The organism is Actinokineospora diospyrosa (assembly GCF_024171925.1).
Classification (GTDB): domain Bacteria; phylum Actinomycetota; class Actinomycetes; order Mycobacteriales; family Pseudonocardiaceae; genus Actinokineospora; species Actinokineospora diospyrosa.
This window is the reverse complement of record NZ_JAMTCO010000004.1, coordinates 1-115343: the sequence shown is the minus strand read 5'-3', so window position 1 is coordinate 115343 and position 115343 is coordinate 1. Positions and strand designations below refer to the sequence as shown.

Here is a 115343-nt window from a genome sequence, read left to right as displayed (position 1 = left end):
TCCTCGGCCTGCTCGGTCCGGACGGCGAACGGCTCAGTGGACAGACGATCACGACGAGAGGGACGAGCGGATGAGGTTCGCGGACACGGTGGTCCTGATCACCGGCGCAGGCACGGGTATCGGGGCCGCCACGGCGCGGCGGGTGGTCGCCGAGGGCGGCAAGGTCGTGCTCACCGGGCGCCGGGAGGCCCCGCTGCGCGAAGTCGCCGACCCGTTGGGCGAGGACGCGCTGGTGGTGCCCGCCGACGCCGCGGACTCCGCGTCGATGAAGGCGGTCGTGGCCGCCACCCTGGAGCGCTTCGGTCGGCTCGACGTCGTGGTGGCCAACGCGGGCGGGCACGGCCTCGGCTCGGCGCTCGACACCGACGACGCCAGTTGGCAGCAGGCCATCGAGGTCAACCTCACCACCGCGTTCATCACCATCCGCGAGTCGCTGCCCGCGCTGACCGCCCGCGGCGGCTCGGTCGTGCTGGTGTCCTCGCTGGCCGGGCTGTTCGCAGGCCCAGCGGTCGCCGGGTACGTCACCACCAAGCACGCGCTGATCGGCCTGACCCGCTCGATCGCCCGCGACTACGGCAAGCACGGTGTGCGCGCCAACGCGGTGTGCCCCGGCTGGGTGCGCACCCCGATGGCCGACCTGCAGATGGACGAACTGGCCGCCATCAAGGGAACCGACCGCGACGGCGCTTACGGCATCGCCACCGAGAACGTCCCGCTGGGCCGCCCGGCCACCTCCGAGGAGGTTGCCGCGGTGATCACCTTCCTGGCCTCCAAGGACGCCGCCATCGTCAGCGGCGCCGTGGTCACCGCGGACGCCGGGTCCAGCGCGGTCGACCTGCCGACCATCGCCTTCGACTGAGCACCGGCCGGGCGGGGTCGCGTGCCCCGCCCGGCGTTCGGTCGCGCTCCTGCGCCTGGTGGTCACATCGGCGTGGTCACATCAGCGTGGTCACCTCGGCGGGGTCGCGCACTGGTCCCACGGGGTTTTGGCGTTGCCGGAACCGGTCATGTACACCGTCGCCACACCCCACTGCTTGTGGACCCCGTAGCCCCGGTCCCACACGAAGAGCTTCCACAGCTTGCCGTTGACACCCTTGCCGGTGAACTCCCACTGCCCGTTCGTGGCCAGCTTGAAGGTGCTGGGGGTGGCCAGCAGCCGCTTGACGCACGCTTGCAGGGCCCGCCACGCGTATTCCGTTCGCACGCCCGCGTGTCCGTTGATGATGTGCCTGATCCCGAACATCGTGCCTCGCTCGTGCGCGCCGCACCTGAGGTACACGTCGTCCCCGGTCGCGTTGTCGACGAGGACCGTCAGCCGGGGTCGAGGGCGGCGGCGTCCTCATTGCACACCTCGAACGGTGCCGCGGCGACGGCTGGCGCCGACAACGCCGCGGTTGACACCAGTGCCAGCACCAGCGCGACCACCAGGGTCAGCGGACGGCGGGAGTTGCGGGTCATCTGTTTCCTCCAGGTTCGTCGAGTGCCTGATCGACCGGGTCAGCAGATCAGCGGGCGGTCCGGTCCGGACCGGATTCGGCCGCGTTCACCCCACGGGGCGGCGCGCGTCACGCCTTCGGGCCGTGCGTAGCCGAGCCGCTACCCTGTGGGCATGGCGACATGGCGCGAGCTGGTCCAGTACGTGCGCGAGGAGTACGAGGTCATCTCCAGCTCCGACGACGAGATCCGCATCCTGTTCAACTTCGAGGAGTTCGACGAGGACGACGAGCGCACCCAGGTCGTGATCGTGGCCAGGGAGGTGCTCGACGCCAAGCACGAGTGGGTGCAGATCGCCTCCCCGGTCGGCACCGCGGACAAGGTCGACCTCAGGGCGCTGCTGACCGAGATCGGCCAGTCCTCCATCGCCTGCGGCGCGGCCATCATGGGCGACCACGTGGTGCTGCGGCACTCGCTGCCGCTGAAGGACCTCGACATCCACGAGTTCACCGACCCGCTGGAACTGCTCGCGGGCACCGCGGACCAGATCGAGGAGATGTTCTTCGGCGGCGACAACTACTAGTGGTGCGACCCAGAACGTCGACCGTGTCTCGACCCGCCCATACACGGCCAACGCCCTGAGTCGAGCCGCTAGTCGCCCGCCCGGTACCGGGTGGCGTGCCGCCCGGCCGCGGGCCTGCCAGGCTGGTGGCATGGACGACACCGAGATCCTGGCCAGGGTCGGCGCGCTGGTCGACGAGGAGCACCGCCTGCGCGAGTCGGCCCAGCGCGGCGACCTGGCACCCGAGCGGGAACGGGCGCGGCTCGCCGAGCTCGAGGTGGCCCTGGACCAGTGCTGGGACCTGCTGCGCCAGCGCCGGGCCCGCCGCGACGCCGGTGCTGACCCGGACCGGGCGGGTGTGCGCCCGCCCGACGAGGTCGAGGGATATCAGCAGTAGCCACCCGCGCGGTTGGCCCCACCGTTCCCACCAACCCCACCGGTCGTGACCGGTGGGGTTTTTCACGCCATTGGCGGCGGTTGAACGCACCGTATGGCGGAATGTCCGGTCTGCACAGTCCGGTCAGGGGTATACCGGATAGTGCGCACAGGTTGTAATCATGGAGTTCGGCCGCGCCCGGGTGCTGTTGAATTGCGGGCTACCGGCGCGTTGTTATGGATCGGTGTTATCGCGCATTCGCATCTCGCGGGCTCGCGTACCGCGCCCGGTCCATCTCATTGCGGCGTTCGGACCAGCTCAGACGGCGGTATTCACAGCGCGTTCCGGGCAATCGTGTGAATCTATAGGCTCGCGTTATGAGCGGGTTCGCTCCATGTTCAAGACGTTTGTCGGGTTCCATTCCCAGGGTGCGAAATGTGGGAACACTGGTCCTTTCGGGTAACCCTTTGTGAATTCCTGCACCCCGAAGGGTCTACATGTGGTTACTTAGCAACAGCTATGTTTCTCGTGTCGCCCGATCTGCGACATCTGTGAATTGATGTGAATACCGGCTGGTGGTCGGGCGAATTCCGCCTGCCCGCCGCGAGGTGAAAGGAATTCGATTATGGCCGCACCGGAGTCCGTCGCCGGGGCGCTCGTCGACGACACCGGGGTCCTGGTGGGGGCGGGCTGCACGCACGACGCGCGGTGGCGCCGGGGGGAACGCCTGCAGCACCTGCTCGACCGCAGCGAGCGGGCCGCCGTGGACACCGGCGAGCTCGTCCTGACCTACGCCGAACTCGACGACCGGGCCAACCGGCTCGCCAGGTACCTGCTCAGCCGGGGCGTGGGTTCCGGTGACCGGGTCGGGCTGCTGTTCGACCAGGCGTGGCGCTCCTACGTCGCCATGCTGGCCGTGCTCAAGGTGCACGCCGCCTACGTCCCGCTCGACCCGGGGTTCCCCGCCGACCGCGTCGGCTACATCGTCGCCGACGCCGACGTCGCGCTCGTGCTCACCCAGCAGCACCTGCTGCCCGTGCTCGGCCAGAGCGAGACCGCCGTGCTCAGCGTCGACACCGCCGCCGACGCGATCGACGTCCTCGACCCGGCCCCGCTGCGCGACGACGAACTCAGCGGCCCGACCGACGACCTCTGCTACATCATCTACACCTCCGGCTCCACCGGTAGGCCCAAGGGCGTCGCGGTGGAGCACGCCAGCATCTGCAACTTCGTCCGGGTCGCGGGCGAGGTCTACGGGATCCGCCCCGACGACCGGGTCTACCAGGGCATGACCATCGCCTTCGACTTCTCCGTCGAGGAGATCTGGGTCCCCTGGGTGGTCGGCGCGACCCTGGTGCCGCGCCCCACCGGTGCCGCCCTGGTCGGCCACGAGCTCGCCGAGTTCCTCGCCGAGCGCGCGATCACCGCGCTGTGCTGCGTGCCGACCCTGCTGGCCACCCTGGAGCAGGACTTACCCGGCCTGCGGTTCCTGCTGGTGTCCGGCGAGGCGTGCCCGCAGGACCTCATCGCCCGCTGGCACCGCGCGGACCGCCGCTTCCTCAACGTCTACGGCCCCACCGAGGCCACCGTCACCGCCACCTGGACCACCGTCGCCCCGGACCGCCCGGTCACCATCGGCGTCCCGCTGCCCACCTACTCGGTGGTCATCCTCGACCCCGACCGGCGCACAGCCCTGCCGCGCGGCGCCACCGGCGAGATCGGCATCGCGGGCATCGGCCTGGCCCGCGGCTACCTCAACCGCGACGACCTCACCGGCCGGGCGTTCATCGACGACTTCCTCGGCATCGACAACAACCCCTCCGGCCGCATCTACCGCACCGGCGACCTCGGCCGCTTCGACGACGAGGGCCACATCCAGTACCTGGGCCGCATCGACACCCAGGTCAAGGTGCGCGGCTACCGCATCGAGCTGACCGAGATCGAGTCCGTGCTGCTCACCGCGCCCGGCGTCATCGCGGCCGTCGTGGACACCCACCGGCCGGACCCCGCCACCACCGAGCTCGTCGGCTACTACACCGCCCGCGACGACTGCGACCAAGACGACCTGCGCGCCCACTTACGCGAGCACCTGCCCGGGTACATGGTCCCGGCCTACCTCGAACGCCTCGACGCGATCCCGATGACGCCCAGCAACAAGGCCGACCGCAAGAACCTCCCCGCGCCCAGCGGTTCCCGCCGCACCGGCACCCGGGACTACCTCGCCCCCGAGACCCCCGTCGAGGCCGCGCTGGCCGAGGAACTGGCCGCGGTGTTAGGCGTACCGCGGGTCTCCTCGGACGAGCACTTCTTCACCGACCTGGCGGTGGACTCCCTGCTGATGTCCCGCTTCTGCGCCCGGGTCCGGCAACGCGAAGACCTGCCGACGCTGACGATGCAGCAGGTTTACCAACACCCCACGGTTCGCGACCTCGCCGCCGTTCTCCCTACCGCGCCCAGCACGGACAAGACTCGCCACGAAGTCGTAGAGAGCACAGTCGATCCGATCCGCGGTTGGCGCTACCTGCTTTGCGGGGCAGCACAAGCGTTGTTCCTGCTGTCCTACATCTACTTCGCGGCGCTGGTGCTCGACGTCGGCATCGCCTGGGTCCTCGCGGGTATCGACTCGCTCGGCATGTACCTGCGCGCGGTGACCTTCAGCGCGACCGCGTTCGGCATCGCTTGCACCGCACCGGTCCTGCTCAAATGGGTGCTGGTCGGCCGCTGGAAACCCCGCTCGTTCCGGATCTGGGGGTTGACCTACTTCCGCTTCTGGGTGGTGCGCGCACTGCTGCGGTTCAACCCGATCCGCCTGTTCGCCGGCTCACCGCTGGTCGTGCTGTACCTGCGGGCGATGGGTGCGAAGGTCGGCAAGGGCGCGATCGTGCTGACCCAGAACATCCCCGTGTGCACGGACCTGCTGACCATCGGCGACGGCGCGGTCATCCGCAAAGACACCTGGCTCAACGGCTACCGGGCCCGAGCGGGCGTGATCACCACCGGCAGGGTCACCGTCGGCGCGGGCGCCTACCTCGGCGAGGCGGGCGTCCTCGACATCGACACCACCCTCGGCGACGACGCCCAACTCGGCCACGCGTCCTGCCTGCACCCGGGCGCGGCCGTCCCGGCGGGGGAGAGCTGGCACGGGTCACCCGCCCGCCCCGCGCCCTCGTCCTTCCGCGCGGACATCACCGCCGACGTCACCACGTGGCGCCGCTTCGGTTACAGCTTCCTGCAGCTGTTCACGATGGTCGTGTGGTCGCTCCCCATCGTGATGCTCGTCGGCGACCTGCTCTCCGACGCCTTTGTCGGCCTTGTCCCGACGAATCCCGGCGATATCGCCTTCTACGCGATCCAACTGGCGGCGGCGTCAACGCTCTATGTCGGTGGTGTCATCATGGGACTCATCGTGGTGATCACCGTTCCCCGGCTGTTGAGCCTGCCGCTCAAGCCCGACAAGGTTTACCCGCTCTACGGGTTCAAGTACTCCTTGCAGCGCACCATCACGCGGCTGACCAACTCGCGCAGGAACCTCTACCTGTTCGGCGACAGCTCTTACATCGTCCACTACCTGCGCTGGATCGGGTACGACCTCGGCCGCGTCGAGCAAACCGGCTCCAACTTCGGCGTCGAACTCAAGCAGGACTCGCCACTGCTCAGCGCGGTCGGCTCCGGCACGATGGTCTCCGACGGCCTCTCCCTGGTCAACGCCGACTACTCCGGCACAGCGTTCCGGGTCCGGCGCACCGCGATCGGACCGCGCAACTTCCTCGGCAACTCCATTGTCTACCCGCCCGGGGGCCGCACCGGCGACAACGTCCTGCTCGCCACCAAGGTCATGGTCCCCACCGACGGGCCGGTCCGCGCCGACACCGGCCTGCTCGGCTCACCCGCGTTCGAGATCCCGCGCACGGTCCGGCGCGACACCTCGTTCGACCACCTCAAGACCGGCGACACCTTCCGCGCGCGCCTCGCCGCCAAGAACCGGCACAACCTCGCCACCATCGCCCTGTTCGCCCTGGTCCGCTGCGTCGACCTGTGGGCGGTGGTCGTGCTCAACATGATCGCCTCGACCCTGTACCCGCGCCTGGGCACCGCGGCCACCGCGCTCGGCCTGCTCGCGACCTACCTGTTCGTGGTCGCCTTCGGCATCTTCGTGGAGCGCGCCGTGCTGGGCTTCGGGCGCCTCAAGCCCCGGTTCTGCTCCATCTACGACCCGGCGTTCTGGCGCCACGAGCGGTTCTGGAAGCTCAGCGCGGGCCGCTACCTGGCCCTGTTCAACGGAACCCCGTTCAAGGTGCTCATCTGGCGGCTGCTCGGCGTGCGGATGGGCCCCCGGGTCTTCGACGACGGGTGCGCCTTCCCCGAGAAGACCCTGGTGACCGTCGGCGCCGACACCGTGCTCAACCCCGGCAGCGTCGTCCAGGGGCACTCGCTGGAGGACGCCACTTTCAAGTCCGACCACATCACCCTCGGCGCGGGCAGCACGCTCGGCGTCGCCGCCTTCGCCCACTACGGCGTGCGGATGGCCGAGCACACCGTCCTCGACGCCGACGCCTTCCTGATGAAGGGCAGCGAGACCGACACCGCCTCGCGGTGGCGCGGCAACCCCGCGACCGAACTCGCCGGACCCACCGGTCCGGCCCCCAGCACCGTCCCGACTGTTTCCCGCCACCCTGCAGAGAACAACCCGGGAGTGAGCCGATGACCGATCTGATCGCCCAGATGACCCAGCCGCGCGTCGAGGGCGCCCTACCCGGGCCCGTTTCGGCGGCCTACCTGGCCCGCCAAGCGCGCACCGAGTCCAACGCGCGCAGCTACCCCAGGGGGCTGCCGATCGCCATCGAGCGCGGCGAGGGCAGCTTCGTGCGCGACGTCGACGGCAACGTGTTCATCGACTTCCTCGCCGGGGCCGGGGTGCTCTCCCTCGGGCACAACCACCCCGAACTGGTGCGGGCCATGGTCGAGCAACTCGGCTCGCTCACCCACGCGCTCGACTTCCCCACGCCTGCCAAGGACGCCTTCGTCGAGGCCCAGCTCTCCATGCTGCCCCCGGCGATGCGCGAGCGCACCCGCATCCACTTCTGCGGGCCGACCGGCGCCAACGCCGTCGACGCCGCGATCAAGCTGTGCAAGACGGCCACCGGCCGCGGCGACATCGTGTCCTTCCAGGGCGGCTTCCACGGCGCCAGCCACGCCGCGATGGCCGTCACCGGCCTGGTGTCGCAGAAGCAGCCGGTCGCCAACGGCATGCCCGGGGTGCACTTCTTCCCGTACTCCTCCTGCGGCAGCTGCCCGCTCGGGTTGCGCCCGGACTCCTGCGAGACCAACTGCGCCACCTACTTCGAGCGCTCCCTGCGCGACCCCAACGGCGGCCTGCCCAAGCCTGCCGCGGTGATCATGGAGCTGGTGCAGGGCGAGGGCGGGGTCATCCCGGCCCGCCCGGAGTTCGTCCGCCGGGTCCGCGCGGTCACCGCCGAGCTCGACATCCCGCTCATCGTCGACGAGGTGCAGACCGGCTGCGGCCGCACCGGCACCTGGTTCGCCTTCGAGCGCTACGGCATCACCCCCGACGTCGTCGTCGCCTCCAAGGCGCTCAGCGGGGTCGGTTCCCCGGTCGCGGTGATCCTCTACGACGAGCGGCTCGACGTCTGGAGCCCCGGCGCGCACACCGGTACCTTCCGCGGCAACCAGCTCGCCTTCGCCGCGGGCACCGAGGCGGTGCGGATCGTGCGCCGCGACAACGTGCTCGGCAACGTCGTCGCCCGCGGTGAGCAGGTCGCCGACCGGCTCGCCGTGCTCGCCGCCCACCCGCTGGTGCGCGAGGTCCGCGGCCTCGGCCTGATGTGGGGCGTGGAGCTGACCGACGCCCCCGACGGCACCCCGGCGTCGGAGCTGGCCGCCACCGTGCGCTCCGACGTGCTGCGCCACGGCCTCATCCTCGAACTCGGCGGCCGCGACGACCGGGTGGTGCGGCTGCTGCCGCCGCTCAACGTCACCCCCGAGGTCCTCGACACCGCCTGCGACATCCTGCTCGCGGCCATCGCCCGGTTGGAGCGCGGTTGAGATGGCACTCGTGGTGCAGAAGTACGGCGGGTCCTCCCTCGGCACCCCCGAGCTGATCCTGCGCGTCGCCCAGCGGGTGATCGCCACCCGCGCCGCCGGGCACGACGTGGTCGTGGTGGCCTCGGCGATGGGCGACAGCACCGACGACCTGCTCGACCTGGCGGCCCGGGTGTCGCGCGCGCCGGGGCCCGCCCGCGAGCTGGACATGCTGCTGACCTCCGGTGAGCGGATCTCCAACGCGCTGCTGGCCATCGCGCTCACCGACCTGGGCCAGCCCGCGTGCTCGCTGTCGGGCCCGCAGGCGGGGGTGTTCACCACCCCCGAGCACGGCAACGCCCGCATCGTCGACGTGCTGCCCACCCGGGTCCGCCAGGAACTCGACCGCGGCCAGGTCGTGCTGGTCGCCGGGTTCCAGGGCCTGTGCAAGGACACCGACGACGTCACCACCCTGGGCCGGGGCGGCTCCGACACCACCGCGGTCGCCCTCGCGGGCGCCCTGCGCGCCGACGTCTGCGAGATCTACACCGACGTCGACGGCGTGTGCACCGCGGACCCGCGGGTGGTGCCCGCCGCCCGGGTGCTCGACCGCGTCCCGTACGCGGAGATGCTGGAACTGGCCGCGCACGGCGCGAAGGTCCTGATGCCGCGCTCGGTCGAGTACGCCCGCAGGCACGGGGTCGCCGTGCACGTGCGGTCCTCGTTCACCGACCGGCCGGGCACCCTCGTCGCCGACCGGCCCCACCCCGCCGACCAGGAGGTCGAGATGGAGAAGACGGCGGTCACCGCGATCGCCCACGACCGCGGCGTCGCCCTCGTCACGGTCACCGGCGTCCCCGACGACCCGACCAGGACGGCCAAGGTCTTCCGCGTCCTCGCCGACGCCGGGGTCGAGGTCAGCACCCCCGTCCACAAGGGCACCCGCGGCCACGTCGACCTGTCCTTCACCGTGGCGCACACCAGCGCCCCGACCGCCCTCACCGCCCTGCACACCGCCGTCACCGACATCGGCTTCACCGCCGTCACCTGCGACCACCAAGTAGGCACCATCTCAGTCGTCGGTGCCGCCCTCTGCTCAGAGGTAACCGCGACGATCTGCGAAACCTTCGCCGCCCTGCGCGTCCGCGTCGGCCTCTTGACCACCTCGGCCTTGCGCATCACCGCCCTGTGCGCCCAGGACGAACTGGACCGCGCGGTCCGCGCACTCCACGAGGTATTCGCCCTCTCCACCGACAACATCGGCGACCAAGCCGCCGTCTACGCGGGCACCGGCCGAGGCTGGTGATTCCAGACGGGCGTGTAACACCACACCCGCGAGTCGCGAACTGGTGGGTGCGGCCCCGGCCAAGTCTTCTGACAGCCCCCCGATCAGCTGGACGGGGCCGCGCTCCCACTTTCTCCCAGCACCCCCTCGCCTTCGGCCCCCCGGTGCTTGCTCCCCCTGATCCCCAGCAGCGTGGCCCCTCGGGGCTGCTGACTCCCCTTCTAGTCGGCGCCCCTCAGATCCCCGAACCGCCGCACCCCACGCTCCCCAGAAGCCCGCCGGTGCCACCTCCGCTACCCCAACGGCCTGAGCACCCCCACGCCTCAAAGTCGCCGGTGCCTTCCCGGCTCCTCCACCTTGCCTCACCGACACCCGGAAACTGCGGTGTCATCCCAGCCTGACCACCGGACACCCGAAGCCTCTCTTGCCACCCCAGCCCCCCGGCAGGACCGACCCCAACCCACGACCTCAGCCCTCGGGACACCCGGCCGGTGCCATCCCCAGCTTCCGGCAGGTCTGCCTCAACCCGCCTGGCCAGCCCTTGGACACTCGGACCCTGCGGTGCCAGCCCGGCTGCCGTCAGGTCCGCCCCAACCCACAGTGCCAGCCCCTGGACACTCGGAACGGCCGGTGCCATCTCAGCCCGCTCTCGTCAGCCCACCTTCCCAGCGCCTGGACAGTCGGACTCGCTGGTGCCAAGTGCTCGATGGGGTGGACCTGTTTTGTATGGGGGGACGGCACCCGTAGCGTCGTTCAGCGGCAGGGCCTGCTTTTGGGCCCCTGCTTTGCGGTTCTGCCACGGGTGTCGTAGGGGCCCCGCGCAAAACAGGTCCACCGCATCGAGCAAAGCTCGAAAATCGCGGATCGGGCCCGATGTTGCCGCCAGGCAACGAGGCGTCCGATCCCGGGTCGCGATGCCGCAGGCGAGCCGACCCGAAGGTCTGAACCCCTTCCCCCGCACTCCCAACCACGGCCTACGTCAAGATCAACCTGATCGAAAGCCCCCAAATACACAGCTTACCGCTCAGCACCGACACAACGGGAGCAGCGAACAGCACCCTGTGGACAACCAAACCCGTTGTGGACAAACAACTCCCACCGGCGCGCCCCAACAAGATCATCCACCACAAGAGCCCCCAATACACAGCCTACCGACGCACACCGACAACCCAGCGGCAGCGACCAACGCCTGTGGACCACTCAACGCATTGTGGACAACCGCCCCCAGCCCCCCACGACAGCACCCCATCACCAACGCCCACTAGCCCCACGAACCGCCTCCGCGGCAGAACCCCCAGTACCATCACCCCGGTGCACCCCTTCGGCTCCCGCCTCCTAGGCCCCGCCGACCAGCGCGCCCCCTCCCTCCGCCGCCGCGTGCAGATCCTCCTCACCACCACGCTCCTCGCCGCCAACACGCTGGGTGCCACCATCGCCCTGACCCTCTCCACCTGGGTGATCCCCGGCCCGGCCGCCACCCCCGCCACCCGCGTCATGATCACCACCGCCGTCCCCGCCTATGTCCTCCTTGCCCTCGTCCTCGGCAGCCTCTGGGGCACCAATCACGCCCTCCGAGCCCTCCGCTGGGCGCTGGAAGACCGGATCCCCACCGACCAGGACCGGCAAGTCACCCTCCGGGTACCTCGCCACCTGACCCGCGTGCAGGCCACCCTCTGGGCCCTGGCGACAGTCCTGTTCACGACCACCATCGCGATCATCCAGCCCGCTCTCGTCTTCACGTTCGCCTTCACCACGGCCTTCGCGGGCACCGTCGTCTGCGCAAACGCTTACCTGCTCAGTGAGTTCGCTCTGCGTCCGGTCGCCGCCCGGGTACTCGGCGACGAACCGCGGGGCGGGACCGGCGTTCGTGTGCGCATGCTTCTGTTCTGGTGCCTGGGAACCGGCGTCCCCGTAGCGGGGCTGCTCCTGGTGGCCGTCTTCGCCCTCGTGCGGGATGCCGTTCCTACAACAAGACTGGCGATCACGGTGATCGTCCTAACGGGAGTCGTACTCGTCATTGGGTTGCTCGTCACCGAGTTCACCGCTCGCGCGATCGTCGGTCCGATCTGGTCGGTTCGGGATGGGATGGCGCGGGTGCGGGAAGGTGAGCTGGACACCAGGATCCCGGTCTACGACGGGACGGAACTCGGGTTGTTGCAAGCGGGGTTCAACCGCATGGCGACGGGGCTAGCTGAGCGGGAGCGGATCCGGGACCTCTTCGGCAGGCACGTGGGTCCGCAGGTGGCCGAGGCCGCGCTCGCCGCCGAGGTTGAGCACCGGGTGCTCGAGGTCGCGGTGGTGTTCGTGGACCTGGTCGGGTCGACCACGTTGGCGGCGACGCGGCCGCCGACGGAGGTGGTGGAGTTGTTGAACCGGTTCTTCGCGATCGTGGTCGACGAGGTGGACCGGCGGGGTGGGCTGATCAACAAGTTCGTCGGGGACGCCGCGTTGGCGGTGTTCGGGGCACCGGTGCCGGTGACCGACCACGCGGGGGCGGCGTTGGCGGCGGCGCGGGGGATCGCGCGGCGGTTGCCGGTCGAGCTGCCTGCATGCCAGGCCGGGATCGGGGTCGCCGCGGGGCCGGTCGTGGCGGGCAACATCGGGGACGCGCGGCGGTTCGAATACACCGTCATCGGCGATCCGGTGAATGAGGCGGCCCGGCTCACCGAATTGGCGAAATCGACCCCCGGCAGGCTCCTCGCCTCTTCCCGGGCCGTGGAGCGCGCGGCACCGGGGGAATCGGCGCGGTGGCGGACAACCGACCGGATAACCCTGCGCGGGCGGACCGAAGACACCATTCTCGCCGTGCCCGCGGACGACCCCGACTAGCCGCGCGCGCCCCTGATTGGCGCCACACAACCGACGAGCGGCGCGCGACCCGACTGACGGCGCACGACCCCCATCAACGCCGCACGGCGGCAACCGCCCCTGACCAACGCCGTGCCCGCCCGATCAGCGGCTAACCAGCGCCACCAGCCGGTCGACGACCCCGACCAACGGCGCACGGTGGCGATCGGCGGTGACCGACCCCGACCGACGCCGTGCCCGCCTGGTCAGCGGCTGACGAGCGCCACCAGCCGGTCGACCACCCCGACCATCGACGCACGGCTGCGACCGCCCCTGACCGACGTCGTGCCCGCCTGATCGCCGGCTGGCGAGCGCCGCCAGTCGGCCGACGACCCCGGCCAACTGCGCACGGTGGCGATCGGCGATGACCGACCCCGACCGACGTCGTGCCCGCCTGGTCGGCGGCTGGCGAGCGCCGCCAGTCGGCCGACGACCCCGGCCAACGGCCCACGGTGGCGATCGGCGATGACCGACCCTGACCAACGGCGGTGGCTGACCCCGGCCGACGCCGTGCCCGCCTGATCAGTGGCTGACGAGCGCCGCCAGTTGGCCGACGACCCCGGTCAACGGCGCGCGGTGGCGATAGGCGGTGACCGACCCCGACCAACGCCGTGCCTGCCCGGTCAGTGGCTGACGAGCGCCACTAGTTGGCCGACGACCCCGGTCAACGGCGCGCGGTGGCGATAGGCGGTGACCGACCCCGACCAACGCCGTGCCTGCCCGGTCAGTGGCTGACGAGCGCCACCAGTCGGTCGACGACCCCGGCCAACGCCGTGCCCGCCTGATCAGTGGCTGACGAGCGCCACCAGTCGGTCGACGACCCCGGCCAACGGCGCGCGGTGGCGATCGGCGGTGACCACCCTGACTAACGCCGTGCCCGCCCGATCAGCGGCTGACGAGCGCCACCAACCGGTCGACTACCTCGGCCAGCGGGGCCCGGGTGTCGATCTCCACCGTGGCCGACGACCGCAGCAGCGGCTCCACCGCCGCGGTGTCGGCCACGATCCTGGCCCGCTCCTCGGCCGACTTCCCGAAGTCGTTGCCCGAGCGGGCCGCGACCCGCTCCAGCATCACCTCCAGCGGCGCGCTGAGCAGCACGACCTCGGCGAAGCGGGGGTAGAACCGCACCTGGTTGCGCACCGTCCCGGCGAGGAACAGCGGCTCGCCGGAGCGCTCGTGCGCGGCGATCAGCGCCTCGATCAGGTCTACCCGCCACTGCGGCTCGGTGCCGGTCAGCCACGGGAGGTCCTCGATCCACTCCCCGTGGTCGGTGTCGACCGCCCGGTACCCGCGCAGCCGCAACTCACCCAGCGCGGTCGACTTCCCCACGCCGGACATGCCCGTCACCAGGATCACCGCCATGGGACCACTCAACCAGGTAACCGCACCAGCGAGGCGGGCGTCGTGCGCGAGTCGCCGGGCGCGGTGTCCGGGGCGTGCAGCGCGAACCCCTGCCCGACCGGCTCCAGCCAGCCCTCCGCCGCCGCGACCTGCTCGACCCGGGCGCCGTTGACCACCAGCACCTGCGAGACCCCCTCGCCCAACTGCGCCCCCAGCCACAGCAGGTCGCCGTCCACCCGGATCCGCGCCGCCTCCGCCCGGTCCACCGACACCAGGTTGCCCAGCAGCCCCGGGTAGGTCCCCAGCCCGCGCGGTGCCCGCTCGTCGTACATGTGCAGCGACAACCCCCGGTTGGGCACCAGCGAGTCCTGCACCACCCCGTACACCCGGTTCGCCGTGGCCACCCACCGCGCCGCCCCCGCCCGCGGCCGCTCGACGAACAGCGACCGGTCCGGCCCGGTGAAGGTCTCCAGCCCGCTGTTGGTGCTCAAGAACCACCCGTCGCGCTCAAGCGCCTGGTGCACCCACAGCCCGGTCGTGTCCTGCTGCTCGGCCACCACCGTCAACTGCCCCTCGGCGTCGACCGTGCCCACGACCTGGCTGGGGACGATCGTCGACGAGCGCAGCCCGGTGCGCCGCCTGGTGATCTTGCCGAGCACCACCGCCGCGGACCGGCCGTCGCCGAGCGCGGCGGGCGGCACCGAGGTGGGCATCGCCGGGTCCAGCAGCCTGCGCCGGGCGCCGTCCTCGTTGATGAACCAGGTCGCGGTCGAGCCCAGCGGCCGCGGCGTGGCGTTGACCGGGGTGAACGAGGCGGCCGGGCGGATCACCACGACCTGCAGGTCACCGGTCTCGCCCCAGGGCAGGCCCACCGTGTTGTCCACCGGCCCGGTCGAGGGCCCGCGCAGGAACACCCAGCCGTGCCCGCCCTGGGCGAGCAGCACCGGGTCGTGCGCGGTGAGCAGGTCGGTGGTCGAGCGGATGATCAGCTCGGGGCTCAGCGCGTGCACCCGCAGCACCTGCTCGCGGCGCTCGGCGACCAGCACCAGGTCCTCGGCGATCGCCCACCCGGTGACCCGGCTCATCGCCAGCTCGCGCTCCACCCGACCACCCCGGTCGAGCTTGCGGACCTGGTGCCCGCCCGCGCCCGCGCTCCAGGTGTAGATCGCGCCGTTGGCCGCCTGGGCGTCGACCACGTCGGTGGCCAGCACCGGCATGGCGCCCGCGCCGAGCTTGCGCGGCGCGGCGAGCGGGCGCGCGGTGAGCGTGCGCTGGGCCCAGCGGGCGGCGCCGAGCGCGACCACCGTCTTGGGGTCCGGCGAGGTGCGCACCAGGCCGTCGTACTGGGCCCGCAGCGCCTCGCGCACCAGCGGGATCCGGCTCCCGCCGCCGGTCAGGAAGATGCCGCGCAGGTCGCGCGGGTCGCGGCCGCTGCCCTCGATGCTCTGCGCGAGCAGCCGGGTGGTCCGCCGCACGTCCTCGCCGACGAGGGCGTCGAACTCGGCGCGGGTGATCCGCACGTCGGTGTCGGCGCCCGGGACGTACTGCACCGCGTCCTCGTGGTCCGACAGCGCCTCCTTGGCCAGCCGCGCCTCGGTGAGCAGGGCGGCGGCCGCGGCCTGCCAGCGGCGGTCCGGGTTGGAGCTCACCTGCTCCCACCACTCGGGGGCCAGCCGGGTCAGCTGCGCGCCGAAGTGGTGGAACACCCGCTCGTCGAAGGTCTCCCCGCCGATCTCCGGGTCGCCGCCGGGGGAGCCGACCACGCTGAACCCGGAGCCGTCCGCGGCCAGCACCGCGGTGTCGAACGTGCCGCCGCCCAGGTCGTAGACCGCGACGCTGTCGCGCCCGCCGATCCCGTCCGCGGCGTGCGTGTGGCTGTAGTGCACGGCCGCGGCGACCGGCTCCTCGATCAGCTCCACCGGCCGACCGGGCAGCACCGCCTCGGCGACCTCCAGCAGCACCTGCCGCTGCGCCGGGCTCCACGCGACCGGGTGGGTGAGCACCAGCGACGCGGGCGCGGCGCCGTCGAAGCGGCTCCTGGCCTCGCCGACGAACAGCTCCAGCAGCGCCGTCAGGGCCCGTTGCGCGGTCACCGGCTCCCCGCCGAGCAGCATCGGGCGGCGGCCGACGTAGCGCTTGGGGTTGCGCTCGGAGCGGTCCGGGCCGCGGCCGATCATGCGCTGGGCCAGCGTGCCCGCGACCAGCCTGCCGGACTCGTCGAGCACGACGGTGGCGGGGATGCGGCGCTCGCCCGCGACCTCGAGCGACTCCACCCGCTGGGCGGTCGCGATCGCCGCCGCGGCGAAGCTCGTGCCGAGGTCAACGCCAAGACTCCACCGCGTCACGGCGCCCCCGTCCCACTTGATAGCCCATTCGTGTACGCATACAGGATCGCTGGTCGCCGGGCGGTGTTTCGGCCGGGGTGCCCCCTGGTCCGTAGACTCCCGCCATGGCGACGTACTTCGACGTGCACCCGGACAACCCGCAGCGGCGCTCCCTGGCCCAGGTGGTTGCCCTGCTGCGCGACGGCGGCCTGATCGCCTACCCCACCGACTCCTGCTACGCGCTGGGCTGCGCGCTGGGCAACCGCGAGGGCATCGACCGGGTCCGGCAGATCCGCAAGCTCGACGACCGGCACCACTTCACCCTCATGTGCCAGGACTTCGCCCAACTCGGGCAGTTCGTGCACCTGGACAACGCGGTGTTCCGGGCGGTCAAGGCCGCCACCCCGGGCAGCTACACGTTCATCCTGCCCGCCTCCAAGGAGGTCCCCAAGCGGCTGCTGCACCCCAAGAAGCGCACCGTCGGGGTACGCATCCCCGACCACACCGTGGCCCAGGCGCTGCTCGCCGAGCTGGGTGAGCCGCTGCTGTCGTCCACGCTGCTGCTGCCCGGGCAGGCCGAGCCGATGGTCTCCGGGTGGGAGATCAAGGAGGAACTCGACCACGTGCTCGACGCGGTGCTCGACTCGGGCGAGTGCGGGACCGTGCCGACCACGGTCGTGGACTTTTCCGAGGGCGAACCGGAAATCATCCGGTACGGGGCCGGGGACGCCACAAGATTTGAGTAGGGGTTTTCGGTTGCACGGTGTGTCTATGCCCACCTTCGTTGTATAACGAGGGTATTACGCTACTGTCTGCTCCCGTGTCGGACCATGACCCTTCACCCGATCAGCCGTTGCGCGCGGTGCCGAAGTTCCCCCCGCGCCCCGCGGAGCCGGTGTCCGCTCCCGCCATGATCGTGAGCACCCTGCCGGAGGAACTGCCCTGGTCGCCGAGGACCAGCACGCAGCCGCCTCCCCCCGCGATCACCTCAGCGGTGACGCGAGAGGCCACCACGGTGACCATCCCCGTGGCCGCGCCCTCTCCCCAGCCCGGCACCGTCGGGCCAGGCCCCTCGTGGCTCATAAACCCGCCGTCCACAAGTCGGCGTCGCAAGTGGGTCTTACCCGCCGCCGGTGTGCTTGTCGCCGCCCTCTTAGCCGGGTTCGTCCTGTGGCTGACCGCGGGGAACGACGACCCGCCACCGGTAACGCCGCCGCAAGCGGGTGGGCAGTACCTCTTCCAGCGGATGGGGGAGACCGTTGAGCCTGTCCGGGACAGCGACTGCTCCGAGCACGCGTACGGGAAGGTCAAGCAGTTCCTAGTCGCGAACCCCTGTAGGCAGTTGACCCGGGCGCTGTTCATCACCGCCATCGACAACGGCCGCACGGTCTACACATCGGTGTCGATAGTGCGGATGCCGGATCGTTCGACCGCCGAGAAGCTCGAACTCCTGGTACGACAAGACGACACCGGCAGCGTCAACGACCTACTGCGCGAGAAGAGGGCCGTAGTGCCCGGGTTGGACCGCTTGAGCCGGGGTGGTTTCTCGGCGATGACCAGCGACCGCGACGTGGTCATCACCGAGGCCGACACCGCCGACCGCGACCCGGACCTCGCTGTTCACCGGGCCGAGATGAAGCGCGTGAGCGTCGACGCGCTGCGGCTGGCCAAGGAGCTCGGGTAGCCCCTCACAACCGCGCCACAACCGGCTTGCGCTAACTACAGCCGGGGGCGCACAGAGAGAGGGGTAAGTCCATGAGGGCTCTGTTGCTCACGGCGGTCGCGGTCGCCGTGGCACTGCCGGTGATCCCGGCACAGACCTGGTCGACGACGGCGTGCGGTCCGGCTGCGGTCTCCGTCGGCGACTACCGGCAGTACGAGGGGACGGGGTCCGGTACGACCCCGTTCTCCTTCACGGTCACCGTGACGACCGCACCCGGCTGCACCGCGACCGGTTCGGTCGCCTACGCCACCGAGCACATCAGCACCGGCCCGGCCGACATCACCGCCACCTCCGGCACCCTCACCTGGACCGACTCGACCGACGCCAAGCTCGTCGTGGTCGGCGTCGTGCGCGACGGCACCCCGGAACCGGAAGAGGCGTTCTCGCTGCGCCTGCACACCCCGCAGAACCTGGTGATCACCCGCGACCGCGGCCGCGGCCAGATCATCGACGACGACCTCCCCCCGGTCGAAACGGGCCTCGACGGCGGCAAGATCTGCTGGCGCTACGAGTCCTCCGCCGTGGAGGTCGGCGTCCACACCAACACCCCGGCCCGAGCCCCGATCACGGTGCACTACCGAACCGTGCACACCGGCTCGAACCCCCCGGGCTACTACCCGGTCAAGGACGGCATCATCACCATCCCCACCGGCAGCACCCGGGGCACGGCCACCATCCGCCTCAAGACCGAACCCAACCTGCCCGACGAGCAGTTCTACGTAGAGATCTTCTCCCCGTCGGCGGGCACCCTAGGCCTCTCCCGAGTCCCGATCACGGTGAAGTCCAAGCGATAACCACACCGAAGCTGGGCCCGGTCACCCCTGGGCGGGGGCGACCGGGCCCTTTCGCGTTCACATGCCCGGTTCACCAATCACCGAACACGCCGTCCCTGGACACTCGGACCCGTCGGTGCCAACCCGCCTGCCGTCAGGTCGGCCCCATCCCACCTACCCAGCCCCTGGACACTCGGAAGTTCCGGTGCCATCCCCGCCCGCCCTCGCCGACGCTGCCAACCCAGCACCTGGACAGTCGGACTCGTCGGTGCCAACCCGCCCCCCGTCAGGTCCGCCCCAGCCCACTTTCCCAGCGCCTGGACAGTCGGAGTCGCTGGTGCCAAGTGCTCGATGGGGTGGACCTGTTTTGTGTGGGGGGACGGCACCCGTAGCGTTTCCGCGCGGCAGGGCCAGTCTTTTCGGCCCCTGCTTTGCGGTTCTGCGTCGGGTGTCGTAGGGGCCCCGCACAAAACAGGTCCACCGCATCGAGCTTGTTCGCATTGTCGCGGATCGGGCCCGATGTTGCCGCCAGGCGACGAGGCCGTCCGATCCCGGGTCGCCGAGCTCGCCGCCAGGCGACGAGGCCGACCCCGAAGCCACCGAATCCCCAACCCCGGCCTACGCCAAGATCAACCTGACCGAAAGCCCCCAAATACACAGCCTATCGAGACGCACCGACACAACGGGAGCAGCAACCAGCGCCCTGTGGACAGCAGAAGGCGTTGTGGACAACCTTCCGCCACAGAAGGCCCCGAAAGATCGTCCGCAAGAACAGCACAAGACAAGACGAGTGGCCCGGCCACCCCGCGCAGGTGACCGGGCCACTCGTTTCCCCACCCCGCGGCTTTAGCCGGTGGTCAGGCGGAACTCGACTCCGCCCAGGTCTTCGTTCTTCTCATCGGTCTGGTTGACCCGCAGCACCGCTCGGGTCTGCTCCGTCGCGGTGAACTCCAGCTTGGTCTCGAAGCGCTCCTTCGGGTCGATCACCAGGCCCACGAAGCGGGCCTGCTTCCCGTCGACGATCTCGAAGCGGGTCTCATCCACCTGGCGCACGCCCTCGAGCTTGCCGCCGTTGGCCTTGAAGCGGGCGGCGAGTTCGCGGCCGAGGTCGATGGTGACCTTGCCGGTGAAGGGGCCCTCCGGGGCGGTGAAGACCAGGTTGGTCAGGGCCCGCGGGTTCGGGTTGGCCAAGGTGAACGGGCGGGTGGTCGGCTGGCCGGGGGTGACCTTGACCGAGTCGACGTTGCGCCAGGCGATGTTGTTGTTGTTCCTGGTGTTGGTCAGGGTGTTCGGGCCCTCGGCGAAGGTCATCGGGTCGGTGGCCGACTCCCAGCGGGCCAGCAGGCAGAAGTGGCCGGGGCCGGGCACGCCAGCCCACGGCACGACCACGCTCGTCGCACCAGCGGGCACCGAGACGTTGAACGCGGTGTTGATGTGCGTCCAGTGCGTCGGCCACACCGCCGCGCCGCCCTGGGCGGTGTAGTAGAGCTTGAGGTTGCCGGTGCCGGTGCCGGACCCGTTGGGGCCGGGGTTGTTGAGCCGGACGTGGATGTAGCTGGTGGACCCGACGACCGGGTTGGCGCCCGCGCAGGGGGCCGCGGTCGGGCAGACGGTGATGTCCGGGCTGGTCCAGATCGGGTTCAGGCCGTGCGGCTCGACACCGGTGTCGGCGCCGTGGTCGCGGATGAACACGTCGGTGCGCCTGCAGTTGCGCAGGGACTGCTGGATGGTGGTGGCGGTGTTGGAGCCGTTGGCCGCGGCCAGCGTGTACACCCCGCCGGTGGTGGTGGCGTAGTCCTGCATGATCGACACGATCGGTGCCGACACCCCGCCGGTCGGCACGTAAACGCTGTTGATCTTGATGCGGTTCTGCGCCTCGAGCGCCCGCTGGTGGGCGTTGGTCACGTCGACCGGGGCGTGCACGTCGTCGAAGCCGCCGGGGGGCGCGTCGGTGACCAGCACGATCATCTTGGTCGCGTTCGAGCGCCAGGTGCCGTTGAAGTCGCCGACCTGCGGGCGACCCAAGGCGGGCAGGTTGTTGATCGCGGTGTTCAGCGCCTCGTCGGAGGCCTCCGGGGTGTTGCCGCCGCCCCCGGCCGCCAGCGCGTTGACCGCGGCGGTCACCGCCACCTGGTTGCCCGCGGCCAGGTCGTTGAGCACCCGGACGTTGTCCTTGAAGCTGACCAGGCCGAGCTTGTAGTCCCCACCCGAGAGCGTCGCCACGTCCGAGATGATCGAGTTGATGCCGGTCTTGATGTTGGCGATGGCCGCGCCCATGCTGCCGGTGTCGTCGATGACGAAGGTGATGTCCATCGGGCCGCAGGGGCTCGCCGCGGGCGGCGGGACCGCCTTGGCCACGGCGGGTTCAGCGGCGGCCGGTAACGCTGGCAGCACGGCGGCGACCATCGCCGCGGTGGCGGCGATGAGCGTCCGGCGGCGACCGGATGAGCTGGTCGGCATGGGTGTCTCCTAGCGGGACTCACAGGGTGTACAGGGCTGGCGGAAGCTTGGTCGCCACCGGTTGTGGCATGGTTGTCGCGGAACGCAACCGACGTCGCGGTTTCGCGGCACCCCGGCTCAACCACTTGGGTGTTTGCGCAGCGCAGCGGTGTCGTTACGCTCCCTTTACCGAGCGGCGCGGAAGGAGCTGGGGGTGACCCGACCCGGCGAGCTGCGCGTGCTGGGTCCGGTCGAGGCCGTCGGCCCGGCCGGGCGCGCGCTGGTGCACGGCACCCGCCAGCGCGCCGTGCTGGGCGTGCTGGCCCTGCACGCCGGGTCCGTGCTGCCCGCCTCCCGGCTGATCGACGTGCTCTGGGGGGACAACCCGCCGCGCACCGCGGTGAAGACCCTGCACAGCCACGTCGCCCGGGTCCGCCAGGCGCTCACCGCCTGCGGCTTCCCGACCGTGCTGCGCACCAGGGAGCCCGGCTACCTGCTCGAGGTCGAACCCGAGGTGGTCGACGCGCTGCGCTTCCAGCGGCTGGTGCGCTCGGCCCGCGAGCAGCTGGGCCGCGACAACGCCGAGGCCGCCGCGCCGCTGTTGCGCGAGGCGCTGGCGCTGTGGCGCGGCGACGCGTTCGCCGACGCCGCGCTGGAGAGCTGGGGCTGCGGCGAGGTCGACACGCTGCACGAGCTGCGGCTGGCGGCCATGGAGGACCTGTGGGACGCCGAGCTGCGGCTGGGCGGGCACGCCGAGGCCGCCAGGGAGCTGCCCCGGCTGGTCGCCGCGCACCCGACCCGCGAGCGGCTCGCCGGGCTGTGCATGCTGGCCCTGCACCGGCGCGGCCAGCACACCGACGCGCTCGGCGTCTTCCGCGCTCTGCGCGCCCGCCTCGCCGAGGAGTTCGGCGTCGACCCCGGTCCCGAGCTGGTCGAGCTGCACACCGCCATCCTGCGCCGCGACCCCGACCTGGACCCCCGCCCGGCCCCGCGCGGCCCGGCCCAGCTGCCCGCCCGGGTCGGGCACTTCACCGGCCGCGCGGGCGAACTGTCCACACTGGACTCGCTGCTGGCCGGGTCCGGCGACGAGCGACCCGTCGTCGTGATCTCCGCCGCCGCGGGCATGGGTAAGACCTCGCTCGCGGTGCAGTGGGCACATAGCGTCGCCGACCGTTTCCCCGACGGGCAGCTCTTTCTCGACTTGGGCGGCCACGACGCCGGACGCGCTCTAACCGCCGCCGACGCCCTGGCACATCTCTTGCGAGCGTTGGACGTACCGGACGAGCGCATGCCCGCTGAGCTGACCGAGCGGTCCGCGCTCTATAGGTCGCTGCTGCACGGTCGGCGCTGTCTTGTGCTGGTGGACAACGCTGGTGAAGCGGAACAAGTCCTACCGCTGGTGCCCGGCGGCGGCCGGTCGCTGCTCATGGTGACGAGCAGGCAGACGTTGGCGGCGCTGGGAACAAGGCACGCGGTCGTGCCTGTCGCGATCGACAGCCTTGAGCACAGCGAATCGCTGGAGCTGCTGACCAAGGTCATCGGCACCGAGCGGGTCAACCGGGAACCGGGCGCGGCAGCCAGGTTGAGCCGTCTATGCGGGGGGATGCCTCTTGCTCTGCGGCTTGCAGCTGCCCGCCTTGTCGCGGCACCAGGGCGATCGGTGGCTGAGTCCGCGGCGGAGTTAGTCGGCGCGGGCAGGCTCGACACACTCGCGGTAGAGGGTGACACGCGAACCGTGCGGGCTGTGTTCGCGAGTGCCTACGACCCGTTGGAGCCCGGGTGGGCTCGCATGTTCCGCCTGCTTGGAGTGGCGCCGGGCAACACCGTCAGCACTGCCCTGGGCGCGACTCTATGCGGGGTGCCGGTTGAGCGGGCGCGGGAATCCCTGGCGGCGCTGACCGCGGCGCACCTGATCACCGAGGTCGACCACGACCGGTTCCGCTTCCATGACCTGGTAAGGGAATTCGCCGCCGGTAGGGCTAAGCGCGACGAGCGGGCGTTGGCGTTGTCGCGGCTCGTTGACTGGTACCTGGTCGTCGCCGATGAGGCCAACCGCGTGATCGACCCCAACCGCGACCTGGTGACCCCAACGCTGCGCCATCCGCGTTCCCGCGTCCCGTTCGAAGACCGCCACGGCGCGTTGGCGTTCCTCGACGCCGAGCGGCCCAACCTGCGCGCGGTGGCGCAATGCGCCCGCGAACTGGGCAGGCTCGACTCGGCGTGGCAGTTCACCTACCTGCTCACCAGCTTCTTCGACGCCACCGGCCACTGGCACGACCGGGTCGAGCTCTGCCGCCAGGGCGCCGCGGCGGCGACGGCCCTCGGCGACGCGGTGGCCGAGGCCGAGATGCTGCGCGCGCTCGGCGTCGCCTACTTCATGACCCGCCGCCTGCGCGAGGCCCTGGAGACCAACCAGCGGGCCCTGCGCACCGTCCGCGCCGCGGGCGACCTCGTCGGCGAGGGGCACGTGCACAACAACATCGCCAACGCCTACGCCGAACTGCGCCGCTTCGACGAGGCCATCGCCGCGCACCGGCTCGCCGTCGCCCGCTGCGCCGAGGCGGGCAGCGACCTCGGCCGCGCCCTGTCCCAGCGCAACCTCGGGCACACCTTCGTCCGCATGGGCCGCGCCGAGGAGAGCCTCGTCCCGCTCACCGACGCCCTCGCCACCTTCCGCGGCCTGGGCAACGCCCGCCTCGAGGCGGCGACCCTCGACACCCTCGGCGAGGCCTGGCTGCAACGCGGCGACCACCGGGCGGCGCTGGCGCACCTCGGTGAGGCCGTGGCCGTCAGCCGCGCCATCGGCGACCGCTGGCTGGAGTGGGAATCCCTGCTCGACACCGGCCGCGCCCACTTGGACGCCGGTGACATCCCGCAGGCCCGCACCCACTTCCGCGAGGCCCTCGACCTCAGCCGCGAGGTCGGCGACCGCCACGGCGAGGCCTCCGCCCTCAACCAGCTTGGCCGCGTCTACCTGGCCGCCGGTGACCTCGCCGCCGCCCGCGACCACCTGGAGCGCAGCCTCTCCATCCGCACCGCCGTCCCCGACGACTACGAACTCGCCCACCTCCACCGAGACCTGGGCGAACTGGAGTCCCGCACCGGCGACACCGGCACCGCCGCCCGTCACTGGTCCCGCGCCCGGTCGCTCTACCACCAGGCCAACGCCACCATCGAGGCCGACGAACTCGCCGCCCGCATCCCCTAGGCGCCACCGCGTACGCCGCGCGACGCAGTCGACGAACTGGCCGCGCACATCCCTTAGACCTCCGGCAAGTCCCAGCGGTCGAGGAACTCGGGCAGTGTCATGCCGAGCAGGTATGCGTCCCAGTGCTTACCGCCGAAGAACTCATGGGAGCGCAGCCGGCCCTCTTCGGTGAAGCCCAGTGAGCGGTGCAGGGCAAGGGAGGCCTCGTTGAACTCGTAGACCTTCACCTCGCACTTGTGGAACCTCTGCTCCCCGAACATATAGCGCAAGAGCAGGCCCACCGCGTCGGCAGCGTAACCGCGGCGTTGGTGCTGGTGGCCGATACCGATGCCGTAGCTGAACCTGCCCGCGCGGCGGTCGACCCCGGAGGTGGACAGGCCGCCCACCAGGTGTCCGGTCTCGCGCGACTCGATCGCCAGGTCCAGGTTCTCGCCGACCTGGGTGGAGCGGCTCGTGGTGGACTCGCGGAACCAGCGGGCCGAGCGCGGCGGGTACACCCGGTCCACCGCGCGCATGTCGCCGCTGTGCTCGGCGAAGCCCTGGAACACCTGCCAGTCCTCGGGCTCCACCCCGCGCAGCCGCACCCGGGTCCCGGCCCACAGCGAACTCATGCCCGGCAGTCAACCAAGGCCGCACCCACCCGGGCCAGCGGGTATCGGCTACTCCGCGCGCTCGCGGATCGGCACCGCGAACCACAGCACCATGATCAGCACCCCGCACACCCCGGCGACCGCGAACGCCGCCCACCCGCCGATCACCATCTCGGCCAGCAGCAGAACCGACGCGGTCACCGCGAGCGACAGGCACACCAGGCCCGCGAGCGTGGTCCGGGTCGCGAGCCGCATGATCTCCTCGCGCTTGCCCTGCCGGAACAGGATCCGGTGCCAGGCGGCAGGCGCGGTGAGCAGCCCGACGGACGCGACCGCGAACAGCACCGCCACCAGGTGCGTCGCCCGCTCGAAGGCGTTCGCGTCGCGGGTGTAGACCTCGGTGAACGCGATCGACAGCAGGAACCCGAACAGGATCTGCACGCCAGCCTGGGCCACCCGCAGCTCCTGCAGCAGCTCGTTGAGGTTGCGGGTCAGCCGCTGCTGCGGTGACTCCGCGCCATCGGTGCCCGCGGTGTCGGTCGTGGACGGCTCGGTCGTCGGCATCGGGTGGCTCCTGGATCGTCGGTGGGGACCTCGATCCGAACATTCCTCACACCGGCGCCGGGCAAACCGGACATCGCCGCCCGCGACCGTAGGATCGGGTGGGGATCGGGTCGACCAGGAGGAACATGTGGCAGTCGAGGTGGTGGACGTCGCCGAGCGCGGCCGGTTCGAGGCGCGGGTGGACGGGCGGGTCGCCGGGTTCGCCGAGTACCTGCGCGGCGCGGACCTGGTCGTCTACCCGCACACCGAGGTCGACAGCGCCTTCGAGGGCCGCGGCGTCGGTGGCGCGCTGGCCAGGGCCGCGCTCGACGACGCCAGGAGCCGGGGCGTCGCGGTGCTGGCGACCTGCCCGTTCATCGCCGCCTGGATGCGGCGCCACCCCGAGTACCTCGACCTCGCCTACCAGAACCGCTCGAGCGCCAGCGATTAGCCGCTAGCGGCGGTGGTCGCCGAGCACGCGCAGCAGGTAGTCCGGCAGCGGGACCGTCCGGTCGTCCAGTTCGACCTCGACCGGTGCCGGGTAGGGCTCCCACGCCGAGATCAGCACCCGCACCACCGACCCGTCCTGGCGCAGCGCGGCGCTGTCACCGCGCGCGACCGGCGCGTACACCGGGCGCACCGCGGTCTGCGCCATGCTGATGACCACGCCCCGGCCCAGGCTCCAGCCGCGCACCCCACCGGGCTCGGCCACCACCCGGTGCCGCACCCGGGCGCCCTCGGTGGTCTCCCGGTGCTCACCCCGGGGCAGCTTCTCCGCGTGCTCGAGCGGCAGCGGCGCGGGGAGCAGCCCACCGGCGAACGCCGCGGCCGGGAAGTCGCGCACTGCCTGCTCGACCAGGGCCAGCACCTCGGGGCTCGCCACCTTGCGCCGTTCGGCGTCGCGGGCCAGCCACCGGGGCCAGGCCATGGGGTCGAGCAACGTGCTCAGGTCGATCACGGCGTGATCGTACGTCCGACCACCGGTGGCTCTCATGCGTGGATCCCCTGCGGCACGCGCCGGAGCCTAAGCGTGTCGGGTAAACGCCGGCCGCGCGCCGGGTGGCGATACCGTGTTGTCCCATGGACCACGCCGCGGTACTGGTCGACCACACCGCCCGGCTCGCCGCGCTCGCCGCCGCCGCCGATCCCGCCACGCCCGTGCCCACCTGCCCGGAGTGGTCGCTCGGCCAACTCGCCCGGCACGTCGGCCGCGGTCACCGGTGGGCGGCCGAGATCGTGCGCGGCGGTGAGTTCGTGCACCCGAGCGCGGTGGCGGACGGCACGCCGTCCGGTGACCAGGCGCTGTGGCTCACCGGGGCTTCCGGGCTGCTGCTCGACGCGGTCGCGCGGACCGGATCGGACAGTCCGGTCTGGACTTTCACCGGTCCGCGGCCCGCCACCTGGTGGGTCCGCCGCCGGGCCTGCGAGGCGGTCGTGCACCACGCCGACGCGGCCCTCGCCCTCGACGCGCCCTTCGCCGCCGCCCCCGAGGCGGCGGCCGACACGATCTCCGAGTGGCTGGGGTTGCTGGCCGACGGTTTCGCCAAGGACCCGATCCTGACCGAGGGGACCAGCCTGCACCTGCACGCGACGGACGGCGCGGGGGAGTGGCTGGTGCGCCCGGGACCGGTGTGGGAGCACACCCACGAGAAGGCGACGGTGGCACTGCGCGGACCGGTGACCGATCTCATGCTCGTGCTCTTGCGCAGGCGTCCCCTTGCGACAGTGGAAGTCCTCGGCGACGGTAGCGTCGCCGAGGACTGGTTGGAGCGCACAGCTTTCTAGTGGCTCGACTCAGAACGTTGGCCGTGTATCGGCGGGTCCACGGCGTGGCTGGCAAGGCGCCGGAACGTCCTCGTACTGGGTGTACTTGGGCGTTTCGGCAACGCCGCCAGGCGCGTCGTGGGCGGGTCGAGACATGGTCGACGTTCTGGGTCGCGCCACTAGCGCCTTACTCGGCGTCTTCGGGACGCGCCCGGCGGGGGAGTAAGAAGCCGAGCACGGCCACCGCGACGATCAGCCCCACCGTCACCCACAGCACGGCCCGCACCGACCCCGCTTGGTCGCCGCTCTCGAAGTGCTGGAAGAACACCGTCCCCAGAACCGCGACCCCGGCAGCGCCACCGAGTTGCTGCACCGCGTTGAGCACACCGGAGGCCGAACCGACCATCGGCAGCGTCACCCCGGCCAGCACGATGTCGAAGAACGGCGCGATCAGCAGCCCCATCCCGATCCCGCACACCAGCAGCCCCGGCGCCAGGTCCCACCCGGTCGCGATCCCGCTCGAGCCGAACTCGGCGATCACCAGCACGATCCCCGCGGCCATGATCAGCGCCCCCACCTGCAGCACCGGGCGGCCGTACTTGCGCCCGAGCACCGCGCCGGACAGCGCGGCGCCGATCGCCGCGCCCAGCGCCCACGGCGCCACCGCGATCCCCGCGTCCAGCGCGGACATGTGCAGCCCCAGCTGCAGGTACAGGCCCAGGGTGAGGATCAGCCCGGACATCGCGGCGAAGAACGCCACCCCGACGACCAGGCCGCCGGTGAACGCGCGCGAGGTGAACAGCGCGGGCTCGACCAGCGGCGCCCGGCCCGCGCGGTGGCGGCGGACCTGGTGCACCCCGAACACCGCCAGCACCGGCACCGACGCGGCGAGCATGGCGAACACCCAGCCCGGCCAGCCCTGCTCGCGGCCCTGCACCAGCGGGTAGATCAGCAGCACCAGCCCGGTGCTGACCAGCGCCATGCCCACCGGGTCCACCTTCGGCGCGTGCTCGGCGCGCGACTCCGGTAGCACCTTCCAGGCCAGCGCCATGGCGGCGAGGCCGATCGGCAGGTTGATCAGGAACACCGTGCGCCAGCCCGCGTCACCGGGGTTCCAGGCGACCAGCGCGCCTGCCAGGATCGGGCCGCCGACGCTGGCCAACCCCATCGCCGGGCCGAACGCGCCGAACGCCGCGCCGAGCTCCTTGGGCGGGAAGATCGAGCGGATCACGCCGAAGCCCTGCGGGATCAGCGCCGCGCCGAAGAGGCCCTGCAGGATCCGGCTGGTGACCAGCATCGCGGGCGAGAGCGCCAGCCCGCACAGCACCGAGGTGAGCACGAACCCGCCCAGCCCGATCAGGAACATCCGGCGCCGCCCGTACCGGTCGCCCAGGCGGCCACCGGTGATCAGGCCGACCGCGAAGGCCAGCGTGTACCCGGCGGCCACCCACTGGATCATCGTGCTGCCGCCGCCCAGGTGGTCCTGGATGGACGGTGCGGCGATGCCGACCACGGTCGCGTCCAGCAGGTCCATGATCTCCGCAGCCAGCACCGCGACCAGCACCCACCAGCGCCACTTGTACGGCGCTTGCGCGGGCGCCCCCGCCTCGATCGTGGTCATCGACCCCACCCCTCCAGAACGCGAACGCTGTTCGTTGACGAACGCTGTTCTACTAGCGAACGGTGTTCGTGTCAACTAGGCTCCCGGTCATGACCGCCGCCGACCTGCCCCCCGAGCCGCCCTGGTGGACCCCGCCGAAGAACAGCGGCCCCCGGCGCTCGCTCACCCGGGCGGCGATCCTCGCCGCGGCCCGCCCGATCCTGCGCGCCGAGGGCGTCGACGGCCTGAGCATGCGGCGGCTGGCCACCGAACTGGGCACCGGGCCCGCGTCGCTCTACGCCCACGTGGCGAACAAGGACGAGCTGCTCGACCTGCTCTTCGACCAGGTCGTGGGCGAGATCGCACTGCCGGAGCCCGACCCGGCGCGCTGGCGCGAGCAGTTCACCGCGCTGTGGACCGAGGCGCACGAGACGCTCATGGACAACGGCGACATCGCCAGGGTGAGCCTCGGCAAGGTCCCGCTCGGCCCCAACGCCATGCGCGCGGCCGAGACCATGGTCGTCATCCTCACCGGCGCGGGCATCCCGGCGCAGCCGGTGGCGTGGGCGCTGGACGCGGTTCCGCTCTACGTCGCCGCCAGCGCCGTGGAGAACGCGATCGGGGTGGCGCAGGCCCGCGCGGGCAACCCGCCCGAGGAGCACTACGCCAGGGTCGGCGCGTACTTCGCCACGCTGTCACCGGCGCACTACCCGCTGATGAGCACCATGGCGCGCGAGCTCGCCGAGGGCGGGCGGACCGAGCGGTTCGCCTTCGGGCTCGACCTGCTCGTGCGCGGCCTGGAGTCGCACATCACACCGCGGCGCTGACCCGGCCGGGGCCCGGTCGGTCCACAAGCGCCGGTCGCCCGGCCACTGTGGACGATCGGGCCCGGCTCAGCCGGTCGCGTCGCGCGCGTCGACCAGCGCCTGCACCCCGTCGAGGATGCGCGCCAGGCCGAACTCGAACACGTGCTTGGGGTCCTCGGCCGCGCGGCCGACCGCGGTGACCACCGCGGCGGCGAGCGGGTAGCGGCTCTGGTCGAGCACCGAGGTGAGCACCGGGTTGTGCGCTGCCCACCACTGCTGCTCGGTGACGCCGCTCTCACCCTCGCCGCTGGCCTCCACCGCGCGCCGCGCCGAGGTCTCCGCGTGCCCGATCACCAGGGTGAGCACCGTGTCCATCTCGGTCTCGGTGAGCCCGATCCCGGCGACCGTGCCCAACTCGTGGTCGTACTTGGCGATCACGTTGGGGCCCAGCGGTGGGCGGCTCACACCGACCCGCAGCATCCACGGGTGCCGGTGGTAGAGGTCCCAGTTCTGCCTGGCGACCTGCTCGAGCCGCTCGCGCCAACACCGCCGGTTGTCCGCGGGCAGCTCGGGAGCCGGGCGGTGCGTGTTGGCGTAGACGGTGTCGAGCATCAGGTCTATCAGCTCGGCCTTGCCCGGAACGTAGGTGTAGAGCGACATCGTGCCCACGTTGAGCTTGTCGGCCACCCGGCGCATCGACAGCGCGCCGAGCCCGTCGGCGTCGGCGACCTCGATGGCCGCGGCCACGATCCGGTCGACGCTCAGGTCACGCCTGCCGTTGCGGACCGGCGCCTGGGTCTGCTTGCGCCACAGCAGCGCGAGGCTGCGCGCGGGATCGCCGCCGCCCCCGGTGTGGTCCTTCGTCGCGTCCTTTGCCATGGTGGCCCGATCCTAACTGGTCCGCCTCGGTGCGGTCGGCGACGCACAGGCCCGGGCCAATCCGGCCACCCGCGGATCACCGACCGTGATCGGTCCCAACGTTCTCGTGTGGACGATCGGCCGCCGCCTGCCCGGAGCGCGCCGCCCACCCGGGTCGCGCTGCCCACGCGACCCGCCCGGCACCCGACTCGACTCGACCATCGTCCCCTCCTGTAGTGCATAGGGATACCAGCGGCGGGCTGGCGGGCGCTCGGGAACCGGTCCCGACGCGCCCGGCGCACGTCGCCGATCGCCGAACGGGCGGTGCCGCGGCTGCCCCCGCCGCCCCGCCGGACCCCACCGTACCGGAGTTCGTACGGTATACGCCCCCATGCGCGCGGGGCCCGGACCGATTGCCGGTCCGGGCCCCGCGCGCGGGTGGTTCGTCAGCGTGGTGACGGGGGTGAGCGGCGTTACCGCGGCACGCTCGTCACCACCACGCTCGTCACCGACGAGTGCGCAACTGGTGAGCTCATCACTGCGGCGCGCTGATCGCGCGCAGCGACTCGATGCTGTTGAGCTCGGACTCGCGCACCGAGACGCCGCGGGCGTGGGTGACCCGCCACAGCGTGGTGAGGCTCTGCATCGGGTGCAGGAACCAGCCCCAGGCGCCGATGACCGGCAGCGACCGCGCGACCCGGCCCCTGGCGCGCCGCTCGCTGCGCGAGTGCCAGCCGATGTGCAGTTCGAACAGCAGGATGCCGACCGCGGCTGGCGCGGCGAACATGATCGACGCCTCGATGCCGTAGCCCTTGCCCGCGGCGTGCTCCCAGTTCAGGTAGACGCTGCCCGCCAGCAGCGCCAGCAGCGCGAACCGGGGGCCCGCGCCGGAGTACGGCGACAGCGCGTAGCGGTGCGCCAACCCGGCGACGATCAGCGCGGAGGCGTCGAACACCAGCGACACCACCGCGGCCAGCGGGGTGGGGATGCTGAAGCCGCGGGCGTACTCGAACAGCGACCACCAGGAGATGCCCATCGCGGCGACCAGCACCACGATCCAGGCCATGTTCGCCGACCAGGACAGCACGGTGGGCACCTTGGGCGTCAGCGGCGCCGCGGGCTCCATCAGCGGGTTGTCCATCCGCTCGGCGCGCGCGGTGACGTAGCCGTCGACCGGGGCCTGCTCGGCGACCACCACGGCGTTGCCCGCGACGAGCGCGGTGGACTCCCGCGGCCGCTCGCCCCCGGCGTCGTCGTCGGTGTCCGGCGCGCTGTCGACCCGCGCGCCGTCGACCGCGGCCGGGTCGGCCTTCGCGCTGTCGTCCGCGCTGTCGACGTCAGCGCTGACGATCTTCACGGCGTCGATCTTCGCGGTGTCCGCGGCCGCGGTGTTGGTCGGTGCGGCGGCAACCGGTGCTGTGTTGGTCGGTGCGGCGGCGGACTCCGCGTCGGTGCGCGGCGCGGGGGTGTCGGGGGTGCTGTCCGCGGGGAGGGCGATGGTCGCGGTGTCCGCGGCGGAGTCTCTGTCGGTGTCCACGGTGTCCGAGTCGGGTGAGGGGATGGGGGAGTCGCCTTGCGGCTGGGGCTGGTCCGCGCCGACCGGGGTGAGGCCGACCACGGTGGGGGAGTCGTCGGCGGCGGTGGCCGCGTCCGCGCTCGAGCGCAGGGCGTCGAGTTCGGCGAGCAGTTCCGGGCTCATCGCCACCAGGTCGCCGGTGTCGCCCATGCGGTTCTCGCCGCGCCAGGTGTTGATGATGCCGGTCGCGTAGGCCCGGGTGACGCCGTTGACCCCGTAGGCGGCCAGCCACTGCTGCACCGCGTGCGTGGTCGGCGGGTCGACCCGCTCGCACGCGTAGCGGATCTTGTCGGCCAGGCTGACCGTGGCCGCGATGGCCTCGGCGTGCTCGGGGTCTATGTCGATCTTCGGACTCACCTGCGCGCTCCTGTCGATGGATGGCTGCGGATGACGCGGACCCGGTGTCGAGTCGATGGGTGAGAGCACTCTGTCGGACGCGCTCGGCGGGCGTCCACCCGGGGGTGCCCAGCCGCGACCGAGGATCAACGATCTTGACCGACTCGTGCCCTCGCCGTTATCAAGGTCGATTCCGCAGGCCGCTCGCGGTCCACAGTGGACCCGTGGCGGCCGGGCCGGGGCCACCGCGATCACCAGCGGCGACAACGCCGGGCGCGGTCGGTCCGCGATCGTGGAGATCGTGATATCGCCCACGACCGCTCCTGACCGCCGGTCGCGGTTGCCCTGGATTCCACCCCCTGGGAGTGCCTACGGTGGGGTCAACCGATCCCTGGAGGGTGTGCCGTGCCGGAGTCGACGCCGTTCTCGACGTTGTCGCACTTGGAGTGCCCCAAGTGCGGCGCGCAGCTGGACGCGGCGGTGGTGCAGGGGACGTGTTCGTGCGGTTCGCCCCTGCTCGCCCGGTACGACCTGGCCGCCGCGCGCGGGATGGCGGTGGCCGGGCGCGAAGCGACGCTCTGGCGCTACCACGAGGTCCTCCCGGTGGCGTCACCTTCGGCGGTTATCAGCCTGGGGGAGGGGATGACGCCGTTGTTGCCGCTGCCCGTGCACGGTAAGCGCCTCGGTGTCCCGGATCTGTGGATGAAGGACGAGGGCCTGATCCCCACGGGCTCGTTCAAGGCGCGCGGCGCGGCGGTGGGCGTGTCACGTGCGGCGGAGTTGGGTGTGCGCGGGATCGCCATGCCCACCAACGGCAACGCCGGTGCCGCTTGGGCGCTCTACGCGGCCAGGGCGGGCATCCGCTCGCTGATCGCGATGCCGGTGGACGCGCCGGTGATCACCCGCGCGGAGTGCGTCGCCGCGGGCGCGGAGCTCTACCTGGTCGACGGTCTGATCTCCCACGCGGGGGCGTTGATCCGCGAGGCGTTAAAGCAGCGGCCGGATTACCAGGACGTTTCGACTCTGAAGGAGCCCTACCGCATCGAGGGCAAGAAGACGATGGGGTACGAGATCGTGGAACAGTTGGGGATGCGCGCCCCCGACGTCATCCTCTACCCGACCGGCGGCGGTGTCGGGCTGATCGGCATCCACAAGGCGTTGGACGAGATGCGCGAGATGGGCTGGCTCAACCCCGAGACCCGGTTGGTCGCGGTGCAGGCCGAGGGATGCAGGCCCATTGTGGACGCCTGGCAGGCAGGCGCGACCGAGAGCGTTGCCCCTGCCGCGCCGACCACGGTCGCCTTCGGCATCAACGTTCCCAAGCCTCTAGGCGACTTCCTGATCCTGCGCGCTCTAGCGGAGACCTCCGGCACTGCCGTAGCTGTCACTGACGAGGAACTCCTCGCGGCGCAACAAGAGCTTGCGCGTGATGAAGGCACGTTCGTTTGTCCGGAGGGTGCGGCGTGCTTTGCTGCTCTTGTGCGTCTTCGTGAGTCGGGCTGGCTGAACGGTGGGGAGCGAGTGGTCGTGCTCAACACCGGTACGGGTGTTAAGTACCCGGACACGGTGCGGGTTTCCGTGCCCACTGTTCCCGCTGATGGCGCGCTGCCTGGTCCTCGCTAGGCGGTCTCGCTCGCTGGTTACTGGCAGGCCGGTCCTCGCTCGTGGCCTGGCCCTGAGTGTTGGCCGTGTGTCCGTGCTGGGGTTGGGAGTGCGGTCGGCTCGATGGCGCCGAGCATCGTGGTTCGCGGTGGTTGCTAGTGCGGTCGGCTCGATGGGGCGAACTTGTTTTGCGCGGGGCCCCTACAACACCCGTGACAGGTCCGCAAAGCAGGGGCCGAAAAGCGTGGCCCTGCCGCGAGGAAACGCTACGGGTGTTGTCCCCCCACGCAAAACAAGTCCGCCCCATCGAGCAGGGGGAGGTTGGCGGGCTGGTGGTGGGGGAGTGAGGGTGCTTGGGGTGGTGGTGGGGGTGATGGGTGCGCCGTTAGCTCTTTCCGAGCAGGTGTGTGCCGAGGGTGTCGTCCCCGCGTTCCCGTAGGGCCAGGAACACCTCCACCAAGGCGGGCTCGAACTGGCTACCGCTACCGGCGACCAACTCCGCGCATGCGAGGTCCACCGTTAGCGCCGCCTGGTAGGGCCGATCGGTCAGCATTGCCACCCAGGCGGTGCACACTGCCACCACGCGAGCCTCTGGCCGGATCTCGTCCCCGCGTAGACCATCGGGATACCCCGTGCCGTCCCAGTGTTCTGCGTGTTGGCGGACGACTGCTGCTACGGCGGCGTGTCCGGGGACTACGGAGACCATGCGGTAGCCGTGTTCCGGGTGGGCGCGCACCAATTCCCGTTCGGGCGCGGTCAGCGGGCCTGGCTTCACCAGCACCGCCCGCGGGATCGCGATCTTGCCGATGTCGTGCAGCCGCCCCGCCAGTTCGGTGATCCTGGTCGACTCGCCGTCCAGGCCGCAGGCCGCGGCCAGCACTCGGGCCACCCTGGCCACCGCCCGGCTGCGCTGCTCACCCGCGAGCAGCGCGTCGACCTCGTCGGCCACCAGGTGCAGGTAGTCCAGCCCGTCCACCGGGACCTCGGAGTACACCGGCGAGGCGCCGAACACGACCTGGTCGCGGCCCGCGTCCTTGGCGGCGTAGAGGGCCCGGTCGGCGATGGACACCAGGTCGTCCGGGGTGGTGCCGTGCGTCGGGTGGACCGAGGTGCCGACCGACACCGTCACCATGACCCGCCTGCCGGTCGGCAGCGTGATCGCCTCGCCAGCCACCGTCCTGCGCAGCCGCTCGGCGATGATCGGCAGGGTGTCGGCGGTGGCGCCGGGCAGGATGAGCGCGAACTCCTCGCCGCCGTAGCGGGCCAGCACCTCACCGGCGCGCACGGTGGCCCGCAGCCGCGCCGAGATCTCCACCAGCACCTGGTCGCCCGCCGGGTGCCCGTCGCGGTCGTTGATGGTCTTGAAGTGGTCGACGTCGGCGATCAGCACCGCGACCGAGCCGCCTGAGCGGCGGGCCTTGGCGATCTCCAGCGGCAGCTGCGCCTCGAAGAACCGGCGGGTGTGCAGGCCGGTCAGCGCGTCGGTGATGGCCAGCCTGCGCTGGTCGGACACCAGGGCGGCGAGCCGGGCGATGGTCAGCGCGAACAGCAGCGCGCAGGTGCCCGCCACCACCGGTACGTCGCGCACCGACCCGCCCGCCCACTGCGCGAACAGCACGGCGGGGGCGATCAGCGCCGCGGCGGACAGGCCCGCGATCCGCACCGGGCTCAGCGGCGCGTCCGGCACCGGCGACGGCTCGGCGATGGCCCGCATCGTGGGGTGCAACGCGCTCGCGCCCAGCGCCAGGTTGCCCGCCAGCCAGATCGCGTCCAGGAAGTTGCCCGCCTGGAAGGTGCCGTTGAGCTGCTGCACCACGTAGATCGTGTCCGCGGTCATGATCGCTGCGAGCCAGCCGATGAACAGGAAGAACGCGGGTGGGCGCGACCCGGGGCCCAGCACCAGCCCGAGCGCGACGGTCAGCAGCGCCAGGTCCATCACCGGGTAGCCCAGCGAGACGACCTCCACCAGCAGCGGCGCGCCGAGGCGGGTCTGCGGGCCGAGCACGTAGAGCCAGGACAGCATCGCCGCGACCACCGCCAGCGTCCCGGCGTCGAGCAGCCCGGCCAGGCCGCGCCCGGGGGTGCGGCGGCGGATCAGCAGCACGATGCCCGCCACCGCCAGCGGGTAGTGCGCCAGGTAGAACGGGTCGGCGAGGGAGGGGTACGCGGTCACGTCGAAGACGTAGTGCGAGATGTAGAAGATCGCGTCGGCGAGCGCGTAGACCAGCTGGCTCGCGGCGATCAGCAGCCAGGGCAGCGCGGGCCGGGGGCGGTGCCTGGCCAGCCCGGTGAACACCGCCACCGCGGCCGAGGTGCTGATCAGGCAGTAGAGCACCACCCGCAGCGGGAAGCCGCCCGCGGTCACCGGGGCCAGGTAGTAGAGGACCACCAGCACCGCGCCGACGGCCAGGTACAGCACCCACGGCCAGCGGGCCGGGCCGCCCACCCCGGCCGTCACCGGTGCGCCCCCCGCGGCGGGTGCGGTGCTGCGGTGCGCCGAGAACGGGCGGACGCGGCGGAATCGACCACTCGGACAGAGTGGCATAGCGGGATTCGGCCCCGCGACACGACTCGACCGGTGATCGTCACGTTAGGCCGAACGTGTCGCGGGGGCGGCACCAGGTGACCCGGCGACCGCCCCCGCGACACGGTGGGTCAGCAGCTCAGGTTCGAGCCGGGCGTGGTGCCCAACAACTGGGTGAACCGCTGGTAGGCGTTGATCCGGCTCTGCACCTGCGCCGGGTTGCCGCCGTTGCACTCCAGCGCGCCGTTGATGCTGCGGATCGTCTCGCCGAAACCGCGGCCGTTGACCATCGCGTCGTGCGGGGTCATCGTGCCGGGGCCCTTCTGGGTGTTCCAGTACCAGAGCGCGGTCTTCCACGCCACGGCCGGGTCGCGCTCAACCAGGAACGGGTTGCCGAGCAGGTCGATGCCCAGCGCGTCACCGGCGGCCTTGTAGTTGAAGTTCCAGCTCAGCTGGATCGGGCCGCGGCCGTAGTACGCCGCCTGACCGGCCGGGCAGCCGTAGGGCTGGGTGGCGTCGCAGTAGTGCGGGTAGTTGGCCTCGTTGATCTCCTTGATGTAGACCAACCCGCCGGTCTCGTGGTTGACGTTGGCCAGGAACGCCGCCGCCTCTTGGCGCTTGGTGGTGTCCGTGCCGGTGTTGGCGAAGCCGGGGTAGGCCGCCAGCGCGTCGGTGAGGCCCTTGTAGGTGTAGAAGGTGTTCCGGCTGGGGAACATCTGGTTGAACTGCGCCTCGGTGACGACGAACCCGGTGTTCGGGGTGCTGGTCGTCGTCGTGGGCCGGGTGGTGGTGGTCGGCGTGGTGCTGGTCGGGTTCGTCGTGGTCGGCGTGCCGCCGCAGTTGTACGGGTCCCAGTACCAGGTGCTCACCACCGGGCTGTAGCCCGGGTTGTCGTGCTCGGCGATGTAGTACTTGCCGTCGGTGAAGCGGACGACGTCGCCGGTCTTGTACTGCTTGCCCTGGACCCAGTCCGGGTGCAGGCAGCCGTCGGGCCCGGTGGTCGGCGTGGTCGGCCGGGTCGTGGTGGTGATCGTGGTGGTGGTCGGCCGGGTGGTCGTCGTCGGCGTGGTGCCGCCGCAGGTGCCCTGGTCGGCCCACACCTGGGCCTGGCCGGGGGTCTCGTTCTGGGTCCACCACTTGGCCGACCAGTTGTGCCCGTTGTACGAGGCGGCCTTGCCGCCGGTGTAGACGGTCGCGCTGCTCCACGCGGGCGCGCAGTCGGCGGCTGAGGCGGTGACGGTCGGCAGCAGGAACGCCAACCCACCCACCGTCGCCACCGCGATCGCCGCCGCGATGATGCGGTTTCTCGACACGTGATCACTCCTTTGGGGCCCACCGGGGACGGGGTGGGCGTGCAGGGGTCCGACCCACCGGCCGCAGGGAGCAGGGGGTCGAAAATCACCTAAGCCGATGGGCCAACCGGCGTCAAGGTCTAGACCATTGCTGTGCGGCGGCCGCAAGGCGGGCCGCGCCGCGCGGCTGACCGGGGCCCGGAGATGATCTAGGGTGGGCCCGGGTCCGCAGGCGCGCAGGGAGGTCGGCGATGGGTGAGTCGGGCAAGGAACTGTTGGAACGGGTGCAGCGGGAGCTGTTGCCCGGTGAGCACGACAACCGGTTCGTCCCGGCCGTCGCGGCCGGGTCGGCGCCGCTGGCCGCGCTCGCCGCGCTGGCCGCCGAGCAGCACCGGATCATCGCCAGCGACTGGCGCACCTTCCTGACGCTGGCCGCCCAGGCCGTCGACCCGGCCGCGCGCGAGGTGTTCAGCTCGCTGGCCTCCGGCGAGGGGTTGGCGCTGGCCAAGCTCGGTGACTTCGCCGCGGCGTGCGGGCTCGACGAGGACGCGATCCGCGACTACGAACCCCGACCGGGGTGCCAGGCCTACCCGGCCTACCTGGCGTGGCTCGCCCTCAACGGCAACCCGCGGGACGCGCTGCTGGCGATCCTGGCCAACTTCGCCGCCTGGGGCGGCTATTGCGCGACGATCTCCGCCGGGCTGCGCGAGCACTACGGCTTCGACGAGACCGGCACCGGGTTCTTCGACTTCTTCGCCACCCCGGTCCCGGAGTTGGAGGCGCTCTACCCGATCGCGCTGCAGCAGGCGCTCGACGACGGCTGGACCCCCGGCCGCGCCATCGGCTACGGCAGGCTCCTGCAGGGCTACGAGCTGATGTTCTGGAACACCCTCGCCGACATCGAGGCCTGAACCGGCTGGCGCGCAAGCGTTCCACCGCGGCCCCCCGGGTTCACCCCGGGGGGCCGCGGCGTTCTCCCCGAGTCGTTCCCCGGTCCGGTTCGGTGCCCCCGGGTCGGCCACCGGGGCGTCTACATCGGAGTGCCCGGAGTGGACAGCGCCCGGGTCGCTCCGCGCCCGGTCCTTTGGGCTGCTAACTTCCACAGCAACCCAAGCTGACCAGTTTGTGCGATGAGGTGCCCCGAATGGCTCAGAAAACCATTGTCCAGCTCTACGACGACCTCGACGGCTCCAGCGGCGAGGACATCCGTTCCGTCGAGTTCAGCCTGGACGGCGTCAACTACGAGATCGACCTGAACGAGTCCAACGCCGAGCGGCTGCGCGGCGAACTGGCCGATTACGTCGCCGCCGCGCGCCGGACCGGTGGCCGGGTCAAGCGACCCATCGCGCCGGGCAAGCCCGCCGGTGAGGGCCGCAGCAAGGAGCAGACCAAGGCCATTCGCGACTGGGCTCGGCGCAACGGCCACGACATCTCCGAGCGCGGCCGCATCCCCTCGGCTGTCGTCGACGCTTTCGAGGTCGCGCACGCCGAGCCGGAGCCCGAGCCCGCGCCGACGAAGGCGAAGAGCCGCGCGAAGGTGAGGAAGGCCACCTTCTCCGGCTGATGCTTTTCCCTACCCGGCTGGTCCGCCCAGCCGGGTAGGGACGGTATTCCCGCCCGAGTTCCGGGTGGCACTTCCCTGCGGCAGTTCTCCAGCGGCAGCAGTTCTGCCGTCACAGCGAGGTGGGCGAATTCTCCCGATCGCTTCACGAACGGGGTATTCGCGGTTCCGACTTTACGACGCGGTGATCGTTCATCCCGGCAAGGTCATCTCAGCCGGGCGGCTCTACCCAGTAGGTACTCCCGTTCGGGTGTGCTCGTTGTTTGTCGTGCCGCGGTCAGGTAGTGCTCTCGCGCGGAGGCAGGCTCGCCCGCCAGTTCCAGCAGATGCGCGCGCACCGCGGCGAGCCGGTGGTTGGTCGCCAGCCGCTCGGCTAGCCCCTCGGTCAACTCCAGTCCCGCTCCGGGCCCGTGCACCATCGCCGTGGCCACCGCCCGGTTGAGCGTCACCACCGGGTTGTCGGTGACCTGCTCCAGCAGGTGGTAGAGCGCGAGGATCTGCGGCCAGTCGGTGTCGCGCGCGTCCCCGGCCTCGGCGTGCACGGCGGCGATGGCCGCCTGCAGCGCGTACTGGCCGAACACCCGGCCCCGGGTGAGTGCGACCTCGGCCAGCGCCGTCCCGCGGGCGATCAGCGCCCGGTCCCACCGCCCGCGGTCCTGCTCGGCCAGCGGCACCAGCGCCCCAGCCGCCGTCGCCCGCGCCGCGCGGCGGGAGTCGGTGAGCAGCATCAGCGCCAGCAGCCCGGTCACCTCGGCGTCCGCCGGGCGCGACCGGTGCACGTGCTCGGTGAGCCGGATCGCCTCGGCGGCCAGGTCCGCGCGGCCGGTGTGGCCCTCGGTGAACACCAGGTAGAGCACCTGCAGCACCGCCTCGAGCGAACCGGGTTCGGCGAAGCGGCCGCCGTGGTCGCGGATGCGGTGCTTGGCACGGGTGATCCGCTTGGCCATGGTCGGTTCGGGGACCAGGAACGCGCGCGCGATCTCGGCGGTGGTGAGTCCGGCGACCGCGCGCAGTGTCAACGGCACTTGGGCGTCGCGCGGTAGCGCCGGGTGGCAGCACAGGAACAGCAGCGTCAGGGTGTCGTCGGTGTCCGGCACGGGGACCTCTTCGCGGTCGGCCCAGGCGGCCACGGTCTCTTCCCGGCGCTTGCGGGCCTGCTCGGCGCGCAGGCTGTCGACCAGCCTGCGCGCCGCGACCCGGATCAGCCACGCTTTCGGGTCAGCCGGTGTTCCCTCTACCGGCCACTGGGCGTGCGCGGCGATAAGAGCCTCTTGGACGGCGTCCTCGGCGGCGTCGAAATGCCCGTACCGGCGCACGACAGCGCCAAGTACGTGCGGTACGAGTGACCGCGCGAGGGCTGTGTCCACGGCAGGCGCTACAGCTCGCCGGTTGGGGTCATCAGCGGTCGGATCTCCACGGTGTCGCCGGTGCCCGAGACGATCTTGGCGGCGATCTCGGCCGCCCGCTCCGGGGTGGCGCAGTCGACGATGCCGTAGCTGACCAGCACCTCCTTGGCCTCCGCGAACGGCCCCTCGGTGGCGACCGGGGCCCCGGCCGAGGGCCGCACGGTGCGGCTGTGCGCCGGGTCGGCGAGGCCCTCCGCGCCGACGAACTCGCCGGAGGCGACCAGTTCCTGGCCGAGTTCGGCGAAGAACTCGCAGGCCGCGGCGACCTCGGCGGGCATCTGCCCGGTCGCCGTCCACTCCCGCGTGGTGGCCTCCCACGCGTCCCGGTTGGTGTAGGCCAGCAGCATGTACTTCATGGTCGTGCTCCTCGTCCGGTGAACCAGCGGCCGCGCCCGTCGCGTGGCCTGGCGACCGGGACGTCGGAGCCGGGGCCGCCGGATGGACAGGCCGGTCGAGGGTAGCGGGAAATCGCCATCAGCTGTCCAAGCGTCCGATCGGGTGGCCCCGGTTGTGCTGCGATAACGGTGTCGCCGTGCCCGAGCGATTACGCGGAGGTAGGGCAAGGGGCGTACTGGGGGAGGGGGCGGGGCGTACGTGGCCTGGCGGTCGGTCGTCGCCGCGCACTTCCGGCGTACCGAGGGGAAGCTGACCCTCATCGTGGCCGCGGTGCTGGCCGCCGCGGGGGTGGCTGGCCTGGTCGGGGTGCTGAGCATCGGGCAGCGCGCCGACCTGCTCACCGATCTCGCCGAGCGCAGGGGAGCGGTGAACGCCGCGGCCGGTGAGATCTACCGGGCATTGGCGGACGCGGACGCCACGTCGTTCTCGGTGGTCCTGGTCAGTGGTGAGCAGGTGGCGGTGCAGCAGCAGGCGTTCCGCGACGACATCGTCGCCGCGGCGGCCGCGTTGGATTACGCCACTAAGGCAGTGCCTGAGGTGGCGTCGACATCCCGAATCAACGAACTCACCAGTGCGGCTCGGCGGGCCTACCTGGCCAACGGCGCTCTCACCACGGCCGAACGCTTAGCCGTCCTATCGTCCTTGCTGCCCGTCTACACAGGTTTGGTCGAGGCCGGGTGGGTCTATTCCAGCCGCGTTGATCCTGTCGGCACCTCTTATCTGAACGAGGCATCCTTGCTGGCACGGGAAACGATGCTGGAGTTGGCCAAGGACCTCCGGGACGCCACCCCACCCGCAGGCGTTGACTCGTTTCCGTGGTTCGCCGTGACGGTAGGGCTAGCGATGGTTCTGCTGCTTGTGATGATCCAGCGCTACCTGGCCCGCCGAACCCGTAGGCGGTTCAACGTGGGCATGGTCGCCGCGACCGTTCTTACGCTCGTCGCGTTCGGTTGGCTCGCGGCCTCCTCGGTTGTCGCCGCCGCTAACGCGGCTACTAGTGCGGAACTGTCCAGGACCCATTTGGTCCCGTTGACCGAGATCCGCGCCGAGGCCCGCAACCTCGACGGGGCACAGGCCCGGGCGTTGATCTTCCCCCTGGTCGGTGACCTCGACGAGTTGACCACCCAGGTGAACCGCATCGACGGGAAGCTCACTGCGGTGCGCGCCACCCCGCTGGACACCGAGGCCCAGTACGCGCTCGACGGGGCGGCGGTGGTGGTCGAGCAGTGGCGTGCCGCGATCGCCAGGGACTTCTCCGCGACCCGCCCCGGCTACGGGGAGATCGCCAAGGCCATCACCGGGAGCGAGGAGCTCAAGGTCGACCTCGACCACGTGATCAGCACGGCCTCGCGGCAGGTCGACCAGTCCATCGTGGACGCCAGGTCCGCCCTGGCCGGGACCGATGTGGGGGTGGCCGTGCTGATGGCCGTCGCGGCCGCGGCCGCTGTCGGGGGCCTCTGGCCCCGGATCGCGGAGTACCGATGACCACCCGCCGCGGGTGGACCCGCCTGATCGCCGTTGCCGCTACCGTCGCGGTCGCGGCCTGCACTCCGGCCCCCCGTGCTGAAGTGCCCCGGCCGAGCGCGCCACAGCCCCAGCCGCCCGCGGTTGAAGCCGCGCAGGCGCAGCCGCGCACGGTTGCTTGCAAGGGATCCACAGCGAGCCTACGACCCGATGGCACCGAGTTGACCAAGCTGCCGCGCGGCGGGGTCATCGACCAGATCCGGCAGCGCGGCCTGCGGGTGGGTGTCAGCCAGACCGCGGGCAGGCTCAGCTCGCGCAACCTGCGCACCGGCGCGGTGGAGGGGTTGGAGGCCGACCTGGCGATCGAGATCGCCAGGGCCATCTACCCCGACCGCGACCCGGCCAAGGTGCCCGACCTGATCCAGTACGTCGCCATGCCGACCCGCGACCGGTTCCTGGCGCTGAACACCGCCGAGAACGGCAAGTACCCGCCCGCGACCAACGTGGCCAAGGTCGACCTGATCATCGCCGACGCCAGCGTGACCTGCGAGCGGGTCGACACCTTCGGCGTGCGGTTCTCCGCGCCCTACCTGCAGACCCGCCAGGGGCTGCTCACCTACCGCGGCACGCTGGGCGACTGGGACCCGCGCACCGGGATCACCGGCCGCACCGTGTGCGCGGGCGCGGGCACGATCAACCTGGACCGGATCACCAAGCTCGGCGGCATCGCCGTGCCGGTCGTGGACACCACCGACTGCCTGGTGCAGTTGCAGCGCCACCAGGTCGACGCGGTGTCCACCGACGACGTGATCCTGGAGGGCTTCCGCGACCAGGACCCCAACACCGAGATCTTCCCCGGCGTCGTCGACACCGTCGACGTGGCGGCCGTGGCGATCGCCAACCGCGACGAGGACCTGGTCCGCCTGGTCAACGCCGTCCTGGAGCGGATGCGCGGTCAGGGGATGACCCGGCTCTACGACAAGTGGTTCAGCGGCCGCGCGATGGTCATGCCGCCCGCTGACTACGAGGGCAGGTGAGACGGTGATCGACCAAGTACCTGATCCGACCCGGTCGCGGGCTGTCTTGATCGGTGTGGGCGACTACAAGTCGTTGCCCCCCATGCCGACCGCGACGGCTACGCTGGGCAGCCTGCACTCGGTTCTTACCTCACCTGATGGGCTTGCCTTGTCGCACTGCGTCGTCTTGGCGGACCCGACCTCGGCAGCCGAGATAGTTCGGGTTCTCGACCAAGCTGCCGCCGAGGCTGAAGACCTCTTGCTGGTGCACTGCGCTGGGCGAGTCTTGACGGAAGAGGGCGGCGCACCTCACCTCGCGACTGTTGGCACAGACGGGCGCTACCTCGCCACGACAGCTCTGCCGCTCGCGGAGATACGGCGAATCGTGCGGCGCAGTCAGGCATCCCGCCGTGTCCTTCTCCTCGACTGTGTTCCGGGACATGTCGTCGGTGACAGCCTCGACGAGAACGGCGTGTTTGTCCTATCAGCACCCGAGCACACTCAAGACCTCTTGGCCGCCTTACGCGATGGCATCGCGGGGGAGGGGCCGTTGCTCACCTTGGCGGCGCTCGCCGCCGCCGTCTCCTCAGGTCGCGTGCACGACGGTGGTCTCGGTGCTGTGGTCATCGCCGCCAACCCGGTCGACCGGGTGCGCGTGCTGCGCGACCGGATCGCCGAGACCGGGCAGCTGCTGGCGATGCTGGCCACCGAGTACGCCGACACCGCCGACGTGGTCGCCGACGCCCGCCGCAAGATCGTCTCGGCCGATCGGCTGGTGGTCGCCGACGTCGTCGGGGAGTCCGCCGGCGCGGTCGGCGACCTCGAGGCCGCGGCGGCCGCCGGGCACTGGTCGCGCGTCGCCGAGGAGATCGACCTGGTCGAGGCGCGCATCCACACCGGCTCCAAGGTGCTCAGCGTCGTGCACGCCCAGGCCAAGGGGCTGGTGGCGCGCCGCGACGAGCTGCGCGGTCGGCTGGCGGTGTACTTGGCGATGGCGGTGCGGCTCGGGCTGGCCGAGGGCGCGGAGTTGGCCGCCGCGCACCGCGCGGCCCACCGGCTGCTGTGGACCGCGCCGTGCGACCTCGAAGAGGCCACCGTCGCGGTGACGACTTATCAGAACGCGGTGATTCGGAGGCGCGGATGACGGTGCGGACCCCGTGTGTTCGGCCGGGTTGCGGCGGCTCGTACCTGGAAGACGGCTCGTGTGACGAGTGCGGCTTCATCGCCCCGACGGGTGCCCAGGTCAAGGAGCCGCCGCCGAAGCCGGACGTGCCACCGCCACCGCCGCGAGGTGGCGGCGAGACCGGGCGCGGGTTCACCGGTAGGGGGATGACCACCGGCAACCGCAAACCGACGCGGCCCGGCGGCACCATCTCCGAGCAGGTGACGCTGCCGCCCTTCACGATGGCTGACCCCGCCAATGCCATCCTTTCCGACCCCAAGGTCCCCTACAGCAGACGAATCTGCCCCGCGTGCGAGCAACTCGTCGGGCAACCACGCGGAGATCACCCCGGGTTGGATGAGGGCTTCTGCCCGCGCGACCGCACCCCGTTCTCTTACGTGCCGAACCTGGCTAAAGGCAGCCGGGTCGAACGCTACGAAGTCCTCGGTTGCCTTGCCTACGGCGGCCTCGGGTGGATCTATCTCGCCCGAGACCTGCACCTGGCCGATGGCACTGCCGAGCGCTGGGTAGTCCTCAAGGGACTCATCAACTCTCATGATCCGGCCGCTGTTGAGGCTGCCGCCTCGGAGAAGCAGTACTTGGTCACGGTCGACCACCCGAACGTCGTCAAGATCAACGACTTCGTCGAGCACACCGATCCGCGCACCGGCGTGGTCGCGGGCTACATCGTCATGGAGTACCTGCCCGGCCGCACGCTCTACGAGATGCTGCAGCGCAGCCGCGACGAACGGGGCGAGCGGGCACCCCTACCCGTGCCTGTTGTGCTGCGCTATGCCGACGACATCCTCGCCGCTTTCGGCTACCTACACCGCCGGGGCCTGGTCTATTGCGACCTCAAGCCGCACAACGCCATGCAGGTCGATCAGCGTGTGAAGCTCATCGACCTCGGCGCGGTCATGCGTGATGACAGTGACCGGGACCCTTACGGCACTGAGGGGTTCATGGCTCCTGAGGTGCAGAGCGGCGCGCACCGGCCGACCAAGCACTCTGACCTCTACACGCTCGGACGCACGATGGCCGTCTTGAGCTTCCCATTCGCCGCGTTCAGCACCACTCACGTCCACGACCTCCCGGCGGGCCTGCCTTTCAACGGTCCGTATGAGTCGTTCGGCCACCTCTTGCGCCGGGCAGCCCACCCTGACCCTGCCTTCCGGTTCGCCACAGCCGAAGACATGCGCGAGCAGGTGCTCGGTGTGCTCGCCGAGGTCCTCGCCCATGAGCAGGATGAGCCGCGCGGCACCGTCTCGACCTTGTTCACCCGCGAGCGCAGGGTGTTCGGCACGGGAACCGGTGTCGTCGCGGCCGAAGACGTCCCGCCCGTGTCGTGGGCGGAAGTGCCGGGCGCGTTGCCCAGCCCGCTGGTCGACCCCGCCGACTCCGCCGCGGGCTTCCTCGCGACCCTGGGCAGCGTCGCCCCGGATCGACTCATCGAGACTCTGCTCAGCGCCGGAGAACGCACCCCGGAACTGCTGCTGCGCCTAGCCGACGCGCACATCGTCGCCGGTGACGTCGCCTCGGCGCGAACCGTGCTCGATGAGTTCACCACCGCACGTCCGGGCGACTGGCGCACTGAGTGGTACCTGGGTGTCGCCGCCTTCGCCGATGAAGACGACGCGGCGGCGGTGACCCATTTCGAGGCCGTGTACGCAGCGCTCCCCGGCGAGCTCGCACCCAAGTTGGCGTTGGCAGCAGCGCTTGAGTGGCACAAAGACATTGAACGCGCGCTCGACCTCTATGGGCGGGTGTGGAACACCGACCGCTCCTACGTCAGTGCCGCGTTCGGTCTTGCCCGCACGCTCAGCACGAGCGGCGAGCTCAACAGCGCCGTCGAGGTTCTCGACGATGTGCCTGAAAGTTCCACCCACCACACTGCTGCCCGGATTGCTGCCATCCGCACCCAGGTAGGCGATCCGGCAGAGCTACCTAAGGCGATCTCCCGACTCGACGCGCTCACCCTCGACGCTGAACGCCTTGCCCGACTCGACATCGAGGTCCACGGCGCGGCGCTGCTCGCCCTCGCGGGCTCCGCGCCGCTGCCGACCGATGAGAACGTCGACGAGGAGACCCGGCTGCGCGCCCGGCTGGAACGCTCCTACCGGGCGCTGGCGAAGCTCACCACCGACCGGGACGTGCGGTCCAGACTCGTCGACCGCGCCAACGAGGTCCGACCGAAGACGATGGTCTGACCCATGCCCACCGATGTGACGGCGTCTTGCGGCCACTGCGGTGCCACCCTGCAGCCCGGGTGGCGGTTCTGCGAGGACTGCGGCCGCGACCAGTACGCCTTGCCCGCCGTCGCGCCGCGGATCGAGTTCTCCACCGAACGACCGGCCTTGGACCTCGACAAGGTCGCTGCCATCACAGATCGAGGCAGGCGCCGGGAGCGCAACGAGGACGCGGTAGCCATAGGGATGCTCGGCGACGTCGCCGCGGCCGTCGTGTGTGATGGAGTCGCCTCGGCACCGGGGTCGGAATTCGCCGCGATCCGGGCAGCAGAGGCAGGGCTAGCGGAGTTGCTGGCTGCCGTAGCGCGTGGAGACGAACCTATAGCGGCGACAACAGCAGCAGCATGTTCGGCCGCTGACGCTGCAGCGCTTCTCGGCGACCCCTCTGACAAGAACCCGCCCTGCTGCACCTACGTCTCCGCCCTCGTTACCGCTGATGACGTCACCGTCGGTTGGGTCGGTGACAGCCCCGCCTACTGGGCAGGCCCAACAGGCATGCGCAGGCTCACCATCGACGACTCGGCTGCGGGCAGGCTCATCGCCCAAGGGGTCGGCATCGAGGACCCGCGCATGACCGAACCCGGCGTCCACGCCCTGGAGCGCTGGCTGGGCGCCGACGCGGGCCCGATCAGCGCCCAGGTGCGCCGCTTCACCCCACCGGAGCCCGGCCTCGTCCTGGTCTGCAGCGACGGCCTCTCCCGCTACCTCGACGCCGGGCTGGTCGCCCCCGCCGACCACCTCGGCTCACCCGCCTCGGTCACCCGCACGCTGCTCGGCCGCGCGCTGGCCGCGGGTGGCCACGACAACGTCACCGTCGCCGCGATCACCGCGACCGGAGGAGGACCGGCATGACCCTCGACTTCGAGGTCCACGTCGACCAGAACGAGTACCTGCCGCTGGGCGCGCGCACCATGGACGCGGTCGTCTCGGTCACCCTCACCGGCGACACCCTGGGCGACCCCGGCGTCGACCGGGGCCTGGCCCGGGTCATCATGATCGACACCTCCGGCTCCATGTCCGGCAACAAGATCGCCCAGGCCAAGCTGGCGGTCAACGCGGTCGTCGCCGCCCTGCCCGACGGGGTGGCGTTCGCCATCGTCGCGGGCACCGAGATCGCCACCATGGTCTACCCGACCACCCAGACCCTCGCCGAAGCCACGCCTTCTAGTCGTAAGAAGGCTCGCGAGGCCGTGGGCAGACTCGTGGCCGGTGGCGGTACCGCGATCGGCACCTGGTTGCGGCTGGCCGAGCAGTTGTTCGCCTCCACCAGAGCACCCATCCGGCACGCGGTACTGCTAACCGACGGCCGCAACGAGCATGAGACCACCGAGCAGTTCTACGAGACAGTGACGTCCTGCGAAGGCAAGTTCACCTGCGACGCCCGCGGTGTCGGCGAAGGTGGTTGGCAGGCCCGCACTCTCGAGCGCATCGCCGACACCTTGCACGGCTCCGTGCGTGGTCTCCCGGACGCGGCCGCACTGGCGGCGGAGTTCAAGGAGATCACCGAGAAGCTGATGGGCACTGCTGCGGTCGATGTGACCTTGCGGCTATGGACCCCAGCCCACGCCCGGTTGCGGTTCCTCAAGCAGGTCTTCCCTCGCATCGTTGACCTAACTGACCGCGGCAGCGTCATCAGCCCACGCGTGCGTGATTACCCCACCGGGCACTGGGCAGCCGAAACGCGCGACTTCCACTTGTCCATAGAGGTCGACACGGGCGAGGTGGGGGAGGGCTTGGTCGCGGCCAGGGTCTGCATGGCCGTCGGCGACCAGCAGTCCACCGAGCACCGCGTCCGCGCGTTCTGGACCGACGACCCGGTGCTGTCCACCCGCATCAGCCCCCAGGTCGCCCACTTCACCGGCCAGCAGCGGATGGCCGACCTCGTGCGCGAGGGCGTCGACGCGCACCAGGCCGGTGACCTCCCGCGCGCCACCGACCGGCTGGGCCGCGCCATCGACCTGGCCAAGGAGCACGGCAACACCGAGACCGCCGCCCACCTCGCCCGCCTGGTCGAGGACGACGGCGCGGGCACGCACCGGGTCCGCGACCGGATGGCCGACGTGCTCAAGGAGATGGCCCAGATCGAGTCCAAGCGCACCACCCGCGTGCGTTCCGAGCAGGAGTGAGCCATGCCCCGGTGCCCCAAAGGCCATGAGTCGACCGACCCCGCCGAGTGCGACGTGTGCGGCCGCCCTATAGGCGCCGCCACCCCCGCCCCGCCTGCCGCCCCACCGCCCACCCCGGACCCGGCCACCACCTGGGACTGCCCGAACGGCCACCCAGCCCAGACCGGCCGTTTCTGCGAGGTCTGCGGCTACGACTCGCACCTCCCGGCCGAGCAACAGCGCAGGCAACCGCCACCGCCGGTCGAGACCCAGTGGTCCATCTCCGTCGCCGCCGACCGCGCGTACTACGACGAGACCAAGGCCCACACCAACGACCTGCGCATCGAGTTCCCCCGCTTCGTCCCGCCCCGCCGCTTCGACCTGGTGGGCGCGTCCCTGGTCATCGGCCGGGCCGACCCCACCCGCGGCATCCGCCCCGACATCGACCTCACCGGCCCCCCGGAAGACCGCGCCATCGGCCGCTCCCACGCCATGCTCGTCCACAACCCCCCGGGCTGGACCATCGTCGACCTCCACTCCACCAACCACACGTTCGTCAACGACATCCACACCCCCATCCCCCCAGACCACCCCACCCCGTTAACCCCCGGCGACCACATCTACCTAGGCGCCTGGACCGTCCTGACCGTCCACGCGGAGTAGCCCCTCTTGCGCCGCAACCCGCCTATCACGTTCCAGGGCGCGCTTAAGGTCCTCGGCCACCACGACCGCCCCTGGCTGGACCGCCTCGACTCACTCCTCGGCGGCGTCATCCTGGCTTCGGTCGGCATCGCGCCTATAGAAGGCTTGTGGGCACTGGTCGACCAGAAGAACGAGGCGGTCCGCCTCGTCCGCACCGGCTTAGACGCGGTGTCGGACAAGCTCCTACACACGAACGGCGTCGAACGCCAAGACCTCCTTGTCGCCGCGCACACCATCCTGGTCATGACCTCCTACTTCGAGGTCGTGGACGAACACCGCAAGACCCCGGACCGCGACAAGGTGGCACTAGCGACGGGGAGCGTGCTCAATGAGAAGAACTGGCTGAACCTGCTCTACACCAACCCACTGCCAGCCCCGAGCGCTACTAAGACTTTCGCCACGCTGCTCGCGGACATCAGTGGCTGGGCCTCGCTGATGGTCGCCTCGGCTCCCGTCGACACGTCGGGCCGCGCATCCCCCAATGCCATTGGCGCCCAGGTCGCGAACAGGTATCAGGCCCACTTCCTGCAGATGGCGCGACGGGTCCCCGAGTTCGGTGTTTGGGCTGAGCTGACCGAACGCGCTGCTGTCGGCTCGATCTTGATCAGCTTGTCCGCAATGTTGGCCCACGGCCCCTCGGCGCCACCTCGCGACCTGCGCAAAGTCCTTGCTGATGCCAACTCGGCCGAGTTGGACCTGCCGCTCGTCCGTGCGGGCGCCGCGACCGTGTTCCCCACGGTGCGTGAGATCGTCCAGACGCCCAGGGGCCGCATCGCGGAGCACAGCACGGACTGCGCCCTCTCCGACGAGGGGTGGTGGGACACGCAGGGGGTTCGGGTAGACCTGGGTCGCGTGTTCGCGGTCCACTTCAGCAGCACCAGCACCGCGATTGAACGGCCGATGCTGCTGCTAGGCCACCCCGGCTCAGGCAAGTCGCTGCTGACAAAGGTCTTGGCGGCAAGTCTCCCCGCCACGAACTACACGGTCGTCCGTGTCCCGTTGCGGCACGTCGACGCCAACGCCCAAGTGGACACCCAGATCCAGACCGCGCTCGACCTGCTCACCCACCGCCGGGTCAGTTGGCCGGACCTCGCCGACCAGACGAGCGGGAGCCTCCGGGTGGTGCTGCTCGACGGCCTCGACGAGTTGCTCCAGGCGACCACTCACGACCGCACCGGTTACCTCCACGACGTGGAGACGTTCCAACGGCGTGAAGCCGCTCTTGGTCACCCGGTCGCTGTGGTCGTCACCTCCCGCACCCTGGTCGTTGACCGGGTGGCCGTTCCCCACGGCGTCCCTGTCGTCAAACTGGAGGACTTCGATGAGAAGCAGGTCGAGGCGTGGACTGCGGTCTGGAACCGGGTAAACGAACGTTCCGGCGTGCGCCTGCTGCCACCTCGGTTGGCGGAGAACGTGGCCACGCTCTCCAGGCAGCCGCTGCTGCTGATGATGCTGGCGGTCTACTACGCGGACTGGGCGGCACCCGAACCGACCGCGCAGATGTCGCTGACCGACCTCTACGAGCGGATGTTCGCCCTATTCGCCCGCCGCGAGGCCGAGAAACGAACCACCCAGAACCTGGACGCTGCTGTCCAGTCGACTTTGCGACGATTGTCGGTCGCGGCCCTCGGCATGCTCAACCGCGGCGCGCAGTGGATCGCCGAAACGGAACTCGCCGCGGACCTGACTGCGCTCGGCGAACCGGTGACCAGCGGCAAGCGCCTGCTCGCCGAGTTCTACTTCGTGCACTCCCCGCAGGCCCGCACCGACGTCGAACACCGCGCCTACGAGTTCCTGCACGCCACATTCGGTGAGTACCTGGTCGCCGACCGAGTGGTGGAAGTCCTTCGAGATGTCGCAGGCGCACGTGCCGGGCATCGCCCCGATGACGATCTGCTGTTCGCGCTCCTGTCCCACCAACCGCTGTCCAACCAGCGCCCGGTCCTGGATTTCGCCGCTGCCAAGCTCGCCAAGCTCGCCCTTGGCGAACGGGAGAACGTCGCCAAGGCACTGGAAGAGTTGCTGGCCTGCTACCACGAGCACAGGGTGAGTGGCCACCTCGACAACTACCGGCCGACGCCCTACCACGCCATCCGCCGCGCTGCCTCGTACAGCGCGAACCTGGTCTTGTTGCGTACCGCGGTGCCGGGCGGCGATCTGCACCTGCCGACGATATGGCCACATGGGCCGAAGGAGCAATGGCAGTCGTTGGTGCGTCTGTGGACCGCTGGATTGGACGCGACTGGGATAAGCACTGTCTGCGCTGGCCTCGAACTGCACCTGATTCGGGTCTACCGGAATCGAACACCTGGAGGGCTTCCGCCTGATCTGGCTGCTGCCCGGTTGATGGGCGACCCTTCTCTGGAGTTGCGGTTGCGGACCGGGAATGCGGTTTTCACCACGATGACCTACTACTCCAACCATGAGGATTGGGCTCACTACGCCTTCTCCTCGCTGGTAGCGGCGGCCGTCGGCGTTCATTTCCGAGGGTTCCCCGCAGCCCCACCTTCGGGTTCCGTCGATCCGGCCCAATTGGTACCGATTGTGGAGCTGGCCAAACACGTTCTGCGTACCCGATGCGCCGATTGGGATATCCCGGTGGTGGTGAGCTGTGTGCTGTGGATAGCGGATCTCGATCCGAAAGGTGAGCTCGACTGGTTGGTCGAGGTCAACAACGCCCACGGTCCAGGGCTTCGTGCAGCGATTCTCGCGCAGGAGGACTCGTCGACCGCCCGCCGAGTGGCCGAAGGCCTGACCGGCCTCCCGCGGGGGAAGCCCTACCGATCGGGTCTTTCCACGCCGTTCGTGCCCTAGCCGCCCCTGCCTAGCCCGTGCGGGCGCGGCGTGGTGTGCTGTGCGGGTGACTGGTCCGAGACAGGGGCGTTTTCCCGTGCGGTTCGGGACCGCGGAGGTGGTGCGGGACCTGGATCGGGTGAACGGGTGGTTGCTCAGTGTCGATGGCGTGGCCCAGTCCTACGTCGACGTTGACGATCCGACGCACTTGGAGTTCGACTACGTGCGGCGGATCGCGGATGTGCTGGACTGCTGGGGGCAGGAGGGGGCGGCGGTCGACGCGTTGCACCTGGGTGGTGGGGCGTGCACGGTGCCGAGGTACCTCTCCGCCACCCGGCCCGGATCCCGCCAGGAGGTCGTCGACGCCGACGGGGGCATGGTCGCGTTGGTGCGCGACCAGTTCGGCATCGACGCGATCCCCGGGTTGACCGTCCACGTGGGAGACGGCCGAGCGGGCGCCACCGCCCGTGAAGACCTCTCCACCGACGTCGTCGTGGTCGACGCGTTCGAGCGCGGCATGGTGTCCGCAGGCCTGTTCAGCGTCGAGGCCACCAGGGAACTCTCCCGCGTCCTGCGCGCCAACGGCGTCTACCTCGCCAACCTCTCCGACGGCCCCGGCTTCCCCTTCGCCAGCCGCGTCGTCGCCACCCTGTCCGCGGTCTTCGGCAACGTCCTCCTCCTCGCCGAACCCGCAGTCCTGCGCGGCCGCCGCTTCGGCAACATCGTCCTAGCCGCCTCCGCCGTAGAACTCCCCACAGACCAAATCGCCGCCCGAGCCGCCAACACCGCCTTCCCCGCCCGCTGCGTCACCGCCGCCGAACTCCGCGCCCTAGTCGGCCCCGCCCGCCCCCTGACCGACAACGAGCCCATCACCCCACCCGTGCCCCCCAAAGACCCCTTCGCCACCTAGCTCGCATCCCCCACCCCCCGCGCAGCAGTGCCGACCGCCAGCCCCCCAAAGATTTCGGCGCCAAGCCAGTTTCCCTACTCCGACCACCGGACACTCGAACCCCGCTGGTGCCATCCCGCCCTCCGTCAGGACTGGCCCCAACCCACAAACCTAGCCCCCCTGGACACTCGCAAGTCCCACTGCCAGCCCGGCTCCCGTCAGGTGCGCCCCAGCCCACCTACCCAGCACCTGGACACTCGGACCCGTCGGTGCCAACCTTGCCCCCCGTCAGGTGCGCCCCAACCCACCCACGCAGCACCTGGACACTCGGACTCAGCGGTGCCAGCTCGCCCCCCGTCAGGTCCGCCTCAGCCCACCTGCTCAGCCCGTGGACCCTCGGATCCAGCGGCGCCACCTCAGCTCCCGCCAGGTCCGCCCCAGCCCACCTACCCAGCGCCTGGACAGTCGGAGTCGCTGGTGCCAGGCCGGCTCGATGGGGCGGACTTGTTTTGCGTGGGGGGACGACACCCGTAGCGTTGTTCACGCGGCAGGGCCTGCTTTTGGGCCCCTGCTTTGCGGTTCTGCCACGGGTGTTGTAGGGGCCCCACGCAAAACAAGTTCGCCCCATCGAGCTTCGCAGTTAAGTCGCGGATCGGGCCCGATGTTGCCGCCAGGCAACGAGGCGTCCGATCCCGGGTCGCCGAGCTCGCCGCCAGGCGACGAGGCCGACCACCGCAGCCGAAGGCGGAGGCCCGAATCCCTTGCCCCGCACTCCCAACCACGGCCCACGCCAAGATCAACCTGATCGAAAGCCCCCAAATACACAGCTTACCGACGCACACCGACAACCCGGGAGCAGCAACCAACGCCCTGTGGACAACAGCATCAGGCCGCAGCCGAGCCAAGGACGCTAGCTCACGGAGTTGGATCGTAGGCACTGCCCGCGTGTTGTTGAAGAGAGGAACGAAGTTCCAACACGTCTCGGGATTGGCGGGGTTTGGGGTGGTGGTGGGAGATGGGGTAGAGGCGGAAACCCCCGTGGCGGCGGGAGTGGCGTTTGCCCAGGGCGGCGTCGGCGGTGGCTGGGTCCTTTAGCCAGAGGATCAGCCAGGGTTTGCGGCGGTCGGTGAGTACTTGGACTCGGGAGATCTCGGCCCAGGGGATGAGGCGTTCGCCGTCGGTGGAGGAGATCCAGAGGCCTATGTCGGCGATGACCACGGTGCGGGGGCGGGCCTTGAGGGTTCGGAACAGGGCCCGGATTGTTGAGAGGCCCAGTAGGACCGCGAGTGCGCCCATAGCGGCGGCTAAGGCTTCCACGCCGTAGTGGGCGCTCTTGGCGGCAGCGGCCAGAGCCAGGATCGTGCAGGCACCTGTGGTCAAGGTCCAGAGCAGGGGCGCGGTTCGGGTGGTGCGCAATCGCAGGGAGTCCGTGGGGGAGGCTGCGCGGCGGGTAGACGCAGGGGCTTTGTCGGGGGAAGGCGACCGGCCGACCGCAGACCGGGGAACGGGCGGCAGGACGGCAGGAGCCCCCGCGGCAGCAGACTGGGGAGCGGAAGGCGGGATGACCGAAGGGCGCCCAACAGGAGGCTGAGCAGCAGGCGGGTGCGCAGCGGGAGACTGGGCGACAGTAGAGCGCGCGGCAGCAGGCTGAGCGGTAGGCGGTGAAGCGCTGCGGGGTCGGGCTGCGGGCGGGGCCGGGTGCTCCACCAGGGTTGGCGTGCGCGGGGTCACCGGCTTGAGGAACTCGGTTTGGTGCTGTTCCACCAGCGTCCGCACCACCGCCGGTAACCAGTGGCCGGTCGGTGCCTCTCCCACCTCCGCCAACAGGTCCGCCGGAGTCGGTCGCGCCTCAGCACGTGGGTTCAGGCACCGGGACACCACCGGCCGCAGCTCACTAGGCACCCCGACCAAGTCCGGCACCGTGTGCACCGCCCTATAGAGCAGTGCCGCAACCTCACCATCCCCAAAGGCCCCAGACCCCGTAGCGGCATAGACCATGACCGCGCCAAGAGCGAACACATCGCTAGGCGGCCCTACCTCGCCACCGGAGATCTGTTCTGGCGATAGGTAGCCAGGAGTCCCGAACAGCACCCCGGTCGCGGTCAACGCGGTAGTGCGCACCGCCTTCGCGATACCGAAGTCGATGACCCTCGGCCCGTCCTCCGCCAGCAGCACGTTCGACGGCTTGAGGTCGCGGTGCACCAGACCGGCAGCGTGGATGGCCGCGAGTGCCTCGGCGAGCCCGGCCAGCAGTGCGCGCAGCGCGGGCTCGGGCAGCGGACCACCGGAGCGCACGGCCTCGGTCAGCGTCGGACCCGGCACGTACTCGGTGGCCAGCCAGGGCCGGTCGGCGTCCGGGTCGGCGCCGACCACGGCGGCGGTCCAGAAGCCGCCGACCGCGCGGGCCATCTCGATCTCCAGGCGGAACCGGTGCCGGAAGTCCGGGTCCTCGGCCAACCCGCCCCTGGCGACCTTGACCGCGACGTAGCGCCCGCCCGGGGAGCGCCCCAGGTAGACCGTGCCCATCGCGCCCCGGCCGAGCCTGCCGAGCAGCGCGTAGTCACCGACCCGTCGCGGATCGTGGACCTGCAGTTCGCGCACCGCACCCCTCCCCGGGTTCCCTCCTGGGCAGGCTACCGATTTGTTATGTCCCGGCGAGCCTCTACAAGCGTGTCTAGCAGGAGGATCCGGACATTTCCCCTGGTTGGCGGCGTGGTGTCGCGCTTGTCGCACTGGACAGGCCAAGTAAGGCTTACCTAGGTTCGACCAGGTAAGGCTTACCGAACCGGCCGGGAGGTGACCGTGGAGTACGTGTTCGCCAGCGCGCTGGTCGGGCTGCGCGAGGGCCTGGAGGCCACCCTGGTGGTGAGCATCCTGCTGGCCTACCTGGTCAAGTCCGACCGGCGCCCGGCGATCCGCTGGGTGTGGCTCGGCGTCGGCGTCGCGGTGGTGCTCTCGGTCGCGGTCGGCGCGCTGATCACCTTCACCAGCAGCACGCTGGACTTCCAGGCGCAGGAGACCTTCGGCGGCGTGATGTCGCTGGTCGCCGTCGCGTTCGTCACCGGGATGGTGTTCTGGATGCGCGGCGCGGCCCGCAAGATCAGCGGGGAACTGCGCGGGCGGCTCTCCGACGCGCTGGCCATCGGTCCACTCGCGATCGTCGGCCTCGCCTTCCTCTCGGTCGGCCGGGAGGGGCTGGAGACGGCCGTCTTCTTCTACGCCACCACCCAGTCCGCGGGCACCAACAGCGGGCCGCTGGTCGGCTTCCTGATCGGGATCGCCCTCGCGGTCCTGCTCGGCTGGGCGCTCTACCGGGGCGCGCTGCGGATCAACCTGAGCCGCTTCTTCACCTACACCGGCGTGCTGCTGGTCTTCGTGGCCGCCGGGGTGCTCGGCTACGGGCTGCACGACCTGCAGGAGGCCGGGGTGCTGCCCGGCCTGAACACCCTCGCGTTCGACCTGTCCGGACCGGTGCCCGAGGACTCCTGGTACGGCGCGCTGCTCAAGGGGATCTTCAACTACTCGGCGCGCACCAGCGTGGTGCAGGCCGTCGCCTGGGTCGCCTACGTGGCGATCACCCTCACCGTCTTCCTCTGGCCCGCGCGCAAAGCCGCTGGCCCCGTCCCCGCGCAAGGAGCCACCCCGTGAGACTCAAGGACCTGGGCGTCTGCCTGACCGGCCTGGCCGTCCTGCTCCCCCTGACCGCCTGCGGCTCCGGCGGCGACACCGGCGGTGGCACCGGCGCCCAGGCGGGCGGCCCGATCGCGGTCGAGGCCAAGGACGACGCGTGCGGGCTGACCCGCGCGGAGGCCGACGCGGGCACGATCACCTTCGAGGTCAGCAACAAGGGCACCCGGGTCACCGAGTTCTACCTCTACGGCGAGGGCGACCGGATCATGGGTGAGGTCGAGAACATCACCCCCGGGCTGACCAGGCGGTTGATCGTCGAGGTCCCCGACGGCGGCAAGTACCAGACCTCGTGCAGGCCGGGGATGACCGGTGACGGCATCCGCGCCGGGTTCACCGTGAAGGGCTCGGCGACCAGGCAGGTCGACACCAACACCAAGCTGGCCGAAGCGACCAGGAGCTACAAGACCTACGTCACCTCCCAGGTCGAGCCGCTGGTGGCCAAGACAGGCGAGTTCGTGGCCGCGGTGAAGGCGGGCAAGGTCGACGAGGCCAAGGCGCTGTTCCCGGTCGCGCGGACCTACTGGGAGCGCATCGAGCCGGTGGCGGAGAGCTTCGGCGACCTGGACCCGCGCATCGACGCGCGCGAGGCCGACCTGGAGCCGGGGCAGGAGTTCACCGGGTTCCACCGGCTGGAGAAGGACCTGTGGGTCAGCGGCCTGCAGGCCGACAGCGGCGCCATCGCCGAGCGGCTGGCCACCGACGTCAACGAGATCGCGACCAAGGCCAAGGCGGTGGAGCTGACCCCGCTGCAGCTGGCCAACGGCGCGAAGGAGCTGCTCGACGAGGTCGCCACCGGCAAGATCACCGGCGAGGAGGACATCTTCTCGCACACCGACCTGTGGGACTTCCGGGCGAACGTGGAGGGCTCGGCGGCCGCGGTGAACGCGCTGCGCGAGGTCGTCAACGAGCGCGACCCGGAGCTGGCCAAGACGCTGGAGCAGCGGTTCAAGGTGGTCACCGACCTGCTGGACAAGCAGCACACCGGCGAGGGCTACAAGCTCTACACCGACCTGACCGAGGCCGAGGTCAAGGCGTTCGCCGAGGCGGTGGACGCCCTCGGTGAGCCGATCAGCAAGGTCGCCGAGGTCGTGGCGCAGAAGTGAGTGTGTCCCGGCGCGGGTTGTTCGGCCTGGCGGGCGCGGGTGTCGCGGTCGCCGGGCTGGGCGCTGCCGCAGGCGTGCTCGCGACCGGGGAGCCGGGCGGGCAGCCCGCGGGGCCGGTGTCGGTGGTGCCGTTCCGCGGTCAGCACCAGGCCGGGATCGTGACCCCGGCGCAGGACCGGATGCACTTCGTGGCCTTCGACGTGACCACCAAGGACCGGGCCGAGCTGGTGGCGCTGCTGCGGGCGTGGACCGCGGCCGCGGAGCGGATGACCGCCGGTCAGGAGGCGACCGAGGGCGGCGCGGTCGGCGGGCACCCGGAGGCGCCACCGGCCGACACCGGCGAGGCGCTCGACCTGGCCGCCTCGGCGCTGACGCTGACCATCGGGTTCGGCCCGACGCTGTTCGACGACCGCTTCGGGCTGGCCGCGCGCAGGCCGGAGGCGCTCATCGACCTGCCCCGGTTCCCCCGCGACGACCTGGACCCCCGGCGCGGCGGCGGGGACATCTGCGTGCAGGCGTGCGCCAACGACCCGCAGGTGGCGGTGCACGCCATCCGCAACCTGGCCCGGATCGGGTTCGGCAAGGTCGCGGTGCGCTGGTCGCAGCTGGGGTTCGGCCGGACGTCGTCGACCTCGACCAGCCAGGCCACCCCGCGCAACCTGTTCGGGTTCAAGGACGGCACGAACAACCTCAAAGCGGAGGACCCGGCGGCGCTGGCCGAGCACGTGTGGGTGACCGACGGTCCGGAGTGGATGCTCGGCGGGACCTACCTGGTGGCGCGGCGGATCCGGATGCACATCGAGATCTGGGACCGCACCTCGCTGGCCGAGCAGGAGGACATCGTCGGCCGGGCCAAGGGCAGCGGCGCGCCGCTGGGCCAGCGCGACGAGTTCGACCCGGTCGACCCGAACGTGCGCGGCGCGGGCGGGGTGGCGCTGGTCGCCGAGGACTCGCACGTCCGGCTGGCCGCGGAGAACCTCGGCGGGGCCAAGATCCTGCGCCGCGGCTACAACTTCACCGACGGGTCGGACGGGTTCGGGCACTTGGACGCGGGTCTGTTCTTCGTGTGCTTCAACCGGGACTCGCGCACGCAGTTCGTCCCGATGCAGCGGGCACTGTCCTCACGCGACCGGATGATGGAGTACCTGGAGCACACCGGATCCGGTCACTTCGCGTGCCCGCCCGGCGTGGCGGAGGGCTCCTTCTGGGGGGAGCGGCTGTTCGGCTGAGTCGCCCGGCCGCGGTGCCCGTCGTAGCCTGGGACCGAAGTGGACGGTCTCAGGAGGGAGCACACGGTGACCCGGATCGGCATCATCCTCGGCAGCACCCGGCCCAACCGCAACGGTGAGCAGGTGGCCAGGTGGGTGCACGACATCGCGGCCCGCCGCACCGACGCCGAGTACGAACTCGTCGACCTGCGCGACTACCCGCTGCCGCACCTGGACGAACCAACCCCGCCGTCGATGGGGCAGTACGAGAACGAGCACACCAAGGAGTGGGCGGCCAAGATCGCCTCGTTCGACGGGTTCGTGGTGGTGACGCCCGAGTACAACCACAGCACGTCGGGGGTGCTGAAGAACGCGATCGACTATCTGTACGCGGAGTGGAACAACAAGGCGATCGGGTTCGTGTCTTATGGGTCGGTGGGTGGGGCCCGGGCGGTGGAGCACCTGCGGTTGATCGCGGGTGAGTTGCAGATGGCGGATGTGCGGCAGCAGGTGGCGTTGTCGTTGATCACGGAGTTCGAGAACTTCAGTGTGTTCAAGCCGGGGGAGTACAACTTGCCCGCGGTGACGACGTTGCTGGATCAGGTGGTGTCGTGGAGTGAGGCGCTGGCGCCGTTGCGGGGGCGGGTGCACGCGTCGGTTTAGTGGTCGGCGGCGACCTCGGCGACCCGGGCCCGTCGGCCTCGTTGCCTGGCGGCAACCTCGGGGTCCGGATCACCGCCTCGTCGCCTGGCGGCGAGCTCGGCGTGCCGGATCGGACGCCTCGTTGCCTGGCGGCAACATCGGGCCCGATCCGCGGCAATGCGTGCTGCTCGATGGGGCGAACTTGTTTTGCGTGGGGCCCCTACAACACCCGACGCAGAACCGCAAAGCAGGGGCCCAAAAGCAGGCCCTGCCGCGTGGAAACGCTACGGGTGTTGTCCCCCCACGCAAAACAAGTCCGCCCCATCGAGCCGGCCTGGCACCAGCGACTCCGAGGAGCGCGGGGTGATCAGGTGGGCTGAGGCGGACCTGACGGAAGGGCAGTTGGCACCGCAGGTTCGAGTGTCCAGGCGCTGGGTAGGTGGGCTGAGGCGGACCTGGTGGGGGTTGGGTTGGCACCGGAACCTCAAGGGCGAAACAGGTGTTCCAACCCGGTGATTGCCAGCATTCGAGCTACGTTCGGGTCGATTGCACTTACCGACAAGCGCCCGCCGACGCTTAGTGCCCGTCGGTAGGCTGCTAGCAATGCGGACAGTCCGCTGGAATCGCAGAAGACCAGTCGCCCCAAGTCCAAGGTCAGTACGGCTCCCTGCCCCAGGTCCAGCGCCGCCACCATTGCTGTTAGTTCGGGGGCTGTGGCGTAGTCCAGGTCCCCGCTCAGCGCTAGGCCGCCGTCGACCAGGCGCGTGATGTCGAGGGTGTGGGGATCCGTCTCCACCAGTGGGGCTCCTCCGATCGGTTGCGTTCGGGAGGTACCCGTTCCGGGTGATCCCCACACCCGCTCTTTACGTGGGTGGCAGCACGTACGAGGCGGAGCCGTCTGGGTGGGTTGAGCCTGAGGTGAACCAGACCTCGTGGCCGGTGGTGTTCACGTCGAGGTACTGGTCGGCGCCGGGGTCTTTGGTGTCGCCTTGGTGGATGATATGGCTCAGGCCGCCCGTGTCCGTTGTCAGCGGGATCGACCACAGTGCGCCGAAGGCGTCTTGGCCGGTCGGGGGACTGGAGGCGGACCAGTCGGGGCTGGGGTGTTGTGAGCCGGTCCAGTGGTAGAGCGTCCAGCCGGGGTAGTCGCCTGTTGGGCGGTGGTAGTGGATGACCGCGCGGTTCTCCGCTGCCGCCAAGGAGGTGAAGTCGCGGGGGTTGTCTTCGCGCAGCCACACGGCGGATGTGCGGGGTTGCACGCGGCGGAGGACGGTGTTGTTGGCGACGATCTCGATGGTGTCCGACGCGGGCGCGGTCGCGACGGCGCCGAAGGCGTCGCGGCCGGTCAGGGGGATGTCCGGGTGGCCCGCGACCCGCACCGCGACGCCGCTGTAGTCGCCGGAGGGGCGGTTGTAGTGCACGGTCACCGACCCCGTCGCCGCCAGGTCGGACAGGTACTGCGTATCCGAGCCCTGGCGCAGCCAGATCTGGTTGGTGGGGGTGATCAGGCGATCGCCGCCGTCCTTGAGGTCTCCTTGGTGCACGATCACGCCGACTTGCCGGGCTCCCGGCAGCAGTCGGAACCACGCGAACCGGCCGTAGTGGGTCTCACCGGCGAACGGCAGCGGACGGTCCCACGCCGTCGGTGACTCGACGTCGCCCCAGACGTGCAGGCCCCAGCCTGCGTAGTCGCCCGCGGGCCGGTTGTAGTGCACGACCAGCCAAGCGGGGCCCACCGGGTCCGGCGGCGCCGCCACCAAGCTCACCGCGGCACCATCGGCGCCCAGCGGTCCTGACCCGTCCCGCGCGACCACCCGGAACTCCACCTCCGCCCCCTCCCGTGCCCCTGGCAGCGCGGCCACGTCGGCGAACACCCGGTACGGCGCCGCGTCGTCGGTTCCCAGCACCGTCCACCCCCGTGTTCCCTTGACCCGCGCCGCGAACGTGGCCTGCGCGAACGGCGCCGAGATCCCCTCTGCCCGCAACTCGACGCGCTCGTCGAGCACCGTGCCCGCCGCCGGGGCAACCAGCGTCGGTGCGACCGGGCCGTCCCGCAGCCGGTCGCTCGCCCGCAATGCCAACACCGACAGCGCTGGCACGGTCACCCGCACCTTCCCGGCCTCGGCCCGGAGGTGCTCCCCGCGCGCGGGGAATTCGACCCGGTACGACGCGGACGACACCGGAATGTCCACTGTGGTCGGTGTCGACCCGGCATTGGCGACGACCACGTGCTCGCGCCGCTCCCGTGCCGACACCCTGCTGAACGCCAACACATCGCCCTGGGCGAACCGCCGCGTCTGCGCGCCGTCCGCCCACACCTCGTCGCCATCCACAAAGGACGCGAGCGAAGCGAGCTGGCGGTAGAGCGGGTGCGACCGGTTGAAATTGTCCTGCCCACCGGTGCGACCCGCGCCCACGAACGTCTCGGCCACGAACTCCGGTGTGCGGCTGGCGAACATGTCCTGCCGCGCCAACTTGTCGCCGCCACGACCGGCGAACCCCTGCTCATCCCCGTAGTACACCACCGGGTTCCCGCGCCACAGGTACATCAAGGTGTTGCCCAACCGCAGGCGCGCCAGCAGTTCCTCGTCGCTGATCCCCGGCCGCCGGTCCCGCAGTAGCCACGCCATCCGCCCCATGTCGTGGTTGCCGAGGAAGGTGGGCAACGACGCGGCGTTTGAATCGGCGTCGGTGTAACGGTCGTCGGCGAGCAGGACGTCCGCGAGGTGGGTGGCGCCGCGACCGGCCAGGAAGTCCGCCGCGCCCGCCTGGAACGGGAAGTCGAGGGTGGCCTGCATGGTGCCGGTGGTCGTGTAGGTCGAGGTGAGCGCCGCGTCATCGCTGTACACCTCGCCGAACACGAAGAAGTCCGGCTTGCCGTGCGCCTTCGCGTAGGCCTTCACCTTCGGCGCCAGTGCCTGCCAGAACTCCATGTTCACGTGCTTGACCGTGTCGACCCGGTACCCGTCGATGCCGAGCACGTCGATCCAGTTCGTGAAGATGTCCGTCATCCCCCGCACGACCCTGGGGTGCTCCGTCATCAGGTCGTCCAGGCCGGAGAAGTCACCGTACTCAGTGGACTCACCGGCGAAGGTGGAGTCGCCCCGGTTGTGGTAGAACGCGGGATCGTTCAGCCAAGCGGGCGTCTTCGCCGTCGGGTCCGTCACCACGGGCGTGTACGGGAATGAGGTGATCCGCGGGAAGTCGGGCTTACCCGCGTGGGCCTTGATGTCGACAACTGCGCCTTGCGCGTCGCGGTAGGGGTAGGCGCTCGTGCCGCGGTACTGGTTGCCGCCCTCGGCGTAGGAGATCACGTCCGCGGTGTGGTTGGCGACGATGTCGAAGAACACCTTCATCCCCAGCCGGTGCGCGTCCGCGATGACCGCGCGCATGTCCGCCGTCGACCCGAAGTGCGGGTCCAGCCGGGTGAAGTCCGTCGTCCAGTACCCGTGGTAGGCGGCGGAGACGTCCGCGCCGCTGCCCTGCACCCACTTGTTGGCGAACATCGGGGTCATCCAGATCGCGGTGATCCCCATCCCGCGCAGGTAGTCCAGCTTCGACCGCAACCCCGCCAGATCGCCCCCGTGGTAGAAGCCCTTGTCGGTCGGGTCGTACCCCGTCTTGAGCCGATCGGTCTCCGCCGACCCGCCCCGGTCGTTGCGCGGATCACCGTTGGCGAACCGGTCGGGCATGACGAAGTAGAACCGCTCCCCGGTCAGGTCCGGTCGCGGTGCTGTCCGCGCCAGCTCGCGATCCCGCGGGCGCACCCCCGGCGCGATGTCCACGACCTCCCCGACCGCCAGTCGCCCCGCCCCCTGACCGGCGACGGTGACCGGGACCCCGCTGGGGACCGGGGCGGCCACCGCCGCGGGCACGACCACCGTCGCCCACAGCAGCGCCGCCAGAGCGATCGCCCCACCCCGACCCATGTGGACCTCCCCGCGCGAACGACCAGGTCACTGCACCAAACCACGGTGCGGGCCCGCCTCGATAGCGCCGACCGGAGGGGCTCGTGCCTCCCTTCGATACCTCCCGGACCTCCCGGTGCCCTGCTGGACCCGCGAGCGGATCCGGGCTCACCCCTCGCGCAGCCCCAGCCTGCGCAACTCCAGCCCGGCCAGCGCGCGCAGCGCCTCCGGGTCACCGGAGCGCCAGCCCCGCGCGACCGGTCCCGCCACCGCCAAGCGGGTGAACGGCTGCGTGGTCAACGCCCGCGCCGCGAGCACGTCCTGACCCGCCTCGCCCAGCGCGCGCAGCCGCACCGCCCCGCTCGCCTGCCTGGCGTAGCGCAGCCGCGGGGTCAGCCACGCGACCAGCAGCACCGCGATCGGCACCAGGACCAGCAGCACGGTCGACCAGAACGCCAGGGTCTCCACCGCCTGGACCTGCCGCCACCCCGCATCGGTGATCCGCGCCCCCGCGCCTGCCCCGCCGCGCAGCGCCTCGGCCACCGAGTCGCCCACCAGCGGGATCCCGTCGGCCTTGTCCGCCGCCGTGTTGAACGTCCCCTGCAGCGCCGTCCCGGCGTCCATCAGCCGGTCGCCGGGCAGCCGCAGCGCCAGGAGGGTCTCGCGCGCCGTCAGCGCGAACCACACCGCCAGCGCGACCACGACCACCGCCGCGACGTCGGCGAGCACCTGGCGGAGCAGGCGCTGGGGGCGCTCGGCGTAGATCTTCATCGGTCTCCTCGAGCCGGGGGTCAGCCGGTGAGGGCGTGCGCACCGGCCAGGCCACCCCAGAATGCCCCGAGTCCGGCGATCACCGACACCACCACGTTGCCCAGCGCGCGTCCCCGTTCGCCCCCCTCGGCGAGGGCCAGGGTCTCGTAGGAGAACGTCGAGTACGTCGTCAGCGCGCCGCAGAACCCCGTCCCCAGGGCGGCCTGCCAGTGGCCCACGCCGATCACCACCCCGAGCACCAGGCTGCCCACGACGTTCACCACCAGCGTTCCCCAGGGAAAGCCGGACGGTCGCGTGATGGCCCGGTCGACCAAATAGCGCAATGGGGCTCCGACGGCCGCACCAAGGGCGACTTGAAATACCTCGTTCATCGCTGGGCAACCACCCGTCGCGTGATCGCCGTACCCGCCGAGACAGCTATAAGGGCTGCCAGGAGGGTGCCGATGAGGTAGCCGAATGCCGCCACGGGACTGTCTGCGAGCATCCGCTGGAAATCCGCACAATAGGTGGAGAATGTGGTGAAACCGCCCAGAACGCCCGTGCCGAGGAATGGTCGGATGAGCGGGTGCGCGGTGCGGACCTCGATGACCACCACCATCAGGGCGCCCATCGCCAGGCACCCCGCGGCGTTGACCGCCAGGATCGTCCACGGCGTCGGCCAGGCGACCGCCGCGCCGTAGCGGGCGAGCGCGCCCAGCACGCCACCTGCGGATACCGCCGCCACCACCGCTGACCGCCTCATCGCACTCCAGTGTTATGGATCGGCGAACTGTTGTGCGCGCCGTGTCCGGTGTAGAGGATGCCGCCATGGAAGTGATGGCTGCCGCCGACCTCCCCGGCATCGTCGACGACCTCGCCGACCTGCTCGTCGACGCCGTCGCCGGGGGAGCGTCGGTGGGGTTCCTGCACCCGCTGGAGCGCGAGGCGGCCCGCAAGTGGTGGCTCGGCCTGGAATCCGGCCTGGCCGAGGGCCGGGTCCTGCTCTGGGTCGCCCGTGCCGACGACCGCGTCATCGGCACCGTGCAGCTGCGGCTGTCCGGCTACGAGAACGGTCCCCACCGCGCCGAGTTGGCCAAGCTGCTCGTGCACAGCGAGGCCCGCGGCCGCGGGATCGGGCGGTCGTTGCTGGCGTGCGCCGAGCGCGGCGCGGCCGAGCGCGGTCTGACCCTGCTGCTGCTCGACACCGAGTCCGACAGCCCCGCCGAGCACCTCTACCGCTCGGCTGGCTGGCTGGAGATGGGGGTTGTCCCCGGTCACGCGCTGAATCCCGCGGGAGAACTCCGGCCGACGACGTTCTACCGAAGGCACTTATCGCCGCCGCCACCGGACCCGGGTTCCGCCGAACTCTGAAACGCGTCACTTTGGCCCTCAAGAGAGCTCGCGTCAAGGGGTTGTTCTGGGTGTTCGGTCCGCTACAAAACAGCATGATCACGTTCAACGTTGGTGCTGGCCAAGGGCTATATCGGCGGAGTATGGTCTAGACCACATCACCCATCTGTCCGATTGCCCGGCGCGGGACGCCGCCTCGACTATGAGCGAGCCCCGCGAACCGGTCGCGTGACGGTCGAAGGAGTTTGCGCATATGTCCGCTGCGCTTCCGCAGAACCCCAGTCGTCGGTCGGTGCTCAAGGGCATCGGCATGGCCGCGCTCGCGGCCGGCCCGCTCTCCGCGTGCGCGTTCGGTTCCTCCGACCAGCCCAGCACCGGTGGCTCGACCGGCGAGAAGTCCAACACCAACCCGTTCGGCGTGGTGGCCAACGCCCCGCTGGAGATCGTGATCTTCAAGGGCGGCCTCGGTGACGCCTACGCCACCGACGTGCACGAGCCGCTCTACAAGAAGGCCTTCCCCCAGGCCGAGATCAAGCACGTCCCCACCCAGCAGATCGCCCAGACGCTGCAGCCGCGCTTCGCGGGCGGCAACGTGCCCGACATGATCTCCAACGCGGGCTCGGACATGATGGACAACGGCGCGCTGCAGAGCGAGGGCCAGTTGCTCGACCTGTCCCCGCTGTTCGCCGCCCCGGCCATCGGCGGCACCGGCACCGTGCGCGACACCCTGCTGCCCGGCGTCGTCGAGGCGGGCCTCATCGGTGACAAGCCGTACCTGCTGAAGTACATCTACACCGTGTACGGCCTCTGGTACGACTCGGCGCTGTTCAAGGCGAAGGGCTGGGAACCGGCGAAGGACTTCGCCGAGTTCGACGCCCTGCTCGGCAAGATCAAGGCCGCGGGCCTGCAGCCCTACGCCTACGCGGGCAAGAACGCCTCGTACTACCAGTACTGGATGATCGCCATCTCCGCCGCGCAGATCGGCGGCAACCAGGTCCTCATCGACATGGACAACCTCAAGGAGGGTGTCTGGACCTCCGACCCGGTCCGCAAAGCGGCCGAGGCGTGGGCCTCGATCGGCAAGAAGTACCTCGACCCGGCCAACGAGGGCCTGACCCACACCGAGGTGCAGACCGCGCAGAACCAGGGCAAGATCGGCTTCTACCCGTCGGGCTCCTGGCTGGAGAACGAGCAGAAGGAGCAGACCCCGGCGGCGTTCCAGTACGCGCTGGCGCCCACCCCGAGCGTCACCTCCTCGGACAAGCTGCCCTTCGGCGCCGTGCGCGCCGCAGCGGGCGAGTCCTACATCGTGCCGTCCAAGGCCAAGAACTCCGCCGGTGGCCTGGAGTACCTGCGCATCATGCTTTCCAAGGACGGCGCGCGCGGCTTCACCGAGAAGACCGGCAACATCACCGTCGTCAAGGGTGCCGCTGATGGCCTCAAGCTCTCGCCCGGCGCCCAGAGCTCCAACGACGCGTTGAACAAGGCAGGCGACAACATCATCACCTACAACCTGTTCGAGGACTGGTACAAGGAGTTCGAGACCGAGCTGCGCTCCAAGACCAACGCGCTGATGTTCGGCCGCATCACCGCCGACCAGTTCTGCAAGGACGTCCAGGCCAAGGCCGACGCGGTCAAGGCAGACTCCTCCATCACCAAGCAGAACCGCACTTCATGAAGATGCCCCGCGGCAGCGCCAGGTTCGTCATCGGCTTCCTGGCGCTGCCGGTCATCATCTACGTCGTCTTCGTCATCGCGCCCTACCTGCAAGCGTTCTACCTCGCGTTCACCGACTGGCGCGGGGTCTCGGCCAGCCCGCGCTTCTCCGGCTTCGACAACTTCACCAAGCTGCTGAGCGACCCGACCTTCTGGACCGCGGTCGGTCACCACGTGGTGCTGCTGCTCGTGCTGCCGCTGGCGACGCTGGCGATCGCGCTGTTCTTCGCGTTCCTGCTCAACATGGGCGCGGGGACCAAGGGCGTGCGCGGGTCGAAGTTCTACCAAGCGGTGTTCTTCTTCCCGCAGGTCCTCGCGGTCGCGGTGATCGGCGTGCTGTTCCAGGCGGTGTACCGGCCCGACCAGGGCGGTGTGCTCAACGGCCTGCTCGACCTGGTCGGCGTCGAGCCGATCGGGTGGCTCACCAAGCCGAACCTGGCGCTGTGGTCGCTGATCGCGGTCCTGGTGTGGCAGGCGGTCGGCTTCTACGTGGTGCTCTTCGCCGCGGGCATGGCCAACATCCCCAAGGAGGTCATCGAGGCCGCCGAGATCGACGGCTGCGGCCGGGCCAGGATGTTCTTCCAGATCACCCTGCCGCTGCTGTGGGACACCGTGCAGGTGGCGTGGGTGTACCTGGGGATCGCCGCGTTCGACGGGTTCGCGCTCGTGGCGACCCTGTCGGTCGACCGGGGCGGACCGGACCAGTCGACCACGGTGCTGCCGCTGGAGATCTGGCGCACCGCGTTCACCTACTCCAAGTTCGGCTACGCCTCGGCCATGGGTGTCGCGCTGTTCGTGCTGAGCCTCACCTTCGCCGTGCTCACCCTGCGGGTGACCCGGCGGGAACGGATCGAGTTCTGATGAGCAACCTCACCGTCGACCGGCCGGTCGAACGCGGGGGCGCGGGCGAGGTGCGGCGCCCGGGCAAGCGGGGCAACGGTGTCCTGGGTGGACTCTCGCACATCGCGCTGGCCATCTGGGCGGCGACGGTCATCCTGCCGATCCTGTGGACGTTCCTGGCCTCCTTCAAGACGAACACCGAGATCTTCAGCGAGCCGCTCGGCCTGCCCAGCTCCATGCACTGGGGTTCGTGGGGGCGCGCCTGGGAGAAGGCCAACATCGGGCAGTACCTGCTCAACAGCGTCGTGGTCGTGGCGCTGTCCACCGCGGGGACGATGCTGCTCGGCTCGATGGCGGCCTACGTGCTGGCCCGGTTCTCCTTCCGCGGCAACCGGTTCCTCTACGTCATGTTCGTCTCGGGCATGGTGTTCCCGGTGTTCCTGGCGCTGGTGCCGCTGTTCTTCGTGGTGCGCAACCTGGGCCTGCTCGACACCCACACCGGGCTGATCCTGGTCTACATCGCCTACTCGCTGCCGTTCACCGTGTTCTTCCTGACCGCGTTCTTCCGCACCCTGCCCTCGCAGATCGCGGAAGCGGCGCTGATCGACGGCGCCTCGCACACCAGGACGTTCTTCCAGATCATGGTGCCGATGGCCAAGCCGGGCCTGATCAGCATCACCATCTTCAACGTGATCGGCCAGTGGAACCAGTACCTGCTGCCGATCGTGCTGCTCTCGGGCAACGTCGAGGACAAGTGGGTGCTCACCCAGGGCATCGCCAACATCTCCACCAACGCCGGCTACCAGGCCGACTGGCCGAGCCTGTTCGCCGCGCTGACCATGACCATCATCCCGGCGCTGGCGGTCTACCTGATCTTCCAGCGGCAGATCCAAGCAGGCCTCACCTCGGGAGCCCTCAAGTGAAACTCGCTGTCGTCGGCGGCGGCTCGACCTACACCCCGGAACTGGTGGACGGCATCGCCCGGCTGCACACCGAGTTACCGGTCACCGAGCTGTCGCTGGTCGACCCGGACACCCACCGGTTGGCGCTGGTGGCCGGGGTGTCCGCGCGGATCCTGGCCCGCGCCGGGCACCCGGCGCGGGTCACCACCAGCACCGAGCTCGAACCGGGCGTGGCCGGCGCCGACGCGGTGCTGCTGCAGTTGCGCGTCGGCGGCCAGGCGATGCGCCACCAGGACGAGACCGTGCCGCTGGAGTGCGGCTGCGTCGGTCAGGAGACCGTCGGCGCGGGCGGGCTCGCGATGGCGCTGCGCACCGTGCCGGTGGTGCTCGACGCGGCCGAGCGGATCGCCTCGGTCGCGCCGCGGGCGTGGATCGTGGACTTCACCAACCCGGTGGGCATCGTGACTCGGGCCCTGCTCGACGCGGGGCACCGGGCCATCGGCCTGTGCAACGTGGCGATCGGGTTCCAGCGCCGCTTCGCCGCCCTGCTGGACGTCGACCCGGCGCGGGTGGCGCTCGACCACGTCGGGCTCAACCACCTCACCTGGGTCCGCTCGGTGTACCTGCGCGGCGAGGACGTGCTGCCCCGGCTGCTCGACCAGCACGGCGAGGTGATCGCCAAGCAGGTCGGCCTGCCCGAGCACGTGCTGCGCAAGCTGGGGATCGTGCCGTCGTACTACCTGCGCTACTTCTACGAGCACGACGCCGTGGTGGCCGAGCAGCGGGTGACCCCGTCGCGGGCCAGCGCGGTCGCCGAGGTCGAGGACAAGCTGCTCGCCCTCTACGCCGACCCCACCGTCGACACCAAGCCGGACCTGCTCGGCAGCCGCGGCGGCGCGTTCTACTCCGAGGCCGCGGTCGCCCTGCTCGCGTCGCTGTTCGGCGAGGGCGGTGACGTGCACGTGGTCAACGTGCGCAACAACGGGACCCTGCCGTTCCTGCCGGACAACGCGGTGATCGAGGTGCCCGCGACGGTGACCAGCGCGGGCGCGCAGACCTGGCCGATCGCGCCGGTGTCGCCGCTGCTGGCCGGGCTGATCGGGCACGTGTCGGCGTACGAGTCGCTGGCCGTGCGGGCGGCGGTGACCGGGGGAGTGGACCTGGTGGCCGAGGCCCTGCTGGCGCACCCGCTGATCGGCCAGGCGTCGGTCGCGGAGAAGCTGGCCGAGCGCCTCGTCGAGGTCAACCGGCCACACCTGCCCTGGGCGCCATGAAGACGGTTCTCGCGGTCGACGGCGGCAACAGCAAGACCGACATCGCACTGGTGCGAGCGGACGGCACGGTCCTGGCCCGGGGTCGGGGCCCGGGCTTCGAACCGCACTCGGTCGGCATCGCTGCCGCCGTCGACGTCGTCGTCCGCACCGCCGCGGCGCTGCTCGGCCCCTCGTTGCCCCACGCCGACCACGTGGCCGCCTACCTCGCGGGCGCTGACCTCCCCGAAGAGGAAACCGCCCTCCGCGACGAGTTCCTCCGCCGAGGTATCGCCACCTCCGTCGAGGTCGGCAACGACACCTTCGCCTTGCTGCGAGCCGGAACCACCACCCCCTGGGGCATAGCCGTCGTCTGCGGCGCGGGCGTCAACGCGGCAGGCATAGCCCCCGACGGCCGAGTCGCCCGCTTCCCCGCCCTAGGCCGCCTCACCGGCGACTGGGGCGGCGGCGGCCACCTGGGCGAAGAAGTCCTCTGGCACGCCGTCCGCTCCGAAGACGGCCGCGGCGCCCCCACCGAACTCGTCTCCCTCGTCCGCGAGCACTTCTCGGCGCCGTCGGCCACTGAGGTAGCCCTGGCCATCCACCGCGGCACCCTCCCCCGCCACCGCCTCGGCGAACTCACCCCCGCCCTGCTCTCCTCGACCGACCCCACCGCCCGCACCATCACCGCCCGCCTGGCCGAAGAGATCATCCTGCTCGGCCACTCCATCCTGACCCGCCTGGAGTTGCTGGATACGGCTGTGGAAGTGGTTCTAGGTGGGGGAGTCCTCACTAGCGGCGCCCGCACTCTCATGTCGGCGATCGAGTCGGGCTATGCCGCTCGCGCCCCCCACGCCCGCCTGATCGTGGCCACCCAGCCGCCGATCCTCGGCTCCATCCACATGGGCCTTTCTCAGATCGACGCCGATCAAGCGGCCCACGACAGAGCAGCGGCCCAGATCACCGCTTAGCGTCCCAGTGGATCCGCGATCTCATCCAGCAGTGCCGGAGGGGTGAGCTCCGGTCGCTGGCGTGGAGTTCCGCAGAGCAGCCACAGCGCCTGGTACACCGCCAGCTTGTCCGGGTCCCCTTGGCTCTGCAGGATGGTCACCGCTGTGTCCCGCCAGCGGCCGTTGGCCACCAAGGCCTCGGCGATCACCCAGCCCGGCCCGTGGCGGCCAGTGACCTCCTCCGACCCCTGCCTCACGCGCTCCAACGCGTCCACGGCGGCAGCCAACCCCTTCCGGCGCAACGGTTCAGCGTGCCCGCGTCCCGGAGTCACCTGGCCGGTGTTCCGGAGCACCAACTGGTCGACTACCGCCAGCAGCAAGTCCGTTTCCACTGCGAAGACCTTCGAGACACGCAGGGCATCCCGGATGACCCGCATTCGCACGTAGCTGTCGACCGCCGCGTGCGTGTTCGCCGGGAACAACCCACCCGAGCGGCTCTGGTCGCACAGCAGCCCCAGGAACAGCGGGTTTCCCACCATGGCCTGGATCTCGGCAGGAGCGTTCCGGACATTGTCGATCAGGCCGTGCTCCTCGTCCTGCTTCAACCCGGCCCTGCGGACCAGGTTCACCTGTCGGTCCCGCGACAGGGCCAGGACGCGGAATCTGGGCCAGTCGTGCACACGAGGTGCCCCCGGGAACTCGCGGCTCGCCACGATCCCACGGCACCGGTTCGCGCCGTGGAGGAAGTCGTGGATCACCTGGGTGTACTTCTCGATCTCGGCGGCGGGCTCGGTCGCGCTGCGGATCGCCGGGATCCCGTCCAGCGAGTCGAACAAGAACAGCCAGGTACCCGCAGCGAGCCCCCGGTCGAACTCTTCTTCGAGGTACCGGTCGACCTCGCGGTCCCGGCCCCTGTTCACGGCGCCGAGCACGAAGGCGCGGAGGTCCTCGGTGTTCACCTCTCCCAGGGCTGTGAACTCCTCGAGGTTGACGTAGAGCGGGAGTGGCTCGGTCTCGGATGGTCGGCGGTACACCCGCGAGGCGAGTTTCGCGGCCAAGTGCCGCAGCACGACGGTCTTGCCCGAACCGGGTTCGCCTTCAAGCGCAACGACCTTGTCCACCGAGGTTTCGAGCGTGGTGGACAGGGCGGACACCCTGCGGATCTCGGTTCCACGCGAATGGCGCCGGATCCCCTGCGGCCTGCGCACCTCGACGTCTGCTTCGAGTTCGGCGAACCGGTCGTCGCGCCAGTCCGCCCTGGCGTCGGTCCGCCGCATCTGGGATTCGAGGTAGCCTGCGAACCGGCCACGCGTGTCGACTCGCCGCTGGCCCTGTCGACGGCGGGCGAGCCACCTCCGGGCGCCGGGAAGTTCTCGCCACAGGATGTTGGTGCCCGCGACCACGGCACCCAGCACGATGAGGATCACCACGGGCAGCGTCACCCAGTGGGGGAGGCCCAGCATCGAGAAGAGTTTGTCGACGTCGGTGCTCACGTCCGTGGCTTGCCGCACAGGCGGATGATCGTTGCTGGTCGCGCCGCGTTACTAGATGACGCGGTCCCCGGTTTCCGGGTGGAAGACGTGGAGTTCGTCGGGGTTGCGGATGGCTACTCGGATGGTGTCGCCGAGGGTGGGTGGGGTTCGGCCGTCCACCCGCAGCACTACGCGGGTGAGGTCGGGGTCTTGGGGGAGGGAGCCGTGGACCAGGGCGTCGGCGCCGAGTTCTTCGACCAGTTCGACCAGTACGTCGAAGCCGGGGGCACCTGTGGGGACCGGGGTGAGTGATTCCGGCCTGATGCCCAGCGTCACCTCCGCGACCCCCGCCGAGGTGATGGCTGACAGGGATTCCCGGGGGAGGGGGACCGCGAGGCCGCCGATCGTGGCGCCACCGGCGGTGATGACCGATGCGCGCAGGTTCATCGAGGGGGAGCCGATGAAGCCCGCGACGAAGGCGTTGTCCGGGCGGTCGTAGAGCGCGCGTGGGGTGTCGCACTGCTGCAGGACACCGTCCTTGAGGACGGCGACGCGGTGGCCCATGGTCATGGCCTCGACCTGGTCGTGGGTGACGTAGATCGTCGTGGTCTCCAGCCTGCGCTGCAGGGCGGCGATGTTCGCGCGGGTCTCCACGCGCAGTTTCGCGTCGAGGTTCGACAGCGGTTCGTCCATCAGGAACACCGCCGGGTCGCGCACGATCGCGCGGCCCATCGCGACCCGTTGTCGTTGTCCGCCGGAGAGGGCCTTGGGTTTGCGGCCGAGGTAGGGCTCCAGGTCCAGCAGCCGCGCCGCCTCGAGGACCTTCGCCGCGATGTCGGTTTTCGTCAACCCCTGAAGTTTGAGCGCGAACCCCATATTCTGCGCGACCGTCATATGCGGGTAGAGCGCGTAGGACTGGAACACCATCGCGATATCGCGGCCCTTCGGCGCGACCGAGGTGACATCGCGCGAACCGATCCACACCTTGCCCTCGTCGACCTCCTCCAGCCCGGCCAGCATCCGCAGCGCGGTGGACTTCCCGGAGCCGGAAGGCCCTACCAGCACCAGGAACTCACCGTCGTCGATGGACAGGTCGAGCCCGTCGACCGCGCGCACCGGCGGTGTTCCTGGGAACACCCTCGACGCCGTCTCGTACCGAACCTCGGCCATCGATCACCCTCACGTCCAGGCTCAAACTCCACGCAGGCCCACCAGAATGCCCCATCCGCGCCGGGCGCACCAGGCGAGTGTCCCGCATTGCCGGAAAGCGTCATCCGAATGCCGCACCGCGTGGTAACGAAACGGTAACGACGTGCACTTTTGCATTTCCCAGCACACCCGGTGCGAGAACAGTGCGATCCACACCGGGGCGGTTCGGTCACCGCGTGCTCGGCGGTTTCCGCCTCCCCCGCAACGCTTTGTAGGAGGGTCTTGTGATCCTGTCCCGCCGATTCGTCCTGGTCACCGCGACGGCGGCAGCGCTGGCACTTGGCGCGAGCGCCTGCGGCTCGGACTCCGGCAGCCCCGCCCCGCCGCAACCGGCCGCGCTCGAGGGTGTCGGACCGATCTCCCTGGTCACCGGCAAGGACACCTCGGGCAACCTGCAGAACCAGGTCGACGAGTGGAACTCCGCGCACCCGGACCAGAAGGTCACGGTGATCGAGCTCCCCGAGGACGCCGACGCGCAGCGCCAGCAGATGGTGCAGAACGCCCAAACCCGCTCCGACGCCTACGGCGTGCTCAACCTCGATGTGGTGTGGACGGCCGAGTTCGCCGCCAACCAGTGGGTCGTCCCGTTGCCCGAGGCCGACTTCCCGCTGGACAAGCTGCTGCCCGCCACCGTCGAGACCGGCAAGTACTTCAAGCGCCTCTACGCCGTGCCGATCACCTCCGACGGTGGACTCCTCTACTACCGCAAGGACTTGCTCGACGCCGCGGGCCTGAAGGCGCCCACCACGTGGTCGCAACTCGCCGAGGCGTGCGCGAAAGTCCTGCCCACCGCGGCCGGGGTCTCCTGCTACGCCGGGCAGTTCGAGAAGTACGAGGGCCTCACCGTCAACTTCAGCGAGGCCGTCAACTCCGCTGGCGGCTCCGTCGTGGGCGAGGACGGCAAGCCCACGCTGGACACCGACGCCGCGCGCAAAGGCTTGCAGTTCCTGGTCGACGGCGTGAAGTCCGGCCTGATCCCGCAGAAGGCCCGCACCTTCAAGGAGGAGGAGGGCAGGCGCGCCTTCCAGGCGGGGGAGTTGCTGTTCCACCGCCAGTGGCCCTACCAGTACGCCAAGGCCAGCGCGACCGACGGTTCCTCCGCCGTCGCGGGCAAGTTCGCCGTCGCGCCGCTGCCCGGACTCGACGGTCCCGGCGCCTCTTCGCTGGGCGGGCACAACTACGCGGTGAGCGCCTTCACCAAGAACAAGAAGACCGCCGTGGACTTCATCAAGTACTCGGCCAGCGAGGAGCAGCAGCGCAAGAACCTGGAGAAGACCTCGCAGGCGCCGACCTGGTCCGCGCTCTACGACGAGGCCGACCTGGTCACCAAGTTCCCGTACCTGACGCAGCTCAAGAAAAGCATCGAGGGCGCGACCAAGCGACCCGGTGTGGTCAAGTACCAGGAGGTGTCGCGGGCGATCCAGGAAGCCGCCTACGGCGCCATGAGCGGTGACACGCCCGTCGACGACGCGCTGAAGTCGTTGCAGGGCAAGCTAGAGGCACTCACCAAGTGAGCCAGGCAGGCGGTGGGGCACCCCCAGGCCCCGCCGCCTGCCCTCCTGGAGGTCGGTTGTGGTCACCCTTGTTCCCGCTGGACCGGACCCCGCCGGACCGGACTCCACCGCATCGGGCCCCACTGGGCCGGGCGGCGGCTCCGCGCGGGGCCGCCGCCCGGGCACCGGACGGCTCGCCGCGCTGCTGGTGTCGCCGACCCTGCTCGTGCTCGGCCTGGTCGTGCTGTACCCGATCATCTCGGCCGTCCGATTGGCCTTCTACCAACGCAACGACGGCATCGACCCGGAGACCGGCCTGCTCGTGCAGGGCGACCGGTTCGTCGGCATCGACAACTTCACCGACATGTTCACGGGTGAGAACGCCGACCGGTTCCTCAACGCGCTGACCAACACCACGACGTTCACCGTCGTCGCGGTCTCGATCGAGGTCGTCGTCGGTGTCCTGATGGCACTGGTGATGCACCGGGCCTTCCGCGGCCGCGCGCTGGTGCGCGCGGCGATCCTGGTCCCGTGGGCGGTGCCGACCGCGATCGCGGGTCTGTTGTGGCGCTGGGTGTTCCAGGCCGACGGCGTCGCGAACGACCTGCTGCCCGGCGCGCCGGTCCTGTGGACCACCGACGGCGTCCAGGCGTGGTTCGCCGTCGTCATCGCCGACACCTGGAAGACGGCCCCGTTCATCGGGTTGCTCGTGCTCGCCGGGTTGCAGGTGATCTCCGCCGAGATCTACGAGGCCGCCCGCCTCGACGGCGCAGGCCCGTGGCGGACGTTCTTCTCCATCACGCTCCCGCTGGTCAAGCCGACCCTGCTGGTGGCGGTGCTGTTCCGGACCCTGGACACGCTGCGCATGTTCGATCTGCCCTACACCCTGATCGGACCGGGTAAAGAGGCGACCGACACGGTCACTGTGCTGGCGTTCGAAGAGGCGGTGAAGTTCGGCAAGTACGGGCCGGCCTCGGCGTACGCGGTCGTGCTGTTCGTCTACGTGGCCCTGGTGGCGTTCGCGTTCGTCCGACTGCTGGGCGCCGATGTGTTCGGCACCAAGGGAAGGCGGTCGCGATGAGATGGCGCTACCTGGGTATCGCGGCGATCGTGGTGTACTGCCTGGCGCCGTTCTACTGGATGCTGGTGTCGAGCCTGCGCCGCACCAGCGACATCTTCGACTCCGGTCCGCTGCCCGACCCGGTGTCGCTTGAGTCCTACCGCGCGGCTTTCGCCACGGGCAACGGGTTTCTCCGCGCGCTGCTCAACAGCTTCGTCGTGGCCGGGGTGACCACCGCGGTGGTGCTGCTCGTGGCCACGTTCGCGGGCTACGCCTTGGCGCGCTTGGAGTTCCGCGGCAAGTACGTGGTGTTGGCGCTGATCATCGCGACCAGCATGTTCCCCGGGATCTCGCTGTTGGTCCCGCTGCTGGAGCTGTTCTCCGGCATCGGCTGGATCAACACCTACCAGGCCATGATCGTGCCCTCGGTCGGTTGCGTGCTGCCGCTGGCGGTGTGGAACCTGACCGCGTTCTTCCGGCAAATGCCGCTGGAGCTGGAGGAGGCCGCGCAGATCGACGGCTGCACCCCGGCAGGCGCGTTCCGCCGGGTCATCCTGCCGCTGGCCGCGCCAGGCGTGTTCACCACGGCGATCATCACGTTCATCGCGGCGTGGAACGAGTTCATCATCGCCCTGTCGGTGGTCAACAAGAACGAGCTCAAGACCGCGCCGGTGATCACCAGCCAGTTCACCGGCACCACCAGCTTCGACTCGCCGTTCGGCACCCAGATGGCGGCGGGGGTGATCGTGACGATCCCGCTGGTGGTGCTGGTCCTGCTGTTCCAGCGGCGGATCGTCGCGGGGCTGACGGCCGGGGGCGTCAAGTAGGCTGCGCGCTGTGAGCGACCCGCAGGCCATCGGTACCCGGTTGCGGCACGTGTTGGAGCTGATGGAGGCCGACATCGCCCGCGTGTACACCGACGCGGGGCTGGGGTGGTACCGGCCGCGGTTCAGCGCGTACATCCGGTTGCTGGCCGCTGGTGGGGCGCACTCGATCCGCGCGCTGGCGGAGGGGGTGGGGGTGACGCATTCCGCTGCTAGCCAGACTGTCGCGCAGATGAGGCGTGATGGGTTGGTGACGCTGGAGGCGGGGGCGGACGCTCGGCAGCGGATCGTGCGGTTGACGGAGCGGGCGGTGGGGTTGTTGCCGTTCTTGGATGCTGAGTGGGCGGCTACGGCGGCTGCGGCGACTGAGTTGGATGCGGAGTTGCCGTGTTCGTTGGGTGTGTTGTTGGGGGCGGTGGAGGAGGCGTTGGGGCGGCGGTCGTTGCGGGAGCGGATTGGGGATGTGGGTCTCGCTGATCTCGCTGGGGGCGTGGGGGAGTAGCCGCCTCGTTGCCTGGCGGCAACATCGGGCCCGGTCGCGCGGCAGTGCGGTCGGCTCGATGGGGTGGACCTGTTTTGTGTGGGGCCCCTACAACACCCGTGGCAGGTCCGCAAAGCAGGGGCCGAAAAGACTGGCCCTGCCGCGAGAAACGCTACGGGTGTTGTCCCCCCACACAAAACAGGTCCACCCCATCGAGCACTGGGCACCAGCGACACCGACGAGCGCGGGCTGGGCTGGCAGGGCCGACGAGGGCGGGCTGGCCTGGCACCGGATCTTCCAAGTGTCCAGGGCGGGCACCGTGGGGTGGGGCGGACCTGAGGGAGGCCGGGATGGCGGCTTCCGAGTGTCCAGGGATCGGCTAGGTGGGTGGCGGTTGGTTGTCCACAACGCGTTCTGTTGTCCACAGGCCGCAATCGCTGCCCCGGTCCTGTCGGGCTTCCTCGTTAGGCTGTATATCGGGGGCTCTTGCGGCAGATGATCTTGCGCGGGGTGGTTTGGGGTCGGTCCTGGCGGAGGCTGGGATGGCACCGTCGCGTTCGAGGGTTCAGGTGCTGGGTTGGCAGGGCTGGCTCGGGCGGGGCTGGGATGGGCACCACAGCTTCCGAGGGTTCAGGGGCTGGCCAGGCGGGCTGGGGGCACCTCGGCTTCTGGGGGTGCACTGGGCGCGGGGGCGTCACCCGGTTGAGCGGGCGAGCGGGTCGGTGGGGAGTTGCGATTGCTAAGCTATCGGTGGAATTGAGCTGCCTGCCCTGGAAGCGAGACGGACCTGATCATGCTCGAGCGTGCGGTCATTGATGCCCTGTTCCCGGCGGATCTGCCGGAGCCGCAGCACTGGGAGCAGCGGTACCCGGCTCGGCGGTTGCCCGAGGGCGCGAAGGTGACCCGGTTCGGGCCGTCGCCCACGGGGTTTGTGCACGTGGGGGGTGTGTACGTCTCGACGATTGACAAGGACGTGTCGGGGCATTCGGGGGGCGTGTACTTCGTCCGGGTCGAGGACACCGACCAGTCGCGGGAGGTTGAGGGGGCGTTGGGGCAGTTCGCCAGGGCCTTCGACTACTTCGACCTGCACCCGGACGAGTCGGACGCGGCGGGGGAGTACGGGCCCTACCACCAGTCGGCGCGGGAGCGGATCTACCTCACGTACGCGCGGGAGCTGCTGCGCGAGGGCAAGGCCTATCTGTGCTTCGCCACCAAGGAGGAGCTGGCCGACATCTCGGCGCGGCAGCAGGCGACGAAGTTGCCGACCGGGTACTACGGGACCTGGGCGATCTGGCGCGACGCCGGTGCGGACGCGGTGGCGGCGAAGTTGGCCGAGGGCGCGCCGTATGTGGTGCGGTTCCGGGTGCCGGAGGACACCGCGCCCCGGGTGCGGTTCACCGACGAGATCCGCGGTGCGCTGGAGGCGGAGGCGAACCGCAACGACACCGTCATCCTCAAGTCGTCGGACACCTCGCCGCGGTTGCCGACCTACCACTTCGCGCACGCGGTCGACGACCACCTGATGCGGGTCAACCTGGTGGTCCGCGGCGAGGAGTGGATCTCCTCGGTGCCGCTGCACCAGCAGCTGTTCGCCGCGCTGGGCTTCGAGCCGATCCCGTACGCGCACATCGCGCCGCTGATGAAGCAGATCCCCGGCGGCAAGCGGAAGCTGTCCAAGCGCAAGGACCCCGAGGCGGGCGTCGACTTCTACATCGAGGCGGGGTTCCCGGCCCGGGCGATCCTGTACTACCTGCGCGGACTGGCCAACGGCCGCCTCGCCGAGGTGCCGCTGGACGAGGCGCTGGCGACCCCGATCCGGCTCGACCAGTGCGGCGTCGCCGGGCCGCTGGTCGACCTGGTGAAGCTGGAGGACATCAGCGCCGACCACATCGCGACGCTGACCAGCGAGCAGGTCTTCGAGGCCGTGCGGGTGTGGGCCGAGCAGTTCGACGCGGAGTTGCTCGCGGCGCTCGACGCGCAGCGCGACGAGGCGTTGCGGGCGATCGCGGTCGAGCGCGAGGGCGTGGAGAACCCGCGCAAGGACCTGCGCAAGTGGTCGGACTTCCGCGCCGCGTACGGCTTCTTCCTGCCCAGCCTGTTCACCCCGCTGACCGGCCCGACCGACGAGCGCGTCACCCCGCTCGGGGTCGCCGCCGACGTCGTGACCGCCTACGCCCGCGACCTGGCCGACGGCTACCAGCACGTCGACGACGCGCAGGAGTGGTTCAACCAGGTCCGTGAACTGGCCGCCAAGCACGGTTTCGCGGGCAGCCCCAAGGACTACAAGAAGAACCCCGACGCCTACCCCGGCTCCATCCGCGAGGCGTCGCAGTTGGTGCGGGTCGCGCTGAGCGGGTCGACCCGCAGCCCCGACCTGCACGCCATCAGCCAGGCGTTGGGCGCCGAGGAGACCCTGCGCCGGTTGCGCGCTCTGGCCGGCTAGCGGCGCGACCCAGAACGTCGACCATGTCTCGACCCGTCCACGACGCGCCTGGCGGCGTTGCCGAAACGCCCAAGTACATCCAGTACGAGGACGTTGCGGCGCCTTGCCGGCCACGCCGTGGACCCGCCGATACACGGCCAACGCCCTGAGTCGAGCCACTAGTTCGACGCGCGGGCCGCGCTTGGTGACCTGAGTCCGATATGGACGCTCTGGACGCCGGGTGCGGCCCGTTCGCTTGTCCCGACCCGTCCGGTGCGGCCCGTCCAAGCCGCGCCCACCGGACGGTATGAGCCGGATCGCGCGCGTCCGGGCCCCGGTAGCGGGCTCATCGCGGACACGAGTCCGTGCTACCCCGCGCGCCCACACCGGGCAGGTCCGCAGGCCGCACCGCACCGAGCCGAGGGCCACCCCGACGCGGCTGGAATGGACCAGTCCAGTTCCGGCCAGTCGGTGCCGGACGCCCGCGGGCGCCACCGCCCGCCCACCGTCCAGGTCCGGGCTGGGCCGCCGAAAACCGACGCCCACTCCTGGAGCGGGACGGGGAGCCGCCGCACTGGCCCGTCAGTGCCTCGCAGAACCACGGGTGGGTCGGTCTCGTCCGCGGCCTGCCGCCGGGTCCCGCCGGGGTTGGCGCTCCGCTGGCCGCGCGGGGCGGTCCCGGCGCGCTACCTGGTGTTGTGATGGGCGTCGTGAGTACTGTTGTGGACTTCCTTAGCGCCGCGCCGATCAATGATCGGATCCGACGTTCCACACCGGATTGTTCAGGTCGGCTAATATATCGTCCATGTAATGGCCACATGTTATGACCGTGCACCACGGCAATGCGCTTGCAACTTGCACTTTTGGATTTTATTTTTTGCCAGGTGATCCCCCGTTCGGCCGTGTTATGGCGGTAGGGTGGCGGTACCTCCACCGGCGGTCCGGAAAAAGATCGGCTAATTCACCCGATCGTGATCACCTCGTGGCGTTCGGGTGGCATTCTGGCAGCGTGACCGCCACTGGGCGGTACCTCGAGGGGGTGGGGGATATGCGCGAGAATGTCTACGACGTGACCGCTGACTGCATTGCGGGATCGGACTACCCGCGACCGGTGAGCGACCCCGTCATCGTCGACCGGGCGGACGCCGCCGAGGCGCTATTGCGATTCTTCCTCGCCAACGCCGACGCCAATGACCACGACGCCAACGACCACCTCGTCGAACAGCTCTGCCGTCGGCTGCGCGAGTCCCCGCCTGTCCCCGCGCCGCTGGTCCCGCTCGTCGAGTGCGACTGAGACGGCCACCGCCGTCGCATTTCGGAATATCAGTGTATTGGCGAACAGTGGCGCCGGATCCGGCGTCCTGGTGGCGGCTGTCCTGCTGGGACTACGGAAGCGCCACGACCCCCGTGCGGGAGGAACCCGCTGGTTCGCTCGGCGGCTTTCGATGATCACCACTCGCCCGCGATAGTCAGTGCCGCGATGATCGGTGCGCGAGTGGGCACACCCGAACGTGGGTCACCCGACCACGAAGGCCACGGCCGCCCCTGTCGAGGCGACCGTTCGCACGTGGTTCCACGCCGTCCACCGCCGCAGGTAGCCGGGCCAGTACTCGGCTGCCTCGGCGGTGCCCGGCGTGAGCCCGTCCAGCTCGGTGTTCCACGGCACGTTGCGGACCCCGGTCACCACGAACGCCCCGACCAGGTAGAGCGCGGCCCCCAGCACCCTCGGCCACGGACCGGCGAGGGCCGCGAGCACGCCGAGCACCCCGGTGCCCAGGAACAGGACCAGGAACAGCGGGTTGATGATCACGCGGTTGACCGAGCGCATGGTCGCCACGCCGACCTCGGCGGGCAGCGGCGCCAGGGCGGGCATCACGACCACGGAGAAGGTGAAGAACAGCCCGGCGACCAGACCGGCGCCGACGGCGGCCGCCGCGGCGGCGATGTCCAGGGCGTCCACGGTGGACAGGCTAGCGGTTCGTCCACGCTCGGAGGAAATCAGCCCCGGGTGCGCCGGGCCGGTCCACTCGCCGATCGCGGACCGGTCCACCCGGGCGCCGCGGGTGATCGGCCGGGCACGGTCGGTCCACAAAGAACTCAACGCCGCACCCGGGACGGCACGGGTGCGGCGCGGTGCTGGGGGGCGCAGGGGTCGCTCGACGGTCTCTACACCGAATACCGGAGCGGGTTTTACAGGGTCTGGTCGCGCCCCTGCATGACGCGACCAGACCCGGCGCTCGGGTCACAGCGAGGGCACGGACCCGTGAACGCGTTCCCGTCGGTCAGGCGCCCTCCCGGGGGAACGGGTACACCATAGAGCGTGCACCCCCGTTGAGGGCAGGGAGTACGTGAAAAGCCGTGTGAAAAAAATCAGGGGAGTCGCGGGGCCGGGCGCGTGAGGGTGCGCCCGGCCCCGCCATGTCCCCCGCGGGAGCGCAGGCATCGCCCCGGCGGGGGTGGGGGTGCCGCCGCCCCTGTGTCGACTGGGCGCCCCCGCGGTTCAACCGTCTAGCTCGAGTACGGCCGTGCCGTCTTGCTCGCCGCGTACAGCAGCATGCCCTTGACCTTCGGCCAGTACAGGCTCGTCTGGCAGGAGTAGGCGGGCGTGAAGCCGGAGCAGGTGCCGCTGGGGTTGCCGATCTCCCAGACGAAGCTCGACACGCCGAGGTCGTCGTAGACCCAGTCGTCGGTCGCGCCACCGGCGTTGTAGAGGATCTCGCCGGGCTGCCCGTAGCGCCAGCCACCGGCCAGCGACGCCATCTGCCGGGCGATGGCGCGCAGGCTCGCGTCGTTGCCCGACTTCACCGAGGAGTTGAAGCCCCACGGGAACAGCACCATGTTCGAGTAGCTGTGCATGCTGATGACCATGCCGGTGGTGTCGGCAGGCGCGGCCGCGGTGGTGCCTGTCGCGCGCCGGTCGCGGTAGAGCGACCGCCACAGCGACTGCAGGGCCTTGGTCTCGACCTCGGAGTTGGCGCTCGCGCCGCGGTAGGTCTCCGAGCACGGCTGGGTGCTGCTGCCGACCCCGTAGCCGGAGCTGGTGTTGCGGTTGAGGTCGATGCCGACCTGGCTCGACCCGCCGGTGGTCCCGCAGCCCGCGCCGTTGGTGTTGTTGGCGTTCTTGCGCTGCAGGTACGGGTACGACCCGCCGCGCTGGACGATGTCGACGCCGTCGGGGTTGGCGATCGGCACGACCCACACCTCGGTGGTGTTGAGCAGGTTCGTCACCTGGGTGTCGGTGCCGTAGCCGTCGGTGAGGTGATCGATCCAGCGGTAGGCGACGTCACCGGTGGTGATCTCGCGGGCGTGCAGTTGGCCCATGACGAACAACCGGGGCTTGGGAGCGGCCGTGGAGAGCGCGCAGTCGCCGGTGTTCTTCTTGGTGATGCAGATGGCCTTGAGGTCGTAGCCGCCGGAGCCGCGGCTCTTGCGCCACGAGTCGCCGTAGTCCACGACGGTCGCCAGCGCGGCGTGCTCGCGCGCCACCTGGTCGAGGTGGGCGTACTGCGCGTTCACCGTGCGGTAGCCGCCGTAGTAGGTCTCCTCGGCGACCTTGGCGTCCAGGCTCGCCGCCTGCCCGCTGCGGGCGGGCGGGGTCCAGGTCAGCGGGGGCAGGACCTGCTCGACCTGGACCTGGTGGCCGCTGGCGCGCAGCTTGCCACCGACCTCGGCGGGACCCATGACGAACAGGTCACCGCCCTGGCGTTCCTCGAGCACGTCGAAACCCTCGCGCAGCAGCGATTCCGACTTCGCGACGCCACCGGGGACGCGGTAGACGTAGCTCGTGCCGGGCTGCTGCGCTGTGGGGGACGGGGCGGCGTTCGCCCCGGGGAAGACGCCGGCCAACATGGCCGTGGCAGCGCCAACGGCCACGGTCATCGCCAGCGCGGAACGGCGGGTGATGGACACCCTGCGCACCTCCTCGCGTCGCGGGACCGGCCCGGCGTAGGCAGGGTGGGCCGGACCCGCAGGGGTTTCGCGCGCCGCGGTGCACAGCGCGCGATCGGATCTCACCGAGCGTGCCCCATGCCCCCGCCGCCGCGCCCATCCCAACAATGCATAGCGGTTCCCTATGCCTGTACTGGGAAAATGGGATCACCTCGACCCGGGCTGAACCGGTCAACCGTCCACCTCGGACCATCAGATCGGCGCGGTGGCCGGCGATTCACGCGATCATCCGATGACCGGTGTGTGAAGCCCGTGAGAACTGGGAAGGAAATAATTGGTCTAGACCGGTTGAGTTAGCTGGTTTAGACCAATTACGATCACATGCACATCCCTGCATCCCTGCGCTCCAATGTCCCCAGGAGGTGAAGCGTGGTCAGAAAGAGCCTTCCCCTGCTCCTGTTGCTGGCTCTGCTCTCCGGTATCACCATCGCGGTCTCGGCCGCACCGAGCAACCAGGCCGCGGCGGCCGACAACAACGACTGCCGCCCGGACGGGTTGGCCACCACCGCGAACCTCGCGGTGCCCTACTGTCTGGCCTACGACACCGACGGTCGCGAGAAGATGGGCGCCGACCACCCGCGCCGCGTGATCGGTTACTTCACCAGTTGGCGCACCGGCAAGAACGGCCAGCCCGCCTACCTGGCCAGCAACATCCCGTGGACCAAGATCACCCACATCAACTACGCCTTCGCCCACATCGACGGCGCGGGCAAGGTCTCCGTGGGCCCCGACGGCCCGGACAACGCCGCGACCGGCATGACCTGGCCCGGCGTCGCCGGTGCCGAGATGGACCCGTCGCTGCCGTACAAGGGTCACTTCAACCTGCTGACCAAGTACAAGAAGCAGTACCCGAACGTCAAGACGCTGATCTCCATCGGCGGCTGGGCCGAGACCGGCGGCTACCTCGGCGCCGACGGCAAGCGCGTCGCCGACGGCGGCTTCTACACCATGACCGACTCCGCCGCGAAGATCAACACGTTCGCGGACTCGGCCGTGGAGTTCATCCGCAAGTACGGGTTCAACGGCGTCGACATCGACTACGAGTACGCGACCTCGATGCCGAACTCGGGCAACCCGGACGACTTCTCCTTCTCCAACGCGCGCCGGGCCAAGCTGCTGGCCGGGTACGTGACGCTGATGAAGACCCTGCGCGAGAAGCTCGACGCGGCCGCCGTGGCCGACAACAAGTACTACTCGCTCTCGGTCGCCGCGCCCTCCTCCGGCTACATGCTGCGCGGCATGGAGAACTACCAGGTCACCCAGTACCTGGACTACCTGAACATGATGACCTACGACCTGCACGGGGCGTGGAACAACTTCGTCGGCCCGAACGCCGCGCTCTACGACGACGGCAAGGACGCGGAGCTGCAGTTCTGGCAGTACTACACGACCTCGCAGTACGCCGGTCTGGGTTATCTCAACAGCGACTGGTCGTACCACTACTTCCGCGGCGCCATGGGGGCCGGTCGGATCAACCTCGGCGTCCCGTACTACACCCGCGGTTGGCAGAACGTCACCGGTGGCACCAACGGGTTGTGGGGTTCGGCGCCACTGCCGGACCAGACGAAGTGCCCACCGGGCACCGGTGGCACGGTCGGCTCGAAGGTCTCCTGCGGCAACGGCGCCATCGGCATCGACAACCTGTGGCACGACGAGGACACCAAGGGCAGTGAGGTCCCGGCGGGCTCCAACCCGTTGTGGCACACCAAGAACCTGCAAGAGGGCAAGGTCGGCAGCTACGCCGCCTCCTACGGCCTGGACCCGGTGAACAAGCCGGAGGACCGCATCACCGGCAGCTACGCCCGCAACTACGACTCGACCCTGGTCGCGCCGTGGCTGTGGAACGCGCAGAAGAAGGTGTTCCTGTCCACTGAGGACGAGCAGTCGCTCGGCACCAAGGCGCAGTACGTGGTCGACCGCGGCCTCGGCGGCGTCATGATCTGGGAGTTGGCCGGCGACTACGCCTACGACCAGGCCAAGGGCGAGTGGTTCATGGGCAACACGCTGACCACCCTGCTCTACGACAAGTTCAAGGCGGCCTCGCCCTACGGCAACACCAAGGCGAAGACCACCATGCCCACCGACGTGCTGGACGTGAAGTTCCAGCTCGGCGGCTTCCCGGTCGGCGACGCGAACTACCCGATCACGCCCAAGGCCAAGGTCACCAACTCCTCGACCACGACCCTGCCCGGCGGCACCGAGATCCAGTTCGACTACGGGACCTCGGCCCCGCCGACCATCGGGCAGCAGTCCGGCTGGAGCCTGTCGGTGGTCTCCACCGGCCACACCGGCCCGAACGTGGGCGGCATCAAGGGCGACCTGCACCGCTTCTCGCTGAAGCTGCCGTCCTGGCAGAGCCTGGCGCCGGGCGCCAGCGCCGAGGTGCAGCTGTCCTACTACCTGCCGGTGGCCAGCCCGTCGAACATCACCATCACCTTCGGCGGCAAGTCCTACACCGCGGCGCAGGAGTACCTGCGCGGCACGGGCGGCACCACGCCGCCGAGCTCGACGACGCCCCCGTCGAGCAGCACCAGCTCGACCCCGCCGTCGAGCTCCACCCCGCCGTCCAGCTCGACGCCCCCGTCGAGCTCGACCCCGCCCTCGTCGAGCACCACCAAGCCGCCGACGTGCACCGCGGCCGCGTGGGACGCGGCGAAGGTCTACGCCGCGGGTGGCACGACGGTCTCCTACAACGGTCGCCAGTACAAGAACAAGTGGTGGACCCAGGGCGACCGGCCCGACCTGAGCGGGCAGTGGGGGGTGTGGCAGGACCTCGGCGCCTGCTGATGTCCTGGTGAGAGCAACGCGGGACGGCCGCCGGTGTTCCCGGCCCGGCGGTCGCCCCGCGGTCCACTCGGACCGGCCCTGGGCACCCTGCCCCGGGGCCGGTCCTTCTTCACGTGCGGGGGATGGCCGCGTTGGGGTTGGTGCCCGCGAACGCGAGGCCGATGACGAAGCCCGCCACCTCCTCCAGTTGCCTGGCCCGGCTCAGCGGGCCGAGCACGGCCGGGGTGGCCCCGAGGTCGCGCACCAGGGTCGCCGTGGTGTCCAGGGCCGCCCGGTGGTCGCCGCAGAGGGGCACGACGGTGCCCGCGGCCGCGGCCCAGTGGGCGGCGGGGAACAGGTGGAACGCCTTGACCACGTGCGCACCGCTGCGCTCAGCGATCTCCTCGGCCGCGGAGGTCTGCGGCAGGAGCACGCCGACGCCGTGTTCGACAGCGTTGCTGGGGTCGATCAGTGTCTTGCCGGTGAGTAGCCCCTGAGTCGCATCGAGGACGTCTGGCACGCCTTCCCACCTGATCGCCAGCAACACGACGTCTGCGCTAGCCGCTTCGCGCAATGTTGCCGCTGTCGCGCCCCATGTGTCCGCGAGGGCCTTGGCGCGCTCGGGGGAGCGGCCCGCGATGGTGATGGTGTGCCCGTGTGCCGCCCAGGACGCACCGAGGGCGGTCGCGACCGCGCCGGTGCCGAGGATTCCGATTCGCATGCCGCGACGGTAGGGAGTTCGACGCGCACCGAACGGTGCGCTTCGGGTCGCGCAGAATGGTGGCATGTGCGAGGACTGGGTCGCTGATTGCCGGTTGCGGGCGGGCACGGATCTGCTCGCGCACCGGTGGGACCCGGTGCTGCTCGCCGCCCTGCGCCCGGCACCGCTGCGCCGGGTGGACCTGCGCCGCGCGGTCGGCGGGCTCAGCGACAAGGCGCTCACCGAGTCGCTGCGCCGCCTGCTCGAGCGCGGCCTGCTCGAGCGCCGCCGGTTCGCCGAGGCGCCGCCGCGGGTGGAGTACGCGCTCTCGGCACTGGGCGTGAGCCTGGTCGACGGCCCGTTGCGCGCATTGGGGGACTGGGTGCTCGAGCACGGTGACGCGCTGCGTGGATGAGACTTTCTCTTGTACGGCGAACAATCGTCCCGTTACATCTGGGAAATCCCCACTTGTCACCTTTGGGTCACACGATCGGCCCACGTCACCTGCGGTTATGTGAACTAGCTCGGCGTAATAAGGTCGCTTTATGTGTCCGACCTATATCTGACCGTGATGCGGGTTCCTACACTCGGTGAGCCGGTGTTCGCGAGAACACTTTCCCTGCATCGCAAACGCTAGGAGAGCCTTATGTCCCTGCGTGGATACACGCGCGTCCTCATCGCGGGTGCCACCCTGGTCCTCGGTCTGGCCGGTCTCACGGCCACCGCCTCGGCCGCCCCGACCGCCTCCTCCGTCGCGGCACCCGCCGCCGCGGCCGCCCGCACGGTCTACTACAGCGCGAGCTCCTACAGCGCCCAGGCCGACCAGGCCGCCCAGATCTGGAACTCCCGGGTCCCCAACCTGCGCCTGGTCCGCGGCGGTAGCGCCACCATCCGCATCGCCGCCACGACCGGTGGCGGCTCGCGGGCGTACCCCTGCGGCTTCGGCTGCGCCACCATCTACATCGACACCCGCGACGTCGCCGCGGGCAACGACGCCCTGCGCATCGTCGCCCACGAGATGGGCCACGGCCTCGGCCTGCCCGACACCTACAACGGCATCTGCTCCTACCTGATGTCCGGCGGCTCCGCGGGCACCTCCTGCCGCAACCCCTACCCCAACGCCCAGGAAGCCGCCCGGGTCAACCAGCTCGCCGGTGGCGGCCGCCTCGCCGCCTTCGCCCCCGTCGTCAAGTCCGGCCCCTACACCGGCTGACCAGCCCCACCCCCGCGGTCTGTCCCCCGGCGGGTCCCACGCCGCGTCGACCGCACCACCCGAGGCCCCGGCAGGTAGTCCCACCCGCCGGGGCTTCGGCCTTTTCACGTGCTCACCGGACCGCGCCGCAAGGCCACGGTGGCGCAAACGGTGGCGACGAGCCAGATCGCGGGGCCTGACGCGCCGCCGACCGGGTCGACATGGCCCGGGAGGGCGAGGACGAGTAGGAAGGCGATGTCGACAACACCGAGGACAACTGTGTTGAGGTAGTAGCCGATCCGGCTGTTGACCCGGTTCATGGCCAGCGCGACGAAAATGGCCTGGCCGCCGAACACCGCCGCGCAGAGGAAGAACATCAGGCTCTCCGCCGCCTGTTCGGCCTCGGGAACGCCATCCCCGAGGCCGTCGACCACCATCGACACCCCGAGCCCCAAGTGCAGCAGCCCCCACACCACGTATAGCGCCGCCGCCACCGCTGCCCATCGACGAGCACCCATGTCCCCAGCCCCCCTGACTGTCGTTGTCTGGACGGTAGGGCACGTCCGGCATGATGACGGGCTGTTCGGCGGGAACGTCCGGTCGCACCGGATCGATCAGGTTCCGGTGCGGCTCCCAGCCGCACCAACGCAACCCTGGCAGGGACACCCGCTAACGGTCGCCGCCGAGAACCGATACTCCGTTAACGGGGGCGGAAGGGGTTGAGGGCGCTGGTCGACAGCGACTGGAAGACGACTCGGCACGGGGGGATCCCGTGGGAACACCTGACCGGGACCGACCGGTTCGCCGCCTGTGTCGTCGCCGCCCGCGACGGTGATCGGCGCGCGCTCGACGCGCTCGTCGCCGACCTGTCCCCGGTCGTGTGGCACATAGCGCGCGGCGTGGGCTTAGACGTTCCCGATGCCGAAGACGTCGTGCAAACGGTGTGGTTGGCCCTCTTGCGCCACGTCGACTCGATCGCCGAGCCACGCGCGGTTGTCGGATGGTTGATCACCACGACCCGGCGGGAAGCCAAGCGGTCCCGCAGGGACGCTGCGCAGGTGGCCCGACTTCGGGGGGACACCCCCGAACCGCTCTGGGTCGGCAACGACCCGCTGTGGCAAGCGTTCCACCGCCTCGATGCCCGGTGCCAGGAGCTGTTGCGATTGACAGTCCTCGCGCGCAGACAGGACTACGAGGTCTTGGCCGCGATTCTCCGGATGCCTGCGGGGAGTATCGGACCGACCAGGAGCCGATGTCTGGCCGCCTTGCGCGCCCTGTACGACCCGGACCCGTCCGCGCCGATCCCGCTGTCCGCCCGCGAGGCCCGCGTCGGCCTCCGGTCCGGCGATGAGTTGCGGCAGGGGCAACCGCTCGAGGTGGACTTCGCCTTTGTCGTCCCGAGCGGCGCCCATGTCGGGCTGCGTGCGCCAAGCGCGCGACCCGTTCCGTTGCGGGTGTTGCTGCACGCCGAGGGAGCGGCTGTCCGGCCGATGACCCGTGTCGTGGAGCTGGGGTTGGACCGCACGAGCGAGCCCGTCGTGTTCGAGGTCGTCCCCGGCGAGAGCGGCGCCCTGCGGTTGGTCTTCCGGGTCTACCTGGTCGGCGGCGGGCAGCTGCTGCAGGAGGTCCGCGCGGAGCTGGAGGTGAGCGAGCCGTGACGTCCTCGTTGGTGACCTCGGTGACGATCGACCACAGCGACCGGCTGCGGTCGGTTCCCGACGACCGGTACAACCGCGAGCGCGGCATCCACCTCCGGTTCATCCAGGTCGGCAACCGATTCCTGGTGCAAGCCTGGGGAAGCGCGTTCCCCGAGGACGGTGGCGGCGGGTACCAGGGGACGCTGTCGCTGTCGGTGGACGTCGTGCGCGACGGGATCGAGGACCTGCGGGCGGTGTGGCAGCGGGAGCTCATCGACCACGTCGACCCGGGCGTCCGGCCGACGCGGCGGCCGTTCGTGGACGAGTGGGACCTGTCGGCGCCCGCCGAGCACGAGCGCGCTGACCGGGCCGCCCTGGCGCTCGCCAGGGCCGGGTACACCCTGTTCTGCCTGCTGTTCGCCAACGGCGACGCCGGGCTCAAGGAGATCGCCGACCACCTGACCCGGGCGCTGCGGGGCGGGGAGCACGTGATCACCGTGGAGTCCGACGACGTGTTCGTGCCCTGGTGCATGCTCTACGTCCCGCTGTCGGACCAGGACTCGGTCTGGGCGAGCGGCTACCGGTGGCGGCCAGAGGGGTTCTGGGGCTACCAGCACCTGGTGGAGCACAACTTCTCCCGCTGGCCCGGGTTCGACAGCCGCATCGCGCTGCCGGGCGCCCTCGCCCGCGTGGGGCTCAACGTGGACCACCGGGTCGACGAGGAGTACCCGCCGACGCCTTACGTGGCACCGGTCGTCGACTTCTTCACCGAGAACGCGGTCACCACCGTGCGCACGAGCAAGGTCGCGCTCGCCGAGGCGATGCGCGACCCGGCGTTCGCCGACCACATCGTGTACTTCGGCTGCCACGGCCGGGTCGGCGGTACCGACGAGCGCGCCTACCTCGTGCTCGCCGACGACGAGAAGATCTACGGCACCGAGGTGCTGGCGTGGTTGTCGGGGATGGCGCTGCCGAGCAGCCCGGTGGTGTTCGTCGGTGCCTGCCAGGGCGGTCAGCTCGCCTCGGTGTTCTACCCGGCGTTCGGGCACCACTTGCTGCACCACGGTGCCCGCTGCCTGGTGGGGCCGCAGATCGACCTGCCGAGGGCGTTCGCGCGGGTCTACGCGCTGCGCCTGTTCGCCGCGTTCCTCGTCCCGCACACGCGGCTGGGCGACGCCGTGCGGGGGCTCACCCGGGAGTTCCTCGACCGGTACCGCAACCCGCTCGGCCTGATCTTCTCCCTCTACCGGGGCATCGACGTCCACCTCGCGCCGGGGGAGGGGGTATGAGCCGGGTCGTTCTCGACCTCGACGCCGAGGGGAACCCGGTGGACCCGACGACCGGCCAGGCGGTGCGCGGCGCGGCCGTCGCGGGTTTCCTCGACCGGCACCTGGCGGTACCCGAGACGGCGACCGACATCGTGGTGCTGGTGCACGGCTGGCGCAACACCCCGGCGACCGCCCTGGCCAGGGCGGAGCGGTTCATCGCCGTCATCGACGGGGCCTACGGCCCCCGGTACCCCGCCCTGCCTTGGGCCTGCCACTACGTTATCGTCCGGTGGCCGTCGCAGAGCAGCCCGTTCCTGCGCGGGTACCGCCGCGTCCGCGACCGCGCCCACCTGATGTCGACCACCGGCCACGCCGCCGACGTGCTCGCCCAACTCCTCGGCTACCTCAACACCAACCGGACCCGCCCGAACGGCACCCTGCGCACCGCGGGCGGTCAGTACCTGCACCTGATCGGCCACTCGTTCGGCTGCCGCTTCCTCGCCGAGGCCATCCAGTGGGCCGCGGAGTCGCGGCCGGGCACCCTCGGCTGGAACCGCGCCGATCCCCGGTACCCGTACGCGGCGGACACCCTGGTCCTGTTCCAGATGGCCGCCCCGCACGACTCGCTCACCCAACGCTTCCCCCGCCTGGTAGCGGATTCCCCCATCGCGGGCCCGGTCGTCCTGACCCACGCCACCACCGACCGCGCGGTCGGCCTCTGGCACCGCCTCGCCGAATCCACCCCCGGCGTCGGCTTCCGAGGCGCCACCCTCCCACCCGACCAGATCACCCCCACCCGCCTACACCGCCTCGACGAGCCCTACACCGCCGCCGACTTCCCCACCCCCGTGGTGAACGTCGACGCCACCTGGCGCTTCCGCAAAGGCCACCGACTGCTCCCCGCAGGCGCCCACGCCGACATCATCCACCCGGAGTCGGCGCACCTGATCCTCTCCCTCGCCCACCTGGCCCGATGAATGCTCGGCGGAGCAGTGGGTCCGGCTCGGTCGCGGGTCCCGGCGGGCACCTGGGCGGTCTTCCGCACCAGCGGTACCTACCCGGACGCCCCGCAGACCACCTGGGCCGCCACCGCCACGGACTGGTTCCCCGCCAACCCGTGGCGCCTGCGCCCCGGCCCGTCGATCGTCACCATCCTCGACCGCGCGCCCGACTTCAGCACCGCCACCTGCGAGCTGTGGCTGCCCATCGAACCCACCTGGCGAGCAGGCGCACACTGGCGCGGTGACCCGACCACCGTGGGAGTACGACGGCCGCCACTACGCCGTCACCGCGTTCAGCGACGTCTCCACCCGCGACGGCTACGGCTGGGAGCTGGAGGAGGCGGGTCGGGGGCAGGTCGCCGAGGTGTTCCTCGACGACACCACCGGCGCCTTCACGATCAGGGTGTTCACCGACGAGCCCCTCCCGTTCGACCTGGTCCACCGGTTCGTCACCGAGGCTGGCACCGACATCCGGCGCTGACGGGCCGGTGCCTCAGGCAACGGCCTTGTCGAGCTCTTCCAGCAGCCGGACTTTGGGGCGGGCGCCGACCAGGGTCATCACCGGGCGGCCGTCCTGGAAGAGCATCAGGGTCGGCAGCGAGAGCACCTGGTAGTCGCGGGCGACCCCCGGGTTCTCGTCGGTGTTCACCTTGACCACCGTGATCGGCCGCTCCTTGGCGATCTCGTCGAGCACCGGGGCGATCATGTGGCACGGCGGGCACCACTGGGCCCAGAAGTCGACCAGGACCAGGCCGTCAGCGGCCAGGACGGTGTCGGCGAAGGTGGTGTCGGTGGCGGTGATCATGGGGTCTCCTCGACGGTGCAGGTGGGGTGGGGGTCGCGGGCCAGGGCGGCGGCGAGTTTGCGGGTGAGGTCGGTGCGCAGGTCGGTGAGTTGGGCCAGGCAGGCCTCGACCTCGGCGAGTTTGCGGCGGTAGGCCTCGACCGAGTCCGCGCACGCGTCGCCCGCCGCGTTGCCCGCGCGCAGGCAGGCGACGAACGGGCGGGTGTCGGCGAGGCTGAACCCGGCGGCCTGCAGGGCGCGGATCTCGGCGACCACACGCAGGTCGGCCTCGTCGTACTCGCGGTAGCCGTTGGCGGCGCGCTGGGCGGCGAGCAGGCCCTGGGCCTCGTAGAAGCGCAGCGCGCGCGTCGTCGTCCCGGCACGTTTGGCCAGCTCACCGATCCGCATGGGACCGACGGTAAACGTTGCCGCCCGCGTCAACGCAAGCGTTTCGCCTCAGCCGCGATCTCGTCGGCGTTGGCCTTGAAGTGCTCGCGCTTGGCCACGGCCTCGCGCACGTAGTCGCCGACCCGCACCGTGTCGATCTCGGTGTCGAGGGCGAAGTCCCAGGTCATCAGCGTGGAACTGCCCTTGCGCAGCACGTGCAGCGGGTCCTCGAGCAGCACGCCCCACAGGAACCGCAGGCACGCGCCGCGCTTGGTGACGTTGATCCCCGCGACCCAGTGCCGCCACCCACCGTCCACGGTGTACATCAGCAGCCCGTACTTGACCGCCACGTCGAACTCGTGGGCGGCGCTGACGGCCCCGTGCAGCGCGAGCACCACCGCGGCCTCCTCGGCGGTGTGGCGGTGCGCGTACTCCTCGGCGACGGTCATGCGCACACGGTAGCTGACCTGCGGCGTTGACACCTCATGCGAACATATGTTCGTGTCGAACGAGGGTCCTATCCTGCACGCCGACCTGGACGCGTTCTACGCCTCGGTCGAGCAGCGCGACGACCCGGCGCTGCGCGGGCGGCCGGTGGTCGTCGGCACGGGGGTGGTCCTCGCGGCGAGTTACGAGGCCAAGGCGCGGGGCGTGCGGACCGCGATGAACGGCCGCCAAGCGCGGCAGCTGTGTCCGGAGGCGATTGTGGTCTCGCCCCGGATGTCGGCGTACTCGGCGGCGTCGAAGGCGGTCTTCGAGGTCTTCCGCGATACGACCCCTCTCGTCGAGGGCATCTCTATAGACGAGGCGTTCCTGGACGTGGGCGGGCTGCTTCGGATCGCGGGACCACCGCGGGTGATCGCCGCGAACTTGCGCGCCGCGGTGGCGAGCCGGGTAGGTCTACCGATCACCGTTGGCGTCGCCCGAACGAAGTTCCTCGCGAAGGTCGCTAGCGGCGTGGCCAAGCCAGACGGGCTGTTGGTGGTACCGCACGACGCGGAGCTCGCCTTCCTGCATCCGCTCCCCGTGGAGCGCCTCTGGGGCGTGGGGAAGGTGACCTCCGGCAAACTCCGCGCCCACGGCATCACCACCGTCGGCCAGGTCGCCGCCTTCGACGTCCGCGAACTGGTCAGCATGCTCGGCGCGGGCGCGGGACGGCACCTGCACGCCCTCGCCCACAACCGCGACCCCCGCCGAGTGCGCGTCGGCCAACGGCGGCGGTCCATGGGCGCCCAACGAGCCCTGGGCTCCCGCCGCCGCACCTACGTCGAGCTGGACGAGTTCCTCTCCGGCCTGTCCGACCGCCTGGCGCGCCGACTCCGCTCCGCAGGCCGCGCCTGCCGCACGGTGACGCTCCGGCTCCGGTTCGCGGACTTCTCACGCGCGACCCGCTCGCACACGGTCCGAAAGCCGACAACGGGCACGGAGGTGATCCTCTCGGCCGCCCGGGGCCTGTTGGCGGCCGCGTGGCCGATGATCGCGGACCGGGGAATCACGCTGATCGGCCTATCCCTCTCCAACTTCGACGACGACGCGGTGCAACTGGAGCTGCCGTTCTCCGGGCCCGACCTCGCCGCGCTGGACACGACCCTCGATTCCCTCCGCACCCGCTTCGGCTCCACAGCCGTGACCCGGGCGGCTCTGCTCAAGCACCCCGACCCCGTGGAGATGCCACTCCTGCCGGACTAGCTGGATCGACGAGGAGCCGGCTTTCCCCGCACTTGACAAGTCTCGAGTACGGCGGGTCGCGCGCTGTGGAGCTGCTCGAGAAGGTCGCGGAGCAGCTGCGCACCGAGTACGCGTCCGTGTCCTTCACCCTCACCTCGGCGCCCGCTATCACCGGGAACCGCCTGTCGGTCGGTGATCGCGGCGCGGGCTTGGTCGACTGGGTGATGCGCGGCGCGGAGACCGCGGGCAAGCGCGGCTGAGCGTTCCGGCGCTACTGCGGAACCGGCGTCGGTTCCGCAGTAGCGCCGACGAGCTACTTCGGCTCGTAAGCCAGGTTCGGGCGCAGCCAGCGCTCCACTTCGGACAGGTCTCGGCCGGTTCGGGTGGCGTAGTCGGTGATTTGGTCCTTGCCCACGCGGCCCACCGTGAAGTAGCGGGAGGCGGGGTGGGCGAAGATCAGGCCGCTGACGGCGGCGGCGGGGGTCATGGCGAAGGATTCCGTCAGGCCGATCTCCAGGGCCTCGGCGCCGAGGAGGTCGAACAGGGGGCCCTTGAGGGTGTGGTCGGGACTTGCCGGGTAGCCCAGGGCGGGGCGGATGCCGCGGTAGCGCTCGGCGTGCAGGTCTTCGAGCAGGGGGTCGGCGTCGGGTTCGAACCACTCGCGGCGGGCGCGCAGGTGGACCCACTCGGCGAAGGACTCGGCGAGGCGGTCGGCGAGGGCCTTGACCATGATCGCCTTGTAGTCGTCGTTGTCGGCCTCGTACTCCTCGGCCATCTCCTGCGCGCCGTGCACCGCGACGGCGAAGCCGCCCAGGAAGTCGCCGGTGGGGGCGACGTAGTCGGACAGGCAGCGGTTCGCCCGGTTCTCCGGCTTCTGCGTCTGCTGGCGCAGCATCGGGAACCGCACGCCGTCCACGAGCAGGTCGTCGCCGTCGGAAGAAGCGGGCCAGAAGCCGTAGGCGCCGCGGAAGCGGAAGCGGTGGCCGATCTCGTCGAGCATCGCCTGCGCGTCGTCGAACAGCTCGCGGGCGACCGGCTGGTCCAGGATCGCCGGGTACTTGCCCTTCAGCTCCCAGGCCAGGAACAGGAACTGCCAGTCGACCATCGCGCGCAGCTCGGCCAGGTCCGGGGTGACCTCGCGGGCCCCGGTGAACGCGGGCGTCGGCAGGTCCGCGAAGTCCACCAGCTCCCGGTTCGACCGCGCCTCGGCGATGCTCAGCAGCGGCTTGGCGTGCCGGTTCTCGTGCTGCTCGCGCAACGTCGCCTGCTCGGCCCGGTTGCGGGTGTCCAGCAGGTCCGAGCGGGTGGTGTCCATCAGGTCCGACACGACGCCGACCACGCGGGACGCGTCGAGCACGTGCACCGTCGTCCCGTCGTAGGCGGGCGCGATGCGCACGGCGGTGTGCTGGCGCGAGGTCGTCGCGCCGCCGATCAGCACCGGCAGCTTCAACCCGCGCCGCTGCATCTCGTTGGCCACGGTGACCATCTCGTCCAGCGACGGCGTGATCAGCCCGGACAGCCCGACCACGTCGGCGCCCTCGGCGACCGCGGTGTCCAGGATGACCGACGCGGGCACCATCACCCCGAGGTCGATCACCTCGTAGTTGTTGCAGCCCAGCACGACCCCGACGATGTTCTTGCCGATGTCGTGCACGTCGCCCTTGACCGTGGCCAGCACGACCTTGCCCTGGCCGCGGCTGGTGTCGATGCGGCCCTCCAGCCGCGCCTTCTCCTTCTCCGCCTCCATGTACGGCTCCAGGTAGGCCACCGAGCGCTTCATCACCCGCGCGCTCTTGACCACCTGCGGCAGGAACATCTTCCCCGACCCGAACAGGTCGCCGACGATCTTCATGCCGTCCATCAGCGGGCCCTCGATCACCTCCAGCGGTCGCGCCATCTGCGCGCGCGCCTCCTCGGTGTCGGCCTCGATGAAGTCCACGATCCCGTGCACCAGCGCGTAGGACAGCCGCTGGCCGACCGTCGCCTCCCGCCAGGACAGGTCGACCGTGCGCTTGGTCTTGGACCCCTTGACCGTCTCGGCGAACTCCACCAGCCGGTCGGTGGCGTCCTCGCGCCGGTCGAACAGCACGTCCTCGACCAGCTCCAGCAGGTCCTTGGGGATGTCCTCGTAGACGACCAGCTGACCGGCGTTGACGATGCCCATGTCCAGGCCCGCGCGCACCGCGTGCAGCAGGAACGCCGAGTGCATCGCCTCGCGCACGGTGTCGTTGCCGCGGAAGGAGAACGACAGGTTCGAGATGCCGCCGGAGATCCGCACGCCCGGACAGCGCTGCTTGATCCGCGGCAGCGCGTCGATGAACGCCTTGGCGTACCCGTTGTGCTCGGCGATGCCGGTCGCCACGGCGAGCACGTTCGGGTCGAACACGATGTCCTCGGCCGGGAACCCCGCCCGGGTGGTCAGCAGGTCGTAGGCCCGCGCGCAGATGTCGACCTTGCGCTCGGTGGTGTCGGCCTGGCCCTTCTCGTCGAAGGCCATCACCACCACGCCCGCGCCGTACTCGCGGATCTTGCGCGCCTGGGCCAGGAACTGCTCCTCGCCCTCCTTGAGGCTGATCGAGTTGACCACGCCCTTGCCCTGCACGCACTTGAGCCCGGCCTCCAGCACGCTCCACCGCGAGCTGTCGATCATCACCGGGATCCTGGCCACCTCGGGCTCGGTGGCGATCAGGTTCAGGAACGTGGTCATCGCCTGCTCGCTGTCGAGCAGGTCGGCGTCCATGTTCACGTCGAGCAGGTTCGCCCCGCCGCGCACCTGCTCCAGCGCCACGTCCACCGCGGCCTGGTGGTTGTCGCCCTCGATCAGCCTGCGGAACTTGGCCGACCCGGTGACGTTGGTGCGCTCGCCGATCATCACGAACCCGGTGTCGGCGCCGATCGCGAACGGCTCCAGGCCGCTGAACCGGGTCGCCTCGGGCACCCGGGGCAGCACCCGCGGCGCCATGCCCTTGACCGCCGCGGCGATCGCGGCGATGTGCTCGGGGGTGGTGCCGCAGCAGCCGCCGACCAGGTTCACCATGCCGGACCCGACGAACTCCGCCAGCAGCTCGCTGGTCTCGCGCGGGGTCTCGTCGTAGCCGCCGAACGCGTTGGGCAGGCCAGCGTTGGGGTGGCTGGCCGTGTAGGTGCCCGCCAGCCGCGACAGCTCCGCCACGTGCGGGCGCATCTGCTCGGCGCCCAGCGAGCAGTTCACGCCGACGACCAGCGGGTTCGCGTGCTCGACGGAGCGCCAGAACGCCTCGACGGTCTGCCCGGACAGGGTGCGCCCGCTCAGGTCGACGATGGTCACCGAGATCCACAGCGGCAGCTCGGGGGCGACCTCGTGCGCGGCGGCGATGGCGGCCTTGCAGTTGAGCGTGTCGAAGATGGTCTCGATCAGCAGCAGGTCGACCCCGCCCTCGGCGAGCGCGCGGATCTGCTCGGCGTAGGAGGCCTTGACCTGGTCGAACGTGACCGTGCGGTACGCCGGGTCGTCGACCTTGGGCGAGAGCGACAGGGTCACGTTCAGCGGCCCGACCGAGCCCGCCACGAAGCGGTCGCCCAGCTCGTCGGCCGCCTGGCGGGCCAGTTGCGCGCCGCGCAGGTTCATCTCCGCCGCGTACTCCTGCAGCCCGTAGTCGGCCTGGGCGATGGTCGTGGCGGTGAAGGTGTTGGTGGTGGTGATGTCCGCGCCCGCGGCCAGGTACTGCCGGTGCACGTCGAGGATCAGGTCGGGGCGGGTGAGGTTGAGCAGGTCCGGGTCGCCCACGACGTCGCGCGGGTGCCCGCCGAAGCGGTCACCGTGGTAGTCGGCGTCGGTCAGCGCGGCGCCCTGCAGCATGGTCCCCCACGCGCCGTCGAGCACCGCGACGCGCTGGCCGAGCAGTTCCCGCAGCCGGTCGATCCGACCCTGATCGCTCACGTGCACACCTCCGGTATCCGGAGGCGCCCTTGCAGCGTGGGCCGCCCGCGGGGGGTGGACCTGAGCCGAGCGTGGCGGGCGGGGACACCCCGGACCCGTTGCAGCGCCTCTCGGCTTCGGGCACCCACACTACCCGAACCGCGCGGCCCCGATGCCATGTCCCACCCCGCTGGATCACTCGTTCGGGCGGACCCGGACACGCACGGTGGGGCGGACGTGTGCGGGTATCGCCGCCGTCACAGCGTCGTGCACGACATCGGCCAGATCGGCCTCAGGCAGCGTCACCTCGACGGTGACAGCCCTGCCTTCCTCGGTGACCTCGGCAGTGCCGCCGTAGAGGGCGACCAAGGCGTGCAGCCCGGCGACGGTACCTCTGCGGCGGTGCGCGGTCATGGCGTGGGCCACCTGCCCGCGCAGCAGGCCGGTCGGCAGGTTCGCGTCGGCTCCCACCACGTGGGCGATCCAGCGCAGGACGTCCGGCGCCGCGGTCACCGGGTCGAGGAGCGGGCCCGGGTCCTCGGCGGTGGCGCGCAGCGCGGCGAACAGGGCGGCCACCGCGTCCACCACGTCACTCGGGATGGCGTCACTCGGGATGACGCCGTTCGGGATCGGGTCGGCCGGGATGACGCCGTTCGGGATGGGGTCGTTCGGGATGGGATCGGCAGGGATGGGGTCGGTCACGTGGCGAGCACCCGGACCTGGTGGTCGGCGGAGAACAGCAGCGCGTCCCGGTCGACGGTGATCTTCGTGGCGGAGTCGCCCCGGGCGCGGTTGTGCGTGTCCACCAGGTAGAGCCGCACGTCGTCCACCCCGGAGACACCCTCGACCTGGTGCAGGACTGCATAGATGTCGCCCACGTGCACCGGTCGCCCTAGTGGCCAACCTGTCCCGGTAGGGCCGCCGATGATCGGGTGCAGGTACGTATAGAGCGCCCGCAGAGCGGCGTCATGCGTTCTTGCGGTGCTCATCCCCGGCGCCCTCTGGACCTGCGCGACCACGGTTACTCCTCCGTAGCGCGGTACGTCCACCACGACCGTGGTGCCGATGACCCGGCGCTCGTCCAAGTAGTCCGCAACGGTGAGCAGCGTTTTCTGGCCTAGCCCTAGGTCGTTGAAGTCGACGCGTCCCATCTCGTCGCTGGGCGCGTTAGGCACGAGAAGCACGTTGATCGCGCCATCCTCGCCGAGGACGCAGTGCGCCCGCGCCAGTTCCGGGGCAGCCTCCCGTGCGAGGTACTCGTAGTCCTGAGCGGTTACCGCCCTATCCCGGGCCCGCAGCGCGAACGGCGCCCGCCGCCATACCTCGTCAACGGTCTCCGCGTCGCGCCCACCGGTCGCGGGGAGCGGATTGGTCACGGTCACGTCGGGGAAGCCGTCGAGCGCGCGCAGCGCCCCAGCCGCCACGTTGCCGTGCTTGCCCCCACCTGCCCAGTACTCCCGCACCCGCACCAGCGCGTCCGCCCGGGGGAGCGCGCCGCGCTGGACGACCGCGCCGTCCTCGGTGACCGCCGGACCGAACCGCAGCGTGTCGCCGTCGAACACCACGTGCCGGTCCTCGGCGCCGCTGCCGGTGAAGTCCCGCACGACCGTCCAGGTGTCCCAGCCGTCGATCCCGCCGACCTCGACAACCGGCGCCGGGCCGACCACCGGGCGGTGGTGCACGCCGAGCCCCTGACCGGGCACCCCGCTGGTGGTCCCCAGCGGCTCGTCGAGCACCAGCGAGCCGTGGGCGGCGGTCACGACCCCGCCGACCGTGCGCGCGAGCACCCGGAACCGGATGGGGCTCGCGTCCGGTTCGGCGGCGCCGCGGAACCGGATCCACGCAGCGCTGATCCCGCTGATCGTGAGTTCGACGTGGGTGTCGGGCACCCGCACGAGCATCGTCCCGCTGTCGGACAGGCCGCCGGTGGTGTCGAGGCGCACCGCGCACGGCTGCCACTCCTCGCCGTCCCACGCCTCCACCGCCCAGGTCGGCCGGGCGTCCTCAAGGCGGGACTTCGACGCCATGGTGAAGACGAACTCCACCAGGCAGTGCGGCAGCGGGGTCGCGAAGCCCACGTAGTAGCCGCTGGTGGCGGCGGGGGAGACCGCGTGCACCTGGTCGAGGTCGATGACCTGGGCGAACCCGCCGTCGACCTGGGTCAGCGCGCCGACCGGCTCGGCGGGCACCACCCGCAGGTCGTGCTCGGTCGAGAACGCCACACCATCCACAGTGGACACCCGGGCGCCGCGGGGGACGGTGACCGGCCCGGCCGAGCGGACCTCCAGCACCGCCCTGGCCATCCGCGCGCGGGCGGGGCGCAGGCCGAGCACGTCGAGCAGCGGGCCGCGCAGCAGTTCCGGTAATCGGTTGAGCTGGAAGACCACCTCGTCGGCGATGTGCGCGACACCCGAGAGCAGCGCCTTGACCCGCCCGTCGTGGGCCGCGCCGGGGTCGCGCCGCTCGGCCAGCCGCGAGGCCTCGGCCAACAGGTCCTGGAAACGCCGGTCGTCGACGCGCCCCTCGGTCATGATGGTCACTATGGCACTGGCCCCTTCCACACAGCGCATCTATAGGGCGCTGCTGGTGACCAATTGGGCGTTCCCCGATGACCCTGGCCTCGCCCCGTTGCTCGGTCCCGAGCACGACGCGGAGGTGCTGCGAGCCGCCCTCACCGCACCCGGCGTCGGCCTGCACCGGCTCGCCGACGTGCGGGTCGTGGCCGACGCCAGCCAACGCGACATCCTGATCGCGCTGGACGAGTTCTTCGGCGAGGCCACCCGCGACGACCAGTTGCTGCTCTACTACAGCGGCCACGGCAAGCTCGACCTGCACGGGAACCTGCACCTCGCCGCCCGCGACACCCGGTCCGACCGGATCATGTCCACCGGCATCCCCGCCCGCGCCGTGGTCGACATGATGACCGCCTCCCGCGCGAAGGCGAAGGTAGTGCTGCTCGACTGCTGCCACTCCGGTGGCTTCAAAGCCGCTCCCGACCTACCCCGCCACCTCGGCGGCAAGGGGGTCTTCGTCATCGCCAGCGGGCTGTCGGTGCAGCTGACCAAGGATGCCGAGAAGGCAGGGGAGCCCAGCCCGTTCACAGGTTTCGCTGCCGACTGCTTAGCCACCGGTCAACCTGACCGCGACGGTGACGGCTATGTGTCTGTCGACGACCTCTATAGCCATGTCGCCGACCGCATGGCAGACGCCGGGCTGTCCACCCCGCAACGCACCTTCGACGACACCGTCGACACTGTCGCCATCGCCCGCACACCGTTGCCCATCCCGCGAGTTAAAGCCCCGGTAGACCTGCCGGTCGATTCTTCCGTTGTCCTCGCTGACTTCCTCCGGGCTGAGGCCGAAACGAAGCCCTGGATCCAGGCTCCCCTCTACCGGGCCGTCGCCGCTGGCGGCCAAGGGGACTGGAGCACGTTGGCCGCGCTTCGGTTGGCCCGCCTCACCGACGACGTGAACGAGCGCGACAGGGCCTACCGCCAAGTGGTTGCCGCCAACCATCCCGAGTGGTCGCCGGAAGCCGCCTACGCGATCGCCGAGAACACGATCCACTCAGCGACTGCCGCGTTCAACCCCGAAGTGATCGTCGATGCCTATAAGGCGGTCGTCGAGTACAACCATCCGGCAGTGTCGCCGCGCGCAGCGTTGAAGGTCGCCGAACTCCAGATCCCCATGGTGACCGACCCCCACGAGGCCATCCGCAAGGTTGGCGGCTATCTCGACTTGGCCGCCACCGACCCGGAGTTGGCTGAGATGGCCATGCTCACGTACTGCCTCCTCTATGAAGCGGCAGACGAACCCGAGGTCGCCAAGGCGTACCTACGCCGGGCCGAATCCCTTAGAGCCAGTCCTTCCGCTTGAACATGAGGTAGAGGCCCACGCCCAACACCACTATGACGCCCGACGACATCCAGAACCCCCAAGGCTCCCCGGTGCCCGGGTACGGCACGTTCTGGCCATAGAAGCCGGTGATCGCGGTCGGCACGGCGATGATCGCGGCCCACCCGGTGACCTTCTTCATCACCAGGTTGAGCCGGTTGCCCTGGATGGTCAGCTGGGTCTCGCGCAACGCCGTCACGTGGTCGCGCAACGACTCGGTCCACTCGGTGGCGTGCGCGACGTGGTCGCGGATGTCGCTGAAGTAGGGCTCAAGCTCAGCGTCGACCAGGTCGTGCACCCGGGTCAGGCCGGTCATGATGTCGCGCATCGGTAGGACTACCCGGCGAAGGTGGGACAAACTCCTGCGCAGGCGAACGGCCTCCCGCTGCAACCGCCGCACATCGGGATTGTCCTCGAAGATGACGCCCTCCAGGTCCTCGATCCGCTCGTCGAGGGTTGTGGTCGCCTGGAGGTGCCCGTCCACGATGTCGTCGAGCAGGGCGTGCAGCAGCACGCCGACCCGGTCGCCGGTCAGCACGGAGTTCGCGCACCGCCGCGCCACCCGGGTCATGTCGAACCCGTCGTGCACGGTGACCAGCGCGCGAGCGGTCACGAAGACCGACACCTCGTGCGTGCTCAGGGTGCCGTCGTCGGCCATCGACACCCCGTAGACCGCCAGGAACTGGTGCGTGCGGTACAGGTCCACCTTGGGCCGCTGGTGCCGCTGCGCCGCGTCCTCCAAGGCCAGTTCGTGCAGGCCCAACTCGCCGCCGACCTGGCGCAGGGCGGCGTCGTCGTGGTGGTCGATGTCGACCCAGACCACAGTGCCCTCGTCGGCGACCCGGTCGCTAAGACCGTCGAGTGGGAAGTCCTCTTCGACCAGCTCACCGCCGCGATAGGCGCGGGTTGTGCTCACCCGGTCCGCCGCAGCAGCGCCGTGTAGAGGGTCAAACCGGGTCCGAACGCCATGGCCACCACCAGATCTCCCGGCCGCGCCCGGATCTCGCGCAGCACCAGCACCACCGTCGCCGACGAGCAGTTCCCGTGCTCGGCCAGCACCGCCCGAGATGGTGCCAGGGCGGCCTCGTCCAGGCCCAACTCGTCGCGCACCGTGTCCAGGATCTTGGGCCCACCCGGGTGCACGGCCCACCCCGCCACGTCGTCGACCTCGGCGCCGTTGCGGGCCAGCATCTTCTCCACGACCGGCCGCGCCGCGCGGGCCAGCACGTCGGGGACCCGCGCGGACAGGCCCATCCGGAAGCCGTGGTCGGTGACCCGCCAGGTCATCAGGTCGCGGCTGTCGGTGTCGGTGTGCGCGGCGATGTCGAGCAGCTCCCACCCCGGCGCGTCCGGCTCGACGACCACGGCAGCCGCGGCGTCGCTGAACAGCGCGTGCGCCACCACCTGCGCCGGGTCCCCGTCCGGCGGCTGCACGTGCAGCGAGGTCAACTCGACGCACACCAGGGCCGCGGGCAGCCCGCGCGCGGTGGCGAAATCGGACACCGCGCCCAGGCCGGGGATCGCCGCGTAGCAGCCCATGTGGCCGATCAGCAGCCGCTGGGTGTCGGCCGCGAGCCCGAGCCCGTCGGCCAGCGCGACGTCCACCCCCGGCGTGCCGTAGCCGGTGCACGACACGACCGCGAGCATGCCGAGGTCGGCGGGGGAGCGGCCCGCGGCGGCGAGCGCGTCGACCAGCGCCGCGGTGGCCAGCGGCGGCGCCTGCTCGGCGAAGCGCGCCATCCGCCGCGCGGTCGACCACCCGGAGATGTCCTCGGTGGCCGGGTCGACGACGGTGTGCCGGGTACGCACACCCGCACTCGCGAAGATGCGTCGCGCGAGGCCGCCCCCGCCGGTGTGCGCGCGGAAGTAGCCCTCCCATAGGGCCTCTTGCGTTACCTGCGGCGGGGTTGCCACGCCTATCCCGGTCACCATTGCCATCAGCCCTCCTTCGTTCCGATCCCTTGGAACAGAACGGCTGTGGTGGGCACCGACACCATCCGCACCGCTTCGCGGGCACCCACCGCCCATCCGAACAGGTCCAGCACCGCGGGACGAATACCCCGCAGCCGCAACCGAACACCGTGCCGGGCACATTCCTCGACCAGCACCGCCCGGTTCACCAAGAGGTGCGGCTCGTGCACACCTCGCGGTACCCCGGGCAGCCGTTCCGCCACGGTGATCGCGAGGAACTTGCTTAGCGCCGTGTCGGCGAGGGTGTCGAGAACCAGCAGCCCACCAGGACGCAACAGCCCACAGGCTTGCTCAACGGCCCTCGGTAGGTCTGACAGGTGTTCGAGGACCTCACCTGCGACAACGACGTCCGCGCATCCAGGCTTGAGCGGAACACGAAGTACGTCACCGCGAATTGCCTTCACACCGTGCGCGGCTGCTTGGCGAGGACCTTCCTGCGATAGGTCTACGCCGACGTGTAGGTAGCCCTTGGCGCTGATGTGCGGGGCGAGCAAGCCGCCGCCGCATCCGAGGTCGACCAAGACGGCCCCGGGACGCCGGGCGGGCGGGATGAGGTGGGCGCGTGCTTCAGCCAGCCAGTGCAACGCCGCGAATGCCCCACGGGGACGCCACCACTGCGCGGCGAGGTCGTCGTACAGCGCTGTCACCGTCTGAGGCTGGCACACAGGTGCCCCCTCTGCTTGACGTACCGTGGGCCGAGTGACACCGGTCGTGCGTGCCTCCCACCCGGAGCCTGCCGTCGCGGTGACCCTCGCCGCAACGGGTTTGGCCGCCGGGTTGGGCCAAACCGCCTGGGGATCCGTCGCTGTCGCCGCTGCCGTGCTGGCCGGGCAGCTGTCGGTGGGCTGGCTCAACGACCTGGTTGACGTCGCCAGAGATGCCCGGGTCGGTCGGACCGACAAGCCTGTCGCGCTCGGGCAGATCTCTGTCTCGTTGATACGGACTCTGGTCCTGATCAGTGCTCTGGCGGCGGTAGGGCTGTCGTTCCTGTCCGGGCCTCTTGCCGGGCTCGCGCATGTCGTGGCTCTTGTGTCCGCCTGGGCGTATGACCTCCGACTGAAGGCGACGGTCTTCTCGTTCGCCCCGTACGCCGTGTCGTTTGGGCTATTGACCGCTTTCGTCACTCTTGGACTGCCATCGCCGTATTGGCCCCCGTGGTGGCTTGTGGCCACTGCGTCTCTCTTGGGCTGCGCCGCGCATTTCGCGAACGCCCTTCCTGATCTCGTGGACGATCGTGAGACCGGCGTGGTGGGCCTACCGCACAGAGTTGGACCTACCGGCTCCCGCGTGGCCGCCGCACTGTTGGTGCTAGGTGCGTCAGCCGCCTTGGTCGCCGGGCTGCCGACCGCACTCGGCTTCATCGCGCTGGGCCTCGCGGTGATCGTGACCGCCATCGGTCTCGTCCTCGGCAGCCGACCCCGCTCGCGCGCCACCTTCCACGCGATGCTCGTCGTCGCCGTCCTCGACGCGGCCGTGCTGGTCGCCCGGTAGAACCCACGGTCGGGTGACATGCCCGAATTCACCCGATCGGCGCGGCGGTCGCCGATCGCGGGGGTCGGCGGCAGCGCAGCGTGCGCACCGGCCGCTCCCGCCCCGCCCACCCGGCCCCGATGGTGCTGACCAGCGGTTATGCCAGTCCGGTGTGGACCCAGGTTCAGCTATGTGCTTGCGCCATCACCCAGCGGCGCGGACTGGTCGCGGCGCGGGCGCGCTGCTAGCTCTTGGGCAGCCCGAGTACCTCGTATTCCGACCAGAAAGGGCGCCCCCGCTGATGAGGTTCCCCGCGTCACGTGCCGTCGTGATCGCCGCAGCCCTGGCCCTGCTGCCCATCCCCGCGAGCGCGGATCCGGTGGTCGACCTCGACCACCTCGCGAGCCAGCTGTCCACCGCGAGCCCCGGGCAGGTCGACGGCGTGCTCGACCGGTTGTCCCCGGTCCTGTCCGACCTGCGCGAGGTCACCGAGAGCCAGGACGCGCTGCACGTGCTGGCCAACACCCAGGCGTTCGTCCGCACCGCGGGCGACCTCCCGGTCGCCTTCGTCGTCGCGATCCTGCCCGGGCTGCTGCGCCTGCTCGCCGCCCTGCTCGACCAGCAGCGGCCGCCGCAACTGCCGCTGATCCCGCTGCCGTTCCCGCTCCCCCAGATCCCGCTGCCACTGCCGTAGAACGCCGTTGCCCTAAGACAGCTCGTTGCCCTAGATAGCCCGTTGCCCTAAGACAGCAGCGCCGCCCCCGCGCCCTGACCCCGCGCGGCAGGTGGCCACCCCGGGCCCGCGACCCCGATGCTCCCGGTCGCACCGCGGGCCCGCCGCCCCGCTTCCGGCCCCCCGGCCCGGAAGCGGGGCCTTTTCTGCCCAATCCCAGCGGCCGTCCGGGCGGATCTGCCCCGAACCACCCACGCCGCCCCGGCCGCGTCTCTACCGTCCGGGGGATGTTCTTAGCCTTGGCCGCGATCGTCCTCATCGTCCTAGTCGTCGCCATGCCGAAAGAAGGCCTCGCCGGAGTACGCCGAGTTATCGCCGCGGTGTTCGTCGTGTTAGGCGCGGCCGGACTCGCCTTCGGCGCGACCGACGACTACCTGCAGGTGGCCCTGCTCTACTTCGCTGCCGGAATCCTCTTCTTCGCGGAGGTCGTTCTCGGCGGACTCAACCCTCTTATCCCAGTGCTGTGGTTCGGCGGAGGGATCGCGGGCGTGTTCTTCCGCCAAGAGATCGCCCACTGGGCGAGCACCACCCGGCCCTGGATCCTCATCGCAGGCTTGGCCGCCGCAGTGGTCTTAGGAGTCCTCTCAGTAGTCCGCCCCCACCGGATCGCCTAGACGTTAGTTCAGCTGCCACTGTATGGTTTCGCCTGTGCTGAAGTGCGAGACCCGGGAAACCGCCCTGGCCCGACTGGGCCGTGCCCTCGCGGACCCCACCCGCTGCCGAATCCTGACCGCCCTCCTCGACGGCGTGCAGTACCCAGCACTCCTCGCCACCCACCTGGGCCTGACCAGGTCAAACGTCTCCAACCACCTCTCCTGCCTCCGCGGCTGCGGCCTGGTCATCGCCACCTACGAGGGCCGCCAAGTCCGCTACGCCCTCGCTGACGCCCACCTGGCCCGAGCCTTGAGCGAACTGGTGCAGGTCGTCCTAGCCGTCAACGCCACCGAAGCCTGCGCACACGACAAACCCGAGGAGGCGTGATGAGTGGGGCCCAAGTCGAGGGGTGCTCGTGCTGTGCGGTTCCATCCACTACCCCCGAGCCCGCCCGACAGGCCGTACTGGCGCGCCGGGTGCGGTTGCTGGTTGCGGCGACGATCGCGTACAACGTGGTTGAGGGTGTGGTGGCGATCGCTGCGGGAACTGTTGCGTCGTCGGCAGCTTTGGTCGGGTTCGGGTTGGACTCGGTGATTGAGGTCGCGTCGGCCAGTGCGGTGGCGTGGCAGTTCGCGGGCAAGGACCCGGCGGCGCGGGAACGTGTGGCGCTGAAGGTGATCGCGGTGTCGTTCTTCGCGCTCGCCGCCTATGTCACCGTCGACTCAGTGCGTGCGCTGCTCGGTGGGCAGGACGCCGATCATTCCACCGTTGGCATCGTGCTCGCGGCCACCTCACTGCTGGTGATGCCGTTCCTGTCGCGCGCGCAACGGCGTGCCGGGCGGGAGTTGGGGTCGGCCAGCGCGGTCGCCGACTCCAAGCAGACCCTGTTGTGCACCTACCTGTCCGCGGTCCTGCTGGCGGGGCTGGTGCTCAACTCGCTGTTCGGCTGGTCCTGGGCCGACCCGGTCGTCGCGCTCGTCATCGCCGCCATCGCCGTCAAGGAGGGGCGCGGGGCGTGGCGCGGCGAGCACTGCTGCTGACCCGGTCACACCCGCCGGGGCCACACCGCGCGGCGCAGGGCGGTGGTGAACTCCTTGGTGGCGGGCTCGATCTGGCGCAGGTGCTCGCGCAGTTGCTCCGGCCGGGCCGACGGGTCCGGGGTCGGGCGCGGGGTGGTGGTCAGCCACTTCAGGTCGCCCGCCGCGGTGATCACCTGCCGCCACCAGGCGTTGATCTCGCCGTCGACCTGGGCCTGGGCCTGGGCGGCCGAGCTGACCCGCTGGTCGGCGGCGTTGATCTCGGCGACCAGGTCGACCGCGCGGCGGCGCTCGTGCTCGGAGTGCGCGCGGGCGGCGTGGTGGGCGGTCTCCAGCAGTTCCTTGTAGCGGGCCACCGGGTCCTCGGTCACCGCTCCTCCAGCGCGCTCGTCGGGTCGAACGGGATCAGCACGTCCGGGCGGCTGTGCGTGGTCCGGTCGAAGAACACCGCCCGGTGCGGCCGCGGCGACCAGTCCACCAGTTGCCCCGCGGCGAGCTGGTTGAGCTCCGAGCCCTGCACGTCCAGGGCCACCCACGCGCCGACGTCGTCGTTGCCGCCGAAGCCGAGGGTGTCCTTGAGCCGGGCCACACCGCGCCACCAGCCGAAGGTGTGCACGTTGCCAGCCGGGCCGTGCTTGAGCAGCGACCGGAACTTGTCGAGTCCACTCTGGACAGCGCCAACCTCCTTGCGCTCCAACAACTGCGTCGCCCCGTCGACGGCGTAGAAGAACACGAACCGCTTACCGGGGCACGTCTCCTCGGCCATGTCGGCGATACTCGCGTCGAACCGCGTCCGCACCGTGTGGCCCCGCCGGTGCAGCGCGTCGGCGACCGCCAACACGTTGTCGCGCAACGACTCCACGTGGCACCAGAACTCGAACTCGCACTCGCCGGGCGCGTACGCGCGCCCCAGCGACAACGCCGAGCTCGCCAGCACCGCCAGCGCGTCCTCGGTCGCGGTCCCCAGCACCGCCAGGTTGCGCCCCGGCGCCGCCTCCAACCGCAGCACCGCCGCCCGGTCGGCCACATCGATGATCTGCCCCAGCACCGGACCGCGCGGCGTCGCGAACTCGGCGGTGGTCAGCAACGACGGCTGGTGCGCGCCGTCGAACAACCGCGGCGCGCTCGACTCGACCTCGCGCCACAGCCGCCGCTGCAGCTCGTCGAAGGTGCCCCGGCTCGACGCGTCCGGCACGTGCGCGACCTCGTTGCCGTGCGAGATACCGGAATCGTGGTTGACCACCACGTGCCAGCGCGGCAACGTGTTGGCCGCCAGGTTGTCCTGCGCCAGCACCCGCTTCGCCTTGGGCATCGCGATCCGCAGCGTGCACTGGTCGTACACCGCCGGTTTGCCCCAGAACGCCTCGATCCCGGCGATGTCCTGGCTGGCCAGCACCAGGTGGATCCCCTGCGACCGCCCGCGCCGCGCCACGTCCTCCAGCAGCGCCGCCGCCTGCTGGGTGATCTGGTCGCGCCCGGAGAACAGCGCCTGGAACTCGTCGATCACCGCGACCACCCTGGGCCAGCTCACCTCCGGCTCCGCGTCGCGCAACTCGGCGAGCTTGGTGACCTCCTGGCGCTTGGCCGCCTCCGCGCGCCTGGCCAACTCCTGCGACAGGTACCGCAGCAGCGCCAACCCGAACTCGCGGTCGGTGTTGACGTTCACCCCGACCAGCCGCGCCTGCGGCAGCCAACTCGGGTCCTTGGTGCCTGGCGTCAGCCCGGCGAAGGACACGCCCTCCTTGAAGTCCAACAGGTACAGCTCCAGCTCGCGCGGCGAGTACCGCGCGGCGAGCCCCCCGAGCATCGCGTACAGCAGGTTCGTCTTGCCCGACCCGCTCGGCCCGGCCACCAGCGCGTGCGGGGTCGCGTCGCCCAGCACCAGTTCGATCGGGTCACCCTCGTCGAACCCGATGACGGTGCGCAGTTCCTCGCGCGAGCTCTCCTGCCCGAGCACCCGCGGCAGCAGATCGATGAACGAGCGCGGCCGCCCGCGGCGCACCACCATGTCGTCGCGGATCGCCGCCGCCGCCCGGCTGGCCACCGAGGCCGACACCGGCGGGTCGGCGCGCACCACCACACCGGGCCCGGTGATGCTGGAGCTCGCCTGCTCGGCGTCGGTGAAGGTCACCGTCTCCAGTGGACTGCTCGCCGACACCGGCATGTCCACCAGCACCAGGTGCACCCCGGCGTCCGGGCCGGTGCGGGCGATCCGGTTCAACTCCCGGTACTGCTCCTCATCCAACCGCTCCCCGTTGCCGAAGAGCACCGCCACCCGCCACGGCTCCACCCGGCGCCCGGCGGCCGCGCAGGCGTCCTTCAGCGTGGTCCGCCCCGCGCGCAACGCGTTCGCGTGCACCTTGCGGATGTGCCCGGCCAGCAGCGCCAGCAGGTCGTCGAGCCGGGTCGGGTCGTGCACCACCAGCAACCCGGCGGCGGTCAACGGGTGCAGGTTGGGCAGCGGACCGGTGAGGTGCCCGATGTCCCACAGGTGCAGCCGCACCAGGCCCGGGGTGAACGTGCTCAGCAGCCGCAGCAGCAGGGTCTCCACGATGGAGTCCACCGCCGTCCGGTTGCCGCGCGCGGAGTTCAGCCGCAGGTGCGCGTGCTCGAGCAGCGGCACCGCGAGCGGGAAGCCGTGCTCGGGCGACTCGTGCTCCACGTGCGCGGTCCCGATCCGCCACAGCCGCGGCGAGCGCACCCCGGGGTCGGTCCCCAGCGTGCCCAGCCACTCCTGCCACGGCTGACCCGCCGGGCCCGGGGTGTGCGCCGCCACCAGTTCGCGCACCGCGCCGAGCCCGTCGCGGCGCCACTCGGCGTAGCTGTCGTCGCGCTCGCGGGTGATCCGCTCCCACACCGGGGCCAACGCGGGGTCGGTCAACTGCTCGGCGATCTCCCGGTCCCGGGTCGCCTTGGCCAACCCGATCCGCTGCACCGCGCGCTCGAACTCCAACTGCCGCTTGTGCAGCAGGGCCTGCTCGTGCCCGCCCACCGCGGCACCCAGGGCCAGGCCGAGCACCGAACGCAGCCGCGCCAGCGCGTTCTCGGCGCGCTGTCTGCGCTCCCGCCTACCCAGCATCGTGGGACCCCATCAGCTCGTTGCGGCCGGTACTCGTGCGTGTGTGCTGCGGATGTGCTCAGGGCGGACGGGTGGTGTCCTCGGCGTTCCCGCGCGGACCGGCGTGGTCCGCCGATCAAGTGAAGCCGATCGCGGCGGCCTGGTCAGCGTCCGCCCAGGTATCCCTCGGCGGCGGAGATGCCCGCGTACAACGCCTCGCGCGCGTCGCCGAGCGCCCGCTCCGCCTCGGCGAGCAGCCCCTGCGAGCGGGCGAGCTCGGCGGGGGCCTGCCCGGAACTGGCGGTCGCCAACGCGCCGCGCGCCTCGTCCAGTTCCAAGCTCGCCTGCGCGATCGCCGCGATCCCCGACCGCGCCTTCTCCGTGGCCACCGCGATCCAGGAACGGATCTCCTCTACGCCCGCCATACCTGAACAGGCTAGTGCTGATGATCTCCGTCGGCCGAACCGGGTTCGGCTCGCTACTCCGATCGTGTCGGCTGTGATCGTGGGAATCGTTATACCGATCTGTGATCTGTTCGCCCTGCTCACACCCGGTTTACCGTCAGTTCACCCGCCGCGGGGGCCCGCGCTCCCGGCGGGGCCGCCCCCGCACGGAGGAGCCCCCATGCGTGCCCGAGTCCGCGTTCGCCCTGTTGAGCGCCGCTGCACCGGTCCTCGTCGCGTGCCGCCGCGACCGCCCGGGGACGGGACCGACCGGCGGGTTCGCGCCACCTCGACCCCCGGTCGTCACCGGCGGACCGGGTGAGCGCCGACCACACCGGTACCGGCGAGTACTCCCGGTGGCGGGTGCGGGCCCACGGTGGTTCCGGCCCGTTCACCCTGGCGGTGGACACGCCGTAGCCACCGGGCAGGGCTGTGAAGGGGTGCGCGGCGCGTCGTGCACCCCTTCACAGCACGCGCGGGGGAGAGGTACCGTCGCTGAACCGCCGGACCAGCCGCGGTGGGGATGCGGAGGGACCGTGGAGCTCGAGATCCGCCACCTGCGCGCGCTGGCGGCCATCGACGACACCGGCAGCCTCACCCAGGCCGCCCGCCGCCTCGGCATGTCCCAACCGGCGCTGTCCGGTCTGCTGCAACGCATAGAGCGCAACATCGGCGGCCGCCTGTTCTTCCGCGCCGAGTACGGCTGTCTCCCAACGCCACTGGGCGCGGAGGTGCTTAACGAGGCCCGGGTCGTTCTCGCTGGCATGTCTGCCATCGCCGACAGAGTGGGGGAGTGGTCTAGGCGCGGGTTGCCATCGGACCCTCTACGCGTAGGCGGCTACTGCGGCTTCTTACACATAGAGGTCAGCCGTTGGCTTCATGATCAGCCTTGGTGCTCCGGCGTCAGTGTCCAAGAGGACATCGATGAGCGGATCAGCGTGGACAAGGTCGCCATCGGCGCCCTCGACTTGGCGCTGGTGTACCGGGCACCCCTGTCCGGCCTCCCTCTACCCCAGGGCGTCCGCAGCGTGGTCGTGCACCCGGAAGAGCCGGTCTTCATCGCCATGGCCCACGACCACCCCCTGACCACCCTCCCCACCATCACCCTCGCCGACGTCGCCGAACACCCCTGGGTCGACGAACCCCCGGGCACCACCCGCTGGGGCACCTACGTCAACCAGGTCTGCCGAGACCACGGCGTGGTGCTGGACCAACCGCACAGCACCCAGTGCCTGGCCACGATGCTGGAACTGGTCACCGCCCGCTTCGCCATCGGCCCAGCCCTCGCCACCAGCCGAGACCACCCCGGCGCCATAGCGATCCGCGCGATCGACGACCACCCCCTGGCCCAAGAACTCCGCCTCTACTACCGCCCAGCCTCCACGGTCGAAGCCCACATCGAAGAAATCCACGCCCAAGTCGTCGCCGCCTTCCAACGCCGCCAAGGCTGCAACGCCGCCTACGACCACTGGTGGCGAGACCGAGGCCGAGCCCTAGCCCTCACCGGCTGAGCTCCCTTCTCCGCTCTTTCGACCACACGAGCTCGCAGTCCCCGAGCCCACCCCACACGGGCGACCCTGGCACCTCGCTCCCCACTCACGACCCCGGCGCACTCGAACCCCACCGGCGCCACTCCGCCCCTCCGTCAGGTTCGGCCCCGGTTCGCAACCCTGCCCTTGGACACTCGGAACAGCTGGTGCCACCCCCAACCCCTGGGTACTCGGACCTAGCGGTGCCATCCCGCTCCCCGTCAGGTCCGCCTCAGTCCACCTGATCAGCCCGTGGACACCCGGAACGGCCGGTGCCATCCCAGCCCGCCCTCGCCGACCCTGCCAGCCCAGCACCTGGACACTCGGACCCTGCGGTGCCAACCTGCGCCCCGTCAGGTCCGCCCCAGCCCACCTTCCCAACACCTGGACAGTCGGATCCGCCGGTGCCAACTGGCCTTCCGTCAGGTCCGCCCCAGCCCACCTTCCCAGCGCCTGGACAGTCGGACTCGCTGGTGCCAAATGCTCGATGGGGTGGACCTGTTTTGTGTGGGGG

Annotated in this window: 97 protein-coding genes and 3 pseudogenes (1 of these 100 running past the window's edge); 60 read left to right on the top strand and 40 right to left on the bottom strand. The window is 70.5% G+C overall.

Annotated features, from left to right (window positions below; all coding sequences use genetic code 11):
• Window positions 1-74 carry the 3' end of an SDR family NAD(P)-dependent oxidoreductase gene (locus LV75_RS07665; protein ID WP_253886090.1) on the top strand. It extends 586 nt beyond the left edge of the window, so only the last 74 of its 660 coding nucleotides appear in the window; its start codon lies beyond the left edge, outside the window; its stop codon occupies window positions 72-74.
• Window positions 71-859 (top strand): SDR family NAD(P)-dependent oxidoreductase, encoded by a 789-nt coding sequence (locus tag LV75_RS07660; protein WP_253886089.1) that lies wholly within the window; start codon window positions 71-73, stop codon window positions 857-859. The genes LV75_RS07665 and LV75_RS07660 overlap by 4 nt, the downstream gene beginning before the upstream one ends.
• 90 nt (window positions 860-949) lie before the next feature.
• On the opposite strand, the gene LV75_RS07655 is transcribed toward LV75_RS07660, so the two are convergent.
• The gene (locus LV75_RS07655; protein WP_253886088.1) at window positions 950-1243 is read right to left on the bottom strand and encodes a hypothetical protein; all 294 of its coding nucleotides are present in this window, start codon (window positions 1241-1243) and stop codon (window positions 950-952) included.
• Window positions 1244-1311: 68 nt separating this feature from the next.
• Window positions 1312-1458, bottom strand: coding sequence for a hypothetical protein (locus LV75_RS07650; protein WP_253886087.1), 147 nt, complete (start codon window positions 1456-1458; stop codon window positions 1312-1314).
• Between the two features lie 151 nt (window positions 1459-1609).
• On the opposite strand from LV75_RS07650, the gene LV75_RS07645 reads away from it, so the two are divergent.
• The 6 genes from LV75_RS07645 to LV75_RS07620 all read left to right on the top strand — a co-directional run bounded on the left by LV75_RS07645 (window position 1610) and on the right by LV75_RS07620 (window position 12525).
• Window positions 1610-2017: a type III secretion system chaperone family protein gene (locus LV75_RS07645; protein ID WP_253886086.1), complete on the top strand. Its 408-nt coding sequence runs from the start codon at window positions 1610-1612 to the stop codon at window positions 2015-2017.
• 130 nt (window positions 2018-2147) lie between these two features.
• Window positions 2148-2393 carry a DUF2630 family protein gene (locus LV75_RS07640; protein ID WP_253886085.1) on the top strand — a complete coding sequence of 82 codons (246 nt, stop codon included), beginning with the start codon at window positions 2148-2150 and terminating at the stop codon, window positions 2391-2393.
• A 604-nt stretch (window positions 2394-2997) separates the two neighbouring features.
• A complete protein-coding gene (locus LV75_RS07635; RefSeq protein WP_253886084.1) occupies window positions 2998-7077 on the top strand; it encodes a Pls/PosA family non-ribosomal peptide synthetase in 4080 nt (1359 codons plus the stop codon).
• Window positions 7074-8435, top strand: a complete 1362-nt coding sequence (locus LV75_RS07630; protein WP_253886083.1) for a diaminobutyrate--2-oxoglutarate transaminase family protein — start codon at window positions 7074-7076, stop codon at window positions 8433-8435. Before LV75_RS07635 ends, LV75_RS07630 begins: the two co-directional genes overlap by 4 nt.
• A gap of 1 nt (window position 8436) precedes the next feature.
• A complete protein-coding gene (locus LV75_RS07625; protein ID WP_253886082.1) occupies window positions 8437-9717 on the top strand; it encodes an aspartate kinase in 1281 nt (426 codons plus the stop codon).
• 1290 nt (window positions 9718-11007) lie between these two features.
• Complete coding sequence (locus tag LV75_RS07620; protein ID WP_253886081.1) at window positions 11008-12525, top strand: adenylate/guanylate cyclase domain-containing protein; 1518 nt, start codon at window positions 11008-11010, stop codon at window positions 12523-12525.
• 903 nt (window positions 12526-13428) lie between these two features.
• Here the strand turns inward: LV75_RS07620 and LV75_RS07615 are convergent.
• Together LV75_RS07615 and LV75_RS07610 are read right to left on the bottom strand one after the other, a co-directional pair.
• The gene (locus tag LV75_RS07615; RefSeq protein WP_253886080.1) at window positions 13429-13905 is read right to left on the bottom strand and encodes an ATP-binding protein; all 477 of its coding nucleotides are present in this window, start codon (window positions 13903-13905) and stop codon (window positions 13429-13431) included.
• Between the two features lie 8 nt (window positions 13906-13913).
• Window positions 13914-16229: an Hsp70 family protein gene (locus LV75_RS07610; RefSeq protein ID WP_253886079.1), complete on the bottom strand. Its 2316-nt coding sequence runs from the start codon at window positions 16227-16229 to the stop codon at window positions 13914-13916.
• A gap of 104 nt (window positions 16230-16333) precedes the next feature.
• Between LV75_RS07610 and LV75_RS07605 the strand changes: the two genes are divergently transcribed.
• Window positions 16334-16954 (top strand): L-threonylcarbamoyladenylate synthase, encoded by a 621-nt coding sequence (locus LV75_RS07605; RefSeq protein WP_253886078.1) that lies wholly within the window; start codon window positions 16334-16336, stop codon window positions 16952-16954.
• A gap of 100 nt (window positions 16955-17054) precedes the next feature.
• Here the strand turns inward: LV75_RS07605 and LV75_RS07600 are convergent, their stop codons facing one another.
• Window positions 17055-17291, bottom strand: a complete 237-nt coding sequence (locus tag LV75_RS07600) for a hypothetical protein (protein WP_253886077.1) — start codon at window positions 17289-17291, stop codon at window positions 17055-17057.
• A gap of 52 nt (window positions 17292-17343) precedes the next feature.
• Between LV75_RS07600 and LV75_RS07595 the strand changes: the two genes are divergently transcribed.
• Both LV75_RS07595 and LV75_RS07590 read left to right on the top strand, forming a co-directional pair.
• Entirely contained in the window at window positions 17344-17892 is a 549-nt protein-coding gene (locus LV75_RS07595; protein ID WP_253886076.1) for a hypothetical protein, read from the top strand.
• Between the two features lie 71 nt (window positions 17893-17963).
• A complete protein-coding gene (locus LV75_RS07590; RefSeq protein WP_253886075.1) occupies window positions 17964-18725 on the top strand; it encodes a Calx-beta domain-containing protein in 762 nt (253 codons plus the stop codon).
• A gap of 825 nt (window positions 18726-19550) precedes the next feature.
• Here LV75_RS07590 and LV75_RS07585 read toward each other — a convergent pair.
• On the bottom strand, window positions 19551-21164 hold the full coding sequence (locus LV75_RS07585) for a vWA domain-containing protein (protein WP_253886074.1): 1614 nt from the start codon (window positions 21162-21164) through the stop codon (window positions 19551-19553).
• A 193-nt stretch (window positions 21165-21357) separates the two neighbouring features.
• Between LV75_RS07585 and LV75_RS07580 the strand changes: the two genes are divergently transcribed.
• On the top strand, window positions 21358-24351 hold the full coding sequence (locus LV75_RS07580; RefSeq protein ID WP_253886073.1) for an AfsR/SARP family transcriptional regulator: 2994 nt from the start codon (window positions 21358-21360) through the stop codon (window positions 24349-24351).
• A gap of 53 nt (window positions 24352-24404) precedes the next feature.
• Here LV75_RS07580 and LV75_RS07575 read toward each other — a convergent pair whose 3' ends face one another.
• Complete coding sequence (locus LV75_RS07575) at window positions 24405-24962, bottom strand: GNAT family N-acetyltransferase (protein ID WP_253886072.1); 558 nt, start codon at window positions 24960-24962, stop codon at window positions 24405-24407.
• Window positions 24963-25010: 48 nt separating this feature from the next.
• Window positions 25011-25505 carry a DUF6328 family protein gene (locus LV75_RS07570; protein ID WP_253886071.1) on the bottom strand — a complete coding sequence of 165 codons (495 nt, stop codon included), beginning with the start codon at window positions 25503-25505 and terminating at the stop codon, window positions 25011-25013.
• Between the two features lie 127 nt (window positions 25506-25632).
• On the opposite strand from LV75_RS07570, the gene LV75_RS07565 reads away from it, so the two are divergent.
• Window positions 25633-25935, top strand: coding sequence for a GNAT family N-acetyltransferase (locus tag LV75_RS07565; RefSeq protein WP_253886070.1), 303 nt, complete (start codon window positions 25633-25635; stop codon window positions 25933-25935).
• A gap of 3 nt (window positions 25936-25938) precedes the next feature.
• Here the strand turns inward: LV75_RS07565 and LV75_RS07560 are convergent, their stop codons facing one another.
• Complete coding sequence (locus LV75_RS07560; protein ID WP_253886069.1) at window positions 25939-26442, bottom strand: hypothetical protein; 504 nt, start codon at window positions 26440-26442, stop codon at window positions 25939-25941.
• Between the two features lie 122 nt (window positions 26443-26564).
• Between LV75_RS07560 and LV75_RS07555 the strand changes: the two genes are divergently transcribed.
• Window positions 26565-27269 (top strand): maleylpyruvate isomerase family mycothiol-dependent enzyme, encoded by a 705-nt coding sequence (locus tag LV75_RS07555; RefSeq protein ID WP_253886068.1) that lies wholly within the window; start codon window positions 26565-26567, stop codon window positions 27267-27269.
• A 166-nt stretch (window positions 27270-27435) separates the two neighbouring features.
• Here LV75_RS07555 and LV75_RS07550 read toward each other — a convergent pair whose 3' ends face one another.
• Window positions 27436-28869, bottom strand: a complete 1434-nt coding sequence (locus LV75_RS07550; protein ID WP_253886067.1) for a DHA2 family efflux MFS transporter permease subunit — start codon at window positions 28867-28869, stop codon at window positions 27436-27438.
• 89 nt (window positions 28870-28958) lie between these two features.
• Between LV75_RS07550 and LV75_RS07545 the strand changes: the two genes are divergently transcribed.
• Window positions 28959-29675, top strand: coding sequence for a TetR/AcrR family transcriptional regulator (locus LV75_RS07545; protein WP_253886066.1), 717 nt, complete (start codon window positions 28959-28961; stop codon window positions 29673-29675).
• 66 nt (window positions 29676-29741) lie between these two features.
• Here LV75_RS07545 and LV75_RS07540 read toward each other — a convergent pair whose 3' ends face one another.
• Together LV75_RS07540 and LV75_RS35400 are read right to left on the bottom strand one after the other, a co-directional pair.
• Window positions 29742-30533: a TetR/AcrR family transcriptional regulator gene (locus LV75_RS07540; protein WP_253886065.1), complete on the bottom strand. Its 792-nt coding sequence runs from the start codon at window positions 30531-30533 to the stop codon at window positions 29742-29744.
• A gap of 514 nt (window positions 30534-31047) precedes the next feature.
• Window positions 31048-32445 carry a DUF2637 domain-containing protein gene (locus LV75_RS35400; RefSeq protein ID WP_253886064.1) on the bottom strand — a complete coding sequence of 466 codons (1398 nt, stop codon included), beginning with the start codon at window positions 32443-32445 and terminating at the stop codon, window positions 31048-31050.
• Window positions 32446-32829: 384 nt separating this feature from the next.
• Here LV75_RS35400 and LV75_RS07530 point away from each other — a divergent pair, with 384 nt between their 5' ends.
• Window positions 32830-34047, top strand: a complete 1218-nt coding sequence (locus tag LV75_RS07530) for a threonine synthase (protein ID WP_253886063.1) — start codon at window positions 32830-32832, stop codon at window positions 34045-34047.
• Between the two features lie 364 nt (window positions 34048-34411).
• Here the strand turns inward: LV75_RS07530 and LV75_RS07525 are convergent, their stop codons facing one another.
• Together LV75_RS07525 and LV75_RS07520 are read right to left on the bottom strand one after the other, a co-directional pair.
• On the bottom strand, window positions 34412-36484 hold the full coding sequence (locus LV75_RS07525) for a diguanylate cyclase (protein ID WP_253886062.1): 2073 nt from the start codon (window positions 36482-36484) through the stop codon (window positions 34412-34414).
• A 197-nt stretch (window positions 36485-36681) separates the two neighbouring features.
• Entirely contained in the window at window positions 36682-37863 is a 1182-nt protein-coding gene (locus LV75_RS07520; RefSeq protein ID WP_253886061.1) for a glycoside hydrolase family 19 protein, read from the bottom strand.
• 230 nt (window positions 37864-38093) lie between these two features.
• Here LV75_RS07520 and LV75_RS07515 point away from each other — a divergent pair, with 230 nt between their 5' ends.
• Window positions 38094-38753 carry a thiaminase II/PqqC family protein gene (locus LV75_RS07515; protein ID WP_253886060.1) on the top strand — a complete coding sequence of 220 codons (660 nt, stop codon included), beginning with the start codon at window positions 38094-38096 and terminating at the stop codon, window positions 38751-38753.
• Window positions 38754-38986: 233 nt separating this feature from the next.
• The gene (locus LV75_RS07510) at window positions 38987-39406 is read left to right on the top strand and encodes a histone-like nucleoid-structuring protein Lsr2 (protein ID WP_253886059.1); all 420 of its coding nucleotides are present in this window, start codon (window positions 38987-38989) and stop codon (window positions 39404-39406) included.
• A 203-nt stretch (window positions 39407-39609) separates the two neighbouring features.
• Here LV75_RS07510 and LV75_RS07505 read toward each other — a convergent pair whose 3' ends face one another.
• The gene (locus LV75_RS07505) at window positions 39610-40770 is read right to left on the bottom strand and encodes an RNA polymerase sigma factor (protein WP_253886058.1); all 1161 of its coding nucleotides are present in this window, start codon (window positions 40768-40770) and stop codon (window positions 39610-39612) included.
• An 8-nt stretch (window positions 40771-40778) separates the two neighbouring features.
• The gene (locus tag LV75_RS07500; RefSeq protein ID WP_253886057.1) at window positions 40779-41165 is read right to left on the bottom strand and encodes a YciI family protein; all 387 of its coding nucleotides are present in this window, start codon (window positions 41163-41165) and stop codon (window positions 40779-40781) included.
• 238 nt (window positions 41166-41403) lie between these two features.
• On the opposite strand from LV75_RS07500, the gene LV75_RS07495 reads away from it, so the two are divergent.
• The 9 genes and pseudogenes from LV75_RS07495 (at window position 41404) to LV75_RS07455 (ending at window position 53603) form a co-directional block, all read left to right on the top strand.
• A complete protein-coding gene (locus LV75_RS07495) occupies window positions 41404-42690 on the top strand; it encodes a GlnX family signal transduction membrane protein (RefSeq protein WP_253886056.1) in 1287 nt (428 codons plus the stop codon).
• Entirely contained in the window at window positions 42687-43706 is a 1020-nt protein-coding gene (locus LV75_RS07490; RefSeq protein WP_253886055.1) for a transporter substrate-binding domain-containing protein, read from the top strand. The genes LV75_RS07495 and LV75_RS07490 overlap by 4 nt, the downstream gene beginning before the upstream one ends.
• A gap of 4 nt (window positions 43707-43710) precedes the next feature.
• The gene (locus LV75_RS07485; RefSeq protein ID WP_253886054.1) at window positions 43711-44829 is read left to right on the top strand and encodes a caspase family protein; all 1119 of its coding nucleotides are present in this window, start codon (window positions 43711-43713) and stop codon (window positions 44827-44829) included.
• A complete protein-coding gene (locus LV75_RS07480) occupies window positions 44826-47054 on the top strand; it encodes a serine/threonine-protein kinase (protein WP_253886053.1) in 2229 nt (742 codons plus the stop codon). Before LV75_RS07485 ends, LV75_RS07480 begins: the two co-directional genes overlap by 4 nt.
• Window positions 47055-47057: 3 nt before the next feature.
• On the top strand, window positions 47058-47945 hold the full coding sequence (locus LV75_RS07475) for a PP2C family protein-serine/threonine phosphatase (RefSeq protein WP_253886052.1): 888 nt from the start codon (window positions 47058-47060) through the stop codon (window positions 47943-47945).
• Entirely contained in the window at window positions 47942-49219 is a 1278-nt protein-coding gene (locus LV75_RS07470) for a vWA domain-containing protein (protein WP_253886051.1), read from the top strand. Before LV75_RS07475 ends, LV75_RS07470 begins: the two co-directional genes overlap by 4 nt.
• A gap of 3 nt (window positions 49220-49222) precedes the next feature.
• Window positions 49223-49861 (top strand): FHA domain-containing protein, encoded by a 639-nt coding sequence (locus LV75_RS07465; RefSeq protein WP_253886050.1) that lies wholly within the window; start codon window positions 49223-49225, stop codon window positions 49859-49861.
• A gap of 6 nt (window positions 49862-49867) precedes the next feature.
• Window positions 49868-50467, top strand: a pseudogene (locus LV75_RS35830) (NACHT N-terminal helical domain 7-containing protein); the annotation flags it as partial.
• A gap of 2323 nt (window positions 50468-52790) precedes the next feature.
• Window positions 52791-53603, top strand: coding sequence for a spermidine synthase (locus LV75_RS07455; RefSeq protein ID WP_253886048.1), 813 nt, complete (start codon window positions 52791-52793; stop codon window positions 53601-53603).
• Between the two features lie 894 nt (window positions 53604-54497).
• Here LV75_RS07455 and LV75_RS07450 read toward each other — a convergent pair.
• Entirely contained in the window at window positions 54498-56183 is a 1686-nt protein-coding gene (locus tag LV75_RS07450; RefSeq protein WP_253886047.1) for a serine/threonine-protein kinase, read from the bottom strand.
• 195 nt (window positions 56184-56378) lie between these two features.
• Here LV75_RS07450 and efeU point away from each other — a divergent pair, with 195 nt between their 5' ends.
• The 4 genes from efeU to LV75_RS07430 all read left to right on the top strand — a co-directional run bounded on the left by efeU (window position 56379) and on the right by LV75_RS07430 (window position 60246).
• Window positions 56379-57230 (top strand): iron uptake transporter permease EfeU, encoded by an 852-nt coding sequence (gene efeU, locus LV75_RS07445; RefSeq protein ID WP_253886046.1) that lies wholly within the window; start codon window positions 56379-56381, stop codon window positions 57228-57230.
• Window positions 57227-58375 (top strand): iron uptake system protein EfeO, encoded by a 1149-nt coding sequence (efeO, locus tag LV75_RS07440; RefSeq protein WP_253886045.1) that lies wholly within the window; start codon window positions 57227-57229, stop codon window positions 58373-58375. The genes efeU and efeO overlap by 4 nt, the downstream gene beginning before the upstream one ends.
• Window positions 58372-59604 carry an iron uptake transporter deferrochelatase/peroxidase subunit gene (gene efeB, locus LV75_RS07435; protein WP_253886044.1) on the top strand — a complete coding sequence of 411 codons (1233 nt, stop codon included), beginning with the start codon at window positions 58372-58374 and terminating at the stop codon, window positions 59602-59604. Before efeO ends, efeB begins: the two co-directional genes overlap by 4 nt.
• 66 nt (window positions 59605-59670) lie before the next feature.
• Window positions 59671-60246 (top strand): NADPH-dependent FMN reductase, encoded by a 576-nt coding sequence (locus tag LV75_RS07430; protein WP_253886043.1) that lies wholly within the window; start codon window positions 59671-59673, stop codon window positions 60244-60246.
• A 463-nt stretch (window positions 60247-60709) separates the two neighbouring features.
• Here the strand turns inward: LV75_RS07430 and LV75_RS07425 are convergent, their stop codons facing one another.
• The 5 genes from LV75_RS07425 to LV75_RS07405 all read right to left on the bottom strand — a co-directional run bounded on the left by LV75_RS07425 (window position 60710) and on the right by LV75_RS07405 (window position 65646).
• Complete coding sequence (locus tag LV75_RS07425) at window positions 60710-61021, bottom strand: STAS domain-containing protein (RefSeq protein ID WP_253886042.1); 312 nt, start codon at window positions 61019-61021, stop codon at window positions 60710-60712.
• A 67-nt stretch (window positions 61022-61088) separates the two neighbouring features.
• On the bottom strand, window positions 61089-64154 hold the full coding sequence (locus LV75_RS07420) for an alpha-amylase family glycosyl hydrolase (RefSeq protein ID WP_253886041.1): 3066 nt from the start codon (window positions 64152-64154) through the stop codon (window positions 61089-61091).
• A gap of 147 nt (window positions 64155-64301) precedes the next feature.
• Window positions 64302-64904, bottom strand: coding sequence for a hypothetical protein (locus tag LV75_RS07415; RefSeq protein WP_253886040.1), 603 nt, complete (start codon window positions 64902-64904; stop codon window positions 64302-64304).
• Window positions 64905-64924: 20 nt separating this feature from the next.
• Window positions 64925-65275 (bottom strand): fluoride efflux transporter FluC, encoded by a 351-nt coding sequence (locus LV75_RS07410; protein WP_253886039.1) that lies wholly within the window; start codon window positions 65273-65275, stop codon window positions 64925-64927.
• Window positions 65272-65646 (bottom strand): fluoride efflux transporter FluC, encoded by a 375-nt coding sequence (locus LV75_RS07405; RefSeq protein ID WP_253886038.1) that lies wholly within the window; start codon window positions 65644-65646, stop codon window positions 65272-65274. The genes LV75_RS07410 and LV75_RS07405 overlap by 4 nt, the downstream gene beginning before the upstream one ends.
• Window positions 65647-65711: 65 nt before the next feature.
• On the opposite strand from LV75_RS07405, the gene LV75_RS07400 reads away from it, so the two are divergent.
• From LV75_RS07400 to LV75_RS07375, 6 genes are all read left to right on the top strand, one after another.
• Window positions 65712-66254, top strand: coding sequence for a GNAT family N-acetyltransferase (locus LV75_RS07400; protein ID WP_253886037.1), 543 nt, complete (start codon window positions 65712-65714; stop codon window positions 66252-66254).
• Window positions 66255-66486: 232 nt separating this feature from the next.
• Window positions 66487-67911, top strand: coding sequence for an N-acetylglucosamine/diacetylchitobiose ABC transporter substrate-binding protein (ngcE, locus tag LV75_RS07395; RefSeq protein WP_253886036.1), 1425 nt, complete (start codon window positions 66487-66489; stop codon window positions 67909-67911).
• Window positions 67908-68810: a carbohydrate ABC transporter permease gene (locus LV75_RS07390; RefSeq protein WP_253886035.1), complete on the top strand. Its 903-nt coding sequence runs from the start codon at window positions 67908-67910 to the stop codon at window positions 68808-68810. Before ngcE ends, LV75_RS07390 begins: the two co-directional genes overlap by 4 nt.
• The gene (locus LV75_RS07385; protein WP_253886034.1) at window positions 68810-69712 is read left to right on the top strand and encodes a carbohydrate ABC transporter permease; all 903 of its coding nucleotides are present in this window, start codon (window positions 68810-68812) and stop codon (window positions 69710-69712) included. The genes LV75_RS07390 and LV75_RS07385 overlap by 1 nt, the downstream gene beginning before the upstream one ends.
• Window positions 69709-70965, top strand: a complete 1257-nt coding sequence (locus tag LV75_RS07380) for a 6-phospho-beta-glucosidase (RefSeq protein WP_253886033.1) — start codon at window positions 69709-69711, stop codon at window positions 70963-70965. Before LV75_RS07385 ends, LV75_RS07380 begins: the two co-directional genes overlap by 4 nt.
• Window positions 70962-71912 carry an N-acetylglucosamine kinase gene (locus LV75_RS07375; RefSeq protein ID WP_253886032.1) on the top strand — a complete coding sequence of 317 codons (951 nt, stop codon included), beginning with the start codon at window positions 70962-70964 and terminating at the stop codon, window positions 71910-71912. The genes LV75_RS07380 and LV75_RS07375 overlap by 4 nt, the downstream gene beginning before the upstream one ends.
• Here the strand turns inward: LV75_RS07375 and LV75_RS07370 are convergent.
• Window positions 71909-73402, bottom strand: coding sequence for an NACHT domain-containing protein (locus LV75_RS07370; protein WP_253886031.1), 1494 nt, complete (start codon window positions 73400-73402; stop codon window positions 71909-71911). The genes LV75_RS07375 and LV75_RS07370 overlap by 4 nt on opposite strands.
• Before the next feature lie 33 nt (window positions 73403-73435).
• Complete coding sequence (locus LV75_RS07365; protein ID WP_253886030.1) at window positions 73436-74533, bottom strand: ABC transporter ATP-binding protein; 1098 nt, start codon at window positions 74531-74533, stop codon at window positions 73436-73438.
• Window positions 74534-74796: 263 nt separating this feature from the next.
• On the opposite strand from LV75_RS07365, the gene LV75_RS07360 reads away from it, so the two are divergent.
• The 6 genes from LV75_RS07360 to LV75_RS07335 all read left to right on the top strand — a co-directional run bounded on the left by LV75_RS07360 (window position 74797) and on the right by LV75_RS07335 (window position 82146).
• Window positions 74797-76086: an ABC transporter substrate-binding protein gene (locus LV75_RS07360; protein ID WP_253886029.1), complete on the top strand. Its 1290-nt coding sequence runs from the start codon at window positions 74797-74799 to the stop codon at window positions 76084-76086.
• Between the two features lie 58 nt (window positions 76087-76144).
• On the top strand, window positions 76145-77146 hold the full coding sequence (locus LV75_RS07355; protein WP_253886028.1) for a carbohydrate ABC transporter permease: 1002 nt from the start codon (window positions 76145-76147) through the stop codon (window positions 77144-77146).
• A complete protein-coding gene (locus tag LV75_RS07350) occupies window positions 77143-77952 on the top strand; it encodes a carbohydrate ABC transporter permease (RefSeq protein WP_253886027.1) in 810 nt (269 codons plus the stop codon). Before LV75_RS07355 ends, LV75_RS07350 begins: the two co-directional genes overlap by 4 nt.
• A gap of 10 nt (window positions 77953-77962) precedes the next feature.
• Window positions 77963-78451: a MarR family winged helix-turn-helix transcriptional regulator gene (locus LV75_RS07345; RefSeq protein ID WP_308210886.1), complete on the top strand. Its 489-nt coding sequence runs from the start codon at window positions 77963-77965 to the stop codon at window positions 78449-78451.
• A gap of 772 nt (window positions 78452-79223) precedes the next feature.
• Entirely contained in the window at window positions 79224-80873 is a 1650-nt protein-coding gene (locus LV75_RS07340; protein WP_253886026.1) for a glutamate--tRNA ligase, read from the top strand.
• Window positions 80874-81900: 1027 nt separating this feature from the next.
• Complete coding sequence (locus tag LV75_RS07335) at window positions 81901-82146, top strand: hypothetical protein (RefSeq protein ID WP_253886025.1); 246 nt, start codon at window positions 81901-81903, stop codon at window positions 82144-82146.
• Window positions 82147-82368: 222 nt separating this feature from the next.
• Here LV75_RS07335 and LV75_RS07330 read toward each other — a convergent pair whose 3' ends face one another.
• Complete coding sequence (locus LV75_RS07330) at window positions 82369-82812, bottom strand: anthrone oxygenase family protein (RefSeq protein ID WP_253886024.1); 444 nt, start codon at window positions 82810-82812, stop codon at window positions 82369-82371.
• 548 nt (window positions 82813-83360) lie between these two features.
• Complete coding sequence (locus LV75_RS07325; protein ID WP_253886023.1) at window positions 83361-84761, bottom strand: M14 family zinc carboxypeptidase; 1401 nt, start codon at window positions 84759-84761, stop codon at window positions 83361-83363.
• Between the two features lie 408 nt (window positions 84762-85169).
• Here LV75_RS07325 and LV75_RS07320 point away from each other — a divergent pair, with 408 nt between their 5' ends.
• Window positions 85170-87587 (top strand): chitinase C-terminal domain-containing protein, encoded by a 2418-nt coding sequence (locus LV75_RS07320; protein WP_253886022.1) that lies wholly within the window; start codon window positions 85170-85172, stop codon window positions 87585-87587.
• 109 nt (window positions 87588-87696) lie between these two features.
• On the opposite strand, the gene LV75_RS07315 is transcribed toward LV75_RS07320, so the two are convergent.
• Complete coding sequence (locus LV75_RS07315; RefSeq protein ID WP_253886021.1) at window positions 87697-88287, bottom strand: NADPH-dependent F420 reductase; 591 nt, start codon at window positions 88285-88287, stop codon at window positions 87697-87699.
• Window positions 88288-88351: 64 nt separating this feature from the next.
• Here LV75_RS07315 and LV75_RS07310 point away from each other — a divergent pair, with 64 nt between their 5' ends.
• Window positions 88352-88681, top strand: a complete 330-nt coding sequence (locus LV75_RS07310; protein WP_253886020.1) for a winged helix-turn-helix transcriptional regulator — start codon at window positions 88352-88354, stop codon at window positions 88679-88681.
• A gap of 231 nt (window positions 88682-88912) precedes the next feature.
• Window positions 88913-89479 carry a snapalysin family zinc-dependent metalloprotease gene (locus tag LV75_RS07305; protein WP_253886019.1) on the top strand — a complete coding sequence of 189 codons (567 nt, stop codon included), beginning with the start codon at window positions 88913-88915 and terminating at the stop codon, window positions 89477-89479.
• 104 nt (window positions 89480-89583) lie between these two features.
• Here LV75_RS07305 and LV75_RS07300 read toward each other — a convergent pair whose 3' ends face one another.
• Window positions 89584-89976, bottom strand: a complete 393-nt coding sequence (locus LV75_RS07300; RefSeq protein WP_253886018.1) for a hypothetical protein — start codon at window positions 89974-89976, stop codon at window positions 89584-89586.
• Window positions 89977-90225: 249 nt separating this feature from the next.
• On the opposite strand from LV75_RS07300, the pseudogene LV75_RS07295 reads away from it, so the two are divergent.
• From LV75_RS07295 to LV75_RS07275, 5 genes and pseudogenes are all read left to right on the top strand, one after another.
• Window positions 90226-90741, top strand: a pseudogene (locus LV75_RS07295) (RNA polymerase sigma factor); the annotation flags it as partial.
• A 371-nt stretch (window positions 90742-91112) separates the two neighbouring features.
• Window positions 91113-92384 carry a hypothetical protein gene (locus tag LV75_RS07290; RefSeq protein ID WP_253886017.1) on the top strand — a complete coding sequence of 424 codons (1272 nt, stop codon included), beginning with the start codon at window positions 91113-91115 and terminating at the stop codon, window positions 92382-92384.
• On the top strand, window positions 92381-93340 hold the full coding sequence (locus LV75_RS07285) for a hypothetical protein (protein ID WP_253886016.1): 960 nt from the start codon (window positions 92381-92383) through the stop codon (window positions 93338-93340). The genes LV75_RS07290 and LV75_RS07285 overlap by 4 nt, the downstream gene beginning before the upstream one ends.
• A pseudogene (locus tag LV75_RS07280) lies at window positions 93341-93511 on the top strand (GyrI-like domain-containing protein); the annotation flags it as partial.
• Between the two features lie 94 nt (window positions 93512-93605).
• Window positions 93606-93845 (top strand): hypothetical protein, encoded by a 240-nt coding sequence (locus tag LV75_RS07275; RefSeq protein WP_253886015.1) that lies wholly within the window; start codon window positions 93606-93608, stop codon window positions 93843-93845.
• Window positions 93846-93857: 12 nt separating this feature from the next.
• Here LV75_RS07275 and trxA read toward each other — a convergent pair whose 3' ends face one another.
• Genes trxA through LV75_RS07260 form a run of 3 tightly spaced genes read right to left on the bottom strand, consistent with a single transcriptional unit; the run spans window position 93858 to window position 94983 of the window.
• On the bottom strand, window positions 93858-94169 hold the full coding sequence (gene trxA / locus LV75_RS07270; protein ID WP_253886014.1) for a thioredoxin: 312 nt from the start codon (window positions 94167-94169) through the stop codon (window positions 93858-93860).
• Window positions 94166-94555 carry a MerR family transcriptional regulator gene (locus tag LV75_RS07265; protein ID WP_253886013.1) on the bottom strand — a complete coding sequence of 130 codons (390 nt, stop codon included), beginning with the start codon at window positions 94553-94555 and terminating at the stop codon, window positions 94166-94168. The genes trxA and LV75_RS07265 overlap by 4 nt, the downstream gene beginning before the upstream one ends.
• A 29-nt stretch (window positions 94556-94584) precedes the next feature.
• Window positions 94585-94983: a DUF1801 domain-containing protein gene (locus tag LV75_RS07260; protein WP_253886012.1), complete on the bottom strand. Its 399-nt coding sequence runs from the start codon at window positions 94981-94983 to the stop codon at window positions 94585-94587.
• A 46-nt stretch (window positions 94984-95029) separates the two neighbouring features.
• Here LV75_RS07260 and dinB point away from each other — a divergent pair, with 46 nt between their 5' ends.
• Window positions 95030-96223, top strand: coding sequence for a DNA polymerase IV (gene dinB / locus LV75_RS07255; protein WP_253886011.1), 1194 nt, complete (start codon window positions 95030-95032; stop codon window positions 96221-96223).
• A gap of 32 nt (window positions 96224-96255) precedes the next feature.
• Entirely contained in the window at window positions 96256-96462 is a 207-nt protein-coding gene (locus LV75_RS07250) for a hypothetical protein (RefSeq protein WP_253886010.1), read from the top strand.
• Window positions 96463-96515: 53 nt separating this feature from the next.
• On the opposite strand, the gene metH is transcribed toward LV75_RS07250, so the two are convergent.
• The 3 genes from metH to LV75_RS07235 form a co-directional block, all read right to left on the bottom strand.
• Window positions 96516-100121 (bottom strand): methionine synthase, encoded by a 3606-nt coding sequence (gene metH / locus LV75_RS07245; RefSeq protein WP_253886009.1) that lies wholly within the window; start codon window positions 100119-100121, stop codon window positions 96516-96518.
• 174 nt (window positions 100122-100295) lie between these two features.
• Entirely contained in the window at window positions 100296-100802 is a 507-nt protein-coding gene (locus LV75_RS07240) for a phage tail protein (protein WP_253886008.1), read from the bottom strand.
• A complete protein-coding gene (locus LV75_RS07235; protein WP_253886007.1) occupies window positions 100799-102631 on the bottom strand; it encodes a putative baseplate assembly protein in 1833 nt (610 codons plus the stop codon). The genes LV75_RS07240 and LV75_RS07235 overlap by 4 nt, the downstream gene beginning before the upstream one ends.
• A 10-nt stretch (window positions 102632-102641) precedes the next feature.
• On the opposite strand from LV75_RS07235, the gene LV75_RS07230 reads away from it, so the two are divergent.
• Window positions 102642-103976 carry a caspase family protein gene (locus tag LV75_RS07230; protein ID WP_253886006.1) on the top strand — a complete coding sequence of 445 codons (1335 nt, stop codon included), beginning with the start codon at window positions 102642-102644 and terminating at the stop codon, window positions 103974-103976.
• Here LV75_RS07230 and LV75_RS07225 read toward each other — a convergent pair.
• From LV75_RS07225 to LV75_RS07215, 3 genes are read right to left on the bottom strand one after another with little or no spacing between them, the layout of a single operon-like run.
• Window positions 103954-104910: a magnesium transporter CorA family protein gene (locus tag LV75_RS07225; protein WP_253886005.1), complete on the bottom strand. Its 957-nt coding sequence runs from the start codon at window positions 104908-104910 to the stop codon at window positions 103954-103956. The genes LV75_RS07230 and LV75_RS07225 overlap by 23 nt on opposite strands.
• Window positions 104907-105932 (bottom strand): type III polyketide synthase, encoded by a 1026-nt coding sequence (locus LV75_RS07220; RefSeq protein ID WP_253886004.1) that lies wholly within the window; start codon window positions 105930-105932, stop codon window positions 104907-104909. Before LV75_RS07220 ends, LV75_RS07225 begins: the two co-directional genes overlap by 4 nt.
• Window positions 105932-106612 carry a methyltransferase domain-containing protein gene (locus LV75_RS07215; protein ID WP_253886003.1) on the bottom strand — a complete coding sequence of 227 codons (681 nt, stop codon included), beginning with the start codon at window positions 106610-106612 and terminating at the stop codon, window positions 105932-105934. The genes LV75_RS07220 and LV75_RS07215 overlap by 1 nt, the downstream gene beginning before the upstream one ends.
• Before the next feature lie 52 nt (window positions 106613-106664).
• Here LV75_RS07215 and LV75_RS07210 point away from each other — a divergent pair, with 52 nt between their 5' ends.
• The 5 genes from LV75_RS07210 (at window position 106665) to LV75_RS07190 (ending at window position 109802) form a co-directional block, all read left to right on the top strand.
• Window positions 106665-107456 carry a UbiA family prenyltransferase gene (locus LV75_RS07210; RefSeq protein WP_253886002.1) on the top strand — a complete coding sequence of 264 codons (792 nt, stop codon included), beginning with the start codon at window positions 106665-106667 and terminating at the stop codon, window positions 107454-107456.
• Between the two features lie 280 nt (window positions 107457-107736).
• Window positions 107737-108129: an HU family DNA-binding protein gene (locus tag LV75_RS07205; protein ID WP_253886001.1), complete on the top strand. Its 393-nt coding sequence runs from the start codon at window positions 107737-107739 to the stop codon at window positions 108127-108129.
• A 266-nt stretch (window positions 108130-108395) separates the two neighbouring features.
• Window positions 108396-108782 carry a hypothetical protein gene (locus LV75_RS07200; protein ID WP_253886000.1) on the top strand — a complete coding sequence of 129 codons (387 nt, stop codon included), beginning with the start codon at window positions 108396-108398 and terminating at the stop codon, window positions 108780-108782.
• A gap of 34 nt (window positions 108783-108816) precedes the next feature.
• Window positions 108817-109149, top strand: a complete 333-nt coding sequence (gene cmtR / locus LV75_RS07195) for a Cd(II)/Pb(II)-sensing metalloregulatory transcriptional regulator CmtR (RefSeq protein ID WP_253885999.1) — start codon at window positions 108817-108819, stop codon at window positions 109147-109149.
• Window positions 109149-109802 carry a cation diffusion facilitator family transporter gene (locus tag LV75_RS07190; RefSeq protein ID WP_253885998.1) on the top strand — a complete coding sequence of 218 codons (654 nt, stop codon included), beginning with the start codon at window positions 109149-109151 and terminating at the stop codon, window positions 109800-109802. Before cmtR ends, LV75_RS07190 begins: the two co-directional genes overlap by 1 nt.
• 5 nt (window positions 109803-109807) lie before the next feature.
• Here LV75_RS07190 and LV75_RS07185 read toward each other — a convergent pair whose 3' ends face one another.
• From LV75_RS07185 to LV75_RS07175, 3 genes are all read right to left on the bottom strand, one after another.
• Window positions 109808-110170 (bottom strand): hypothetical protein, encoded by a 363-nt coding sequence (locus tag LV75_RS07185; protein WP_253885997.1) that lies wholly within the window; start codon window positions 110168-110170, stop codon window positions 109808-109810.
• Window positions 110167-112878, bottom strand: coding sequence for an FtsK/SpoIIIE domain-containing protein (locus tag LV75_RS07180; protein WP_253885996.1), 2712 nt, complete (start codon window positions 112876-112878; stop codon window positions 110167-110169). Before LV75_RS07180 ends, LV75_RS07185 begins: the two co-directional genes overlap by 4 nt.
• A 143-nt stretch (window positions 112879-113021) precedes the next feature.
• Complete coding sequence (locus tag LV75_RS07175) at window positions 113022-113282, bottom strand: hypothetical protein (protein ID WP_253885995.1); 261 nt, start codon at window positions 113280-113282, stop codon at window positions 113022-113024.
• Between the two features lie 554 nt (window positions 113283-113836).
• Between LV75_RS07175 and LV75_RS07170 the strand changes: the two genes are divergently transcribed.
• Window positions 113837-114811, top strand: a complete 975-nt coding sequence (locus tag LV75_RS07170) for a LysR family transcriptional regulator (protein WP_253885994.1) — start codon at window positions 113837-113839, stop codon at window positions 114809-114811.
• Window positions 114812-115343: the final 532 nt, after the last annotated feature.

Bases quoted from the DNA above. Each gene is read 5' to 3' on its own strand.
- LV75_RS07660 (WP_253886089.1), top strand. From the start codon at position 71: ATGAGGTTCGCGGACACGGTGGTCCTGATCACCGGCGCAGGCACGGGT.
- LV75_RS07655 (WP_253886088.1), bottom strand. From the start codon at position 1,243: ATGTTCGGGATCAGGCACATCATCAACGGACACGCGGGCGTGCGAACG.
- LV75_RS07650 (WP_253886087.1), bottom strand. From the start codon at position 1,458: ATGACCCGCAACTCCCGCCGTCCGCTGACCCTGGTGGTCGCGCTGGTG.
- LV75_RS07645 (WP_253886086.1), top strand. From the start codon at position 1,610: ATGGCGACATGGCGCGAGCTGGTCCAGTACGTGCGCGAGGAGTACGAG.
- LV75_RS07640 (WP_253886085.1), top strand. From the start codon at position 2,148: ATGGACGACACCGAGATCCTGGCCAGGGTCGGCGCGCTGGTCGACGAG.
- LV75_RS07635 (WP_253886084.1), top strand. From the start codon at position 2,998: ATGGCCGCACCGGAGTCCGTCGCCGGGGCGCTCGTCGACGACACCGGG.
- LV75_RS07630 (WP_253886083.1), top strand. From the start codon at position 7,074: ATGACCGATCTGATCGCCCAGATGACCCAGCCGCGCGTCGAGGGCGCC.
- LV75_RS07625 (WP_253886082.1), top strand. From the start codon at position 8,437: ATGGCACTCGTGGTGCAGAAGTACGGCGGGTCCTCCCTCGGCACCCCC.
- LV75_RS07615 (WP_253886080.1), bottom strand. From the start codon at position 13,905: ATGGCGGTGATCCTGGTGACGGGCATGTCCGGCGTGGGGAAGTCGACC.
- LV75_RS07605 (WP_253886078.1), top strand. From the start codon at position 16,334: ATGGCGACGTACTTCGACGTGCACCCGGACAACCCGCAGCGGCGCTCC.
- LV75_RS07600 (WP_253886077.1), bottom strand. From the start codon at position 17,291: ATGAGCCACGAGGGGCCTGGCCCGACGGTGCCGGGCTGGGGAGAGGGC.
- LV75_RS07590 (WP_253886075.1), top strand. From the start codon at position 17,964: ATGAGGGCTCTGTTGCTCACGGCGGTCGCGGTCGCCGTGGCACTGCCG.
- LV75_RS07585 (WP_253886074.1), bottom strand. From the start codon at position 21,164: ATGCCGACCAGCTCATCCGGTCGCCGCCGGACGCTCATCGCCGCCACC.
- LV75_RS07575 (WP_253886072.1), bottom strand. From the start codon at position 24,962: ATGAGTTCGCTGTGGGCCGGGACCCGGGTGCGGCTGCGCGGGGTGGAG.
- LV75_RS07570 (WP_253886071.1), bottom strand. From the start codon at position 25,505: ATGCCGACGACCGAGCCGTCCACGACCGACACCGCGGGCACCGATGGC.
- LV75_RS07555 (WP_253886068.1), top strand. From the start codon at position 26,565: ATGGACCACGCCGCGGTACTGGTCGACCACACCGCCCGGCTCGCCGCG.
- LV75_RS07550 (WP_253886067.1), bottom strand. From the start codon at position 28,869: ATGACCACGATCGAGGCGGGGGCGCCCGCGCAAGCGCCGTACAAGTGG.
- LV75_RS07545 (WP_253886066.1), top strand. From the start codon at position 28,959: ATGACCGCCGCCGACCTGCCCCCCGAGCCGCCCTGGTGGACCCCGCCG.
- LV75_RS07540 (WP_253886065.1), bottom strand. From the start codon at position 30,533: ATGGCAAAGGACGCGACGAAGGACCACACCGGGGGCGGCGGCGATCCC.
- LV75_RS07515 (WP_253886060.1), top strand. From the start codon at position 38,094: ATGGGTGAGTCGGGCAAGGAACTGTTGGAACGGGTGCAGCGGGAGCTG.
- LV75_RS07510 (WP_253886059.1), top strand. From the start codon at position 38,987: ATGGCTCAGAAAACCATTGTCCAGCTCTACGACGACCTCGACGGCTCC.
- LV75_RS07500 (WP_253886057.1), bottom strand. From the start codon at position 41,165: ATGAAGTACATGCTGCTGGCCTACACCAACCGGGACGCGTGGGAGGCC.
- LV75_RS07490 (WP_253886055.1), top strand. From the start codon at position 42,687: ATGACCACCCGCCGCGGGTGGACCCGCCTGATCGCCGTTGCCGCTACC.
- LV75_RS07480 (WP_253886053.1), top strand. From the start codon at position 44,826: ATGACGGTGCGGACCCCGTGTGTTCGGCCGGGTTGCGGCGGCTCGTAC.
- LV75_RS07475 (WP_253886052.1), top strand. From the start codon at position 47,058: ATGCCCACCGATGTGACGGCGTCTTGCGGCCACTGCGGTGCCACCCTG.
- LV75_RS07470 (WP_253886051.1), top strand. From the start codon at position 47,942: ATGACCCTCGACTTCGAGGTCCACGTCGACCAGAACGAGTACCTGCCG.
- LV75_RS07465 (WP_253886050.1), top strand. From the start codon at position 49,223: ATGCCCCGGTGCCCCAAAGGCCATGAGTCGACCGACCCCGCCGAGTGC.
- LV75_RS07420 (WP_253886041.1), bottom strand. From the start codon at position 64,154: ATGGGTCGGGGTGGGGCGATCGCTCTGGCGGCGCTGCTGTGGGCGACG.
- LV75_RS07415 (WP_253886040.1), bottom strand. From the start codon at position 64,904: ATGAAGATCTACGCCGAGCGCCCCCAGCGCCTGCTCCGCCAGGTGCTC.
- LV75_RS07410 (WP_253886039.1), bottom strand. From the start codon at position 65,275: ATGAACGAGGTATTTCAAGTCGCCCTTGGTGCGGCCGTCGGAGCCCCA.
- LV75_RS07405 (WP_253886038.1), bottom strand. From the start codon at position 65,646: ATGAGGCGGTCAGCGGTGGTGGCGGCGGTATCCGCAGGTGGCGTGCTG.
- LV75_RS07400 (WP_253886037.1), top strand. From the start codon at position 65,712: ATGGAAGTGATGGCTGCCGCCGACCTCCCCGGCATCGTCGACGACCTC.
- ngcE (WP_253886036.1), top strand. From the start codon at position 66,487: ATGTCCGCTGCGCTTCCGCAGAACCCCAGTCGTCGGTCGGTGCTCAAG.
- LV75_RS07390 (WP_253886035.1), top strand. From the start codon at position 67,908: ATGAAGATGCCCCGCGGCAGCGCCAGGTTCGTCATCGGCTTCCTGGCG.
- LV75_RS07385 (WP_253886034.1), top strand. From the start codon at position 68,810: ATGAGCAACCTCACCGTCGACCGGCCGGTCGAACGCGGGGGCGCGGGC.
- LV75_RS07375 (WP_253886032.1), top strand. From the start codon at position 70,962: ATGAAGACGGTTCTCGCGGTCGACGGCGGCAACAGCAAGACCGACATC.
- LV75_RS07365 (WP_253886030.1), bottom strand. From the start codon at position 74,533: ATGGCCGAGGTTCGGTACGAGACGGCGTCGAGGGTGTTCCCAGGAACA.
- LV75_RS07350 (WP_253886027.1), top strand. From the start codon at position 77,143: ATGAGATGGCGCTACCTGGGTATCGCGGCGATCGTGGTGTACTGCCTG.
- LV75_RS07340 (WP_253886026.1), top strand. From the start codon at position 79,224: ATGCTCGAGCGTGCGGTCATTGATGCCCTGTTCCCGGCGGATCTGCCG.
- LV75_RS07335 (WP_253886025.1), top strand. From the start codon at position 81,901: ATGCGCGAGAATGTCTACGACGTGACCGCTGACTGCATTGCGGGATCG.
- LV75_RS07315 (WP_253886021.1), bottom strand. From the start codon at position 88,287: ATGCGAATCGGAATCCTCGGCACCGGCGCGGTCGCGACCGCCCTCGGT.
- LV75_RS07310 (WP_253886020.1), top strand. From the start codon at position 88,352: ATGTGCGAGGACTGGGTCGCTGATTGCCGGTTGCGGGCGGGCACGGAT.
- LV75_RS07305 (WP_253886019.1), top strand. From the start codon at position 88,913: ATGTCCCTGCGTGGATACACGCGCGTCCTCATCGCGGGTGCCACCCTG.
- LV75_RS07300 (WP_253886018.1), bottom strand. From the start codon at position 89,976: ATGGGTGCTCGTCGATGGGCAGCGGTGGCGGCGGCGCTATACGTGGTG.
- LV75_RS07285 (WP_253886016.1), top strand. From the start codon at position 92,381: ATGAGCCGGGTCGTTCTCGACCTCGACGCCGAGGGGAACCCGGTGGAC.
- trxA (WP_253886014.1), bottom strand. From the start codon at position 94,169: ATGATCACCGCCACCGACACCACCTTCGCCGACACCGTCCTGGCCGCT.
- LV75_RS07265 (WP_253886013.1), bottom strand. From the start codon at position 94,555: ATGCGGATCGGTGAGCTGGCCAAACGTGCCGGGACGACGACGCGCGCG.
- LV75_RS07260 (WP_253886012.1), bottom strand. From the start codon at position 94,983: ATGACCGTCGCCGAGGAGTACGCGCACCGCCACACCGCCGAGGAGGCC.
- dinB (WP_253886011.1), top strand. From the start codon at position 95,030: ATGTTCGTGTCGAACGAGGGTCCTATCCTGCACGCCGACCTGGACGCG.
- LV75_RS07235 (WP_253886007.1), bottom strand. From the start codon at position 102,631: ATGACCGAGGGGCGCGTCGACGACCGGCGTTTCCAGGACCTGTTGGCC.
- LV75_RS07230 (WP_253886006.1), top strand. From the start codon at position 102,642: ATGGCACTGGCCCCTTCCACACAGCGCATCTATAGGGCGCTGCTGGTG.
- LV75_RS07220 (WP_253886004.1), bottom strand. From the start codon at position 105,932: ATGGCAATGGTGACCGGGATAGGCGTGGCAACCCCGCCGCAGGTAACG.
- LV75_RS07205 (WP_253886001.1), top strand. From the start codon at position 107,737: ATGAGGTTCCCCGCGTCACGTGCCGTCGTGATCGCCGCAGCCCTGGCC.
- LV75_RS07200 (WP_253886000.1), top strand. From the start codon at position 108,396: ATGTTCTTAGCCTTGGCCGCGATCGTCCTCATCGTCCTAGTCGTCGCC.
- LV75_RS07190 (WP_253885998.1), top strand. From the start codon at position 109,149: ATGAGTGGGGCCCAAGTCGAGGGGTGCTCGTGCTGTGCGGTTCCATCC.
- LV75_RS07180 (WP_253885996.1), bottom strand. From the start codon at position 112,878: ATGCTGGGTAGGCGGGAGCGCAGACAGCGCGCCGAGAACGCGCTGGCG.
- LV75_RS07175 (WP_253885995.1), bottom strand. From the start codon at position 113,282: ATGGCGGGCGTAGAGGAGATCCGTTCCTGGATCGCGGTGGCCACGGAG.